Origin of the sequence: Bradyrhizobium sp. 22, assembly GCF_000482425.1 — a bacterium.
GTDB classification, from domain to species: domain Bacteria; phylum Pseudomonadota; class Alphaproteobacteria; order Rhizobiales; family Xanthobacteraceae; genus Bradyrhizobium; species Bradyrhizobium japonicum_B.
Genome location: NZ_KI519400.1, coordinates 1,620,982 through 1,732,111, shown reverse-complemented (window position 1 = coordinate 1,732,111; position 111,130 = coordinate 1,620,982). Strand labels below are relative to the sequence as shown.

The 111,130-nt window shown below is 63.7% G+C and carries 113 protein-coding genes, 1 tRNA gene, 1 other RNA gene and 1 pseudogene (2 of these 116 running past the window's edge); 63 read left to right on the top strand and 53 right to left on the bottom strand.

Going from position 1 to position 111,130, the window contains the following annotated elements:
* From K410_RS0133610 to K410_RS0133590, 5 genes are all read left to right on the top strand, one after another.
* Positions 1-427, top strand: the 3' end of a protein-coding gene (locus tag K410_RS0133610; protein ID WP_028138938.1) for a ligase-associated DNA damage response exonuclease. 611 nt of this gene lie to the left of the window's left edge; only the last 427 of its 1,038 coding nucleotides appear in the window; its start codon lies off the left edge, out of view; its stop codon occupies positions 425-427.
* A complete protein-coding gene (locus K410_RS0133605) occupies positions 424-2,079 on the top strand; it encodes an ATP-dependent DNA ligase (RefSeq protein WP_028138937.1) in 1,656 nt (551 codons plus the stop codon). Before K410_RS0133610 ends, K410_RS0133605 begins: the two co-directional genes overlap by 4 nt.
* A 267-nt stretch (positions 2,080-2,346) precedes the next feature.
* Entirely contained in the window at positions 2,347-2,652 is a 306-nt protein-coding gene (locus K410_RS0133600; protein WP_018644944.1) for a DUF6460 domain-containing protein, read from the top strand.
* 18 nt (positions 2,653-2,670) lie between these two features.
* Positions 2,671-3,405 (top strand): MBL fold metallo-hydrolase, encoded by a 735-nt coding sequence (locus tag K410_RS0133595; protein ID WP_028138936.1) that lies wholly within the window; start codon positions 2,671-2,673, stop codon positions 3,403-3,405.
* A gap of 2 nt (positions 3,406-3,407) precedes the next feature.
* On the top strand, positions 3,408-4,733 hold the full coding sequence (locus tag K410_RS0133590) for an MATE family efflux transporter (RefSeq protein WP_028138935.1): 1,326 nt from the start codon (positions 3,408-3,410) through the stop codon (positions 4,731-4,733).
* A gap of 136 nt (positions 4,734-4,869) precedes the next feature.
* Here the strand turns inward: K410_RS0133590 and K410_RS0133585 are convergent, their stop codons facing one another.
* A complete protein-coding gene (locus tag K410_RS0133585) occupies positions 4,870-5,967 on the bottom strand; it encodes a quinone-dependent dihydroorotate dehydrogenase (RefSeq protein WP_028138934.1) in 1,098 nt (365 codons plus the stop codon).
* Entirely contained in the window at positions 5,964-6,308 is a 345-nt protein-coding gene (locus K410_RS0133580; protein ID WP_028138933.1) for a DUF952 domain-containing protein, read from the bottom strand. The genes K410_RS0133585 and K410_RS0133580 overlap by 4 nt, the downstream gene beginning before the upstream one ends.
* A 214-nt stretch (positions 6,309-6,522) precedes the next feature.
* Between K410_RS0133580 and K410_RS0133575 the strand changes: the two genes are divergently transcribed.
* Positions 6,523-7,176 carry a S24 family peptidase gene (locus tag K410_RS0133575; RefSeq protein ID WP_028138932.1) on the top strand — a complete coding sequence of 218 codons (654 nt, stop codon included), beginning with the start codon at positions 6,523-6,525 and terminating at the stop codon, positions 7,174-7,176.
* A 12-nt stretch (positions 7,177-7,188) separates the two neighbouring features.
* Here the strand turns inward: K410_RS0133575 and K410_RS0133570 are convergent, their stop codons facing one another.
* Genes K410_RS0133570 through K410_RS0133560 form a run of 3 tightly spaced genes read right to left on the bottom strand, consistent with a single transcriptional unit; the run spans position 7,189 to position 8,893 of the window.
* Positions 7,189-7,845, bottom strand: coding sequence for an aquaporin (locus K410_RS0133570; protein WP_028138931.1), 657 nt, complete (start codon positions 7,843-7,845; stop codon positions 7,189-7,191).
* A 56-nt stretch (positions 7,846-7,901) separates the two neighbouring features.
* Complete coding sequence (locus tag K410_RS0133565) at positions 7,902-8,393, bottom strand: DUF3237 domain-containing protein (protein ID WP_028138930.1); 492 nt, start codon at positions 8,391-8,393, stop codon at positions 7,902-7,904.
* Between the two features lie 41 nt (positions 8,394-8,434).
* Entirely contained in the window at positions 8,435-8,893 is a 459-nt protein-coding gene (locus K410_RS0133560; RefSeq protein WP_028138929.1) for an ester cyclase, read from the bottom strand.
* Between the two features lie 90 nt (positions 8,894-8,983).
* On the opposite strand from K410_RS0133560, the gene K410_RS37645 reads away from it, so the two are divergent.
* Positions 8,984-9,598 (top strand): TetR/AcrR family transcriptional regulator, encoded by a 615-nt coding sequence (locus K410_RS37645; protein WP_049820428.1) that lies wholly within the window; start codon positions 8,984-8,986, stop codon positions 9,596-9,598.
* Between the two features lie 135 nt (positions 9,599-9,733).
* Here K410_RS37645 and K410_RS0133550 read toward each other — a convergent pair whose 3' ends face one another.
* The 5 genes from K410_RS0133550 to K410_RS0133530 form a co-directional block, all read right to left on the bottom strand.
* Positions 9,734-11,377, bottom strand: coding sequence for a lysine--tRNA ligase (locus K410_RS0133550; protein ID WP_028138928.1), 1,644 nt, complete (start codon positions 11,375-11,377; stop codon positions 9,734-9,736).
* Between the two features lie 169 nt (positions 11,378-11,546).
* Entirely contained in the window at positions 11,547-12,482 is a 936-nt protein-coding gene (locus tag K410_RS0133545; RefSeq protein WP_028138927.1) for an ABC transporter substrate-binding protein, read from the bottom strand.
* Positions 12,483-12,707: 225 nt separating this feature from the next.
* Positions 12,708-13,298 (bottom strand): SCO family protein, encoded by a 591-nt coding sequence (locus tag K410_RS0133540; RefSeq protein WP_028138926.1) that lies wholly within the window; start codon positions 13,296-13,298, stop codon positions 12,708-12,710.
* Between the two features lie 24 nt (positions 13,299-13,322).
* The gene (locus K410_RS0133535; protein ID WP_028138925.1) at positions 13,323-13,517 is read right to left on the bottom strand and encodes a hypothetical protein; all 195 of its coding nucleotides are present in this window, start codon (positions 13,515-13,517) and stop codon (positions 13,323-13,325) included.
* A gap of 110 nt (positions 13,518-13,627) precedes the next feature.
* Positions 13,628-14,146, bottom strand: a complete 519-nt coding sequence (locus K410_RS0133530; RefSeq protein WP_028138924.1) for a hypothetical protein — start codon at positions 14,144-14,146, stop codon at positions 13,628-13,630.
* Between the two features lie 264 nt (positions 14,147-14,410).
* On the opposite strand from K410_RS0133530, the gene K410_RS0133525 reads away from it, so the two are divergent.
* The 6 genes from K410_RS0133525 (at position 14,411) to K410_RS0133500 (ending at position 21,268) form a co-directional block, all read left to right on the top strand.
* Complete coding sequence (locus K410_RS0133525; RefSeq protein WP_028138923.1) at positions 14,411-16,069, top strand: FAD-binding dehydrogenase; 1,659 nt, start codon at positions 14,411-14,413, stop codon at positions 16,067-16,069.
* A 168-nt stretch (positions 16,070-16,237) separates the two neighbouring features.
* Positions 16,238-16,588 carry a RidA family protein gene (locus K410_RS0133520; protein WP_027575148.1) on the top strand — a complete coding sequence of 117 codons (351 nt, stop codon included), beginning with the start codon at positions 16,238-16,240 and terminating at the stop codon, positions 16,586-16,588.
* Positions 16,589-16,698: 110 nt separating this feature from the next.
* Complete coding sequence (locus K410_RS0133515; RefSeq protein WP_028138922.1) at positions 16,699-17,064, top strand: nuclear transport factor 2 family protein; 366 nt, start codon at positions 16,699-16,701, stop codon at positions 17,062-17,064.
* A 260-nt stretch (positions 17,065-17,324) separates the two neighbouring features.
* Positions 17,325-19,901 carry a ligase-associated DNA damage response DEXH box helicase gene (locus tag K410_RS0133510; RefSeq protein ID WP_028138921.1) on the top strand — a complete coding sequence of 859 codons (2,577 nt, stop codon included), beginning with the start codon at positions 17,325-17,327 and terminating at the stop codon, positions 19,899-19,901.
* A gap of 118 nt (positions 19,902-20,019) precedes the next feature.
* Complete coding sequence (gene pdeM, locus K410_RS0133505; RefSeq protein ID WP_049820427.1) at positions 20,020-20,718, top strand: ligase-associated DNA damage response endonuclease PdeM; 699 nt, start codon at positions 20,020-20,022, stop codon at positions 20,716-20,718.
* A gap of 118 nt (positions 20,719-20,836) precedes the next feature.
* The gene (locus tag K410_RS0133500) at positions 20,837-21,268 is read left to right on the top strand and encodes a hypothetical protein (RefSeq protein ID WP_028138919.1); all 432 of its coding nucleotides are present in this window, start codon (positions 20,837-20,839) and stop codon (positions 21,266-21,268) included.
* Between the two features lie 117 nt (positions 21,269-21,385).
* On the opposite strand, the gene K410_RS0133495 is transcribed toward K410_RS0133500, so the two are convergent.
* Together K410_RS0133495 and pyrE are read right to left on the bottom strand one after the other, a co-directional pair.
* A complete protein-coding gene (locus tag K410_RS0133495) occupies positions 21,386-22,165 on the bottom strand; it encodes a DUF2865 domain-containing protein (RefSeq protein ID WP_028138918.1) in 780 nt (259 codons plus the stop codon).
* 279 nt (positions 22,166-22,444) lie between these two features.
* The gene (gene pyrE / locus K410_RS0133490) at positions 22,445-23,008 is read right to left on the bottom strand and encodes an orotate phosphoribosyltransferase (RefSeq protein ID WP_028138917.1); all 564 of its coding nucleotides are present in this window, start codon (positions 23,006-23,008) and stop codon (positions 22,445-22,447) included.
* A gap of 184 nt (positions 23,009-23,192) precedes the next feature.
* On the opposite strand from pyrE, the gene K410_RS0133485 reads away from it, so the two are divergent.
* Complete coding sequence (locus K410_RS0133485; RefSeq protein ID WP_028138916.1) at positions 23,193-23,819, top strand: glutathione S-transferase family protein; 627 nt, start codon at positions 23,193-23,195, stop codon at positions 23,817-23,819.
* A gap of 119 nt (positions 23,820-23,938) precedes the next feature.
* Here the strand turns inward: K410_RS0133485 and K410_RS0133480 are convergent, their stop codons facing one another.
* From K410_RS0133480 to K410_RS0133470, 3 genes are all read right to left on the bottom strand, one after another.
* Entirely contained in the window at positions 23,939-24,574 is a 636-nt protein-coding gene (locus K410_RS0133480) for a LysE family translocator (RefSeq protein ID WP_028138915.1), read from the bottom strand.
* A 178-nt stretch (positions 24,575-24,752) separates the two neighbouring features.
* Positions 24,753-27,854 (bottom strand): DNA polymerase I, encoded by a 3,102-nt coding sequence (gene polA / locus K410_RS0133475; RefSeq protein WP_028138914.1) that lies wholly within the window; start codon positions 27,852-27,854, stop codon positions 24,753-24,755.
* A 152-nt stretch (positions 27,855-28,006) separates the two neighbouring features.
* A complete protein-coding gene (locus K410_RS0133470; RefSeq protein WP_028138913.1) occupies positions 28,007-29,074 on the bottom strand; it encodes an acyltransferase family protein in 1,068 nt (355 codons plus the stop codon).
* Positions 29,075-29,276: 202 nt separating this feature from the next.
* Between K410_RS0133470 and K410_RS0133465 the strand changes: the two genes are divergently transcribed.
* The 4 genes from K410_RS0133465 (at position 29,277) to K410_RS0133450 (ending at position 35,639) form a co-directional block, all read left to right on the top strand.
* A complete protein-coding gene (locus K410_RS0133465) occupies positions 29,277-30,593 on the top strand; it encodes a UDP-glucose dehydrogenase family protein (RefSeq protein ID WP_028138912.1) in 1,317 nt (438 codons plus the stop codon).
* Positions 30,594-30,711: 118 nt separating this feature from the next.
* Complete coding sequence (gene hrpB / locus K410_RS0133460; protein ID WP_028138911.1) at positions 30,712-33,186, top strand: ATP-dependent helicase HrpB; 2,475 nt, start codon at positions 30,712-30,714, stop codon at positions 33,184-33,186.
* Positions 33,187-33,438: 252 nt separating this feature from the next.
* Positions 33,439-33,951, top strand: coding sequence for a TIGR02281 family clan AA aspartic protease (locus K410_RS0133455; protein ID WP_028138910.1), 513 nt, complete (start codon positions 33,439-33,441; stop codon positions 33,949-33,951).
* Between the two features lie 188 nt (positions 33,952-34,139).
* On the top strand, positions 34,140-35,639 hold the full coding sequence (locus tag K410_RS0133450) for a phosphomannomutase/phosphoglucomutase (RefSeq protein ID WP_028138909.1): 1,500 nt from the start codon (positions 34,140-34,142) through the stop codon (positions 35,637-35,639).
* Positions 35,640-35,651: 12 nt separating this feature from the next.
* On the opposite strand, the gene K410_RS0133445 is transcribed toward K410_RS0133450, so the two are convergent.
* The 3 genes from K410_RS0133445 to K410_RS0133435 form a co-directional block, all read right to left on the bottom strand.
* On the bottom strand, positions 35,652-36,491 hold the full coding sequence (locus K410_RS0133445) for a sterol desaturase family protein (RefSeq protein ID WP_028138908.1): 840 nt from the start codon (positions 36,489-36,491) through the stop codon (positions 35,652-35,654).
* A 10-nt stretch (positions 36,492-36,501) separates the two neighbouring features.
* Positions 36,502-36,822 (bottom strand): cysteine rich repeat-containing protein, encoded by a 321-nt coding sequence (locus K410_RS37640; protein ID WP_049820426.1) that lies wholly within the window; start codon positions 36,820-36,822, stop codon positions 36,502-36,504.
* Positions 36,823-36,895: 73 nt separating this feature from the next.
* On the bottom strand, positions 36,896-37,117 hold the full coding sequence (locus K410_RS0133435) for a hypothetical protein (protein ID WP_028138907.1): 222 nt from the start codon (positions 37,115-37,117) through the stop codon (positions 36,896-36,898).
* Between the two features lie 183 nt (positions 37,118-37,300).
* Between K410_RS0133435 and K410_RS0133430 the strand changes: the two genes are divergently transcribed.
* A complete protein-coding gene (locus K410_RS0133430; protein WP_028138906.1) occupies positions 37,301-38,023 on the top strand; it encodes a response regulator in 723 nt (240 codons plus the stop codon).
* The gene (locus K410_RS0133425) at positions 38,023-39,372 is read left to right on the top strand and encodes a sensor histidine kinase (protein WP_028138905.1); all 1,350 of its coding nucleotides are present in this window, start codon (positions 38,023-38,025) and stop codon (positions 39,370-39,372) included. The genes K410_RS0133430 and K410_RS0133425 overlap by 1 nt, the downstream gene beginning before the upstream one ends.
* A 64-nt stretch (positions 39,373-39,436) precedes the next feature.
* Here the strand turns inward: K410_RS0133425 and K410_RS0133420 are convergent, their stop codons facing one another.
* From K410_RS0133420 to K410_RS0133405, 4 genes are all read right to left on the bottom strand, one after another.
* Positions 39,437-39,946 (bottom strand): Lrp/AsnC family transcriptional regulator, encoded by a 510-nt coding sequence (locus tag K410_RS0133420; RefSeq protein WP_028138904.1) that lies wholly within the window; start codon positions 39,944-39,946, stop codon positions 39,437-39,439.
* Between the two features lie 67 nt (positions 39,947-40,013).
* A complete protein-coding gene (locus tag K410_RS0133415) occupies positions 40,014-40,967 on the bottom strand; it encodes a sugar kinase (protein WP_028138903.1) in 954 nt (317 codons plus the stop codon).
* Between the two features lie 6 nt (positions 40,968-40,973).
* Positions 40,974-41,912 carry an NAD(+) diphosphatase gene (gene nudC / locus K410_RS0133410; protein ID WP_028138902.1) on the bottom strand — a complete coding sequence of 313 codons (939 nt, stop codon included), beginning with the start codon at positions 41,910-41,912 and terminating at the stop codon, positions 40,974-40,976.
* 10 nt (positions 41,913-41,922) lie between these two features.
* Entirely contained in the window at positions 41,923-42,342 is a 420-nt protein-coding gene (locus K410_RS0133405; protein WP_028138901.1) for an HIT domain-containing protein, read from the bottom strand.
* Between the two features lie 210 nt (positions 42,343-42,552).
* Between K410_RS0133405 and ffs the strand changes: the two genes are divergently transcribed.
* The 6 genes from ffs (at position 42,553) to K410_RS37635 (ending at position 46,457) form a co-directional block, all read left to right on the top strand.
* An RNA gene (gene ffs, locus K410_RS38095) (signal recognition particle sRNA small type) lies at positions 42,553-42,649 on the top strand.
* A 95-nt stretch (positions 42,650-42,744) separates the two neighbouring features.
* Complete coding sequence (locus K410_RS0133400; RefSeq protein WP_028138900.1) at positions 42,745-44,568, top strand: DNA polymerase III subunit gamma/tau; 1,824 nt, start codon at positions 42,745-42,747, stop codon at positions 44,566-44,568.
* Positions 44,569-44,594: 26 nt separating this feature from the next.
* A complete protein-coding gene (locus K410_RS0133395; protein ID WP_028138899.1) occupies positions 44,595-44,915 on the top strand; it encodes a YbaB/EbfC family nucleoid-associated protein in 321 nt (106 codons plus the stop codon).
* A gap of 1 nt (position 44,916) precedes the next feature.
* On the top strand, positions 44,917-45,519 hold the full coding sequence (recR, locus tag K410_RS0133390; protein WP_028138898.1) for a recombination mediator RecR: 603 nt from the start codon (positions 44,917-44,919) through the stop codon (positions 45,517-45,519).
* A 27-nt stretch (positions 45,520-45,546) separates the two neighbouring features.
* Positions 45,547-45,981, top strand: coding sequence for a hypothetical protein (locus K410_RS0133385; protein WP_028138897.1), 435 nt, complete (start codon positions 45,547-45,549; stop codon positions 45,979-45,981).
* Between the two features lie 98 nt (positions 45,982-46,079).
* Complete coding sequence (locus K410_RS37635) at positions 46,080-46,457, top strand: hypothetical protein (RefSeq protein WP_049820425.1); 378 nt, start codon at positions 46,080-46,082, stop codon at positions 46,455-46,457.
* Positions 46,458-46,559: 102 nt separating this feature from the next.
* Here the strand turns inward: K410_RS37635 and K410_RS0133375 are convergent, their stop codons facing one another.
* Together K410_RS0133375 and K410_RS0133370 are read right to left on the bottom strand one after the other, a co-directional pair.
* Positions 46,560-47,921: an AmpG family muropeptide MFS transporter gene (locus K410_RS0133375; protein WP_028138896.1), complete on the bottom strand. Its 1,362-nt coding sequence runs from the start codon at positions 47,919-47,921 to the stop codon at positions 46,560-46,562.
* A gap of 128 nt (positions 47,922-48,049) precedes the next feature.
* Positions 48,050-49,249, bottom strand: coding sequence for a DNA recombination protein RmuC (locus K410_RS0133370; protein ID WP_028138895.1), 1,200 nt, complete (start codon positions 49,247-49,249; stop codon positions 48,050-48,052).
* Between the two features lie 171 nt (positions 49,250-49,420).
* Between K410_RS0133370 and def the strand changes: the two genes are divergently transcribed.
* From def to K410_RS0133350, 4 genes are all read left to right on the top strand, one after another.
* Positions 49,421-49,948, top strand: a complete 528-nt coding sequence (gene def, locus K410_RS0133365) for a peptide deformylase (RefSeq protein WP_028138894.1) — start codon at positions 49,421-49,423, stop codon at positions 49,946-49,948.
* A 140-nt stretch (positions 49,949-50,088) separates the two neighbouring features.
* Positions 50,089-51,012: a methionyl-tRNA formyltransferase gene (gene fmt / locus K410_RS0133360; protein WP_028138893.1), complete on the top strand. Its 924-nt coding sequence runs from the start codon at positions 50,089-50,091 to the stop codon at positions 51,010-51,012.
* Between the two features lie 110 nt (positions 51,013-51,122).
* Complete coding sequence (gene truA / locus K410_RS0133355) at positions 51,123-51,860, top strand: tRNA pseudouridine(38-40) synthase TruA (protein WP_028138892.1); 738 nt, start codon at positions 51,123-51,125, stop codon at positions 51,858-51,860.
* Between the two features lie 23 nt (positions 51,861-51,883).
* Positions 51,884-52,219: a GIY-YIG nuclease family protein gene (locus K410_RS0133350; RefSeq protein WP_028138891.1), complete on the top strand. Its 336-nt coding sequence runs from the start codon at positions 51,884-51,886 to the stop codon at positions 52,217-52,219.
* Positions 52,220-52,360: 141 nt separating this feature from the next.
* Here the strand turns inward: K410_RS0133350 and dapE are convergent, their stop codons facing one another.
* The 11 genes from dapE to rpmH all read right to left on the bottom strand — a co-directional run bounded on the left by dapE (position 52,361) and on the right by rpmH (position 62,004).
* Complete coding sequence (gene dapE / locus K410_RS0133345) at positions 52,361-53,527, bottom strand: succinyl-diaminopimelate desuccinylase (protein WP_028138890.1); 1,167 nt, start codon at positions 53,525-53,527, stop codon at positions 52,361-52,363.
* Positions 53,524-54,150 carry a DUF805 domain-containing protein gene (locus tag K410_RS0133340; RefSeq protein WP_028138889.1) on the bottom strand — a complete coding sequence of 209 codons (627 nt, stop codon included), beginning with the start codon at positions 54,148-54,150 and terminating at the stop codon, positions 53,524-53,526. Before K410_RS0133340 ends, dapE begins: the two co-directional genes overlap by 4 nt.
* A 152-nt stretch (positions 54,151-54,302) precedes the next feature.
* Positions 54,303-55,148, bottom strand: coding sequence for a 2,3,4,5-tetrahydropyridine-2,6-dicarboxylate N-succinyltransferase (gene dapD, locus K410_RS0133335; RefSeq protein WP_028138888.1), 846 nt, complete (start codon positions 55,146-55,148; stop codon positions 54,303-54,305).
* Positions 55,149-55,334: 186 nt separating this feature from the next.
* On the bottom strand, positions 55,335-56,030 hold the full coding sequence (locus tag K410_RS0133330; protein ID WP_028138887.1) for a pyrimidine 5'-nucleotidase: 696 nt from the start codon (positions 56,028-56,030) through the stop codon (positions 55,335-55,337).
* 190 nt (positions 56,031-56,220) lie between these two features.
* Positions 56,221-57,207 carry a DUF1036 domain-containing protein gene (locus K410_RS0133325; protein ID WP_028138886.1) on the bottom strand — a complete coding sequence of 329 codons (987 nt, stop codon included), beginning with the start codon at positions 57,205-57,207 and terminating at the stop codon, positions 56,221-56,223.
* A 158-nt stretch (positions 57,208-57,365) separates the two neighbouring features.
* Positions 57,366-58,253 (bottom strand): acetylglutamate kinase, encoded by an 888-nt coding sequence (gene argB, locus K410_RS0133320; RefSeq protein WP_028138885.1) that lies wholly within the window; start codon positions 58,251-58,253, stop codon positions 57,366-57,368.
* Positions 58,254-58,415: 162 nt separating this feature from the next.
* Positions 58,416-58,781 (bottom strand): DUF423 domain-containing protein, encoded by a 366-nt coding sequence (locus tag K410_RS0133315; protein ID WP_028138884.1) that lies wholly within the window; start codon positions 58,779-58,781, stop codon positions 58,416-58,418.
* Positions 58,781-59,434, bottom strand: coding sequence for a ribosome biogenesis GTP-binding protein YihA/YsxC (gene yihA / locus K410_RS0133310; protein WP_028138883.1), 654 nt, complete (start codon positions 59,432-59,434; stop codon positions 58,781-58,783). Before yihA ends, K410_RS0133315 begins: the two co-directional genes overlap by 1 nt.
* A gap of 116 nt (positions 59,435-59,550) precedes the next feature.
* Positions 59,551-61,425: a membrane protein insertase YidC gene (yidC, locus tag K410_RS0133305; protein ID WP_028138882.1), complete on the bottom strand. Its 1,875-nt coding sequence runs from the start codon at positions 61,423-61,425 to the stop codon at positions 59,551-59,553.
* Positions 61,426-61,441: 16 nt separating this feature from the next.
* Positions 61,442-61,843 (bottom strand): ribonuclease P protein component, encoded by a 402-nt coding sequence (rnpA, locus tag K410_RS0133300; protein ID WP_028138881.1) that lies wholly within the window; start codon positions 61,841-61,843, stop codon positions 61,442-61,444.
* A gap of 26 nt (positions 61,844-61,869) precedes the next feature.
* Positions 61,870-62,004, bottom strand: coding sequence for a 50S ribosomal protein L34 (gene rpmH, locus K410_RS0133295; protein ID WP_008542748.1), 135 nt, complete (start codon positions 62,002-62,004; stop codon positions 61,870-61,872).
* A gap of 363 nt (positions 62,005-62,367) precedes the next feature.
* On the opposite strand from rpmH, the gene K410_RS0133290 reads away from it, so the two are divergent.
* The 3 genes from K410_RS0133290 to K410_RS41125 all read left to right on the top strand — a co-directional run bounded on the left by K410_RS0133290 (position 62,368) and on the right by K410_RS41125 (position 64,690).
* Positions 62,368-63,861: a sensor histidine kinase gene (locus tag K410_RS0133290; protein WP_028138880.1), complete on the top strand. Its 1,494-nt coding sequence runs from the start codon at positions 62,368-62,370 to the stop codon at positions 63,859-63,861.
* 299 nt (positions 63,862-64,160) lie between these two features.
* A tRNA-Arg gene (locus tag K410_RS0133285) sits at positions 64,161-64,237 on the top strand.
* 57 nt (positions 64,238-64,294) lie between these two features.
* Positions 64,295-64,690 (top strand): hypothetical protein, encoded by a 396-nt coding sequence (locus K410_RS41125; RefSeq protein WP_028138879.1) that lies wholly within the window; start codon positions 64,295-64,297, stop codon positions 64,688-64,690.
* 57 nt (positions 64,691-64,747) lie between these two features.
* Here K410_RS41125 and K410_RS41120 read toward each other — a convergent pair.
* The 3 genes and pseudogenes from K410_RS41120 to mobF all read right to left on the bottom strand — a co-directional run.
* Positions 64,748-65,872 (bottom strand): annotated as a pseudogene (locus K410_RS41120) (recombinase family protein); the annotation flags it as partial.
* An 80-nt stretch (positions 65,873-65,952) separates the two neighbouring features.
* Positions 65,953-66,219 (bottom strand): hypothetical protein, encoded by a 267-nt coding sequence (locus K410_RS37630; protein WP_155253232.1) that lies wholly within the window; start codon positions 66,217-66,219, stop codon positions 65,953-65,955.
* The gene (gene mobF, locus K410_RS0133265; RefSeq protein WP_049819931.1) at positions 66,209-68,854 is read right to left on the bottom strand and encodes a MobF family relaxase; all 2,646 of its coding nucleotides are present in this window, start codon (positions 68,852-68,854) and stop codon (positions 66,209-66,211) included. Before mobF ends, K410_RS37630 begins: the two co-directional genes overlap by 11 nt.
* 573 nt (positions 68,855-69,427) lie before the next feature.
* Here mobF and K410_RS0133260 point away from each other — a divergent pair.
* The 4 genes from K410_RS0133260 to K410_RS0133245 all read left to right on the top strand — a co-directional run bounded on the left by K410_RS0133260 (position 69,428) and on the right by K410_RS0133245 (position 71,503).
* Positions 69,428-69,688 (top strand): hypothetical protein, encoded by a 261-nt coding sequence (locus K410_RS0133260; RefSeq protein WP_028133751.1) that lies wholly within the window; start codon positions 69,428-69,430, stop codon positions 69,686-69,688.
* 166 nt (positions 69,689-69,854) lie between these two features.
* Positions 69,855-70,250 carry a hypothetical protein gene (locus K410_RS0133255; protein ID WP_028133750.1) on the top strand — a complete coding sequence of 132 codons (396 nt, stop codon included), beginning with the start codon at positions 69,855-69,857 and terminating at the stop codon, positions 70,248-70,250.
* A gap of 24 nt (positions 70,251-70,274) precedes the next feature.
* Positions 70,275-71,072: a hypothetical protein gene (locus K410_RS37625; protein WP_245269326.1), complete on the top strand. Its 798-nt coding sequence runs from the start codon at positions 70,275-70,277 to the stop codon at positions 71,070-71,072.
* Positions 71,066-71,503 (top strand): hypothetical protein, encoded by a 438-nt coding sequence (locus K410_RS0133245; protein WP_049820424.1) that lies wholly within the window; start codon positions 71,066-71,068, stop codon positions 71,501-71,503. Before K410_RS37625 ends, K410_RS0133245 begins: the two co-directional genes overlap by 7 nt.
* Positions 71,504-71,657: 154 nt before the next feature.
* On the opposite strand, the gene K410_RS37620 is transcribed toward K410_RS0133245, so the two are convergent.
* The 7 genes from K410_RS37620 to K410_RS0133210 all read right to left on the bottom strand — a co-directional run bounded on the left by K410_RS37620 (position 71,658) and on the right by K410_RS0133210 (position 78,535).
* Positions 71,658-73,358 (bottom strand): type IV secretion system DNA-binding domain-containing protein, encoded by a 1,701-nt coding sequence (locus K410_RS37620; RefSeq protein ID WP_049820423.1) that lies wholly within the window; start codon positions 73,356-73,358, stop codon positions 71,658-71,660.
* Between the two features lie 5 nt (positions 73,359-73,363).
* Complete coding sequence (locus K410_RS0133235) at positions 73,364-73,972, bottom strand: hypothetical protein (RefSeq protein ID WP_028138876.1); 609 nt, start codon at positions 73,970-73,972, stop codon at positions 73,364-73,366.
* The gene (locus K410_RS0133230) at positions 73,965-74,930 is read right to left on the bottom strand and encodes a hypothetical protein (RefSeq protein ID WP_155253798.1); all 966 of its coding nucleotides are present in this window, start codon (positions 74,928-74,930) and stop codon (positions 73,965-73,967) included. Before K410_RS0133230 ends, K410_RS0133235 begins: the two co-directional genes overlap by 8 nt.
* 5 nt (positions 74,931-74,935) lie before the next feature.
* A complete protein-coding gene (locus K410_RS0133225; RefSeq protein ID WP_028138874.1) occupies positions 74,936-75,508 on the bottom strand; it encodes a hypothetical protein in 573 nt (190 codons plus the stop codon).
* Between the two features lie 187 nt (positions 75,509-75,695).
* Positions 75,696-77,285 carry a hypothetical protein gene (locus K410_RS0133220; RefSeq protein WP_028138873.1) on the bottom strand — a complete coding sequence of 530 codons (1,590 nt, stop codon included), beginning with the start codon at positions 77,283-77,285 and terminating at the stop codon, positions 75,696-75,698.
* Positions 77,286-77,327: 42 nt separating this feature from the next.
* Positions 77,328-78,053, bottom strand: coding sequence for a SprT-like domain-containing protein (locus K410_RS0133215; RefSeq protein WP_245269579.1), 726 nt, complete (start codon positions 78,051-78,053; stop codon positions 77,328-77,330).
* Positions 78,053-78,535, bottom strand: a complete 483-nt coding sequence (locus K410_RS0133210; protein ID WP_155253797.1) for a hypothetical protein — start codon at positions 78,533-78,535, stop codon at positions 78,053-78,055. The genes K410_RS0133215 and K410_RS0133210 overlap by 1 nt, the downstream gene beginning before the upstream one ends.
* A gap of 144 nt (positions 78,536-78,679) precedes the next feature.
* Between K410_RS0133210 and K410_RS0133205 the strand changes: the two genes are divergently transcribed.
* The 3 genes from K410_RS0133205 to K410_RS0133190 all read left to right on the top strand — a co-directional run bounded on the left by K410_RS0133205 (position 78,680) and on the right by K410_RS0133190 (position 81,805).
* Positions 78,680-79,246: a hypothetical protein gene (locus tag K410_RS0133205; protein ID WP_155253796.1), complete on the top strand. Its 567-nt coding sequence runs from the start codon at positions 78,680-78,682 to the stop codon at positions 79,244-79,246.
* Between the two features lie 670 nt (positions 79,247-79,916).
* Positions 79,917-80,078: a hypothetical protein gene (locus tag K410_RS40075; RefSeq protein ID WP_155253795.1), complete on the top strand. Its 162-nt coding sequence runs from the start codon at positions 79,917-79,919 to the stop codon at positions 80,076-80,078.
* A gap of 149 nt (positions 80,079-80,227) precedes the next feature.
* Positions 80,228-81,805: a hypothetical protein gene (locus K410_RS0133190; protein ID WP_028138868.1), complete on the top strand. Its 1,578-nt coding sequence runs from the start codon at positions 80,228-80,230 to the stop codon at positions 81,803-81,805.
* A gap of 482 nt (positions 81,806-82,287) precedes the next feature.
* On the opposite strand, the gene K410_RS37615 is transcribed toward K410_RS0133190, so the two are convergent.
* Positions 82,288-82,536 carry a hypothetical protein gene (locus K410_RS37615; protein ID WP_049820421.1) on the bottom strand — a complete coding sequence of 83 codons (249 nt, stop codon included), beginning with the start codon at positions 82,534-82,536 and terminating at the stop codon, positions 82,288-82,290.
* Between the two features lie 220 nt (positions 82,537-82,756).
* Between K410_RS37615 and K410_RS0133180 the strand changes: the two genes are divergently transcribed.
* From K410_RS0133180 to K410_RS0133130, 11 genes are all read left to right on the top strand, one after another.
* Positions 82,757-84,346 carry a recombinase family protein gene (locus tag K410_RS0133180; protein ID WP_283805939.1) on the top strand — a complete coding sequence of 530 codons (1,590 nt, stop codon included), beginning with the start codon at positions 82,757-82,759 and terminating at the stop codon, positions 84,344-84,346.
* Complete coding sequence (locus tag K410_RS0133175) at positions 84,346-85,236, top strand: plasmid partitioning protein RepB C-terminal domain-containing protein (RefSeq protein WP_028138866.1); 891 nt, start codon at positions 84,346-84,348, stop codon at positions 85,234-85,236. The genes K410_RS0133180 and K410_RS0133175 overlap by 1 nt, the downstream gene beginning before the upstream one ends.
* Positions 85,233-86,135 (top strand): plasmid partitioning protein RepB C-terminal domain-containing protein, encoded by a 903-nt coding sequence (locus K410_RS0133170; RefSeq protein ID WP_245269577.1) that lies wholly within the window; start codon positions 85,233-85,235, stop codon positions 86,133-86,135. Before K410_RS0133175 ends, K410_RS0133170 begins: the two co-directional genes overlap by 4 nt.
* A 10-nt stretch (positions 86,136-86,145) precedes the next feature.
* Positions 86,146-86,268 (top strand): hypothetical protein, encoded by a 123-nt coding sequence (locus K410_RS41320; RefSeq protein WP_433994222.1) that lies wholly within the window; start codon positions 86,146-86,148, stop codon positions 86,266-86,268.
* A gap of 200 nt (positions 86,269-86,468) precedes the next feature.
* Positions 86,469-86,669, top strand: a complete 201-nt coding sequence (locus K410_RS0133160) for a hypothetical protein (RefSeq protein WP_028138864.1) — start codon at positions 86,469-86,471, stop codon at positions 86,667-86,669.
* Positions 86,670-87,166: 497 nt separating this feature from the next.
* Positions 87,167-88,363, top strand: coding sequence for a hypothetical protein (locus K410_RS0133150; RefSeq protein WP_028138863.1), 1,197 nt, complete (start codon positions 87,167-87,169; stop codon positions 88,361-88,363).
* 157 nt (positions 88,364-88,520) lie between these two features.
* Positions 88,521-90,644, top strand: a complete 2,124-nt coding sequence (locus K410_RS0133145; protein WP_028138862.1) for a ParB/RepB/Spo0J family partition protein — start codon at positions 88,521-88,523, stop codon at positions 90,642-90,644.
* Between the two features lie 67 nt (positions 90,645-90,711).
* On the top strand, positions 90,712-91,743 hold the full coding sequence (locus tag K410_RS0133140; RefSeq protein WP_028138861.1) for a DUF7146 domain-containing protein: 1,032 nt from the start codon (positions 90,712-90,714) through the stop codon (positions 91,741-91,743).
* Positions 91,744-92,108: 365 nt separating this feature from the next.
* The gene (locus tag K410_RS0133135) at positions 92,109-93,044 is read left to right on the top strand and encodes a DUF2493 domain-containing protein (protein WP_028138860.1); all 936 of its coding nucleotides are present in this window, start codon (positions 92,109-92,111) and stop codon (positions 93,042-93,044) included.
* 443 nt (positions 93,045-93,487) lie between these two features.
* Positions 93,488-93,784 (top strand): hypothetical protein, encoded by a 297-nt coding sequence (locus K410_RS40070; RefSeq protein WP_155253794.1) that lies wholly within the window; start codon positions 93,488-93,490, stop codon positions 93,782-93,784.
* An 867-nt stretch (positions 93,785-94,651) separates the two neighbouring features.
* Complete coding sequence (locus tag K410_RS0133130; protein ID WP_028138859.1) at positions 94,652-94,972, top strand: DUF736 domain-containing protein; 321 nt, start codon at positions 94,652-94,654, stop codon at positions 94,970-94,972.
* Positions 94,973-95,086: 114 nt separating this feature from the next.
* Here the strand turns inward: K410_RS0133130 and K410_RS0133125 are convergent, their stop codons facing one another.
* Together K410_RS0133125 and K410_RS0133120 are read right to left on the bottom strand one after the other, a co-directional pair.
* On the bottom strand, positions 95,087-96,388 hold the full coding sequence (locus K410_RS0133125; RefSeq protein ID WP_063831466.1) for an ATP-binding protein: 1,302 nt from the start codon (positions 96,386-96,388) through the stop codon (positions 95,087-95,089).
* Positions 96,385-97,044 carry a response regulator transcription factor gene (locus K410_RS0133120; protein ID WP_028138857.1) on the bottom strand — a complete coding sequence of 220 codons (660 nt, stop codon included), beginning with the start codon at positions 97,042-97,044 and terminating at the stop codon, positions 96,385-96,387. Before K410_RS0133120 ends, K410_RS0133125 begins: the two co-directional genes overlap by 4 nt.
* Before the next feature lie 604 nt (positions 97,045-97,648).
* Here K410_RS0133120 and K410_RS0133115 point away from each other — a divergent pair.
* The 4 genes from K410_RS0133115 (at position 97,649) to K410_RS0133100 (ending at position 101,595) form a co-directional block, all read left to right on the top strand.
* Positions 97,649-98,404: a COG4705 family protein gene (locus tag K410_RS0133115; protein ID WP_028138856.1), complete on the top strand. Its 756-nt coding sequence runs from the start codon at positions 97,649-97,651 to the stop codon at positions 98,402-98,404.
* 56 nt (positions 98,405-98,460) lie between these two features.
* Positions 98,461-98,853 (top strand): hypothetical protein, encoded by a 393-nt coding sequence (locus tag K410_RS0133110; RefSeq protein WP_028138855.1) that lies wholly within the window; start codon positions 98,461-98,463, stop codon positions 98,851-98,853.
* A gap of 91 nt (positions 98,854-98,944) precedes the next feature.
* The gene (locus K410_RS0133105; RefSeq protein WP_028138854.1) at positions 98,945-99,718 is read left to right on the top strand and encodes a COG4705 family protein; all 774 of its coding nucleotides are present in this window, start codon (positions 98,945-98,947) and stop codon (positions 99,716-99,718) included.
* A 1,556-nt stretch (positions 99,719-101,274) separates the two neighbouring features.
* The gene (locus K410_RS0133100) at positions 101,275-101,595 is read left to right on the top strand and encodes a DUF736 domain-containing protein (protein ID WP_028138853.1); all 321 of its coding nucleotides are present in this window, start codon (positions 101,275-101,277) and stop codon (positions 101,593-101,595) included.
* Between the two features lie 336 nt (positions 101,596-101,931).
* On the opposite strand, the gene K410_RS0133095 is transcribed toward K410_RS0133100, so the two are convergent.
* The 3 genes from K410_RS0133095 to K410_RS0133085 form a co-directional block, all read right to left on the bottom strand.
* Positions 101,932-102,960 (bottom strand): diguanylate cyclase, encoded by a 1,029-nt coding sequence (locus tag K410_RS0133095; protein WP_049820420.1) that lies wholly within the window; start codon positions 102,958-102,960, stop codon positions 101,932-101,934.
* A 521-nt stretch (positions 102,961-103,481) separates the two neighbouring features.
* The gene (locus K410_RS0133090) at positions 103,482-103,784 is read right to left on the bottom strand and encodes a hypothetical protein (protein ID WP_155253793.1); all 303 of its coding nucleotides are present in this window, start codon (positions 103,782-103,784) and stop codon (positions 103,482-103,484) included.
* Between the two features lie 134 nt (positions 103,785-103,918).
* On the bottom strand, positions 103,919-104,167 hold the full coding sequence (locus K410_RS0133085; protein ID WP_155253792.1) for a hypothetical protein: 249 nt from the start codon (positions 104,165-104,167) through the stop codon (positions 103,919-103,921).
* 183 nt (positions 104,168-104,350) lie between these two features.
* Between K410_RS0133085 and K410_RS0133080 the strand changes: the two genes are divergently transcribed.
* The gene (locus K410_RS0133080; protein ID WP_028138849.1) at positions 104,351-104,575 is read left to right on the top strand and encodes a helix-turn-helix transcriptional regulator; all 225 of its coding nucleotides are present in this window, start codon (positions 104,351-104,353) and stop codon (positions 104,573-104,575) included.
* 465 nt (positions 104,576-105,040) lie between these two features.
* The gene (locus tag K410_RS0133075; protein ID WP_028138848.1) at positions 105,041-105,472 is read left to right on the top strand and encodes a hypothetical protein; all 432 of its coding nucleotides are present in this window, start codon (positions 105,041-105,043) and stop codon (positions 105,470-105,472) included.
* A gap of 208 nt (positions 105,473-105,680) precedes the next feature.
* On the opposite strand, the gene K410_RS0133070 is transcribed toward K410_RS0133075, so the two are convergent.
* Together K410_RS0133070 and K410_RS0133065 are read right to left on the bottom strand one after the other, a co-directional pair.
* The gene (locus K410_RS0133070; RefSeq protein ID WP_028138847.1) at positions 105,681-105,920 is read right to left on the bottom strand and encodes a PilZ domain-containing protein; all 240 of its coding nucleotides are present in this window, start codon (positions 105,918-105,920) and stop codon (positions 105,681-105,683) included.
* A gap of 491 nt (positions 105,921-106,411) precedes the next feature.
* The gene (locus K410_RS0133065; RefSeq protein WP_028138846.1) at positions 106,412-106,930 is read right to left on the bottom strand and encodes a hypothetical protein; all 519 of its coding nucleotides are present in this window, start codon (positions 106,928-106,930) and stop codon (positions 106,412-106,414) included.
* An 821-nt stretch (positions 106,931-107,751) separates the two neighbouring features.
* On the opposite strand from K410_RS0133065, the gene K410_RS37610 reads away from it, so the two are divergent.
* The 6 genes from K410_RS37610 to K410_RS0133040 all read left to right on the top strand — a co-directional run.
* Positions 107,752-108,057 carry a hypothetical protein gene (locus tag K410_RS37610; RefSeq protein WP_049820419.1) on the top strand — a complete coding sequence of 102 codons (306 nt, stop codon included), beginning with the start codon at positions 107,752-107,754 and terminating at the stop codon, positions 108,055-108,057.
* A gap of 22 nt (positions 108,058-108,079) precedes the next feature.
* Positions 108,080-109,027, top strand: coding sequence for an AraC family transcriptional regulator (locus K410_RS0133055; protein ID WP_028138845.1), 948 nt, complete (start codon positions 108,080-108,082; stop codon positions 109,025-109,027).
* A 271-nt stretch (positions 109,028-109,298) separates the two neighbouring features.
* Positions 109,299-109,538 carry a hypothetical protein gene (locus K410_RS0133050; RefSeq protein ID WP_028138844.1) on the top strand — a complete coding sequence of 80 codons (240 nt, stop codon included), beginning with the start codon at positions 109,299-109,301 and terminating at the stop codon, positions 109,536-109,538.
* Between the two features lie 146 nt (positions 109,539-109,684).
* Positions 109,685-109,822, top strand: a complete 138-nt coding sequence (locus tag K410_RS41565; protein ID WP_080672316.1) for a methyl-accepting chemotaxis protein — start codon at positions 109,685-109,687, stop codon at positions 109,820-109,822.
* A 731-nt stretch (positions 109,823-110,553) separates the two neighbouring features.
* Positions 110,554-110,874: a hypothetical protein gene (locus tag K410_RS0133045; RefSeq protein WP_155253791.1), complete on the top strand. Its 321-nt coding sequence runs from the start codon at positions 110,554-110,556 to the stop codon at positions 110,872-110,874.
* Between the two features lie 52 nt (positions 110,875-110,926).
* Positions 110,927-111,130, top strand: the 5' end (the start) of a protein-coding gene (locus K410_RS0133040; RefSeq protein WP_028138842.1) for a methyl-accepting chemotaxis protein. 1,476 nt of this gene lie beyond the right edge of the window; 204 of the gene's 1,680 nt are visible here — the first part of the coding sequence; its start codon is at positions 110,927-110,929; its stop codon lies off the right edge, out of view.

The following is a 111,130-nucleotide window of genomic DNA, read 5'->3' as shown; positions in this document are numbered from 1 at the left end:
GATCACGCATTACTACCAGAGCCGCGGCATCGACCTCGGCGAGCTCCGGCCGGTGAAGGGCGTCAAGAAGGCGGCGCTGGCCGGCACCATCACGCTGGCACCGCCCTCGGCGACGTCAGACCTGTGGACGCGGCGCTTTCCCGATCCGGTCACCGCGTTCGCCTCGGGCTGGATGCGCGTGCGCGCCCGGGCACGGCAGCGCGGCGTCGAGCTGCCGCTGGTGATCTCCGACCACGCCGATTGGGACGGTCTCACCGCCACGATCGGCGCCACCGGCGCCGGCGAGATCTGGGTCACCCACGGCCAGGAAGATGCGCTGGTGCATTGGTGCCGAAGCAAGGGCCTGAAAGCGCAGCCGCTCGACCTCGTCGGCTATGGCGACGAGGAGGAAAGCGAGACGCCGATCACGGGTGAGGCTGAGGCATGAACCGCTTCGCCGAACTCCTGGACCGCCTCGCCTACGAGCCTGGCCGCAATAACAAGCTGCGGCTCATCACCGGCTATTTCCGCGAGGTCGGCGACCCCGACCGCGGCTACGCGCTCGCCGCGCTCACCGGTGCGCTCAGCTTCAAGCACGCCAAGCCGGCGCTGATCCGCAACCTCATCGCCTCGCGCACCGATGAGGTGCTGTTCGGCTTGAGCTACGATTACGTCGGCGATCTCTCGGAGGCGGTGGCGCTGATGTGGCCGAAGGCCGGGCTTGCCGCGCACAACAACCCACCACCCCCGACCCTCACCGAGGTCGTCACCACGCTGCGCACGCTCGGCAAGACCGAGCTGCCGAAGCAGCTCGAGCGCTGGCTCGACGAGCTGGACGAGACCGGACGCTGGGCGCTGTTGAAGCTCGTCACCGGGAGCTTGCGGATCGGCATCTCGGCGCGCCTTGCCAAGACCGCGGCGGCCGCGCTCGGCGACAAGGATCCGCATGAGGTCGAGCTGATCTGGCCGGGCCTCGCACCGCCCTATCTCGACCTGTTCGCGTGGCTGGAAGGCCGCGGCGACAAGCCGGTCAACCGTGATCCCGCGCCGTTCCGGCCCGTGATGCTGGCGCATGCGATCGAGGACACCGATTTCGCCGGGCTCGATCCGGCCGACTACATCGCCGAATGGAAATGGGACGGCATCCGCGTTCAGGCTGTTGCCGGCCGCGACGAGCGCGGCCACATCACGGCGCGGCTCTATTCGCGCACCGGCGAGGACATCACGGGCAGCTTTCCGGACCTCGTGCCGTCGCTGCATTTGCCGGGTGCGATCGACGGCGAGCTGCTGATCCTGCGCGAGGGCCGCGTGCAGAGCTTCAACGTCCTGCAGCAGCGCCTCAACCGCAAGGTCGTCTCGCCCAAGCTGATCAAGGAGTTTCCGATCCACCTTCGCGCCTACGACCTGCTCGGCGACGACGAGAACGATCTGCGCGAGCTGCCGTTCGCGGAGCGGCGCGAGCGGCTGGAGAGCTTCATCACGAAGCTCGGTGATCCCCGCATCGACCTGTCGCCCACCGTGCCTTTCGCAAGCTGGGACGCATTGACCGCCGCGCGCGCCGATCCCGCGAGTGCGGGCGCCGGAGAAGATGCGGACGCCGTCGAAGGCGTGATGCTGAAGCGGCGCGATGCGCCCTATCTGCCGGGACGGCCGAAGGGCCAATGGTGGAAGTGGAAGCGCGATCCGCACATCATCGACGCCGTGCTGATGTATGCGCAGCGTGGTCACGGCAAGCGCTCGTCGTATTATTCCGACTACACCTTCGGCGTCTGGACCGCGGGCGAGGGCGGCGACGAGCTGGTGCCGGTCGGCAAAGCCTATTTCGGCTTCACCGACGAGGAGCTCTTGCAGATCGACCGCTTCGTCCGCCGCAACACCACGGAAAAATTCGGTCCCGTGCGCCATGTCGTGCACGAGGGCGACAAGGGGCTGGTGCTGGAGGTCGCGTTCGAGGGCCTGCAGCGCTCGCCGCGGCACAAATCCGGCGTCGCCATGCGCTTTCCCCGCATCAGCCGCCTGCGCTGGGACAAGCCGCCGCGCGAGGCCGACCGGCTGGAGACATTGGAGCGGATGCTGAAGGCGGAGGAGATCGAGGTGTGAACTGTTGCCACGAGGGCGTTGCGCTCCCTCTCCCGCGTGCGGGAGAGGGTTGGGGAGAGGGCTGTCTCCGCGGTGGGAATCCCCAAGAGGAGAGAGCCCTCACCCGCGCCTTCGGCGCGACCTCTCCTGCAAGCGGGCGAGGTTGGCAACCCGCGGCACGTGCCTGCCGAATTAAACTCCGGTAACCCGATTGACGCACCGATCCGGGTTCCCCATGTGCCTCGCCGTGCCCTATAATGGGGTCGAATCCTTCTCGAGGAGTTTGCGATGGTCCAAGACGTCAGAGATTTGCCGGCCGGCCGCAGCGATGGGCTGAACCGCTTTCTCGGCGGCTCGCCGCTGGCGGTGGCGTTTCGGCTGGTCCTGCTCTCGATCCTGGTCGGCGTCGTGCTGGCCGCGATCGGATTCGATCCCTGGAACATCATCTACAGCATCCGTCTCCTGTTCCAGCGTCTGTGGGATCTCGGCTTCGATACCATCAACTGGCTGTGGCGCTATTTCCTGCTCGGCGCGGTGATCGTGATCCCGATCTGGCTGCTGTCGCGCGTGTTCGGCGCGCCGCGCGGCCGGTAGGCTGGGAGTCCGCAGCCGATGCAACTGCGTTTCGTCGGCTGCGGCGACGCCTTCGGCTCCGGCGGCAGGCTCAATACCTGCTTCCATGTGTCCGGGCGCGAGGCCAACTTCCTGATCGATTGCGGCGCGTCGGCTTTGCCGGCCCTGAAGCGGCTGGAGATCGAGCGTAACGAGATCGATCTCATTCTCATCACACATTTCCACGGCGATCATTTCGCCGGCCTGCCGTTCTTTCTGCTCGATGCGCAATTCTCGCGGCGGACAAGCCCGCTGACGATTGCCGGCCCGCAAGGCATCGAGCGGCGGCTGCGGGAGGTGATGGAGGCGCTATTCGAGCACTCCTCGAAGACCAAACAGCGCTTCGATCTCGATGTCGTCGCCCTCGCGCCCGGACAAAGCCGCACGTTCGGCGCCGTGACGGTGACGCCCTATCCCGTCGTGCACGGCGAATCCGGTGGTCCTTTCCTCGCCTACCGCGTCGAGGCCGAGGGCCGCATGCTCGCCTACAGCGCCGATACCGAATGGACGGAGACGCTCATTCCGCTGGCGCATGGCGCGGACCTTTTCATTGCCGAGGCCTATATGTACGAGAAGGTGGTCAAGAACCATCTCAGCCTGAAGACCTTGGAACAGCATCTGCCCGCGATCGGCGCCAAACGGCTCGTGCTCACCCATATGAGCGACGACATGCTGTCGCGCCTCGACGCGTTGCCCTACATGGCGGCCGAGGACGGCATGGTCGTCGTATTCTGACCATGCACGCGCCCGTCCATCCCAGAGTCGGCACACGAGACGTGTTCGCCATCGCAGGTCCCGCGATGGTCGCCAACCTGACCACGCCGCTGATCGGCGTGGTCTCGACCACGGCGATCGGCCGCCTCGACGATGCCGCGCTGCTCGGCGGCGTCGCGATCGCGTCGATCGTCTTCGACTGCCTGTTCTGGCTGTTCGGCTTCCTGCGCATGAGCACGCTCGCCTTCACCGCGCAATCGCTGGGCGCGGGCGAGGTGCGTGAGCCGACCGCGATCCTGGCGCGCGGCTTCATCGTCGCCGGCCTGATCGGCGCCGCGCTGATCGTGCTGCAAGTGCCGCTGGCCGCGGGGCTGTTCGACCTCATCGGCGGCAGCGAGAATGTGACGCGGGCAGCGCAGACCTACTTCGGGATCCGGATCTGGTCGTCGCCGTTCACGCTCGCCAATTACGTCATCCTCGGCTGGCTGATCGGCCAGGCCCGCGCCAATTCAGCATTGCTGCTTCAGGTCGTCATCAACCTCGTCAACATGGCGGCGACGATCCTGCTGGTGCTGGTCTACGACGCCGGCATCGCCGGCGCCGCGATCGCCGCGCTGGTCTCGGAAGCGGTCGGGTTCGCCCTCGGCGTGATCGTCTGCCGCCATTATGCCGATGGCGGCTTCGCGGTGCCGTACAGAACGCTGCTCGACCGCGACAAGCTGTTGCGGATGCTGGCGGTGAATTCCGACATCATGATCCGCACCGCGGCGCTGATCACGGTGTTTCTGTTCTTCACCGCGAAAGGCGCGCAGGCCGGCGACGTCACGCTGGCGGCCAATTCCGTGCTCAACAACTTCCTGTTCATCAGCGCCTTTTTCCTCGACGGTCTCGCCAACGCCGCCCAGCAGCTCTGCGGGCGCACCCTCGGCGCACGCGACGCAAAAGGCTTTGCCGCCTCGACCCGGCTGGTGCTGCTCTGGGGGCTCGGCTTCGCCATCGTCGTCGCAGCACTGTTCGCGCTGTTCGGGCCGGCGTTGATCGATTTCATGACGGCGAGCGAGGAAGTTCGCCGCGCCGCGCGCGAATTCCTGCCCTTCGTCGCGTTCGCGCCGATTCCCGGCGTGTTCGCCTTCGGGTTCGACGGCATCTATATCGGCGCGACCTGGGCGCGCGAGATGCGCAATCTGATGCTGGCCTCGCTCGCGATCTTCCTTGGCACCTGGTGGGCGCTGCAATCGTTCGGCAATGCCGGATTGTGGTGGGCGCTCCTGGCCTCCTATCTCTCGCGCGGCGGCCTGCAGGCGGCGCGCTATCCGGCGCAGTTCAGGGCGACGTTTTCCAAGTTGTAGACGAATAGTAGCCCGGATGGAGCGCAGCGTAATCCGGGGCCTTCGTACCCGCGGATGAATTCCCGGATTTCGCTGCGCTCCATCCGGGCTACATCGTTGCGTATTGGACGCGCTGCGTCCGGGGCACGCGACTGCCTTACATCCCCGGCCAGTCTTCCGCCGTGAGCGTCGCGGCATCCGCACCGACGATCTCGGACAGGGAATCCCGCCCGGTGCGGAGCAGCGTCGAGGTGAGGTCGCGCTTGATCTCGTCGACGAGGCCGAGGCCCTTGTAGACCAGCGACGAGTAGAGCTGGATCAGGCTGGCGCCGGCGCGGATCTTGGTCAAGGCGGCGCCGCCGGAATCCACGCCGCCGACGCCGATCAGGGGGAACGCGCCCTCGACGCGCACATAGGTCTCCGCGACCATCCGCGTCGACAGGCGGAACAGCGGCCGGCCCGACAGGCCGCCTTGCTCCTTGGCGCGCGTCTCCTCCCGCAGCGTGCTCGGCCGGGAGATCGTCGTGTTCGATACGACCATGCCGTCGACCCGGCGCGAGCGCGCGACCTGCACGACGTCGTCGAGCTGGGCGAGGCTGAGGTCCGGCGCGATCTTGAGCAGCACTGGCGTGTCGCCGGCCTTCTGCCGGACACGCTCGCGCGCGTCGATCACGCGGGCAAGGAGATCGTCGAGCAGCGCACCTTCCTGCAGATTGCGCAGGCCCGGCGTGTTCGGCGAGGAGACGTTGACGGTGAAGTAGCTCGCGACCGGCGCAAAGGTCTCGATCAGCTTGACGTAATCGGCGACGCGATCGACTGAATCCTTGTTGGCGCCGACATTGACGCCGACGATGCCGCCGTGCTGCGCGCGGGCGGCGAGCCGGCGCAAGGCGACGTCCGCGCCGTCATTGTTGAAGCCCATGCGGTTGATGATGGCCTCGTCGCGCTCGAGCCGGAACAGCCGCGGCCGCGGGTTGCCGGCTTGCGGCTTCGGCGTCACCGAGCCGATCTCGACGAAGCCAAAGCCGAGCCGCAGCAGCGCGTCCGGCACCTCGGCGCTCTTGTCGAAGCCGGCGGCCATGCCGATCGGGTTGGGAAAGTTGAGCCCGAAGGCGCGCATCGCGAGCTTGGGATCGTCGGTGCGCGGCTTGACCGGCGGCAGGAAGCGCAGACCCTGGATCGCCAGGCGATGCGCGTCTTCCGGATCCAGCCAGCGCAGCACCGGCAGGGAAAAGGCGTCGAAAGCGCGGATCACGGGGCAAGCTCCGGAACGTCGTGGCCGCCATCGGAGCGGATGTTGAGGTTCATCACCGTGATCACGGCGCCGAGATCGAGCTCGCCATAGAGATGCGGAAACAGCTCGTCATTGCGCGAGCGCTCCCAGCGCAGCTCGCCGCCGAGCGCGTCGCCGTCGACCTCCACCAGGAACAGCGCGCGCTGCCCGAAATAGTGCTTGCGCAGGGTCTCGGGAACCTGATCGGCGGTCGAGAAATGGATGAATCCGTCGCGCGCATCGTCGGCGCTGCCCCGGTAGACACCCTGCCGTTCCGCCTCACGCCAGGCCGAGGCCGGACAGATTTTGTAGATCTTGACCACTGCTTGCGCAGTCCTGTTTGCTCTTTGAGTCTTTTGGGTTTTTTCGTCTCGTGCGGGTCTGCAACAACCCCGGCGCGGACCGTAAAGGCCGCCCCTGCCGAACTCAAGACCTCAAGCCTTTCCGGTCCGGTGAAATCGTCGCCACTTGCGCGAAAAGCGGAAAACCGGTTGATTTGAGGACAGTTTTCCTGAGTTGCGACGGGCTGGACCTTGCATGGTCAGGCAGGCCAAAGCGCAGAGGATACTCACTCACGACCAGATCTGGATCGCGCTGGATCGGCTGGCGGCGCGCGCCGGTCTGTCGCCGTCCGGCCTGGCCAAGCGCGCCGGGCTCGATCCCACCACCTTCAACAGGTCCAAGCGCGTCACTTCGGATGGCCGCGAGCGCTGGCCCTCGACCGAATCGATCGCCAAGGCGCTGGCGGCGGCAGATGCCTCGTTCGACAGCTTTGCGCGGCTGGTCGACGATGACGCGGGCGACGGCCGCTCCGTGCCGCTGCTTCGTTTCGCGCTGGCCGGCGCGAGCGGCGCCTTCGACGAGTCCGGCCTTCCCTCGGGCAAGGCCTGGACCGAAACCGCGCTTCCGGCCACCGAGGACAGCCACGGCTTTGCGCTGGAGATCTCCGGCGATGAGTTTGCCCCCGTTTACCGCCACGGCGACATCGTCCTGGTCTCGCCGGGCGCGCCGATCCGCAAGGGCGATCGCGTGGTGGTGCGAAGCAGGACGGGCGAGATGACGATCGCAACGCTGAGGCGCCGTACCGCGAAGGTCTTGGAGCTGCAATTGCTCAACGCCTCGCAAGCCGTGCGCACGATGGCGGCGGGGGAGGTGGCGTGGATCGCGCGGATCGTGTGGACGAGCCAGTGATCCCGCTCTGTGTCAGCGCAGGGTCGGCGCGAGCCAGCGAAACAACGCCACGGCCGCCACCGCGCCCAGCATTTCGGCGGCGATGAAGCCAGGAACGTCGATCGGACGAATTCCGGAGAACGTATCGGTGAATGCGCGCGCCAGGGCGACCGCGGGATTGGCAAAATCCGTGGCGGTGAACCAGAAGCCGGCGCCGATATAGGCGGCGACCGCGCCGGCAAGAGCGGCCGGCCGCATGCGGGAGCAGGTCCACACCATTCCGATCAGGCCGAACGTGACCAGGAATTCGCTCAGCCATTGCGACGGGCCGCTGCGAAGATGGGATGATAGCGAGTAGGGCGGCAGGTCGAACATCGCGTCGGCGATGGCAACGCCAGCGACGGCGCCGAGCAATTGTGCAGGCACGTAGAATCCGACAACGCGCGGCGCGATGTCGCCGCGAAATGCCAGCACCAGCGAGACGAGCGGATTGAAATGGGCGCCCGATAAAGGCGCGAGCCAGACGATCAGGGCGTAGAGCGCGGCGCCCGTCGAGAGCGCGTTGGCGAGCAATGCCAGAGCAGCATTGCCTGCCGCCAGCCTCTCGCCGAGAATACCGGAGCCCACGATCGCGATCAGAAGGTAGGCGGTGCCAAGTCCCTCGGCTACCAGGGACCGTGCGAGCGACATCCTGTCAGTGCGATCGCCGGTCCGACGCAACTCGCTCAACGCAGCCACGGCGAGTCTCACAGCACTTCGAAGATCTTGTAGGCGACCGCGCCCTCGACGAGATAACCCTTGCCGACACAGACGATGTCATTGAGCCAGGCGTAGGTCTGCGAGCCGGTTTCGAACAGCGGATTGGTGCGGAAGTAATATCCGGCGGGATCGACCCTGGTGCGCCGCGCGGGATCCGCCATCTCGGCGCGCAATGCCTGCGGTGTCACCCAGCGGCCGCCATAGGTCATATAGATCAGCTCGCCGTCATGCGTCCGCAGCGACAGGCGGACGTCGAGCGTCATGGCGCCGTCGGCGCGAAACAACGCCCAGTCGCCGCCGCCCCGCAGCACCTCGCCGCGCAGGCGCAGGCCTTCGAACGAGCCCTTGGCTGCGCCGAACAGCACGCGCTGCCCGACGGGTCCGGCGCCGAAATTGAGGCGCGGATCGAGATCGACGAGGATGTCGAAGAGATGCCGGGTCTCGAGATCGCCGACGGACTTGATGCGGGGATCGGTCATGGTCTGGCACTCCTTATGTCTTGGATGGAATTTGCCGGCGGCTATGCCGCCCGGGTCGCATCGCCAAACAGCTTGCGCCTGACCGCATCGGTCGAGAGGCCGGATTGAGCGCACAGCTCGGAGAGATCGAAGACGAAGCGTTCATGCGCGATCTTGTCGTCGCGGAAGGCGAAGGCGATGAACACAGGCAACTCGGCACGGCGCCCATTGGGCTCGCCGGCGAAGCGATCACCCGTCATCGTCATCCGGGCGGTGCCCCAGCAGATCAGCGTGTCGGCGGAATTGGCGTGGCCTTCCAGCGTGACGTGATAGTCCGGGAAGGACTTGAAGAAGCGCGTCAGGACGCGCTCGTTTTCGGCGAGCCCCCGCGCCTTGGTGCCGAAGGCCGGTGTCTCCAGCACCATGTCCGGATGCAGGACTTCCAGCGCCGCAGCGACATCCTGCCGGCTCTTCGCGATCGCCAGCCTCTCCGCCAGCTCGAACATCCGCTTGCCATCCATGGTATGCCTCTTATCATTCTACATGAATAAAACATACATCATGTATGTTATATGCGGTTTGATACCAACGCGTCAAGCTTTAGGTTGCACATGATGCGGGCGAAGGATCCTCCGAGAAGTCGTCGGGAAGAGTACAGCGAGGCCACCAGGCAGGCGCTGCTCGATGCCGGGCGCGAAGCGTTTGCCGCCAATGGATTTCAGGCGGCGGGCATGGAGGCGATTTCGCGGGCGGCGCGGGTCACGCGCGGCGCGTTCTACCATCACTTCGAGGACAAGAAGGCGCTGTTCGATGCCGTGGTGGTTGCCATGCAGCGCGAGGCGGCCGCCCGGATCGAGGCCGCGGCACGGAACGAGCGGAAGATCTGGGATCGTCTCAGCGCCGGCATCGACGCCTATCTCGACGCCTGCGAAGAGCCGGCCTATGCGCGGATCGTCATCCAGGAAGCGCAGGCCGTGCTCGGCGAACCGCGCTACCGCGAGATCGAGGAGACCTACCCGACCGCGCTCCTGATCGCGACGCTGCGGGCGCTGAAGCGCGATGGCGAATTGAACGCGGACGATGTCGATCTGCTCAGCCGCATGATCGACGCGATGATCTGCAAGATCGGGCTATTGCTGCCCTACGCGGACGATTCCAGGAAGCTGCGCAGAAATGGACAGAAGATCGTTGCGGCGGTGCTGGAGACCTTTCGCCACAAGCCGTGAATCTTCCTTTGGAGGATGGCGGTCTTCGTACCGAGGCAAGCGCAACTACGAATCTTCGCCTAACTTCTCCCCGGGGTGGGTCCCGGCGTTCGCCGGGACGACAGCCGTGTGTGGGAGCGAAGGGCAACGCGTTTCTCACGCGCTCCGCGCCAGCGCGCCGTCGATCATGTTGACCGCGTTCTGCACGCCGTAGACCGCGACGAAGGAGCCGAAGCGCGGGCCCTTCTCCTGGCCGAGCAGCACCTGGTAGAGCATGTTGAACCAGTCCAGCGTGACGCCGGGCCGGCCGTCCTTGCCCTTCTTGAGCTGGTCGAGGAAGGGTTCGCGGCGGCCGATCTCGTAGACGACGTTCTGGATGTCCTCGGCCGAGGCGTCCGCCGGAAGCTGCGACAGCGCATCGCGCAGGTCCTGCAGCGCCGCGCGCTCGGTGTCGGTCGGCACGCGGAACTGCTTCGTCGGTGCGACGAAGTCGCGGTAATAATTGATGGCGTAGCCGACCATCGCGTCCAGCTTCGGATGCGTCTGCGGGCTCACGCCGGGTCGGTAGCGACCGATGAAGCCCCACAGCGTCTCGGCATTCTCCGCGTTCGACGACGACACCAGCGTCAGCAGCAGCTGGAAGGTCACGGGCATGTCGCCCTTCGGCGGCTTGCCGTTGTGGATGTGCCAGACCGGATTGCCGAGCTGCTGCTTGCCGTCCTGCTTGGCAAAGCCGTCGATGAACTGCTGGTAGTCGTCGACGTTGCGCGGGATGACGTCGAAATACAGCCGCTTGGCCGCCTTCGGCTCGCGATACATGAACAGCGACAGCGATTCCGGCGAGGCGTAGCGCAGCCATTCGTCGATGGTCAGGCCATTGCCCTTCGACTTCGAGATCTTCTGGCCCTTCTCGTCGAGGAAGAGCTCGTAGTTGAAGCCTTCGGGCGGCGTGGCGCCGAGCGCCCTGGCGATCGCGCCTGAGAGCTTCACGGAGTCGATCAGGTCCTTGCCGGCCATCTCGTAGTCGACGCCGAGCGCGACCCAGCGCATCGCCCAGTCGGCCTTCCACTGGCACTTGACGTTGCCGCCGGTGACCGGCGTTTCGACCTCCTCGTTCGTATCGGGGTCGACATAGGTCACGGTGCCGGCCGCGACGTCGCGGCGGATCATCGGCACCTGCAGCACGATGCCGGTGGTCTTGCTGATCGGCAGGAACGGCGAATAGGTGGCGCGGCGGTCGGGGCCCAGCGTCGGCAGGATGATCTCCATCACCTTGTCGTAGGCGGCGAGCATCTTGAGCAGCGTCGCGTCGAAGCGGCCCGACGTGTAGTAATCGGTCGAGCTGGCGAACTCGTAGTCGAAGCCGAAATGATCGAGGAAGGCGCGCAGCCGTGCGTTGTTGTGGTGCCCGAACGAGGGATACTCGTTGGAGAACGGATCCGGCACCCGCGTCAGCGGCTTGCCGAGATGCGCGGTCAGCATCTCCTTGTTGGGGACGTTGTCAGGCACCTTGCGGAAGCCGTCCATGTCGTCGGAGAAGGCGAGCAGGCGGGTCTTGATCTTGTCCTCGGTCAGCACGCGGAAGGCGTGCCGCACCATCGAGGTGCGCGCGACCTCGCCGAACGTGCCGATATGCGGCAGGCCGGACGGCCCGTAGCCGGTCTCGAACAGCACCTCGTCCTTCGGGCTCTTCTTCAGCCGCGCGACGATGGCCTTGGCCTGCTCGAACGGCCAGGCGTTGGATTGTTCGGCGAGCGCACGCAGATCGCTCGGGCTCATGCTGGGATCGATAACGGACATCAAGAAGGGCCTCCGGGCCGCGGAAAATAGCGATTTCCCGGCAGAATGCAAAAACGTTGGTCGTCATTCCGGGGCACGCGCGTCAGCAACGTGAACCCGGAATCTCGCGCCACAATCTCGAGATTCCGGGTTCGCGCTCTGCGCGTCCCGGAATGACGGGACTGAATGGTCAGAACGGGCTCACCGAGAAATAGCGCAGCCACAGATCGGTGTAGCGGCCCTTTTCCCAGACGCGGAACAGCGCCCAGTTCAGGGCCTGGCGCAGCACGTCGTTGCCCTTGCGCACGGCGATGCCGATGCCTTCGCCGAAGAAGCGGCTCTCGACGAAGGGGCCGCCGGAGAAGGCGCAGCAATCGCCGGAATCGGTGCCGTTGATCCAGAACGCCAGCGAGATGGCGTCGCCGAAGATGAAATCGACCTCGCCCTTGCGCAAAGCGGCGCGCATCGCCTCGTCGCTGGGAAAAGCGTGCAGCTCCGCGTCGGTGAACATGGCCTTGAGATAGGCCTCGTGCGCGGAGCCGGCGATGACGCCGACCTTCTTGCCTTCGAGATATTCGGGCCGGATTTCCGGCATCACCGCGTCCTTGCGAGAGACGAAGCGCGCCGGCACGCGGTAATAGGGATCGGTGAAGTCGACCCGGGCGCGCAGCTGCGGGCTCACCGCCATCGAGGCGATGATGGCATCGCCCCGGTTGGAGGTGAGCGCGTCGACCAGCGTCTCGAAGCGGCGCATCTGCACCGTGCAGGTGACCTTGATCTCCTCGCACAGGCTGCGGGCGAGATCGACGTTGAAGCCGGCCGGGTTGCCGTCGGCGCCGGTGTAGTTGAACGGCGGATAATCGGTCTCGGTCAGGAAGCGGATCACGGTTAGGCGCGACAGGTCCGGCCGTTCCGGCCGCCGCCGCGGGTCCCAGAACCCGGGCACGGCCTGCGGGGCGGCCTGGGGCGCGACCTGCGGCGTGGCCTGGGGTGCCGCAGGAGGCTGCTTGGCCGGAGCCTGGGCCTCGGCGGCGGGCAGGCTCGCGAGCAGGCACGCGACAGCCGCCAGCCCGGTCACCAAGCTACGGGCAGATTTGGTCGATTTCGCCTGTTGCGATGGAGCCATCGGCCGGAAATGAACTGATATCGTTGGGATCGGAGGGCGTTATAGACCATCCCGCCGGGAACGCGAGCGCGGAATGCGGGCTGGGTAAAAGGTGCGCTCCGCCGTCATACCCGGGCTTGTCCTGGCTTGTCCCGAGCATCCACGATCTTTCCTCCATCCCAAGAACGTGGATGGCCGGGACAGGCCCGGCCATGACGGATGGGAGGTACCGTGTCTGAATCGGGCTCAAAGATACTTCTTCAACTCCGCCGCCGCCTCTTCCGGCGTCCGCTTGAGATTGAACGGCGAGACGAAGCGGCCGTCGCGGTCCATCAGGTAAATCAGCGCGGTGTGGTCCATGGTGTAGTCGCCGTCCTTGGTCGGGATCTTCTTGGCATAGACCCGGTAGGAGGTGATGACCTTGGCAGTCTCGGCAGGATCGCCGGACAGGCCCTGAAGATGCGGATCGAAGCTCGACAGATAGTCCTTCATCGTCGCCTGCGTATCGCGCTCGGGATCGACCGAGATGAAGACGGCATTGAGCTTGTCGGCATCCTTGCCCATCACCCGCAGCACTTCCGAGATCTCGAACAGCGAGGTCGGGCAGACGTCGGGGCAATGGGTGTAGCCGAAGAAGATCAGGGTCGGCTTGCCCTTGAGGCTCTTGTCGGTGACGGCCTTGCCGTTCTGGTCGGTGAGCTGGAACGGGCCGCCGATCGCAGCCGGCTGCGCCACCTTGCTGATCCCGCCCATGGCCCAGAACATGATCAGGAGCCCGACGATGAGGCTTGCGGCGAAGGCGGTCGCGATCACCAGCGGACGGGTGGCGGAGCTCATGAGCGGAAAACTTCCTATCGCGGATCAGAAGCAGGCGGCGAAGCCGGTCCTGATCATTTCGAAGAACATCTGCGTGCCGTAGTGGAACCACAGCGCCAGCGCGCCGAGCACGAGCAATCCAAAGGTCGCCGCGCCCGTCCACAGCAGCACGGACGGCGTCCGGCCGGCAGTGGACGAATTGTCCTGTAACGGATGCGTCGGGTGCAGGGGTTGAGCCATGACAATGATCGAGGGCGAAGGCCCGGTTTCCAGGCCTTCAGATAGGCTTTGGCCCGCCCGCGGGCAAGGCGCCGCCGGCGGGCCAGAACGATCCGGTCAGGTCGAGAACGTCAGCGCAGCTGGCCCCGGGCGGATTCGATCTGGTCCGCTTGCGGAAGAGACCGGCGCGACGGCTTGATGGTCGAGGCCTGCGCGTCCATGTAGCAGGGCTTGTACATGGCCTGGAGCTGCTTGCCCCTCAGGAACAGCATCTGCGGGGTGAGGCCGCCGCGCTGGCTGATCCAGCGCTTCACCTGCGAGGGGTACATCGCATAGAGCATCTGGGTCGCCTCGGGATTGGTGACAGCGCGCCCGTTGCGGCCGAAATCCCAGGCGGCGTGGAAGCCGAGCGTCGCGCTCGAGGTCACGCAGATGCGGTCATGCGGGATGGCGCCGAGGACGATGGTACAGGCGGATGCGCACAGGCCGTCGATGATGACGGTCTCGCCCGATTGACGCAGATCCTGGTACTTGTCGACGTAGGTTCCAATCCGGCCACCGCGGTCATCCGCGATCCGAACCACCGCGTGAGAAGCCCCCATGCCAGCGATCAGCAGAACCGCCGCAAGCAACCCCGTCAGAAACTTCATTGGCCCCCGCCCCAGTCGAATTCGAATCTGCGTGTCAGGTGGTGATGCACCGCTAGCGTCCGTCGTAACCGAGGTTTTGTCTAGGCAGGCCGGCTGGCTCAAAACAAATTCAAATCCAGTGTTGCGTCCGCGCTGCACTCGGAGGCTCTCTATCCCAAAGTGGAACAAGTTAACGAGGTCTTACGCGCCGCACCCTTGATCTCAGGTACAACCGCCGGCTTCAATCCGGGCAATTACAGGGGGGAACTATGGAGGGGGACATGCATGGCTGAGGAAACGGACGTCATCGTCGTCGGGGCGGGACTGTCGGGCCTCGTGGCCGCCACCGAGATTGCCGACGCGGGCAAGCGCGTCATCGTGGTCGACCAGGAAGGCGAGCAGTCGATTGGCGGCCAGGCATTCTGGTCGTTCGGCGGCCTGTTTCTGGTCGATTCGCCGGAGCAGCGCCGGCTCGGCATCAAGGATAGCTTCGACCTCGCCATGCAGGACTGGATCGGCGCCGCCGGCTTCGACCGCGACGACGATTTCTGGCCGCGGCAATGGGCCGAGGCCTATGTCGGCTTCGCGGCCGGCGAGAAGCGCGCCTGGCTGCGGGCGATGGGACACCGCTTCTTTCCCGTGGTCGGCTGGGCCGAGCGCGGCGGTTACGACGCGATGGGTCACGGCAATTCGGTACCGCGCTTTCACGTCACCTGGGGCACCGGGCCCGGCATCGTCGAGCCGTTCGAGCGCCGCGCGCGCGAGGCGATGGGGAGCGGCCGGCTGAGCTTCAGGTTCCGCCACCGCGTCGACGCGCTCTCGATCAGCAACGGCACGGTGGACGGCGTCAGCGGCGCCGTCCTCGCCCCCGATGCTGTCGAGCGCGGCAAGAGCTCATCGCGCCATGTGGTCGGCGAGTTCGCGCTGAAGGCGCAGGCCGTGATCGTGGCCTCCGGTGGCATCGGCGGCAATCACGAACTGGTCCGGCAGAACTGGCCGAAGCGGCTCGGCGATCCCCCGAAATTCATGATCTCCGGCGTGCCCGAGCATGTCGACGGCCGCATGATCGGCATCACCGAGAAATCAGGCGCGCGGCTGATCAACCGCGACCGCATGTGGCATTATGTCGAGGGCATCCAGAACTGGTCGCCGATCTGGCCGCGCCACGGCATCCGCATCCTGCCCGGGCCCTCCTCGATGTGGTTCGACGCCACCGGCACGCGGCTTCCGGCGCCGCTCTTCCCCGGCTCCGACACGCTCGGTCAGCTCAAATACATCATGTCGACCGGCTATGAATATTCCTGGTTCATCCTGACCCAGAGCATCATCAAAAAGGAGTTCGCGCTGTCGGGATCGGAGCAGAACCCGGATCTGACCGGCAAGAGCTGGCGCATGACGATCAAGCGCGCCACCAACAAGGGCGCGCCGGCGCCGGTGGAGGCGTTCAAACGCCATGGTGTCGACTTCATCGTGCGCGACACGCTCGAGGGTCTCGTTGCGGAGATGAACAAGCTCGCCGGCAGCGACCTCCTCAAGCTCGACCATATCAGGACGCAGATCGAGGCGCGCGACCGCGAGATCGCCAATCCTTACGTCAAGGACGCGCAGGTGATGAACATCCACAATGCGCGCCGCTATATCGGCGACAGGCTGATCCGCACCGCCTCCCCGCACCGGATCCTGGATCCCGCGCAGGGGCCGCTGATCGCGGTCAAGCTCAACATCCTCACCCGCAAGACGCTGGGCGGCTTCGAGACCGACCTCGAGTCCCGCGTGTTCGGCGGCGAGGGAAGCGTCATTCCCGGCCTCTATGCGGTCGGCGAAGCCGCCGGCTTCGGCGGCGGCGGCGTGCATGGCTATCGCTCGCTCGAAGGCACCTTCCTCGGCGGCTGCCTGTTCTCGGGCCGCAATGCGGGCCGCTCGGCAGCAAAGGCGGTGGGCTGAACCGCCCCTTGCGTTGCGCCATGCATCGCCCGGCCGAGATGTAAATCTGTCCGGACATGCATGCGCGTTCGGCCACGCATGCGTGCCGGGCAACGCATGCGTGCCGGGGGTGGCAGAGCGCGGGGTGCTGGGCTAGACAGGGCCGCCATTCCAGTGAGGAGATCCCCAATGAGCATCCAGCGTTTCGAAACCGGCCCACGCATGAGCCAGGTCGTCGTGCACGGCAACACCGTCTATCTCGCCGGCGTCGTCGCCAACAAGGCCGCCGGCGAAAGCGTGACGAAGCAGACCCAGGACATCCTGGCGACCATCGACGGTCATCTCGCCAAGGCCGGCACCGACAAGTCGAAGCTGCTGTCGGCCACGATCTACATCACCGACATGAAGACCTTCGGCGAGATGAATGCGGTGTGGGACGCCTGGGTGTCGCCCGGCAACACCCCAGCCCGCGCCACGGTCGAAGCCAAGCTGGCGGCGCCGCAATACACCGTCGAGATCATGGTGACGGCCGCGAAGTAACTTTCGCGAAAACTTCACGCGCGTTGATGACCTTCGAGGTAATCGATCAGCGCGCGTGAATCTTCGATGATGACGGTCAGCCGAACACGGCTTCATCGAAGGAGAGCACCATGACCGATCCCACCACCATCGCCCGCGGCTACATCGAGCTCTGGAACGAGCGCACGGCCGGCCGGCGCCGCGAGCTGCTTGGCGAACACTGGACCAATGATGCGAGCTACGTCGATCCCTTGATGAAGGGCGACGGCCGCGACGGCATCGAGGCCTTGATCGCCGGCGTGCAGCAGCGCTTTCCCGATTTCAAATTCCAGCTGATCGGCGAGCCCAACGGCTTCGGCGACCACATTCGTTTTTCCTGGGGCCTCGGTCCCGACGGCGCCGACAGCCCGATCAAGGGCACTGATTTCGCCGTGCTGCGGGACGGGCGGATCAGAAGCGTGACCGGATTTCTCGATCAGGTCCCGGCCGGAGCGTGAGCGGGCTGGCCTTCGTGGCGCAAGGCCGGGAGAGGAACCGAAACTTGGACTTCACAAGAAGTCGTCATGCCCGGGCTTGTCCCGGGCATCCACGTTCTTTGTGCTGCAGGAAGGGGCGTGGATGGCCGGGACAAGCCCGGCCATGACGATGTGGAGACCAGCGTGCCTCAAATGGACAGCGTATACGCAACCGGTCCTCGTGCAGGCGAGGAGGGCGGCACCCCTCGACGAACGCACGCCTACGGCTTACCTGTCATGCCGTGCCGCCCCGTATCCTCCCAACATCGGCCGAGCCGGCCGCGCTGCTGCCAATCCGCTTCCAGCAATGGTTCGCAGCCCGCGGATGGTCGCCGCGTGCGCATCAATTGGCGCTGCTGGAAAAGGCGCGCGAGGACTGTTCGGCGCTCTTGATTGCGCCGACCGGCGCCGGCAAGACGCTGGCCGGATTTCTGCCGACGCTGGTGGAGCTTTCGACGCAGCCGGTGACGCGTGACGCGGGGACGAAGAAGAACCTCGTCTCCACCGGCCGCGGCGTGCAGCGCAGCGGCGGCCTGCACACCCTCTACATCTCGCCGCTCAAGGCGCTGGCCGTCGACATCGCACGCAATCTGGAGCGGCCGATCGCCGAGATGGGCTTGCCGATCAGGGTCGAGACCCGCACCGGCGATACGCCGGTCTCGCGCCGCCAGCGGCAGCGGCGTTATCCGCCGGACGTGCTGCTGACGACGCCCGAGCAGCTCGCCCTGCTGCTCTCCTCCGACGACGCGCCGTTCCTGTTCTCGTCCCTGAAGCGCATCGTGCTCGACGAACTGCATGCGCTGGTGACGTCCAAGCGCGGCGATCTGCTCTCGCTCGGGCTCGCGCGGCTGTGGCGGTTGGCACCGCAGCTGCGCGCAATCGGCCTGTCGGCGACCGTGGCCGAGCCGGAGCAGCTCGCGCGCTTCCTGGTGCCGCAGCCCGACGGCGAGGAGCGAGCCGCCGACATCGTCGTCGCCGGCGGCGCCGCGCCGCCCGAGGTGGAGATGCTGGACACGCGCGAGCGACTGCCCTGGGCCGGTCACAGCGCGCGCCACGCGCTCCCCGAGATCTACGAGCTGATCAAGGCCAACAAGACCACGCTGGTCTTCGTGAACACGCGCAGCCAGGCCGAGATGCTGTTCCAGAATCTCTGGAGCATGAACGACGACGGCCTCGCCATCGCGCTGCATCACGGCTCGCTCGACGTCGCCCAGCGCCGCAAGGTCGAGGACGCAATGTCGGCAGGAAAGCTGCGCGGCGTGGTCTGCACCTCCTCGCTCGACCTCGGCGTCGACTGGGGCGATGTCGATCTCGTCGTCAATATCGGCGCGCCAAAAGGCTCCTCGCGCCTGATGCAGCGCATCGGCCGCGCCAACCACCGCCTCGACGAGGCCTCGCGCGCGGTGCTGGTGCCGGCCAATCGGTTCGAGGTGCTGGAATGCCGCGTCGCGATCGATGCCATTGCCGAGAACGCGCAGGACACGCCGCCGCTGCGCACCGGCGCGCTGGACGTGCTGGCCCAGCATGTGCTCGGCTGTGCCTGCGGCGAGCCGTTCCTCTCCGACGAGCTTTATGCCGAGGTTCGCACCGCCGCGCCCTACGCCGAGCTGTCGCGGCAGGACTTCGACGACGTCGTCGATTTCGTCGCCTCCGGCGGCTACGCCCTGAAGACCTACGAGCGCTTCGCCCGCATCAAGCAGGACAAGGAGGGGCGCTGGCGCGTCGCCAATCCCAAGGTGCGGCAGAGCTACCGCATGAACGTCGGCACCATCGTCGAGGACGACATGCTGAAGGTGCGGCTGGTGCGCTCGCGCGGCGGCGGGAGCGGATCGACCGGCGTGATTGCCCGCGGCGGCCGGCTGCTCGGCGAGATCGAGGAGGCCTTCATCGAGGGCCTCAGCCCCGGCGACACCTTCGTGTTCTCGGGCGAGGTGGTGCGGTATGAGACCCTGGTCGAGGACCAGGTCTACGTCTCGCGCGCGCATGACAAGGATCCGAAGGTGCCATCTTATATGGGCGGCAAGTTTCCGCTTTCGACCTATCTCGCCGAACGCGTGCGCCGCCTGCTCGACGACAGCCGCGCGTGGGCCGGCTTGCCGGAGCAGGTGCGCGACTGGCTTTCGCTGCAGAAGGACGCCAGCAAAGTGCCTGGGGTGCGCGAGCTGCTGGTCGAATGCTTTCCGCGCGCCAACAAGCATTATCTGGTCTGCTACCCCTTCGAAGGCCGGCTCGCGCACCAGACCCTCGGCATGCTGCTGACGCGGCGGCTGGAGCGCGCCCGCGCGCGGCCGCTCGGCTTCGTCGCCAATGAATACGCCATCGCGGTCTGGGCGCTCGGCGACATGTCCTTCATGATCCGCGACGGCCGCATCGACCTCGATGCGCTATTCGACCCCGATATGCTCGGCGACGATCTCGAAGCCTGGCTCGCCGAGTCAGCCTTGATGAAGCGCACCTTCCGCAATTGCGCGATCATCTCCGGCCTGATCGCGCGCCGCCACACCGGCGAGGAGAAGAGCCGCCGCCAGGTGCTGTTCTCGACCGATCTCGTTTATGACGTGCTGCGCAAGCACCAGGCCGATCACGTCCTGCTGCGTGCCGCGCGCGCCGATGCCGCCACCGGCCTGCTCGATCTGCGCCGCCTCAGCGACATGCTGATGCGTATCCAGGGGCGCATCACGCTCCGGGAACTCGACCATGTCTCGCCGCTCGCCGTTCCCGTGATGCTGGAAATCGGCCGCGAGTCAGTTTATGGCGAAGCTGCAGACGAGCTCCTGGCCGAAGCCGCCGATGAGCTCGTCAAAGAGGCGATGTCGTAGACGACGAGATGAATTTTCGGGGCGCAACTCCATCCACATCGTCATGCCCGGGCTTGACCCGGGCATCCACGTCTTTGTCTCTGCGGCAAGAACGTGGATGGCCGGGACAAGCCCGGCCATGACGGGGGATGTGGTGGTATCGATAACTTCGACGTGGCATGTTGAGGTCGCGGGCATCGCTCTGCACGCCGATCTCTCCGGCGCGCTGTTCTGGGACGAGCAGCGCCTGCTGGTCGTCTCCGACCTGCATCTGGAAAAGGGCTCCAGCTTCGCCACCCGCGGCGTGCTGCTGCCGCCCTACGATACGCTGGCGACGCTGAGCCGTCTCGCTGCCGTCATCGCCCGCCACGATCCCCGAACGGTGATCGCGCTCGGCGACAGTTTTCACGACCGCACGGCGCATGAGCGCTTGTCGGCGGACGATCGCGACGCCGTCGCCGCACTGCAGACCGGCCGCGACTGGATCTGGATCTCCGGCAACCACGATCCGATGCTGCCGCCTGATCTCGGCGGCACCGTCGCCGAGGAGGTCGCGATCGGCCCGATCACCTTCCGCCACGAGCCGACCGGCGCGCACGGCGAGATCGCCGGCCATCTTCATCCCAAGGCGCGCGTCTCGGCGCGCGGCCGCTCCATGGAGCGCCGCTGCTTCGCCTCCGACGGGATGCGCGCGGTGATGCCGGCGTTCGGCGCCTATGCCGGCGGCCTCAGCATCCGCGACGCCGCATTTGCGAAGATCTTCCCGGCCAATGGCTTCGTCGCCCATCTGCTCGGCGACCGCCGCGTCCACGCCATTGCCGCCTCGCGCTGTTCCTGAGACTTTCGCGCAATCTCGGAACAAATTAAGAACACTTTAGCAAGTCTTTGATATATCATTGTGATTCGGTGCATCGCCGGCACAATATCTAGCGTCTGTCAGACTTTGCGAGGACTAGATGTCCACCATCGCCTTCGATCAATTTGCCCTCACCCGGATCGCCGATTTCGCGCGCTCGCTGTCGCGGCTGCATCAGGCGGCGCGGCGCCAGCGCATCGACGACGACCAGTTCGACCGCGAGTTCAACGCGGTGTGCCAGTCGATCTGGGGCTACACCATCGACGACGTCAGCGACGACCTGTTCTCGGCCGAGGATCATCTGTTTCTGGACACGCTGGACGAAGCGCAGGCGCGCATCTTCGCGGCGGAGCAGGGTTACGACCTCGTCGGCGATCAGGGCATGCTGACGGATTGGTGGGGTTTCTGCTGGATGATCCTGGCCGAGAAACGCGGCCTCCTGACGCCGGACAACCGCGCCGCCGCGCGCGCGGCGATCGAGGAGAAATATCTGGCGGCGCCGAACGTGATCGGGGTGATCATCGGGAGATAGTGCCGCAACCTCCGTCATTGCGAGGAGCGCTTGCGACGAAGCAATCCAGAATGTCTCCGCTGAGGGATTCTGGATTGCTTCGCTGCGCTCGCAATGACGGCGTGGTGAGAGCTTGGATCAATCCAGCCCCGCCCGCTTCGCCGGCTTCTGCGCCGTCGTCTTCGGCACCGTCACATCCGGCAGCGGCTCACGCACGATCTCCGCAGCCGGGGCGTCCGCCGATACTGTTTCCGCGCGCACCGGCGCCACTTTCATCTCGCCGAGGCGGGCGCGGACCTGGGCGGTGAGGCCGGGATAGGACGCAACCGGGGTGAAGTCCGCCGTCTGGTCGTTGCCGACGCGGATGCCGGTATAGGCGACGAGGCCGTCGGTGGTGGCGATCACGTCGCCCGCCTTCAGCGAGGAATCCAGCGCCAGATCGACCGGGGCGAGGCCGACCGGCTCGCGGCCGTTGCAGGTGCAGTCGGCGCGCAACGCTTTGCGATAGGCGAACGCGTTCTCGCTGTCGGCGTAGCGCTCGCCGGCCTGCGAATGGGCTCCGTCGATCGAGGAGCCGAAATAAACCTTGGTCGCGCTGGCAGGACAGAACGCCTGACACATCTGCGCCGGTGAGACGAGGCCGCGCATCAGCGGGAAATATTTGCCGTCGCAACTGCGCACGCAGAAGGCCGGGCCGGAGCCGCCGGCGGCCGCCGCGCGGGTCGGCGGCACATATTGCGGCGTTCCGCCGTTCTGTTGCCCGGTGAAGGGATCGACGTAGGAGTTCGCCTGCTGCGGAACTTCGCGCTGCGGCCGCTGCTGCTGCATGCCGCCGAAGAGGAAGTCGAACAGGCCTTCGGCCGAAACCGGAGCGGGAGCCGCAAGCAGCGGCGCCGCAAGGATGGCGGCTGCAAGCATCGCGCGACGCCGCGGGCGCGCATGGGACGGGACTGTACGCAACGCTCACTCCATCCGACGCTACTGAACAGGCCGGGACCGCAAAGGGTCTCAGCACATGATTCACCATAAGGGGGGATGGTAAATGAGCGGTTGAAGTGGGCCTCGTGCCCCGGACGCAGCGCAGCGCCTCTTCAGCGGTGCGCTGCAGAGCCGGGGTCCATGCCGATGGTGAGCAAGCTGGGTCCCGGTTCCGCGTCGCACCGCTACGCGCTGCGCCGCGCCCGGGACACGAGAACTCTAGGCCTTCAAGAATTCCGACGCCTTGTAAAGCGAGCGGAACGGCAGGCCGGCCGCGGCGAAGGTGTCGGTGGCGCCTTCCTCGCGGTCGACCATGGTCAGCACCAGCACCACATTGGCGCCGGTCTCGCGCACGGATTCCACCGCCTTCATCGCCGAGCCGCCGGTCGTGGTGACGTCCTCGACGATCACGACGCGCTTGCCGGCAAGCGTCTCGCCCTTCGGCAGGCCCTCGATCGCGAGCTTGGCGCCGTGCTCCTTCGGCTTCTTGCGGACGAAGAACGCCGCGATCGGATGGCCCTTGATCCAGGAGATCTGCGCCAGCGCACCGGCGAGCGGCACCGCGCCCATCTCGAGGCCGCCGATGAAGTCGAGATTGTCGTCCTTCAGCGCCTCGTAGGTCAGCTCGGCGAGCAGGGTCGCCCCCTCCGGGTCGAGCATGGTCGGCTTGAGGTTGAAGTAGAAATCGCTCTTGCGGCCCGACGCGAGCGTCACCTCGCCGCGGCCGAATGAGCGCCGGCGGATGATTTCGAACAGGCGGGCGCGGGAGGCAGATTTCGACACGGCGGTCCCTCGAACAGCTTTTTGGAGGAGGCGCAATTTATCCGCGACGGGAGCGACATTCCAGAGGGGGCGTCCCTCGTCAACAGGGATCGGCCATCCCCGGCCGCCGGTTGTGGGGGCGCGACCTTCTGGAGTAGTTGAGGGCCCGGATCGGGCGCGACGCCTCTTGGGTAAGGACACGGGAATGACCATCGAGCTGCACACCTGGAACACGCCGAACGGCCGCAAGATCTCGGTCGCGCTGGAGGAGATGGGGCTGCCCTACAAGGTGATCCCGGTGAACATCACCAAGGGCGAGCAGATGGCGCCGGAATTCCTGAAGCTGTCCCCGAACAACAAGATCCCCGCGATCGTCGATCCCGAGGGCCCCGACGGCAAGCCGGTCAGCATCTTCGAATCCGGCGCGATCCTGCTCTATCTCGGTGAAAAGACCGGCAAATTCCTGCCAAAATCGCTCGGGCAGCGGATCCCCGTCTACGAATGGCTGATGTGGCAGATGGGCGGCTTCGGTCCGATGCCGGGCCAGGTGCACCATTTCATCGCGCTCGAGAACGAGCAGGACCGCGCCTACGGCCTGAAGCGCTACATGGCGGAGACGCGCCGGCTCTACGGTGTGCTGGACCGCCGCCTGGACGGGCGCGACTTCGTCGCCGGCGAGCTCTCGATCGCCGATTTTGCCATCCTGGGCTGGGCCTGGCGGCACCCTCGCCACAAGGTTGATCTGGCCGACTTCCCCAACGTCAAGCGCTGGTACGAGGTCCTGATGGCCCGCCCGGCGGTGAAGCGGGGCATGGAGGCGAAGCTGGATTGATTTTGGACGGTGTCATCGCCCGCGAAAGCGGGCGATCCAGTACGCCGCGGCGGTTCGATTCTAGCCGCGCTGCCTCGGCGTACTGGATGCCCCGCCTTCGCGGGGCATGACAACGTGCCTCACACCTTCTTCGCTTCCACCGCCATCCGCACCGCGAGCCCGGCAAGCACGGTGCCCATCAGCCAGCGCTGCACCAGCATCCAGCTCGGGCGGCTTGCCAGGAACAGCGCGATCGAGCCGGCCGCGAGCGCGATCATCGCATTGACGCTGACGCTGATCGCGATCTGGATCGCGCCCAGCATGATCGACTGCGTCAGCACGCTGCCGGCGGCGGGATCGATGAATTGCGGCAGCAGCGCCAGATACAGCATCGCGATCTTCGGATTGAGCAGGTTGGTGACGAAGCCCATCGCGAACAATCTGCGCGGGCTGTCGATCGCGAGCGTCCTGACCTGAAACGGCGATCGTCCGCCCGGCTTCACCGCCTGCCAGGCGAGCCAGAGCAGATAACCCGCGCCGGCAAAGCGCAGCGCATCATAGGCAAAGGGAATGGCGAGCAGCAGCGCGGTGATGCCGAACGCCGCGCACAGCATGTAGAACACGAAGCCGAATGCGACACCGCCGAGCGAGACGATGCCGGCCGCCGGTCCCTGCGTGATCGAGCGCGAGATCAGATAGATCATGTTCGGTCCCGGCGTCAGCACGAGACCTAGGCAGACGAGGGCGAAGCCGAGCAGGGCGGAGGTGTGAGGCATGGCGGGACCGGTGCGGGAGATGCACCGGTTTTAATATGCGAGGCCGTGCCGGACCATCGCGCAATTGCTCGGAGGACAATTCGGTTCCCCGCATGTCACCCCAGCGTCGTCCCCGCGTTCGCGGGGACGACACCGAACGTGTGGCGCCAGCGAGCGCAGGCCGGAGAGGTGAAGATAGCTAGTGCGCCTCGTCCCAATTGTTCGCCGCGCGCGCATCCACGTGCAGCGGCACCGAGAGCAGCACCGCCGGGAACGGCGCGTCCTGCATCACGTGCTGCACGACGGGCAGCGTCGCCTCGACCTCGGCGTCGGGCACCTCGAAGATCAACTCGTCATGCACCTGCAAGAGCATCTGCGCCGACAGCTTCTTCGCGGCGAGCGCGTCCTCCACCCGCGTCATGGCGCGGCGGATGATGTCGGCGGCGGTGCCCTGGAGCCGCGCGTTGATCGCGGCGCGCTCGTTGAAGGCGCGCACCGAGGCGTTGGAGGCCTTGATGTCGGGGTAGTGGCATTTGCGGCCGAACAGCGTGGTGACGTAGCCGTGGCTACGGCAGAAGTCGCGCGTCTCGTCCATGTAGGCGCGGATGCCGGGGAAGCGCTCGAAATACTTCTTGATGTAGGCCGAGGCTTCCTCGCGCGCGATGCCGAGCTGGTTGGCGAGGCCGAACGCCGAGATGCCGTAGATGATGCCGAAATTGATCGCCTTGGCGCGGCGGCGGATCTCGCTCGGCATGCCCTTGATCGGCACGCCGAACATCTCCGACGCCGTCATGGCGTGAATGTCGAGGCCGTCGCGGAACGCCTGCTTCAGCACGGGAATGTCGGCGATCTCGGCGAGCAGCCGCAGCTCGATCTGCGAATAATCCGCCGAGACCAGCTTGTGCCCGGGCGTCGCGACGAAGGCGCGGCGGATCTTGCGGCCGTCCTCGGTACGAACAGGGATGTTCTGCAGGTTCGGCTCGTTCGAGGACAGCCGGCCCGTCGTGGTGGCCGCCAGCGCGTAGGTCGTGTGCACGCGATGGGTCTGCGGATTGACATAGGTCGGCAGCGCGTCGGTGTAGGTCGATTTCAGTTTGGAGACCTGGCGCCACTCCAGAATCTTCTTCGGGAAGTCGTGGCCCTGCTCGGCGAGCTCGTCCAGCACCTGCGCTGTGGTCGACCACGCGCCGGTCTTGGTCTTGGTGCCGCCTGATAGTCCCATCTTGCCGAACAGGATGTCGCCGATCTGCTTGGGGCTGCCGACATTGACCGGCTCGCCCGCGATCTCCTGGATCTCGGCCTCGACGCGCGCGGCGGTCTGGGCAAAGTCGCCGGACAGCCGCGACAGCACCTGGCGGTCGATCGAGATGCCGCGCCGCTCCATGCGCGCGAGCACCGACACCAGCGGCCGCTCCAGCGTCTCGTAGACCGTGGTCATATGCTCGGCGACGAGCCGCGGCTTCAGCACGCGCCAAAGCCGCAAGGCGACGTCGGCGCCTTCGGCCGAGAGCGCGGCGGCCTTGTCGATCGGCACCTGGTCGAAGGTGATCTTGCCCTTGCCGCTGCCGAGCAGCTCGTTCTCCTTCATCATGGCATGACCGAACCAGCGCTCGGACAGCGATTCCAGCGCTTGCGAGCCGCGGCCGGCATCGAGCACGTAGGAGATCAGGAGCGCATCGTCGATGTTGCGCAGGGTGATGCCATGCTGCGCCAGCATCACGGCGCTGAACTTGACGTCGAAGCCGATCTTGAGGATGCCGGCCGATTCCAGCACCGACCGCAGCGCTTCGATCGCATCCGCATGCTTGACCTGGTCGGGCGCGAGGCCCGCGTCGAACAGGCCGGCGCCGCCGCCGGACTGCTTGTGCGCCAGCGGCACGTAGCAGGCATCGTTCGGCGCCAGCGCCAGCGCGATGCCGCAGAGATCCGCCTGCATCGGATCGATGGAATTGGCCTTGATCTCGATCGCGACATGGCCGGCATCGTGGACGCGGGCGATGAAGGCGTTCAGCTCTTTGAGCGTCTTGATCGCCTGGTATTTGCTGCGATCGACCGGAAGCTTGCGCAGCGCCTCCTCACGCGCGGCGGCGAGCGAGATCGGCGCGCCCTTCGGGCTCGCAGCCTTGTCCTCCTTGCTTGCCGACTTGTTGGGGCGGCTCTGTGCGGCTTGCGCCGGTGTGCCGGTCCCCGGTGCGGGTACGACGTCCGAGGACGGCAGCGGCGTGAACACGCTGGCGCCGCTCGAATAGCCGGGGTCGGCATCGACATTGGCGGGATCGATCTGCGCATATTCGGCGACGCGCCGCGTCAGCGTGGTGAATTCCATCGCCTTGAGGAAGGCGATCAGCTTGCGCGCGTCCGGCTCGTGGACGGCGAGATCGTCGAGCGGCACCTCGAGCTCGACCTTGTCGTCGAGCAGCACGAGCTGCCGCGAGATGCGGGCCTTCTCCGCATTCTCGAGCAGCGCCTCGCGGCGCTTGGGCTGCTTGATCTCGCCGGCACGGAACAGCAATTGGTCGAGGTCGCCATATTCGGTGATCAGCTGCGCCGCGGTCTTGACGCCGATGCCGGGCACGCCGGGCACGTTGTCGGTGGAATCGCCGGCCAGCGCCTGTACCTCCACCACCTTGTTCGGGGGCACGCCGAATTTCTCGATCACCTCGGGAATGCCGATGCGGCGGTCCTTCATGGTGTCGTACATGGTGACGCAATCGGTCACGAGCTGCATCAGGTCCTTGTCGGAGGAGACGATGGTCGCGCTGGCGCCGCGCTCGCAGGCCTGCCGCACATAGGTCGCGATGAGATCATCGGCCTCGAAGCCGGTCTGTTCCAGGCAGGGCAGGTCGAAGGCGCGCACCGCCTCGCGGATCAGCGCGAATTGCGGGATCAGGTCGTCAGGCGCCGGCGGCCGGTGCGCCTTGTATTCGGGATAGATCTTGTTGCGGAACGTGATCTCCGACTTGTCGAAGATGATCGCCAGATGCGTCGGCCGGTTGTCCTCGGGCATCTCGCGGAGCAGCTTCCACAGCATGTTGCAGAAGCCGAGCACGGCGTTGACCTGCAGCCCGTCGGACTTGCGGTTCAGCGGCGGCAGCGCGTGGTAGGCGCGGAAGATGTAGGAGGAACCGTCGACCAGGAACACGTGGTCGCCCTTGCCGGCGGCCTTGGCCGCAACCGGCTTGGCAGCAGCTGGCGCAGCGGTCGCCTTGGCAGCAGGCTTGTCGGCGGCTTTCGTGGCGGCGGCCTTGGTGTCAGCCTTGGCTGAGCTCTTCGAGGATGTCTTCGGCGATGTTTTGGGCATGGCCGCAATGTATGAATTTTTGCGGACTTTGACAGCCTCAGACCGTGAGTTTTTGAGGCGTCGCCGCAGCTATCCCCACTGTCATTCCCCGCGAAAGCGGGGCATCCAGTACGGTCGCCCGGTCGAGCCGGGCGACGACAGCGGGATCGCAGCTACTCCGCCGCCTGCAACACCGGCGCCGCTTTCTTCGGCGCGATCCAGAACGCGTCCGGCCGCTCGAACAGGAAGCGCGCATTGAAGCGCAGCGCGGCCTGCCAGATCGCCAGCGCGCCGAGCACGCCGGCGATGGTGACGAGCAGCGACACCGTGCCGATGTCGGGGATGACGCCGGTGCGCAGCAGCAGCGTCCGCGTCGCGGCCATCGGCAGGAAAAAGGCGAGATAGATCACGATCGAATGCTCGCCGCAGAAGCGGAGGAAGTTGAGCCACTGCGCGCGCGCGAGCAGCGTGCCGGTCGCGATGATGGCGCAGGCGCCGGCGAAGCCGAGCGCGAGCGAGACGATCGCCCACTCGCTGGCGCCCGCTGCGACGAGGCCGGCATTGACCAGTGCCCAGGTCGCAAGCGCTGCAAGCGCGAGTGCAGGACGGCTGCGCGCGCGATCCGACAGCGCGAACACGTAAGGCGCGAACAGATAGCCCGAATAGAAATAGACGAAGCGGGCGCAGAACTCGTCGATGACGGTCCAGCCGGTCGTGATGCGGGCCGTCTCGAGCGCGGCGGCGACGAGCCAGATCGCGAGCGGCGGGAGCTTGCGTGTCAGTTTTGTGACGACGAAGAAGATCGGCAGCAGATAGATGAACCACAGCGTGCCGAACGGCTCGATGAAGGATTCCAAATACATCAGGCCGACATGCTGCCAGCTCGTCTCCGCCGCGAAACCGGGCGCCTTGAAGCCGAACTGGATCGTCACCCAGACGACATAGAAATAGGCGAAATGCACCACCTTGCGGTCGAGATAGGTCCGCCAGTCCCGGTCGATCACCAGCGCCAGGAACAGGCCCGAAATCAGGAAGAAATCCGGCATCCGGAACGGCTTTGCGAAGGCTACGAGCACATGCATGAAGCCGGTCTCGCCGGCGGCGAGCTCGACCCCCAGCACCGAATGCATCATCACGACCATGATGATGCAGATGCCCTTGGCGTAGTCGACCCAGTCGACACGTGCGGCAGCCGTGGCCTCAACGCCTCCGCTGCCTGCGATTGTGCCTGATGGTGCCATGGTGTCTCTTTTCGAGGCGTGTTCCGCCCCGTCCTGTTCGGGGGTGGGTCAGTGTGGGGCCGCTACGGTTTCCCACTTCTTTACCGATTCACTTCCCGTGCCGCTTTTTTCGCTGCGGACTGTTCCTTCCCTGCGAGAAAATGCTAAACCGCCCCGCGCCGGGGTTTCATTTTCGTTAACCAATCTAAAAACAGGGATTTTCATGCGTATCGCGATGATCGGCACGGGCTATGTGGGACTGGTGTCCGGCGCCTGCTTTGCTGATTTCGGTCACGACGTCACCTGCGTCGACAAGGACGAGAAGAAGATCGCGGCGCTCCACCGCGGCGAGATCCCGATCTATGAGCCCGGCCTCGACGAGCTGGTGGCGACCAACGTCAAGGCCAAGCGGCTCGACTTCACCACCGATCTGAAGCAGCCGGTTGCAGAAGCCGATGCCGTCTTCATCGCGGTCGGCACGCCCTCGCGCCGCGGCGACGGCCACGCCGATCTGTCCTATGTCTACGCGGCTGCGAAGGAGATCGCGCAGTCGCTTTCCGGCTTCACCGTCGTGGTGACGAAGTCGACCGTTCCGGTCGGCACCGGCGACGAGGTCGAGCGCATCATTCGTGAGACCAATCCGAACGCCGACGTCGTGGTCGCCTCCAACCCCGAGTTCCTGCGCGAGGGCGCCGCGATCCGCGACTTCAAGTTTCCTGATCGTATCGTGGTCGGCACTTCCGACGAGCGCGGCCGCAAGGTGATGGGCGATATCTATCGCCCGCTGTCGCTGAACCAGGCGCCGCTGATGTTTACCGCGCGCCGCACCGCCGAGATGATCAAATACGCCGCCAACGCGTTCCTGGCGACCAAGATCACCTTCATCAACGAGATCGCCGATCTCTCCGAAAAGGCCGGCGCCAACGTGCAGGAGGTCGCGCGCGGCATTGGCCTCGACAACCGCATCGGCACCAAGTTCCTGCATGCCGGCCCGGGCTTCGGCGGCTCCTGCTTCCCCAAAGACACCAAGGCGCTGATCAAGATCGCGCAGGATTACGACGTCTCCTTGCGCATCGTCGAATCCGTGTTGGCCGTGAACGAGAACCGCAAGCGCGCGATGGCGCGCAAGGTGAGCCAGGCGCTCGGCGGCAATCTGCGCGGCAAGACCGTCGCGGTGCTCGGCCTCACCTTCAAGCCCGATACCGACGACATGCGCGATGCGCCGTCGATCCCGCTGGTCACGGGCCTGATCGACATGGGCGCGAAGGTCAAGGCGTTCGATCCCGTCGGCATGGAGCAGGCCAAGGGCGAGCTGCCCGACATCACCTACTGCGAGGACGCCTATTCCTGCGCGCAAGGGGCCGATGCGCTCGTCATCGTCACCGAATGGGTCCAGTTCCGCGCGCTCGATCTCGACCGGCTGAAGAGCGTCATGGCGCAGCCCGTCGTCGTCGACCTCCGCAACATCTACCGCCCCGAGGACATGGAAGCCGCCGGCTTCGTCTATGAGAGCGTCGGCCGCCCGCCGGTGCAGGGTTGATCGTTCCCACCTCCACATAAATTCGTCATGGCCGGGCTTGTCCCGGCCATCCACGTCTGTTTTCTGGTCGAGGACGTGGATGCCCGGGACAAGCCCGGGCATGACGAGTGGATAGATCTTGCCCCGCAGCTTCGACACGCCTCTCCCGATCGATTCCGTGCTCGACGATTTGTCGCGTACGCTGGAGGCCAGCAACGCCGCCGTGCTGGTGGCGCCGCCCGGGGCCGGCAAGACCACGCGCGTGCCGCTGGCCTTGCTCGACGCGTCCTGGGCCAGGGGCAAGAAGATCATCGTGCTGGAGCCGCGCCGTATCGCGGCACGCGCCAGCGCCGACCGCATGGCCAAGTCGCTGGGCGAACGCACCGGGGAGACCGTCGGCTACCGCGTCCGGTTCGGCTCGAAGATCTCGCGCACGACCCGCATCGAGGTGGTGACCGAGGGCATCTTCACCCGCCAGATTCTCGACGATCCCGAACTCTCAGGCGTTGCCGCCATCCTGTTCGACGAATTCCACGAGCGCTCGCTCGATGCCGACATGGGCCTCGCGCTGGCGCGCGATGCGCAAACGGGTCTGCGCGAGGATCTGCGCATCCTCGTGATGTCGGCAACGCTCGACGGTGCGCGCGTGGCCAAGCTGCTCGGCGATGCGCCCGTCGTCGAAAGCGAGGGCCGCGCCTTCCCGGTCGAGACGCGCTATCTCGGCCGCAAGGCGGATGCGCCGATCGAGCGACAGATGGCGGATGCGATCGCGTCCGCACTTCGTGGCGACAGCGGCTCGGTGCTGGCTTTCCTGCCGGGCGCCGCCGAAATCCGCCGCACCCAGAATTTCCTCGGCGAGCGCGTGCAGGACGCCTCGATCGAGATCGTGCCGCTGTTCGGCGCGCTCGATGCCGCCGTGCAGGATCGTGCCATCGCGCCGGCGCCCAAGGGCACGCGCAAGGTGGTGCTGGCGACATCGATCGCGGAGACCTCGCTGACGATCGAGGGCGTGCGCATCGTGGTCGATTCCGGCCTGGCCCGCGTGCCGCGCTACGAGCCCGATATCGGCCTGACCCGGCTCGAGACCGTGCGCGCCTCGCGCGCGGCGGTGGACCAGCGCCGCGGTCGCGCCGGTCGCACCGAGCCCGGTGTCTGCTACCGGCTCTGGGACGAGCCGCAGACGGCCTCGCTCGCGCCCTACACCCAGCCCGAAATCCTCAGCGCGGATCTATCCTCGCTGGTGCTCGATCTCGCGCAATGGGGCGTCAGCGACCCTGCTGCGCTGTCGTTCCTCGATCCGCCGCCGGGGCCGGCGTGGAAGGAAGCGAAGAGCCTGCTGACCGAGCTCAACGCGCTCGATGGCGACGGCCGCATCACCGCGGAGGGAAAAAGCCTGCGCGCGCTGGCGCTGCCGCCGCGGCTGGCGCGGATGATCGTGGATTCGCATCGTGCGGGCGAAGGCGAGGCCGCCGCCGAGATCGCGGCCATCATCACCGAGCGCGGCCTCGGCGGCGGCAGTGTCGATCTCGAGCATCGCCGCGACCAGTTCCGACGCGACCGCTCGCCGCGTGCCGCCAGCGCGCGCGACCTCGCGCGGCGCTGGGCCTCGCAGGTGGCGGCTTCCGAGAAGGCCGGGCCGCCGGAGGAGCTCTCGACCGGTTTGATGCTCGCCTATGCCTTTCCGGACCGCGTCGCGCGCAACCGCGGCAATGCCAGCTTCGTGCTCGCCAATGGCCGCGGCGCGTCCGTCGAGCAGACCTCCTCGCTCGCCCGCGCGCCCTATATCGCGATCGGCGAGATGACGGGCACGGCGGCGAGCGGGCGGATCCTGCTCGCCGCGCAGATCACCGAGGGCGAGATCGAGAGCCATTTCGCCGAGCACATCGAGACCGCCGACGAGATCTCGTTCGACCGCGGCGCGATGGCGCTGCGGGCGCGGCGCAAGCGCGTGCTGCATGCGATCACGCTGTCCGAATCGACCCTCGCCGTGTCGCCATCCGAGGACACCGCCCGCATTCTTGCAGATGGGTTGATCGCCGCGGGGCTCGATCGGCTGCCCTGGTCGAAGGCCGCCAAGCAGTGGCGCGACCGTGTCATGTTCCTGCGCAAGGCCGAGGGCGACAGTTGGCCGGATTTGTCCGACGCCGGGCTGATCGCCCGGCGCGACGACTGGCTGGTGCCGGCGCTCTACGACAAGATCGCGCTCAAGGACGTTTCGCCGGGCGACCTCTCGGACGCGCTGATGGGGCTGCTGCCCTGGGAGATGCGCGCGCGGCTCGACCGCGAGGCGCCGACGCATTTCGAGGCGCCTACGGGGAGCGTGCTCGCGATCGACTACGAAGCCGAGCAGGGGCCGACCATCGCGGTGCGGTTGCAGGAATTGTTCGGCCTCAACATCCATCCCTCGATCGCGGCCGGCAAGGTGCCGCTGGTGCTGGAGCTGCTGTCGCCGGCACAGCGCCCGGTGCAGGTGACGCGTGATCTCCCAGGCTTCTGGCGCGGCAGCTACAACGCGGTCCGCTCCGACCTGCGCGGCCGCTACCCGCGCCACCCCTGGCCCGACGATCCGGCCAATGCATTGCCGACCCGGCGGGCGAAGCCGCGCGGGACGTGACGGAATTCGACCCTCATGGTGAAGAGCGCGGAACACGCGTCTCGAACCATGTAGGCCCGGATCTCGCGTGCGGCCATCCTTCGAGACGCCGCTTCGCGGCTCCTCAGGATGAGGACCTGGGGTCGCCGTGACACCATCGCATTAACCGTCCGCTCATCCTTTTCGTCAAAATAGCGGCGCTCCAACGGCGGCTTCGCTCGCGGTCGGGCGTGCCGCATGGTGAAATCGGGCTTTCGGCTCGGAAGTGGTGTGATGCGTAACATTATGATCATCGCGGCCGTCATGATCGGCCTCGGCACCTTCATGGCGCAGATGGCGGACAAGATGAGCTCGGCTTCCGCCACCTCAGCGCCGCGCACGACGGTCGCGGTTGCGTCGACCGAGCCGACCGGCGGCCGTAGCCTCGCCATTTCCCGCGACGGCCGCGGTCATTTCCAGACCGAGGGCCGGATCGACGGCCAGCGCATCGGCTTCATGGTCGACACCGGCGCCTCCGTGGTCGCGCTCAATGAGACCTCGGCGGCCCGCTTTGGCCTGCGTCCCTCGCGCAGCGAGTACAACGCCACCGTCTCCACCGCCAACGGCACCATCAAGGCCGCCCGCGCCCGCATCGCCATGCTCGACGTCGGCGGTCTCATCGTGCGCGACGTCGACGCCATGGTGCTGCCCGACGCGGCGCTGTCGGAGAACCTGCTCGGCCTCTCCTTCCTGTCCCGCCTGAAGCGGTTCGAATATGCCAACGGCCAGATGGTGCTGGAGCAATAGGCAGAGCCGGTTGCGATCAGCCGCAGTTCATTTCAAAAGAGATTTGTTGCCTCGGCCGCCCTCGCGGTAATGTTTCTTCGTTACCAAACTGCCGCAATTATCGGCCATAAGCCTGCATTCCCGCCTTCCGCTGTGGCCTGGCATTCGCTAAGGCTGCCTCATTTCCTGCCCATTCACGAGACCGTCTCATGTTCCCGAAGCCGAAATCCGTATTGTTGCCCAACACCTACGCCTTCGAATCCGAGCCGATGGTGAAGCCGACGGGATTTCGCGAATACGATGCGCGCTGGTTGTTTCAGAAGGAAATCAACCTGATGGGTGTGCAGGCGCTCGGCATGGGGCTGGGCGCGTTGATCGCCGAGCTCGGCGTCAAACAGGAGATCGTGACCGGCCACGATTTCCGCGGCTACTCGGCCTCGATCAAATATGCGCTGATCTCCGGCCTGATGGCGGCGGGCTGCAAGGTGCACGACATCGGTCTTGCGGTGACGCCGATGGCCTATTTCGCGCAATTCGATCTCGACGTGCCCGCTGTCGCCATGGTCACGGCCTCGCACAACGACAACGGCTGGACCGGCGTGAAGATGGGCGCCAACCGTCCGCTCACTTTCGGTCCCGACGAGATGACGCGGCTGAAGGAGATCGTGCTCAATGCCGAATTCAAGAACAAGGCGGGCGGCTCCTACCAATTCCACGAGAATTACCCGGCGCGCTACATCGCCGATCTCACCTCTCGTCCGAAGCTCACGCGCAAGCTGAAGGTGGTCGCGGCCTGCGGCAACGGCACCGCCGGCGCCTTCGCGCCGCAGGTGCTGGAGGCGATCGGCTGTGAGGTGATCCCGCTCGACACCGAGCTCGACCACACCTTCCCGAAATACAATCCGAATCCGGAAGACATGGAGATGCTGCACGCGATCCGCGATGCGGTGCTGCACCACAAGGCCGATGTCGGCCTCGGCTTCGACGGCGACGGCGACCGCTGCGGCGTCGTCGACAATACCGGCGAGGAGATCTTCGCCGACAAGGTCGGCGTGATGCTGGCGCGCGACATGTCGGCGATCCACAAGGACGCGCATTTCATAGTCGACGTGAAGTCGACCGGCCTGTTCGTCACCGATCCCGTGCTGCAGAAGCAGGGCGCCAGGACCGACTATTGGAAGACCGGTCATTCCTACATGAAGCGGCGCACCAACGAGACGGGCGCGCTCGCGGGCTTCGAGAAGTCGGGCCATTTCTTCTTCAACAAGCCCTATGGCCGCGGCTATGACGACGGCCTGGTCTCGGCGATCGCGATCTGCGACATGCTCGACCGCGCGCCGGGCAAGTCGATGGCAGATCTGAAGGACGCGCTGCCGAAGACCTGGTCGTCGCCGACCATGTCGCCGCACTGCGCCGACGAGACCAAGTACGGCGTCATCGACCAGGTGGTGAAGCACTTCGAGGGCCTGCAGGCCAAGGGCGCCAAGATCGGCGGCCAGTCGATCCGCGATCTCGTCACCGTCAACGGCGTGCGCGTCACGGTCGAGGACGGCAGCTGGGGCCTGGTGCGCGCCTCCTCCAACAAGCCCGAGCTCGTCGTCGTGGTCGAGAGCCCGGTCTCCGAGCAGCGTATGCACGACATGTTCGAGATGGTGAACAGCGTGCTGCGCACGCATCCCGAAGTCGGCGAGTACAACCAGAAGATCTGAGCGCCTGCGCGCTCAGCCTCCGGGCGGGCCGAACAGGGTGCGGAGCTTCGCGGCCGCGCCCTGCGCCTTCCGGGCGTCGCCCAGCATCGCGATCCATTCGCCGAGCGCGATCCGGATCGGGTTGAAGGATGGTATGCCGCCGACGAGACCGAAGCGGAGCGGCTGGTCGGAGGGCCGTTCGGCAAAGGTCCCGAACAGGCGGTCGAACACGATCAGGATGCCGCCGTAATTCTTGTCGAGGCACGGCTCGTTGCAGGCATGATGCACGCGATGGTGGCTCGGCGTGTTGAGCACCCATTCCAGGATGCCGAGCTTCGGCCCGAACTGGCTGTGGATGAAGAACTGGTAGAGCAGGTTGACGCCGAGCATTGCCACGATCGCGAGCGGATGAAATCCGATCAGCGCCAGCGGCAGGAAGAACAGGAAATTGCCCGAGACGTTTCCGGTCCAGCCGAGCCGGATCGCGGCGGTCAAGTTCAGCCGCGTCGTCGAGTGATGCACCGAATGCGTCGCCCACATCCAGCGAATGCGATGCGAGGCGCTATGCTGCCAATAATACAGGAACTCGCTGCCCAGGAATAACCCTGCGAGTGCAAGCGGACCGGTCTGCGCAAAGTCGAACAGGCGGTGCTCGTACAGGAACGCGAACGGCATCGCGAGAATGCCTGCCTCGACCCCGCGCAGCAGATTCTGTCCGAGGGCCACGCCGAACGAGGCGACACTCTCGCGCCAGTCGTGGGTATCGCGATGCGCGAGGCGGCCGATGCCATACTCGAGCAGCATCAGGCCGAGCGCGGTTGCGAGGATCATGCGCCTGAGCCCCGGATCGAGCAGGAGTGAAGCGTAGCCCACGACATCCCTCCTACTTCGGCGCCGCGCCGGCACTGTTGCGCAGCGCCTGGGCACGGGGCAACGTTTGGGCGCAGGACGAGGAGAGCTGGCCGGCATGGGATTGCAGGCAGGCGAGGACGCGTCCGCCGCCCGGCGTGACGTTGCTGCATAGCTTGTCGAAGTCGGTGCGGCAGGCCTGCATCAGGCTCCTCGCTTCGCTGCGCATCTGCGGCGTCATCTGGGTTTGCAGCTGGGTTTGGGCAAGCGCGAAGGTCGCGGTCGCGGTCGCGACGCCGAGGGCGACGATGACTGCAAGTCGTGACAGTACGATGGGATGGAAGATCGATGACACGGTGATGGTCCTTTCTGATCGGGACAAGGCTCGCCGTCGCCGCGGGGGCTGGCGCGGCGACGGCGGCGCTGCGTCAGCGCGAGATCGTGCCGGTGCGGGTGTAGGTGTTGCCGGCAGGACCGGTGCGCGTCACGCTGCGCGTGCAGCTTCCGTAGGCGCAGCTTCCCGTCGCGGTGACGTGGGAGGTGCCGCGCGGTCCGGTTGCTGTCGCCGACCTCGTCCAGGCGTTGGCGTCGGCCGCCGCGGCGACCGACAGGGTGCCGATGACGAGGGAGGTGAGGAAAAGCTTGGTCATGTCGTCGTCTCCTTCTGGGGGCTGCCGTGAACTGGAGCCGTAGAGCGGAGACTGGAGCCGCGGCGTCTGCGCCGCATTGCCCGGACGAAACGATTGTTAGGGCTTTGTCGACACCGTGTAACACTATGTAACAACGGCGCCGCTGCCCTTGCGCGGAACGCGTGATCGTCCAAGATGCGGTTGATGAACGCGCATTCGGCCACGATCCTCATGGTGGAGGACGATCCCGAGATCAGCCGCCTCGTCGCCGACTTCATGCGGCGCGAGGGGTTTGAGGTCGCCTGCGTCGCCGACGGCAAGGCGATGGATTCGATGCTCCAGCGCCTGCGGCCCGACCTCGTCATTCTCGACTTGATGCTGCCGGGCGAGGACGGGCTTTCGATCTGCCGCCGCTTGCGCGCCGACGATTCCCTCCCGATCCTGATGCTCACCGCCAAGAGCGACGAGATCGATCGCGTGGTCGGCCTCGAGATGGGGGCGGACGACTATCTCACCAAGCCGTTCGGTCCGCGCGAGCTGCTGGCGCGGGTTCGCGCCATCCTGCGCCGTGCCAGCGGGGCTCCGGTAAAGCCGCTGGTTAGGCGGTTTGCGTTCGACCGCTTCGTGATCGATCTCGATGCACGCAGTGTCGAGACGGTCGAGGCCGAGTCGCCGGAGCTGCAATTGACCAGCGCCGAGTTCGACCTGCTCGGTTGCTTCGTGCAGCGGCCGCGCCGGGTGCTCACGCGCGACCAGATCCTCGACTGGACGCGGGGACGTTCGGCGGAGCCGTTTGATCGCACCGTCGACATGCTGATCTCGCGGCTGCGCCGCAAGCTCGATGGCGCCAGCCCCGGCTCAAACCTGATCACGACGGTGCGCAACGGCGGCTATCTGTTCACCGCGTCCGTCAAACAGGTGTCGTGATGCTGCGCGTGACACTCGCGGCGCGGCTCGCCCTGATCGGGCTGGTGGGATTTATCTTGGTGAGTACCGTGGTCGTCGCGATCTTCTACCGGACCACCCTGCGCGAGAACGAGCTGACGCGGCCCTCGCCGGCACGTCTCGATGCGCTGGCCACGCTGCTGGAGCGGACGGCGGCCGGCTCACGGCAGGAGGTGCTCGATGCGGTGACTTCGCCGCAGTTCACGGTGCGCATCGTACCGTCGGGTGCGCCGGTCGGCGGCGAGACTCCGCCGCAGCAGCAGGAACTGCGCGACAGCTACGCGGCCGGCCTTGCGGGCCGTCCGGTCGAGATCGTGTCGCCGCCGAACCATCGCGGCAGTCGATGGTTTCCCCGCCTCGCGCGGTTGATGGCGAATGCGGTCGAATTCCGCATCGGTCTGCGCAGTGGCGAGTTGCTGATCATCGATGCCTATACCCGCCTGCCGGTCACCCCGTTCGGCCTGCCCGTCGGCTTCGGGGCAGGCCTGTTCGGGTCGGTCGTGGCGCTGCTGGCGCTGCTCGTCATGCAACGCGAGACGCGGCCGCTGGCGCAACTCGCCGCCGCCGTCGATCGCGTCGACCTGTCGGCCGATCCGCCGCCATTGCCGGATGCGCGACGCAGCGCGCCGGAGATCCGCGCCGTCATCGCCGCATTCAACCGCCTGCAGGGCCGGCTCGCCGAGATGCTGCGTGCACGCATGACGCTGGTTGGCGGCATCGCCCACGACGTCAGGACGTTTGCGACACGGCTGCGGCTGCGCGTCGAGCATATCCCTGATGATGCCGAGCGGCAGCGGGCGGTGGCCGATATCGACGACATGATCCGGCTGCTCGACGACGCGCTGCTGTCGACGCGGGCGGGCGCCGGCGGATTGTCGCAGGAGATGATCGAGCTGGCCGCGCTGGTGGCGGGCGACGTTCACGACCGTCGCGTCCAGGGTGCGGTCGTCGATCTGGTCGCGGACGAGCGTGCGCGCAACGTCGTCGTGCTCGGCGACCGGCTCGCCCTGCGGCGGGTCTTCGCCAACATCATCGACAACGCTCTCGCCTACGGCCATGCCGCGCATGTGCGCGCGGCCCTGAAGGACGGTGCCGTCGTCGTCTCGATCGACGACGAGGGGCCGGGCATTCCCGCCGATCAACGCCAGACCGTGCTGGAGCCGTTCCACCGGATGGAGAAGTCGCGCAATCGCGCGACCGGCGGTGCCGGCCTCGGCCTCGCGGTCGTCCGCAATTTGGTCGAGGCCCATGGCGGAACGATCGAGATCGGCGCGTCGCCGGGCGGAGGCACGCGCGTCAGCGTCACCCTGCCGGTGTTTCAGCCGGCTTGAAGCGTTTTCGAGCGAAGTGGATACCGGCTCGCGGGAAGAAAACGCGTCAGAATGAGAATCGGCGTCAGGCCGCCACCACCGCGGGAATCGGCAATGCCGTGACGGACTTGATCTTCTCCATCGCGAAGCGCGAGGTGACGTTCTTCAGCGGCACGGCGCTGATCAGCTTCTTGTAGAACACGTCATAGGCCTGCATGTCCGCGACCACGACGCGCAGCATGTAATCGACGTCGCCGGCCATGCGGTAGAACTCCATCACCTCGGGCATGGCGCTGACGGCTTCGGCGAACTTCTTCAGCCAGGCGTCGGAATGGTCGGAGCTTTCGACCGACACGAACACGGAGATGCCGAGGCCGATCTTGTTCTGGTCGACGAGGGCGACGCGCTTGATGATCACGCCGTCGGCCTCCAGCCGCTGGATGCGCTTCCAGCAGGGGGTCGAGGACAGGCCGACGCGGTCGCCGATCTCGGCGACGGACAGCGAGGCATCCTCCTGGAGCACCATCAGGATCTTGCGGTCGATGGCATCGAGGCGGCGGCTGGTCTCGGGGACCTGGACGGCGACATCAGTCATTTGAAGAACTTTGTTCCATTTCAGGGGTATATTTCCCTGATACATAGAAAATATTTCTAGAGCAAGCTCATTGTCGCGGCCCCCCGCCGGCTCCCAGCACTGGGGCGGAGCGCAAAAGTTCTTCGACTTCAATACGTTGCGGGGCCGCCAGGCCGCCGCCGTGGCGGGTGCACTTCAGTGCTGCGGCAGCCGCGGCGAATCGCAGCGCCTCCCGCACGTGCTCGCCTTCGGCCAAGCCTAGCGTGAAGGCGCCATGGAAGACGTCGCCGGCGCCAAGCGTATCGACCGCCTCGACCGCGAAGGCCGGCGTCTCCTCGAGCGCGCCTGTCTCGTTCAGCCAGATTGTGCCATTCGGACCGCGGGTGGCCGCGAGGAAGGCGGGCGTCAGGCCGGCCAGGCACCTCAAGGCCCCGCCGTCGTCGGCGATGCCGGCGGTCTCCTGCATCTGCTCGCTGGCGAACAACAGATGCGATGCCGCCGTGAGCAGGCCGTCCTGCAGCGCCATCGCGCGGTCGACGCCGACAATGACGGGAATGCCGCGCCGGCGTGCCTCGGTGCAGAGGGAGATCGCGAACGCGGCGCAGCGGCTTTCGACCAGCAGGGCCCGGCAATCGGCGAGCAATTTCTCGGCGTCGGGCAGCTTCACGGTCCATAGACGGGGATCGCGATAGATCGTGAGCGTCCGCTCGCCCGAAGGCTCGATCATGATCGCGGAGACCGGCGTGGTCACATCGGGCATGCGCACGATGTGCGTGGTGTCGATGCCCTCCTGCGCCATCTGCGCGAGGATGAAGCCGCTCGATGTCTCGCGAATGTCACCCATCGGTCCTGCGAACGCGACGCGGCCGCCGAGCCGTGCGATCGCGATGGCGGCATTGAGCGCATTGCCGCCGCAGATCTCGGCGAGATGCGTGGCGTTGGCCTTGCTGCCGCGCGCGGGCACGGCTGCGACCCGAAAGGTGAGGTCGCGCACGGGAATGCCGACGCAGAGGATGCGCGGCGCGGCCTCAAGTTGCGCCATCGGCGGTCAGCTCTTGTCGTGGACCCAGCGGCCGAGCAGGTGGTGGGCGATAGCGAAGGGATGCGGGCCGGCGAGCCCGTCCGGATGCGTCCGCGTCAGCATCAGGGCGGCCTCCTCGCGCGTGAACCAGCGCGCGTCCTCCAGCTCCATGCGGTCGACGACGATATCCTCGCTCACGGCCCGCGCGCTGCAGCCGATCATCAGCGACGACGGATAGGGCCAGGGCTGGGTCATGTAATATTGCACGTCGGTGCAGCGAATGCCGGATTCTTCCAGGATCTCGCGGCGCACCGCATCTTCGATGGTCTCGGCGGCCTCGACGAAACCGGCGAGGCAGGAATACATGCCGGGCGGAAACTGCTTCTGGCGGCCGAGCAGGCACTTGTCGCCGGAGGCCACCAGCATGATCACGACCGGATCGGTCCGCGGAAAATGCTCGGCCTTGCAGGTCGGACAATCGCGCTTCCAGCCGCCTTCCTTCATCGCGCTGCGCGCGCCGCAATTGGCGCAATAGCCGTGGCGCTGGTGCCAGCTCACCATCGACTTCGCCATCGCGATCGCTGAGAGCTCGCCGGGGGGGATCGCGCCCTGCATCGCCATGCCGCGCAGCTCGGTCAACGTGTAGTCCTCGCGTCCCACCAGCTTCTCGGCGGCGGCCTGCGACAGGCCCATGCCGAACATCGCGGCGCCGTCGCGAAGCCCAAGGAAGATCGTGCCGGGATTGGCGCCGCACTTCAGCGCCTCGTCGATCGTGAGCAGTGCGCGGACCTTGTCGCCCTCGCGCTTGACCAGCAACGAGTCGCGGTAGACGACATAGGCGCGCGAGGACGGCTTCTGCTCCATCGCGAACAGCTTCTGCTCGTCGCGGCGCAGATGCGCGGCGCGGTCGAGGATGTTGGTGACGAAGGCCGGCTGCCCCAGCGGAAATGCGTCGAATGCTGACATTATCGATCTTTCAACCCAACCAGATCTTGCGGCGAAGCACACTGATGAAATTCTGAACCTCTGCGGCGTCGTGCGCCAAGGGCGGCATCACGCCCCAGACCGGCCGCGGCCAGGCGGCGTCACTGGTGCGACGCGCGATGATGTGGACGTGCAGCTGCGGCACCAGATTGCCGAGCGCCGCGATATTGAGCTTGTCGCATTTGGTGACCTCCTTCAGCGCGCGCGAGACGCGGGAGATCTCCGTCATCAGTTGCGCCTGCTGCACCTCGTCGAGATCGATGATCTCGACTGCATCGGGTCGCCGCGGCACCAGCAGCAGCCAGGGATAATGCGCGTCCTTGATGACCAGCACCTTGGACAGCGGCAGATCGCCGATGTCGATGGTGTCTTCTTTCAGTCGGGAGTGCAGCGACCAGGCGGGTTCGGACATGAAGGCTTCTCTGGATTGATTCTTACCGTCGCAGAGACCAGGTCCCCAGACAACATGCGTATGCGCCGTGGTCCTTATGCGCCGGACCGGGTAGGGCGCGCAGTTCGAGGGCGGAACGGCGCGGTTCGGGCCTGAAAGTCCCCGAACGGCCGCCGGAACAGCCGTAGACCCCGCTTGCTTTCCGCTCCCTTTGGCCCCAAATAGGGACCGGGAGATTGGCGGTGGACGAGCCACTCGCCAACCGGGTCAGGTCCGGAAGGAAGCAGCCCTAACGAGGTCCGGATCGGGTCGCTCGTCAGTCTCCTACCTGTTTTTCGAGCGAACCAGCGCCGGCGGCAGCAGCCGCCAGCGCGCTCCTTTCCGCAAAAGCCGGCCAAGAGACATTTCATTGCGGATCGACCGATGACCGACGCTGGCGCCCCTTCCAATCCCGATAGCGCCGGACCGGCCGGCAACGCGCCTTACCGGGTGCTGGCGCGCAAATACCGTCCCTCCAGCTTCGACGATCTGATCGGCCAGGAGGCGGTGGTCCGCACCGTCTCCAACGCGTTCGAGACCGGACGGATTCCGCAGGCCTGGATCCTCACCGGCGTCCGCGGTGTCGGCAAGACCACCACCGCGCGCATCCTGGCCCGCGCACTCAACTACGAGATGCCGGATGGCTCGGTGAAGGGCCCGACCATCCACATGCCGACCCTGGGCGTGCATTGCCAGGCGATCATGGAAAGCCGGCACATGGACGTGCTGGAGATGGACGCGGCTTCGCACACCGGCGTCGACGACGTCCGCCAGATCAACGACAGCGTGCGTTACGCGCCGGCCAGCGCCCGCTACAAGGTCTACATCATCGACGAAGTCCACATGCTGTCGACGGCGGCGTTCAACGCCTTCCTGAAGACGCTGGAGGAGCCGCCGGAGCACGCCAAATTCGTGTTTGCGACCACGGAGATCCGCAAGGTTCCGGTCACCGTGCTGTCGCGCTGCCAGCGCTTCGACCTGCGCCGCGTCGACGCCGACGTGCTGATGAAGCACCTCGCCAATATCGCGACGAAGGAAAACGTCGAGATCGAGCCGGAGGCGCTCGGCATCATCGCGCGCGCCGCTGAGGGCTCGGTGCGCGATTCGCTGTCGCTGCTGGACCAGGCGATCGCGCATGCCGCGGGGCAGGTGAAGGCCGATGCCGTCAGGCAGATGCTGGGCCTTGCCGACCGCACCCGCGTCATCGATCTGTTCGAGTCGCTGGCGCGCGGCGACATCGCGGCTGCCTTCAAGGAGTTCCGCGACCAGTACGACGTCGGCGCCGATCCCATCGTCGTGCTCTCCGATCTCGCTGAATTCGTCAATTTCGTCACCCGCGTGAAGATCGTGCCGGCGACCGCCGACAACGTCGCTTACGGCGAGACCGAGCGCGTGCGCGCGAAGGATTTCGCCTCGAAGATCTCGATGCGCGTGCTATCGCGGATGTGGCAGATGCTGCTCAAAGGCATCACCGAGGTGCAGGCCGCAACACGGCCCGCGGCGGCCGCAGAGATGGTGCTGGTGCGTATCGCCTATGTCGCCGACCTGGCGACGCCCGATGAAGCCATCAGGATGCTGGAGCAGAACGGCGGCGGCTCGCCGGTCGTGAGCGGTGGCAGTGCTGCACGCAGCAGCGCGCCGGCCGCGCCGGTGACGTCCGCGGCGCCGGTTCGCATGCCGACCGCCTCGCCCTCTTCGTTCGGCGGTGGCGGGGCCCGGCCGCAGATGGCGGCGCCGGCGCCGGATCCGCAAGGGGCAGCGCCGCAACTGCGCATCACGAGCTTCACCCAGCTCGTTGCGCTGGCCGGGCAGAAGCGCGATCTCATCACCAAGGGCGCGCTCGAAGGCGATATGCGCCTCGTCCGTTTCGAGGAGGGCCGGCTGGAAGTCGCGCTCGAGCCGAACGCCTCCAAGACCATGATCTCGGAGCTTGCGAAGAAATTCGAGCTGTGGACCGGCCGGCGCTGGACCATCGTCGTCTCCAATGAGCAGGGGCAGCCGACGCTGCGCTCGGTGAACCAGGCCGCCAAGCAGCAGCATGCGCGTACCGCCGAGGCCGATCCGCGCGTGCAGGAGGTGCTGTCGCGTTTCCCCGGCGCCAAGGTCGTCGAGGTCCGCAGGCTTGCCCCCGAGACGCCGGAATCCGATATAAGCACCGACTATGGCAGTGACGATCCGCCCGACGGTTCCGACGGCGACGATCTCTGAGCCGACCCTCTCAAGGACAGACACCGATGGCTGATTTTCTCGGCATGATGAAGCAGGCGGCGCAGCTGCAATCCAAGATGCAGGAGATGCAGGAGCAGCTCGCGAACGTGGAAGTCGAGGGCATCTCCGGCGGCGGCCTCGTCGCCGTGCGCATGACCGCGAAGATGGACGTGAAGGGCATCAAGATCGATCCCTCGCTGATGAAGCCGGAAGAGCGCGAGGTGCTGGAAGACCTGCTCGTCACCGCCATGGGCGATGCGCGCCGCAAGGCGGAGGCCGCGATGCAGGAGAAGATGCAGGCTCTCACCGGCGGGCTCGGCCTGCCGCCGGGGTTGTTCGGCCAGTAATATGGGCGCTGTTGCAGGTCCCGAGATCGAGCGGCTGGTCCAGCTGCTCGCACGGCTGCCGGGCCTCGGTCCGCGCTCGGCTCGGCGCGCGGCGCTGCATCTGATCAAGAAACGCGAAGCGTTGATGATGCCGCTGGCCTCCGCCATGCAGGTGGCGCTGGACAAGGTCCAGGTCTGCAAGACCTGCGGCAACATCGACACGCAAAATCCCTGCACCGTCTGCACCGATCCGAAGCGCGATCCCGCCATCATCGTCGTCGTCGCCGACGTCGCCGATCTCTGGGCGCTGGAGCGGGCCAATGCGACTCAAGGGCGCTATCATGTGCTGGGCGCGACATTGTCGCCGCTCGACGGCGTCGGCCCGCAGGATCTGACCATCGACGCGCTGGTCGCGCGCGCCCATGATTCGCAGGTGCACGAGATCATCCTGGCGCTGAATGCGACGGTCGACGGTCAGACCACGGCGCACTACATCACCGACTTGCTTCAGGACGCCAATGTGAAGGTGACACGGCTCGCCCATGGAGTTCCCGTCGGCGGCGAGCTTGATTATCTCGACGAAGGTACGCTATCGGCAGCGATGCGGCAGCGCACCCTGTTCTAGCCATTCACAGATCACGGAACGGACGACATGACGAAACTTTTCGCCACACGATTGGCTTTGGTTGCGACGATGGCGATGCTGGTGACCCCGGCCATCTCCGCGCAGCCGGGTGACGAGGCCCCGCCGCCGTCGAAGCCCGGCAAGCCGATCAACAATGGCGACGTGCTGTCGGGTGAACTGAACGCCATGAAGGTGCGCGACGGCAAGAACGGCAAGCGGGTTCCGATGTATCAGATCACCTCCGAGCCGCGTCGCCTGCCGGCGCCGAACGGGCTGTGCAATCTCGAGACCGGCCCCGAGACCTTCCAGCTCGTCACCTCCAGCGACGCGCAGGCCACGCAGCTGAAATCGTTCGTCGGCAAGGAAATCTCGGTCAAGGTCGACGAGATCGCCTGCGCCAGCGATGCCGGCCAGATGAGCGAAGCCGTGATCACGAAGTGGAGCATCATCAAGAAGCAGTAGGGCGGCATCGCCGGGCCGGTGACGGGGACCGTGGCTTGATCTCCGGTTGTGCGTCGCGCATAGTGCAAGCGATCGAGCCCTGGGGAGATCGCTCAGCCGTGCGTGGAATCACCCTTGCCGCCCTGCTTGGTTTCGTCGTCGCGTTTCCTTCGTCGGTTGCGGCTGCGCCGGACACCGCCTCCTATCCGACTGCCGCAGCCGCGCTCGAATCGCTGCGCGCCAAGCCGGGGGTGAAGTCGTCCGTTCAATCCGGCTGGACCGTGATCGAGGATGGCGCCACGCTGAGCTTGTGGTCGTTTCCGCCGAAGGGACATCCGGCCTATCCGGCAGCCATTCAGCGCCGCGTCGTGCAGGAAGGAAGCGAAGTCGTCATCCGAATGAACGTCCTGTGCGAAGCCTCCAAGGCCGCTTGCGATGCGCTGGTCGCCGATTTCGAGGGGCTCAACGGACGCGTTCGGAAAGAGATGCAGCGCTGAAGCATGATCCGGAAAAGTGGCCGCGGTTTTCCGAAAAGATCATGCTTGAACAACAAGCTAAGGCGCGATGACGCTTCATCCTGATCGCATCGCGCTTTAGGCTTACACCCGCACCTGCTCCAGCGATTCGAAATGGCCGCGCCTCTGCAGGTACGCCAGCAGCATCAGGCTCGGAATGGCGACGAGGACGGAGATCGCGAAGAACATCGGCCAGCCCGTCGCCTTGGCCAGATAGCCCGCACCCGATGACAAATAGGTGCGCCCCACGGCGGCGAGCGCCGTCAGCAGCGCATACTGGGTCGCGGTGTGCAGCGGGTTCTGGCACAGCGCCGACAGATAGGCGACGAAGATCACGGTGCCGATGGCGTTGCAGAAATTGTCGGAGGTGATGGCGAGGGTCAGCGCCCATTCGTTGACGCCGACCAGCGCCAGCCATGAGAACGACAGGTTGGACATCGCCTGGACGATGCCGCCGATCCACAGGCTCGTGGCCAGCGAATAGCGCCGGGCCACGAAGCCGCCGGCAAAGCCGCCGGCCAGGGTCGCCACGATGCCGACGCCCTTGACGATCACGGCATAGTCGTTCCGCGTGAAGCCGATGTCGATCACGAACGGCACGGTCATGTTGCCGGAAAACGCGTCGGTGAACTTGAACAGCACGACGAAGGCGAGCACGACCCATGCTTCCTTGCGTCGCAGGAATTCCGAGAACGCGCCCAGCGCCGCATGGAACACCCGCGTGAGCGCGTCCTCGTCCCGCGTGGCGGCTTCGGCGCGTCCGGATTGTGCGGGCTCGGTGGCGGCCAGGGCCGTCGCCGTGCCGATCAGCACCAGCGCCGCCATCACCACATAGCCCCACATCCAGGCGGCACCGCGGGGGACGATCGCTTCGAAGCCGGTGACGATGAACAAGGCGCCCGCGGTCGATATCAGCATGCCGATGCGATAGGCCGCGACATAGGCCGCCATCCCGGCGGCCTGCTCGCTTTCGGGCAGGCTCTCGACGCGGAAGGCATCGACCACGATGTCCTGCGTCGCGGACATCGTCGCAACCAGGAGCGCACCAAGCGCGACGAACAGCGGCGAGCGCGCCGGATCGGTCAGCGCCAGCAGCAGGATCGAGCCGATCAGCAGCAATTGCGAGAACACCAGCCATCCACGCCGGCGGCCAAAGGTGCGCGTGAAGAACGGGACATGCAGGGCATCGACCAGAGGCGCCCAGAGGAACTTGAGCGTGTACGGCGTTCCAACCAGTGCAAAAAGCCCGATCGTCCCGAGATCGACCCCCGCCTCGGCCATCCACACCAGCAGCGTCGAGCCCGACAGCGCCAGCGGCAGCCCCGAGGAGAAGCCGAGAAACAGCACGATCAGCACCCGCGGCTGCAGGTAAACGGCAAGGCTGTCGCGCCAGGAGGTCGCAGGCGCAGGAGTTGCGGCAGGAGAGGTCGCGTCGGGTGCGGTCATGGGGCGGTGTTAGCAGATTCTGGCCGTGATGCCTCGTCTCCCAAACTCGTCATGCCCGGGCTTGTCCCGGGCACCACGTTCTTGGTGCCGTGGATGGCCGGGACAAGCCCGGCCATGACGACTCGGCATCACTCCCCTGCCTGTAGCTTGCGCGGAAACAGCTCCGCCGCTCCGGTCGCCACCAGCCGCGGTCCCTCCGGGGCGTCGCTCTTGCTGAAATCGAGCTCCTCGATTCGTCCCGCGCGCTTTTCGATCTTGTCGGCGGAGATCAGCACCTGGCGGACGTCCTCGTTCACGTCGGCGAAATGCTTCTGCAGCTTCAGCACGCGGTCGCGCAGCCGGCCGAGGTCGTCGCCGAGCTTGATCACCTCGGTGCGGATCTGGTCGGCGGCATCGCGCATGCGCGCGTCCTTCATGATCTGCTGCATCACCTGGATTGCCAGCATCAGAAGCGAGGGCGAGACCAGCACGACGCGGGCGCGATAGGCCTTCTGGATCACGTCGTCGAAACCGTCGTGGATTTCGGCGTAGACCGATTCCGACGGCACGAACATCAGCGCCATCTCCTGGGTCTCGCCGGCGACGAGATATTTTTCGGCGATGTCGCTGACATGCTTCATCACGTCGCCGCGCAGCCGCTGCGTGGCGAGGCGTTTCTCCTCGTCGGTGCGGGCATCGTGCAGCGCCGTCATCGCCTCCAGCGGAAACTTGGCGTCGATGCAGAGCGGGCGCTGGTCGGGCAGGAACACGACGCAGTCCGGCCGTTTTCCGGTCGAGAGCGTGAACTGGAACTCGTAGGAGCCTTTGGGAAGCCCGTCCTGGACGATCGCCTCCATCCGCGCCTGACCGAAGGCGCCGCGCGACTGCTTGTTGGCGAGGACGTCGCGCAAGGTGGTCACCTGAGTGGTGAGATCAGTAAGGTTCTTGTGCGCGCTGTCGATGATGCCAAGCCGCTCGTGCAGCGCGCGCAGGCTCTCCATGGTGTTGCGGGTCGAATGTTCCATGGATTGGCCGACCCGATGGGTCACCGAATCCAGCCGCTCGTTGACCGCCCGCGCCATCTCGGCCTGGCGGCCGGCCAGCGCCTGGGTCATGGCGTCGACCCGGCCGGAGGATTCGCTCTGGGCCCGCAGCACCTCGCTCAGGCGCTCCTCGAGCTCGTCGGCCCGGATCGCGTGCGCCATCGCGAGTTCCGCGCCGCGCCGCCCGGACCGCGCGATCACGACCGCAATCACCACCAGCAGGACGAGAACCAGGGCGCCGAAGCCGATCAGCGCGTCCACGACGCGCACCGGCCAGTCGCCGAGCATGAAGATGATGTCGTTCATGCCGACCCTTCTAGCCGATTCGCCCGGGCGCACGAACGAATAGCGAACAATTATGGTGAATGCTCCGTTAATTTTTATGGTTAACGAAACCTGAAGTTTTATGGTTAGCGAGGGGTTAACAGGGTTCCGGGCCGCATTGACCGCATCGGGCATGGGGCTTAAATCGCGGCCATGGCCCTCAGAGAAATCATCATCCTGCCCGACAAGCAGCTGCGCCTGGTCTCCAAGCCGATCGAGAAGGTCACCTCGGAGATCCGCAAGCTTGCCGACGACATGTTCGAGACCATGTACGACGCGCCCGGGATCGGCCTCGCCGCGATTCAGGTCGCGCAGCCGCTGCGGCTGATCACCATGGACCTCGCCAAGCGCGACGAGAACGGCGAGACCAAGCCGCTGCCCCGCGTCTTCATCAATCCGGAGATCATCGCGTCCTCGGAGGAACTCTCTGTTTACGAAGAAGGCTGCCTCTCGATCCCCGAATATTACGAGGAGGTCGAGCGCCCCGCGAAGGTGCGCGTGCGCTTCACCGATCTCGACGGCAAGGTGCACGAGGAGGACGCCGAAGGCCTCTATGCCACCTGCATCCAGCACGAGATCGACCATCTCAACGGCGTGCTGTTCGTCGACTATCTGTCGAAGCTCAAGCGCGACCGCGTCATGAAGAAGTTCGAGAAGGCCGCCAAGCGCGCCGGCGAGTAGGCCACGTCCTCCGCCGTCATGCCCGGCCTTGTGCCGGGCATCCACGTTCTTTGCCGCTCCGAGCAGGAAGAACGTGGATGGCCGGGACAAGCCCGGCCATGACGAGTACCTTGCTCGTTGTTCGAGGATTGTCTCGTCACATGCCCCTCCGCCTGATCTTCATGGGCACGCCCGATTTCTCCGTGCCGACGCTGCTCGAGCTGGTCGCGCATGGCCACGAGATCGTGGCCGTCTACACCCGCGCGCCGAAGCCGGGCGGGCGGCGCGGGCTGCAATTGCAGCCGACCCCGGTCGAGGAAGCCGCGCGAAAGCTCGGCGTGCCCGTGCTGACGCCGAAGACGCTGAAGTCCCAGGAGGCGCTCGATGAATTTCGTGCGTTCGAGGCCGATGCCGCGGTCGTGGTCGCCTACGGCATGATCCTGCCGCAGGCGATCCTCGATGCGCCAAAACTCGGCTGCTACAATCTGCATGCCTCGCTGCTGCCGCGCTGGCGCGGCGCGGCTCCGATCAACCGCGCGATCATGGCCGGCGATGCCGAGAGCGGCGTCATGGTGATGAAGATGGATGTCGGTCTCGATACCGGCGACGTCGCCATGGCCGAGCGGCTCGCCATCACGGACAACATGACGGCGGCGGAGCTCCACGATCGGCTCTCGCGTCTCGGCGCCGACCTGATGGTGCGGGCGATGGCCGCGCTCGATCGCGGCGGGCTCCAGCTCAGGAAGCAGAGCGAGGACGGCGTCACCTATGCCGCCAAGATCGACAAGGCCGAGGCGCGGATCGACTGGCGCAAGCCGGCGCGCGAGGTGCTGCGCCACATCCACGGCCTGTCGCCGTTTCCCGGCGCCTGGGCCGAGCTGGAGAACGCGCGCGTCAAGATCCTGCGCTGTCAGCTGGCGCAAGGCGCGGGCGAGCCGGGCGCGGTGCTCGACGATCAACTCACCGTCGCCTGCGGCGAGGGCGCGATCCGCATCGTCGAGCTCCAGCGCGAAGGCAAGGGCCGGATGCAGGCCGCGGACTTCCTGCGCGGCGCGCCGTTGAAGGCGGGAGCCAAATTCAGCTAACCAACCGTCATACGCGGGCTTGACCCGCGTATCAATCTTCCAACAAGACTGTCTCCAGGCGATGGATTGCCGGGTCAGGCCCGGCAATGACACCGGATCAAATCGGATCGATGCCCCGCTACAAGCTCACCATCGAATACGACGGCGCGCCGTTCTTCGGCTGGCAGGTGCAGGACACGCTGCCCTCGGTGCAGGGCGCGCTGCAAGCCGCCGTGAAGGCGATGACGGGAGCGGATCTGCGGGTGCATGGCGCCGGCCGCACCGATGCCGGCGTGCATGCGCGCGGCCAGGTCGCGCATGTCGACGTCGACAAGCAGTTTCCGCCGGGCCGTTTTCGCGACGGGCTCAACGCGCATCTGCGCCCGCATCCGATCGCGGTGTTGGAGGCCGAGATCGTGCCCGACAGCTTCGAGGCGCGGTTCTCGGCGGTGAAGCGGCACTACCGCTATCGCATCGTCAACACCCGCGCCAACCTCGCGCTCGACATCGGCCACGCCTGGCGCGTACCGCGCCGACTCAATGCCGATGCGATGCACGTGGCGGCGCAGCGCCTGCTCGGCAAGCACGATTTCACCACCTTCCGCGACACCGAGTGCCAGGCCAAATCGCCCGAGAAGACGCTCGATCAGCTCGACGTGCTGCGCGACGGCCGCGAGATCACGGTCATCACCTCGGCGCGCTCCTTCCTGCATAGCCAGGTGCGCTCGATGGTGGGTTCGCTGGTCTGGGTCGGCGAGGGGCGCTGGACTGCCGACGATCTCTCCGCGGCCCTCGCAGCCCGCAACCGGGCCGCCTGCGGCGTCGTCGCACCGCCGGAGGGACTGTACCTGATGAAGGTGGATTATTAGCGCCTGATACTGCAACGGGCGTCATGGCCGGGCTTGTCCCGGCCATCCACGTGCGTCAACATGCGACCATGCATGGTGGATGGGTCTACATCCTGGCAAGCGCGCCCAACGGCATTCTCTATGTCGGTGTGACGAGCGACATTATCCGTCGGATCTACCAGCATCGAAATGGACTCGTGCCTGGCTTCACAAAGAAGTACGGCGTTAAGCTACTCGTCTATTTCGAGCGTTATGAAGACATCCAAACTGCCATCCAGCGCGAGCACAACATCAAGCATTGGTCTCGGGCGTGGAAGGTCAGGTTGATCCTCAAGGATAATCCCGAATGGAAGGATCTGTATGACACGATCGTCCAGTAAGGTGACCCAAGCTCTCACTACATCGTCATGGCCGGGCCTGTCCCGGCCATCCACGTTCTTTCTTATCAGCGGCGACAAAGATCGTGGATGCCCGGGACAAGCTCGGGCATGACGGCGGTGGGTTGGGCGGAGATTAGTGCCCTAACCAAAATACCTTGCCAAGATCCCGCGATACACCTTCGTCAGCTTCTCCAGATCGGCAACCGGCACGCGCTCGTCGATCTGGTGCATGGTCTGTCCGACCAGTCCGAACTCGATCACCGGGCAATAGCTGGAGATGAAGCGCGCGTCCGACGTGCCGCCCGACGTCGACAGCTCCGGCTTGCGCCCCGTCACCTCCTCGATCGCGGCGACCGCGAGATCGGTGAACGGCCCTGGCTTGGTCACGAACACGTTCGAGTTCGAGGGCTCCCAGACGATGCGGGCCTTGATGCGGTTGCCGCAGGCTTTGGCGAGGCGCGTCTCCACCAGCTCGCGCAAGCTCGCCTGGGTGTGGTTGTCGTTATAGCGGATGTTGAACTTGGCGCGGGCCTCGCCGGGGATGACGTTGAAGGCCTTGTTGCCGACGTCGACCGAGACGAATTCGAGATTGGACGCCTGGAATTGCGCGCTGCCATGATCGAGCGGCTCGTCGGAGATCGCCACGATCAGCCGCGAAATGTCCGGTACCGGATTGGAGGCGCGATGCGGGTAGGCGACGTGGCCCTGCACGCCGTCGACGATGAGCGTGCCCGATTGCGAGCCGCGGCGACCGACCTTGATGGTGTCGCCGAGAGCCTCGACGTTGGATGGCTCGCCCAGCACACAATGGTCGAATTTTTCGCCGCGCTCGGCGGCCCATTTCAACAGCTTGATGGTGCCGTTGATGGAGATGTCTTCCTCATCGCCGGTGATCAGGAACGAGATCGAGCCGCTGCCGTCGCTGCGCGGCTTGCCGCGATTGGCGGCCAGATGCTCCAGCACCGCGGCGACCGAGCAGGCGATGCCGCCCTTCATGTCGACCGCGCCGCGGCCGTGCAGGACGCCGTCCTTCACCTCGCCGGAGAAGGCACCGACGCTCCAGGCGCTCTCGTCGCCCGGCGGTACCACGTCGGTGTGGCCGGCAAAGGTGATGTGCGGAGCTTCGGTGCCGATCCGCGCATAGAGATTGTCGACGTCAGCGGTGCCTTCCTCGCTGAAGGTCACGCGATGGCAGGTGAAGCCGGCGGCACCGAGGGCTCTTTCGAGCACTCCGAGCGCACCGGCGTCGGCCGGAGTGATTGAGGGGCAGCGGATCAGATCGCGGGCAATGGAGAGAGCATTGGTCATGCGCCCCGCTTAACATGCATGCCGCCGGGTGGGCTAGCACTGGGCGGGACAATTTCGATCTCCCGGCTCTGGTCCCAGCGTTTCGCAGGAGACGCGGCGGACGTCGAATCGCCATCGGCTACCGGATCAGGACCGAACCGATTGGGCCCTACGGTGCCGCGTAGGAAGCCGGTCTCGATAAAAGCGGCGAGGGGGAGGATGACGCTCGCGAGCCCGAGCGGCAGCATCCAATAGCTGTCCGGGAGGCGGTCCTCGAACTGCTTGTAGAGGCCCGGCAGCACGAAATAGGCAAGCAGCCACCACGCGCTCTTGTCGCGGTCATGCAGGCGCTTCACCATGATCGCGAGATCGATCCAGAGCATCAATGCGGTTGCGGCCAGCTTGAGCAGCAGCAGCGGCAAATTGTCCAGCAGCGACCATCGATAGGCCGCGGGATCGATGATCTTGAAGACGTCCTCAGCATTCAGATTGAAGGATTTGACCTCGCTGCCGAGGGCGGACAGGACGCTCAGGCAGAGCAAGACCAGCAGGATCATGCCGCACAGGGCCAAGATCAGGCTGCACCAGAACCCGGCGCGGCTCATGCGGCCATCGAGGCGGAAGAGGTACCAGGTCCAGCGCATGCGAACGGCTCCGGGCGGAACGGGGCCGCCCGGAAATTGGTCGCGATGGAGGCAGAGTGGGTTCGATCCTGGCAGCGAATGGTGAATGGCCAATCGCGAGTAGGGAGGGTGCGCGTCCTATTCGCCACCGGCCATCCGCTACTCGCCTTGCATCAATCCCGCAGCAGTTCGTTGATGCTGGTCTTGGAGCGCGTGCGCTCGTCGACGCGCTTGACGATGACGGCGCATGCGGTGCTGGGGCCGATCTGGCCGTTCTTCATCGGCTTGCCGGGCAGCGCGCCGGGCACCACCACCGAATATTCGGGGACTTCGCCCATGAAGATCTCGCCGGTCTCGCGGTCGACGATCTTGGTCGAGGCGCCCAGGAACACGCCCATCGACAGCACCGCGCCCTTGCGCACGATCACGCCCTCGGCGACCTCGCTGCGCGCGCCGATGAAGCAATCGTCCTCGATGATCACCGGCTCGGCCTGCAGCGGCTCGAGCACGCCGCCGATGCCGGCGCCGCCGGAGATGTGCACGCGCTTGCCGATCTGCGCGCAGGAGCCGACGGTGGCCCAGGTGTCGACCATGGTGCTCTCATCGACATAGGCGCCGAGGTTGACGAAGGACGGCATCAGGACGACGTTCTTGGCGATGAAGGCCGAGCGGCGGACGACGGCGCCGGGCACCGCGCGAAAACCGGCATCGCGAAAACGGTTCTCGCCCCAGCCCTCGAACTTCGAGGGCACCTTGTCCCACCAGGTCGCCTTGCCGGGACCGCCCGGAATGACGCCCATGTCGTTGAGGCGGAACGAGAGCAGCACCGCCTTCTTCAGCCATTGATTGACCTTCCACTTGCCGTCGGCGCCGCGCTCGGCAACGCGCGCCTCGCCCTTGTCCAAGGTCTCCAGCGCCTGATCCACGGCTTCGCGCACCTCGCCCTTGGTCGAGGTCGAGATGGTCTCGCGCGCGTCGAAGGCGCTGTTGATGGTGGATTCGAGGGCGGACAGGGACATCGGGATTTCCTCTGGGAAACGGGAATTTTGATGGATTGAGGCGCTTTTTCGGGATTTGGCGGGGCGGAGTCAAGCTTGGTTCGGTGTCATCACCCGCGAAAGCGGGTGATCCAGTACGCCGCGGCGGTCGTGATGAATCGAGATGGCGGTGACTACTGGACACCCCGCCTTCGCGGGGTATGACGGCTACTTGGGGTGGGACAGTCCGCCCAAGAACCCCGCCAGATCATCCGTGACGTAGTCGACATGGGCGGCGTCCCGACCCTCCAGTTCCCAGTCCTCGCGCACCACCTCTTTCGTGCCGTCCGGCACCACCAGCACGGTGGTCATGCCGAGCGCGTGCGGGACAGTGAGGTTGCGGGCGAGGTCCTCGAACATGGCGGCGCGGGTCGGATCGACCGAATGGTCGGAGAGGAATTTCCGATACGTCTGCGCCGCCGGCTTCGGCTCGAACTCGGCGGCAATGATGTCGAACACGCCGTCGAAATGGCTGGCGAAGCCGAGCCGCGCCAGCACCGCATCGACATGGTCGACCGAGCCGTTGGTGAGGATCAGCTTGCGCCCGGACAATCTTGCGATGGCTTCGCCGAGCGCCGGGTTCGGCTCCAGCGGCGAGTGGTCGATCTTGTGGACGTAGGCGAGATAGTCGTCGGCGGAAACGCCATGCAGAGTCATCATGCCCCGCATGGTGGTGCCGAAGCGCCGGTAATAATCCTTCTGGATGTTGCGTGCTTCTTCCGGGCCGACATTCAGCCAGTTGCACACGAACTCCCCGATCCGCGCATCGACCTGCTGCCACAGATTGACGTGATGCGGATAGAGCGTGTTGTCGAGGTCGAACACCCAGGTGTCGACGTGGTCGAAGGTGCGGGGGGAATTCATATCAACATTCTCGACTCGTCGTCCCGGGGCGCGAAGCGCGAGCCCGGGACCCATAACCACAGGGAGGCGTTGGGCGAAGGCTCGGGGCTGCCAGCTTCGCGCCACAACCACTCCCTGGGGTTATGGGTCCTCGCCTTCGCGGGGACGACAGCGGAGCTTGTAGAAGTTTGCGGGCTTGTCATGACACCCATCACGGCACCGCGAAGCGCAGCGTCTTGCCGCCGCTGGACATGTCGACCGCGCCAAACCCCGTCGCCGCAAATCCACGCGCGCCGCAATCGGTCTGCTCATTGGTCTCGAACTTGGTCTCGCGCGTGCACAGCTGCCGGTCGCCGCCCCAGTTCAGCGGCCTGTCCTTCAACTTGACTGGGCGGTTGTCGGCGTCGACGGCCTCCGCGAAGCTGAAGATCTGCTTCGGCTGGCCGGTCACGTCAGGATGCAGGCAGGTCTTGGGATCGATGCGATACCAGCCGCGGCTGGTCACGGACTTGCCGTCGTCGGTCGCGATCGCCGCCATCACCTTGTGCGGCGTATCGTTGCACCAGGTAAGGCCGGTCGCAGACGGCGTCTGCACCGCATCGACCATGGTCTTGAAGAAGCTTGGCGAGCCTACGATGTCCGACGACAGGCCGCGGCTCTTCAGGAACGCGGCCAGCGCGGCCTGTGTCTTCGGTCCGTCGACGCCGTCGATCGGCGCGGCGTCATAGCCTGCGATCACCAGAAGCCGCTGGATGCCCGCAAGCCGCGCCTGCTCGTCGTCATACTCGGAATCCTCGGCGAGGTAGGCAATGAGGTTGCCGTCCGCACCTTGCGTCGGCGTCACTTGCGTGAAGGCGGCCTGGGCCTGGCCGGTGCGGCATTGCCGGGCCGCCGCGATGACGAAATTGTCCTGCGCGACACAAAGCATGTCGCGGCCGCTCTGCGGGATCGGGGAGGCGCCATAGACGCCGAGCGCGCGGGCGTTGAGCAGGATGCGGTCGGCGGTCAGCGTGCCCTGCACAACGACGCGGCAGGTGGCGGGATCAATCCTGAACCAGCCGCGCGTCGCGGTCGCCGCCTTGTCGTCGATGCCGATCGCGGCCTCGACCACATAGGACATGCGGTTGCAGATCTTGAGGTCGGCGAAGGCGGGGGCGGAGGAGAAGAAGAACGAGACGGCCGCGGCCGGCAGCGTCATCAGGAAGCGGGCGAGGCGGGAGCGATGTGGATGACGCTCTCTCGCGTCGTCATGGCCGGGCTTGACCCGGCCATCCACGTCTTTGCCACGAGAAGAAAGGTCGTGGATGCCCGGGACAAGCCCGGCCATGACGGCTCTCGTGCGTGGCGTCTCCCGCATCACTTGTGGATCAGCGTTCCCGTGCCCTGGTTGGTGAAGAGCTCGAGCAGCACCGCATGCTGCATCTTGCCGTCGATGATGACGACGCCTTCGACGCCCTGCTCCAGCGCGTAGATGCAGGTCTCCACCTTCGGGATCATGCCGCCGGAAATGGTGCCGTCGGCGATCAGCTTGCGCGCATCCTTGACGGACAATTGCGGGATCAGCTTCTTCGACTTGTCGAGCACGCCCGGCACGTCGGTGAGCAGCAACAGGCGCTTGGCCTTCAGCGCGCCGGCGACCGCACCGGCAAAGGTGTCGGCATTGACGTTCAGCGTCTGACCGTCCTTGGAGGTCGCGAGCGGTGCCAGCACCGGGATCAGCTCGTAGCCGATCAGCTGGTTGAGCAGCGTGAGATCGACCTTCTCGGGGTCGCCGACGAAGCCGAGATCGATCGCCTTCTCGATGTTCGAGCCCGGGTCGACGATGGTGCGCGTCGTCTTCGACGCCTTCACCATGTTGCCGTCCTTGCCCGACAGCCCGACGGCCTTGCCGCCGGCCTCATTGATGTAGCCGACGATCTGCTTGTTGACGGAGCCGGCGAGCACCATCTCGACGATCTCGATGGTCGCGGCATCGGTGATGCGCAGGCCGGCCGCGAATTCCGACTGAATGCCGAGGCGCTTCAGCATGGTCGCGATCTGCGGTCCGCCGCCATGCACCACGACGGGATTGATCGCGGTCTGCTCCAGCAGCACGATGTCGCGGGCGAAGTTCTTCGCGGTCTCCTCGTCGCCCATGGCATGCCCGCCATATTTGATGACGATGGTTTCCTCGTCATATTGCTGCATGTGCGGCAGCGCTTCGGACAGGATGCGGGCCTGGTCGAGCGGGGAGATGTCGGTCATGTCGCGGTCTCGCTGGCGGGACGGTCGGTGCGCGTTCTATCCGATTGGCGGGCGCGGCGCAAAGCGTGGCTGATATGTAGCCCGGATGGAGCGAAGCGGATCCGGGATTCCGACCGCAGACACCGGCCCCGGATTGCGCTTCGCTCCATCCGGGCTACGAGGTCAGCGCTTCGCCACAATCGCCGCCAGCGTCAGCGCCAGCCAGCCCGCGATCATCACCGTTCCGCCGGTTGGCGCCGCGTAGGGAAACAGCGCATGTCCGGCATATTGCCGCAAGGTGAGGTCGCCCGCGAACAACGCGGGGCCGCTCGCGAGGCCGAATGCGGCGACGAGGCCAATTCCGCCATGCAGAAGGCCGCGCGCAAGCAGCGCCATGGTCGCAAGGATGGCCGTTGCGTGAAACAGCAGCATGGCGCTCGCCGTGGCAAGCCGGCTCGCATCCGCGCCGTGCGCGGAGGCCGCGGCCAGCGCGACGCCGGCGGCGCCCATCAATCCGGCAAGCCCGATCAGGAGGCGATGGGCCGGCATTACTTGCTCCGCTCTTCCACGAGCTTCGCCATCGCGGCGCGCAGGCTCTCCATGCCGGTCGAGCTGCGTGACGACGTCGCGAGCACATTCGGGAACGCGGCGGGATGCTTGGCCAGCGCGGCCTCGGTCTCGGCGATGCGCGCCTGCAGCTCGGACGCCTTCACCTGATCGGCCTTGGTCAGCACGATCTGGTAGCTGACGGCGGAGCGGTCGAGCGTGTCCAGCACTTCGAGATCGACATCCTTCAGTCCATGGCGTGCGTCGATCAGCACGTAGACGCGGGCGAGGCTGGCGCGTCCGAGCAGGAATTTGTGGATCAGCTCGGTCCAGGACGCGACCTGGCTCTTCGGCGCCTTGGCATAGCCGTAGCCGGGCATGTCGACGAGACGCAGGTCGGTCTTCCCCGGGACCTCGAAGAAGATCAGCTCCTGGGTGCGGCCCGGCGTGTGCGAGGTGCGCGCCAGCGCGTTGCGCCCCGTGAGCGCGTTGATCAGGCTCGACTTGCCGACATTGGAGCGGCCGGCAAAGGCGACCTCCAGCCCCGCCATCGGCGGCAGCGTCTGGATCGAGGGCGAGGCCCAGATGAACTGCCAGTCGCGCGCGAACAGCTTGCGCCCGGCCTCGATCAGCTTCGCATCTTTGTCGTCGGTCATGCGAAGACTCTTTTGTTGCACTGTCATTCCGGGGCGATGCGAAGCATCGAACCCGGAAGCTCGAGATTCCGGGTCTGGTGCTTCGCACCATCCCGGAATGACAAAGTGAGAGAGACCTACGTCGCCTTCCGCGCGAACGTCGCCTTGAGATTGTCGAACAGCTCCACCTTCACGCCGTTGCGGCGCATGATGTAGCTCTGCTGGACCACCGAGAGCAGATTGTTCCAGGCCCAGTAGATCACGAGGCCCGCGGGGAAGCCCGCCAGCATGAAGGTGAAGATCAGCGGCATCCAGTTGAAGATGATCTGCTGCGTCGGATCCGGCGGCGTCGGGTTCAGCTTCATCTGGAACCACATCGTGATGCCCATGATGATCGGCCAGATGCCGAGCGCGAGGTAATGGCCGAACACGGGAATCGTGGTCGGATCGAACGGGATCAGCCCGAACAGGTTGAACAGGTTGGTCGGGTCCGGCGCCGAGAGGTCCTTGATCCAGCCGTAGAACGGCGCGTGCCGCATCTCGATGGTGACGAACAGCACCTTGTAGAGCGCGAAGAACACCGGAATCTGGATCAGCACGGGCAGACAGCCGGCGACCGGATTGATCTTCTCCTTGCGGTAGATCTCCATCATCTCCTGCTGCTGCTTCACCTTGTCGTCGGGGTAGCGCTCCTTCAGCGCCAGCAGCTGCGGCTGGACCGACTTCATCTTCGCCATCGAGGCGTAGGACTTGTTCGCCAGCGGGAAGAACAACAGCTTCACGATCACGGTGACGAGTAGGATCGAGATGCCGAAATTGCCGAAGAAGCGGAAGAAGAAGTCGAGGCCGAGGAACATCGGCTTGGTGAGGAAGTGAAACCAGCCCCAGTCGATCAGCAGATCGAAATGGTTGAGGCCGAGCTCCTTGTTGTAGCCGCCATGGCCGGCGAGCGGGAAGTTGATGCCGACCACGCCGGCTTCCTTGGCGCCCGCGAACAGCCGCGCGTTCGCCGTCGCGGTGCCGCCGATCGCGACCGTGACGGGGTCGAGCAGATAGTCGGTCTGATAGGTGTGAACCTTGCCGACGGGGTTCGACGAGAATCGCGCCTGCAGCCGCGCATTGGTGTCGGGCAGCAGCGCCGAGGCCCAGTACTTGTCGGTGATTCCGAGCCAGCCATTGGTGACGTTGTTGAAATTCACCTGCTTGGCTTCGTCGACCTGCTTGTAGGCATATTCCTTCAGCTTCTCGTCGCCGAGATAGCCGATCAGGCCTTCATGCAGGATGTAATAGCCGGAAACCTGCGGCGCGCCGTGGCGCGAGATCAGCGCGAACGGATACAGCGTGACAGGCGCATTGCCGACGTTGTTCACCTCGTCCTTGACCGTGAAGAGATAATGGTCGTCGACGGCGATGGTGCGGCGGAAGGTCAGGCCGTCGCCATTGTCCCATTTCAGCACCACGGGCGTCGACGGCGTCAGGCTGCCGCCGCCCTCCTGCTGCCAGACGGTCTGCGCATCCGGCATCTTTGCCGTCACGCCCGTCGCGGCAACCCAGCCGAATTCGGCGTAATAGGGCTCCGCCGTGCCCGAGGGCGAATAGAGGACGATCGGCGGCGATTTCGGATCGACCGTCTCGCGATATTGCACCAGCGCGATGTCGTCGATGCGGCCGCCCTTCAGCGAGATGCTGCCGACGATCCGCGGCGTCTCGATCTTCACGCGCGGGCTGGCTGCAATGGCGGTCTCGCGGGCGACGACCGGCTGGACCTGGTTCACCGCCGGCGTCGACGGCTGGGCCGCGCCGGGCTGGGGCGCGCTGCCGGGCGTCGCCGGCGCGCCGCCTGGCGTCGCGGACGCGCTCGGCTGGGGCGTGCTGCCCTTCTGCAGCTCGGCCTGCGTCTGCTGCTGGGCGCGCTGCTTCTCCATCTGCGGCACGTTGTAGAAATACTGCCACGCGATCAGCACCAGGCCGGACAGAATGACGGCGAGGATGGTATTACGATTGTCGGTCATCTCGATTGTCTCGTCATCAATCTGGTTTGCGGCTGGTCGCTGCGGCGGGACCCGGCCTGTGGCCGCGCGCCTTGGCCGTATGCCGCGCGGGCTTCGTGAACGCTATGCGCAGATCGTCGAGCATGGTGGCGAAGGGGCGCGAGAGCGCGTCCCTTCGGCCGACCAGCACATAATCATGATGGGGTTGCATCGACACCGGATCGAGCCGCTTCACCAGTTCGCGAAGCCGGCGCCGGATGCGATTGCGCTCGGGGGCGTTGCCGTTCTTTTTGGTGACGGTGAAGCCGATCCGGACCGGGCCGTCGTCATCGCGGGCAAGACTTCGACGGTCAAGGCTTTGCAGGACGAACGCAGGATTGTTCACCCGCGCGCCATTGGCAACGGCGAGGAAATCCGCCCGCTGCCTCAGCCGATCCATGATGAAATCCCAAAAGGGGGTCTGGCTCAGGCGCTCAGACGCTTGCGACCGCGCGCGCGGCGGGCGGCGAGAACCTTGCGGCCGCCGGCAGTGGCGAGACGGGCACGGAAACCGTGACGGCGCTTGCGCACCAGTTTGCTGGGTTGATAAGTCCGCTTCACGGGTTTTTCTCCGCTGACCGGGCAATTTGCCTGTAGAATTGATGGTAAAGTCCGGAAGATGCGGCCCAAAACGGGCCCTTTTCCGGCCCCAAGAGAGCCGCTCCCGGCATCGCACCGGGTCATCGCGGACAATTTGCGCGGCTTATAAGCGAGCGCCTTGTTTTCGTCAACGCCGCACAAGCGCGCGATTTTCGTGAATATCGCTGTTTGTGCGGGGTTTTTAACCCTTGAGGTGGCGAGTAGCGATATCAGCGCCTACATCCCACCTCGGCAGATTAGCGATCTGTAATTTGACCGAACCGGGTCCGGGTCGCATCCTTCTACCGCCAATCCTTCACCCGCCAGGCAGCGAGGGCGAATTTCGTGGCAGCGACAGACCGCCAGCCGATCCAGGATCAGGATCAGCCGGAGCAGCCGGTGATGCGCTCCCGCGGCGGCCTCGGGCTGTCGGGCAAGCTGCTGCTGCTGACCGTTCCCCTGGTGATGATCGCGGCGGTCCTGCTCTATGTGCCCGCCATTGCCAATTTCTGGGTCAACCGGCTGAACGACCGCGTCGCGGCGGCGAACACGGCGGCGCTGGTGCTGGATGCCGCGCCGCTCGGCATGGTTCCCGATTCGCTGTCGCGCCAGATCCTCAAGAGCATCAATGCCCGCGCGGTTGCCATCAAGATGGGCCAGCAGCGCCGACTGCTCGCCAGCGACAACCTTCCCGCCACCATCGAGCATGATATCGATCTGCGCGACATGACGGCATGGGAGGCGATCACCGGCTCGTTCCGGATGATGCTGGAGACCGGCAACCAGGCCATCCGGATCGTCGGGCCCGGCGTCGGCACGGCCCAGTTCATGGAGGTCGTCACCGACGAGCTGCCGCTGCGGCAGCAGATGTACCGTTTCTCCCGCAACCTCGTGGTGGTCGCGCTGGTCATCGCGGCGCTGACCGCCGGCCTCGTCTATCTCGCGCTTCATTATCTCTTCGTGCGCCCGATGCGGCGGCTGACCGCGAGCCTGGTCGGCTTCCACGAGAATCCCGAAAGCTCGGCGGGAATCATCGTGCCGAGCCAACGCAGCGACGAGATCGGGGTCGCCGAGCGTGAATTGTCGGACATGCAGCGCGATCTGATGTCGATGCTGCATCAGAAGAGCCGGCTCGCCGCCCTCGGTCTTGCCGTGTCCAAGATCAACCACGATCTGCGCAATCTGCTGGCTTCGGCCCAGCTGCTGTCGGACCAGCTCGCCAGCGTGCCGGATCCGCGGGTGCAGCGCTTTGCGCCCAAGCTGGTGCGCTCGCTCGAGCGCGCCATCGCCTTCTGCCAGTCCACGCTGTCCTACGGCCGTGCCCAGGAGGCCGCGCCCGACCGCCGCATGATCCTGATCGAGCCGGTCGTGCTGGAGGTGCGCGAGACCGCAGGCCTCGCCTCCGACGCCTCGATCGCCTGGGTTGCCGCAATCGAGCGCGGGCTGGCGGTCGATGCCGATCCCGACCAGCTGTTCCGGGTGCTGCTCAACCTCGTCCGCAACGCCGCACAGGCGCTGGAGAGTCATTCCTCCGGCGACGGCGGTCCGCAGCAGATCCGGATCACCGGAAAGCGCGAAGGCGCGGTGGCGATTCTCGAGGTCTCCGACACCGGTCCCGGCGTGCCCCCGAAGACGCGGGAGCGCCTGTTCGAGGCGTTCCAGACCTCGGGCCGTCCCGGCGGCAGCGGCCTTGGCCTTGCCATCGCCGCCGAGCTGGTTCGCGCCCATGGCGGCGAGATCCACCTGGTCGAAGGCACCATCGGCGCCACCTTCCGCATCGTCATCCCCGACCGCCCCGTGGAGCTGCTCTCCATCCGCAATGAGCGGCAGCGGGCCTAGTCGGCCAGCGGCCGAGTGGGCGATCTTTGTGCGGCTTGCGCACCGATCCATCCGGTCATTCCGGGGCGCGACGAAGTCGCGAGCCCGGAATCCATAACCACCAGCCGGGGTTATGGATTCCGGGCCTGGCCCTGCGGGCCATCCCGGAATGACGGCGGTGAGGCGAGGTACGCAAAAATCTCCCCATTCCGGACCTTGCCAATCGGGACAAGAGCGGTTAGTCAGAGCGCTCTTTCGCACCCCCTCCGGCTCCGCCGGGGGCTGCGTCGCGGGCTATGCCCGCGCTGTTTGCGAAACACGCGCCCGTAGCTCAGCTGGATAGAGCATCAGACTACGAATCTGAGGGTCGGACGTTCGAATCGTTCCGGGCGCGCCATTTGCGTACAAAACCACGAACATTTCCGTTCTCGGTCTGTTTGCCGGCAATGGCGGCTTGGAGGATATCCTTGCTGCCGATGATCCGGATCGTTTGGTCGTCGACCTCGACCGCATCGATGATCGAATGGATATAGCCTTTGCGGGTGTTGGTGTCGCCCGCATCGAGCTTCGCGTTCATCAACCGGGCGAATGCGTCGATCTTCTCTGCGTTCACGGCGGCTGCCATGCCGCATTGGGCGCGGGCATGATCGAGGGCCGTCTTGGCCCGGTCCCGTTGAGCTTTCAGAGCGGCGGTGCGCTCTCGCAGAATATCATCGAGCTCGACGATGCCGTCTTCAATCGAGCGGTAAAGCCGCTTCATGCGATCTTCGCAGTCGGTCAATTCCTTCTGCAAACCCAGCAGCCGGCCGTCCGCGGACTCGCTCTTTGCCGCCTGACGCTCGATCAGTGATTTCAGGAGGTCGGCGATGCGGTCAGGCGCCAGCACGCGCTGCTTGAGGTTGGTCAAGACGATTTCGTCCAGGGTCGCCGCCGGAATGTGCCGACCTTTGCAAACCGACTTGCCCTTCTGCTGGCAACCCGCACATGAATAATACGAGTACGACCGTCCCTGTCGATTGGTCGTCCCGGTCCGGGTCATTCCGGAACCACAGGAGGCGCAGACCGCGATGCCCGTCAGCAGTGAAGGGCCGTTCACGACCCGCGGCGGCGTCGTCTTGGGATTGCTGCGAGCGAGCTTCGCCTGAACCCGATCGAAATCGCTTTGCGCGATCAGGACGGGAACAGGAATATGGATCACCGTCGACGGGTCATGTGTCCTGCCATCCCGCGAGCTGCGCACGCCGTACGGCCATTGTCCGGTCGCGTAACAGCTGTTGGTCAGGATCTTGTGGACCGGCCCGACACCGAACGTCGCGCCGCGGCGGGTGCGGTAGCCATGGCTGTTCAGCCACTTCGTCGTCTCCTTGACGCCGAGCGGGCCGGTCTTGCCGTCGCCCTCGAGATAAAGCTTGAACATCAGCCGAACGGTTTCGGCTTCGACTGAGTCAATGTCGAGCTTCTTCTTGATCTTCTGCCCGCGCCGCTCAGCCTCGACGATCCGATAGCCGAGAGGCGGCGTCGCACCGTTCCAGAATCCCTGCTTTGCGGACTCGCGCATGGCGCGTGTTGTGTTTTTTGATATCTCTCTGGATGTGTGCTCGTCAAAGGCGCCGATGATCTGCCTAACCAAAATCTGGCTAGGATCGTCCCCCGTCGGCTGCGTGACCGAGACCACCGCGACACCGTGCTTGCGCAATTTGCGGATGGTCAGCTCCATCTCGGCGACGTTGCGGAAGAAACGATTGAATGCATAGAAGAGGATCGCGTCGTAGGGATGATGGGGCGCGCAGGCGCGCTCGATCATGTCCTGCAACACGGGCCGACGATCATCGGTTGCGGTCTTCGCTTCCACAAACTCCTCGACGATGACGTAGCCGCTCTGATCGGCGAAGTTTGCCGTAATTTTCCGCTGGCTCGGAATCGACGCTTCATTGGCATACTGGCGACCGGTGCTAACCCTGTAATAGGTCGCAACGCGCTTGGTCGCCTCAGTCTGCTTTGAAATCGAATTGCGAAAGACATGCTTGTTCATGGCAGAACTCTACGGAGACTCGATGCTGACGGCATTCCCAACACTCGATTCGTGAATCTCACCCGAGGGGTTGTCAACGGCTATTTTCCGGGGAAATCTTCAATACCAGCAAGCAAATCCTGCAGCTCTCGGCCAAGCAGGATCTCAATCGCGCGCAACTCGCGGTCCAGGATCGGCGGCGAGGGCGGCAGATCAAGTGTTACGTGAAAGTCCTCGGCTTGCGGCTGTCGGCGCCCTCTCTTCTTCGACACACCATCAGGAGTAGCCGCGGGAGCATGAACGCATGCGCCGACGGCCCTCGTCCGCCGCTTGATGCGCGACCGCGCCGCCATCGGCTTAGAGCTCATAGCTGAGCTCCCGCCGATGATGCCGATCCTTCTCCGTCTGCCGCTCGAGCGGTCGCGAACCCTCAATGACGTCGAGCGTGGAAATCTTGGGCGAGGCGCGCGATAGTCGTTCGGCAAGCCAGTTCTGGCGCTGGCTCGCCGAAAAGACCACATCATCACGCTGTTGATCGAAGGGCAGTTCGGCGGCGAGGCGCCGATCAATGCTCTTGGCGTCGACCACGAGCGCCGTCCGCTCCCGCGCACGGCTCGTCGCCACGTAGGCGTCGTGGCGATTGTAGCTGTGATCCAGATACACGACCGCATGATCGACCGTGAGGCCCTGGCAGCCGTAGATGGTCGATGCATAAGCCCAACCAAGACGGGGGCGTCCCTGCGCGTCGGCAAGCCGCATCGGATCGAAGGCAATTCGCCGCCCCTCGATGTCGGCTTCGATGATGATCCGATTTTCATCTACAAGGGGCGCGGCGGCTTCACTGACCTTGATGATGGTCGCGGTAGAGCCATTGACCACGCCAAGTTCGTCATCGCGGACGAGGAACCTGATCTTGTCCCCGGCCGCCAACGTAATCTGGGTTGAGTGGCCGGACGGCGTGGCCGCGGTGAAGCTAACTTCGGGGCCCCGGATGATGCCGCTGTGCTTGAGGCGCTCGCGGGCGGCCTGTGAGATGGCGGCCACCGCGGCGTTGGACTTTGCAAGGATCAGGATCGAGGCAGCGGGGTCGCCGGAATGGACTTGCTCAGCCGAATCCAGCACCTGAGCGATGGCCGCCTTGGCGCCGTCGGCTTCGATCAGCAAGCCCTGCTCAGCGAACGCCTCGAGCGCGGACACTGACTGCCCGGTGCCGAAGGCTGTGATGGCTTCGCGCGCCCAGGCCTCGCGCTGGCGAACAATGTTGTTGACGCGCGCAGCTTCAACGGCGCGCGCCACCAGATCCAGGCCAGGACCGGCGCCGATCGCCTGGAGCTGCTGCCGATCCCCCACGAGGATGATCTTGGCGCCGGCTACGGTGACGGCGCCAAGCAGCGCATGCATGTCCCGCGAGGACAGCAGGCCGGCCTCGTCGACAATCAAGACCGTCTGCTTGTCGAGCACCTTCTCGCCGGCTTTGAGCCGCGCGATCCAGGAGGCCGTTGCCCGGGCTTCGATTCCGAGGTCATCCCGGAGCATGTTGGCGATTCGCCACGCGGATGCGGCGCCGATCACCCGGCATCCGGCCTTGGCGTATCCCTCTACAACCGGCGCGAGGAGCGTCGACTTGCCCACCCCGGGGGCGCCTTCAACGATGGCAACCGCCGAGCTTGTCGTTGCGGCGAGCGCTGCGTCCGTCTGCTCGGCCATGAGCCCCAAGGCTCGGCAACGGTCTCTCAGCGCCCCCGGATCGACGAAACGCCAGGACTGCTTTGCGAGACGTTGCGCCTGTTCGACGACCTCTCGCTCGATTGCGAGCATCTCCGGGGTCGAGTAGCAGGGCAAGCCAAGCGCATCATGCCCAATTTCCACGAACGCGCCTTGGCTCAGCAGGCGGTTAAATTCGATCTCCGCGCGCTCGACCAGCAGGCCGGTGCCGACCAACCCGGCTGTCACCGAGCGCAGCAGCTCACGCCGCTCGATGACGCTCTCATGTTCCGTGAGGCTCGCCGGCAGGGCTGTCAATCGCTCCGAGAGGACCCGTTCGCCCGCTTCCTGATCGAGCGTGTTTGATTGGTCCCTCAAGTTCTCGGCGAACGACTCGGTATCCAGGCCGAACGACCGCGCGGCATCGCGCCAGACCTCCTCCCGCCCGACGCTCTCGCTCTCGCGCTTGCTGCTTCGCGTCGCCTTGGCGATGGCGGCCGCAAGCGCAGTCGCCTGGCCGCTGGTTACGCCGTGTCCAGCGAGTTCGTCCTCGATCTCCTGGCGCCGCGCGCTGAAATACTTGATCGTCGCATCGTCAACGCCGGCGATCTCGAACACGCCGTTCTTGCCGACGCGGTCGATCGCGAATCCGATCTTCTCAAGCTCATGGGCCAGCGCGGCGTGATACGTCGCCCCGGCCGCCATCTTGAAATCGCGGATGATTTTCGAGTGGAGTCCGCCGACAGTATGATCGCTCGGACGTGTCGCGATGTTCAGGCATACGCAATGCGTGTGCAGATTCGGATCGGCAAACACACGCCCGTCACTGTGCTGAGCTTTTCGACTTTCCCCGTGCTGAAAAGTCGCCGAGGACAACGCGACTCCTTCCAGGAAGGCGCCCTTGAACCCGCGACGCGCCCATGTCGCCTCGCGTTCCAGCATGGCGAGCGTGGCCCGAACCGCCTTCTGCTGAGCCGCTTCGATCAGACATTTTGTATCGTACGATCCAAGGCCCCAAACGAGGCTGACCGAACGCGGCGCGCTTAGGGTGATGTCGAAGGCGGGCGTACGCTCTTTGTGGCGGCGAATCTGTTCGAGCAGCGGAGCGCCACCTTCATCGCGCGCATGATACAGGCGATCGAAGGTGACGCGGTCGACGCACGATCCGTCGACGAGACCAAAATCCCCGGCCGGCGCGTACCAGATGCCGGGCGGCTCGCCACTGCCGGCGTAATACTCCGTCTCACGCTGACGCGTGTAGTACGAGCTCGCCGCTGCTGGATTCCAGGTCGCAACCACGAAAAAGGCCCCCGATGGAGGCCTTCTTCAATATGCATATCTCCAGCAAAGGCGATTGAATCAATGCGGCCGAATTAATGAAGTTATTTCAATTGCTTGGATCCCGAGCGTTGCTGGAGAGAACGAGCCGCTCGAATGTGCTGTATGCTTTGGAAGCTCAGTCCGAAGGCGCCACATGCGTGCCCGCTTCTTGTTTCGACTTCCTCAAGAGAACCGATCAACCTCGCCGCGGTTGTCCAGGCTGCCTCGCTCTACGGCACTCAAGTCCGTTTGATGAGGGTTCCAGAAAACTCCTCCAGACGAGGGCCCTCTGTACGCGTCCCCGCATCGATCGGCTTGCCCCCGACGTTGGAGAGATCCGTACGTCGCTATGGCGTCCAAATTTGGTGACGTTCGCGATGGCTTGGATAAAGCGGCGCTATTTCTCCTCGAGACATTTGATAGTTCGCTTGCCACGGCCTGACCTGAATGGCACGCAAAGAGCTTTCACTGTGACCACTAAGCCCAAGACCTTGAAGCGCGGCTTGACGCCTTCTAAGTCAAGGGACGCCCAAGCTACAGCAAGGAACACGAATGTCAGACCTCTATCCCATCATGAAGCGCAAGGCCTACCGTCTCGCCGAGACCATCATCGCCCCGAAGCACCACGGCGAGGATCTGCTACGGACCATCATGTCGGACAGCGGTGAAAGCCGTCAGCCGTTGTTTCTGGCAATGCTGCCGCAGGTCATTCCGGCAGAGGCGCACCGCCAAATCCTGCTCGACGGCTTGGCACGCGAATATGCCGGCGCCGATAACTGGATGGCCTACGTCGAGAGCGAGACGTCCAAGTAAACAATGCGAAACGGCCCAGGCCGATGAGTTTCGGTATCCACATGCACCGCGATAGCACTGAAGGTCGAGAGCCAGAATCAATGCTACCGAATGATGAGATGACTTCGAGGTGTTGATCTGATTAGAAGGCCCGTGTGTTCGCCAAGACCCGGGGCTGGTTCCAACAATGAAACTCTCTGTTGCGGTGGCTGCATTCCTGAGCGCCGCTTCGAGCGCCGCCGCTGCGCCAATCGAGCTTACGTGCAATGGCACGCTCCATCAGTACCTTCCAACTGTAATCCACGCGGCGGTGTCTCCAACAGCGACACAGGTTGATCTGGAAACTATGCGCATCAGCACGCCGTTCGGGCGCTATGGCATAACAGGCGTCGATAAATCATCCGTCAGTTTCAACGGGACGTGGAAGGGCTTTCTTGTGGCCGGCTCGCTTGACCGGACATCCGGCGAAATGAACATGCGGTGGTTAAGCAGGGAAGAGCAGACCAAGCTTGATCGCGGGGAGAAGGCGCAGATGGGAATGTCCGCCGATTTAAAGTGTTCGGTAGCGTCTCGGCTGTTTTAACTCGCAAAAAGCAACGATGGAATCATGACTTGCTCGCTTCCGGCGCATGGCCGCATTTCTTGCTCGATCTATCATTCCGACCGATTCTCGTTCGATGAAACGCGGACGCTGAGCGCAGATCAAGCTTGGCGGATAACCGCAAATCCGCTCGCTTGGGGGAACACCGAACCTGAAGTCCTCATCCTGGGCTTCTCGAAGGGTCCCAGCCAAGCTGGCGAGCTTCAACGGCTTCCTCATAATGAAATTCCATACCGAAAGGGCCGGAAACAGGTCGGCAAGATTCTGGCCCATGTGGGTCTGCTTCCGGCCGCCCACCCCGAGGAGCTAAAGGACCTCGTCGATCAGACGATTGCCAATACGCAGGGCCGCTTCGGATGGGGCTCGCTGGTCCGCTGTACCGTCGAGCGCTTCGACGGGAAGACATGGGTCGGCAGTGGCGGGATGATCGACGAGTTCATGAAGCATGAGTTTGGCAAGCGAATTTCGCATGCTTGCGCGACCACGTTCTTGCGCAACCTACCCGATCGAACGAAGCTGATCATCATGTTCGGTCTTGGCGCTAAGGGGAGCTATGTGTCCGCAGCGCGCCGTGCGATCGAGGCGGGGCGGCCTGGTACTTGGCGAACCGTGAACGAGGTTGCGTACACCGATGGACAGATAACCGTCGTTCACGTTGAGCATTTCGTCTCGCAAGGGGCGAACATTCCGAATTGGCTAGGGCAGAACAACCATCCGCGCGCGAAACTCGGCATGATGGCACGTGAGGCAGTCTCCTTTGGGCTGGCTTCTGGAAACGAGAACACGTCGAAGAGCGCATGCTGAAAGTCCTTTCACTCGCAATTGCGATGCTCAGCCTCGGATCGATTTGTCCAAGTAGAGCCGATGAGTGTGATGCGATGGCCGGCGAAGTCGCTGCGCGCGTACCAGGCGTTAACGTCGGCCGGCGAAGCTCGGTGGTGATCTTTCTCTCCCATCCATCCGTAAAATATGCCTCGATCGGCTGCTTGCCCTTCAGGAATTTTGTCGCCGTCGTAGAGGGGAAATATCCGAAGACTGACTATTTTGATTTTCTCGGCGCCGCCGGTTCAGTCGTGCTCCATGGCGGGGCGGATAGGGTTCGAGAGGGGGCGATACGCTGTCTCAAGAGGACGTTGTCGAGGCCCGACGAAGACGTGAGCTTAGATTTCGCGGGTTTGTCGTTTAGCTGCTCGGCAAGCAAGCTCTCTTCTATTGTTACCGTGCAGACGCAGTAGCGCAGGCACGACTGGATCGAGACCAGCCCTTCCTCCGAACGTCATCGGCCCATGCGCAGAGCCCGTATCGCGCAAGGACCCTGCGCACGAAGTGTGCCTCCGGCGTAGACATTCCTGAGTTTCAGCGTACGTGCGCGAAAGATCGTGGCGTATATTAAGTGTGCCTCCGCTTCCGCCAGACCCGCATCGGCCATTCCACTTCAAGCACGTCGCCGAGCCCAAGAACCAGAGCCATGACCTTTCGGTGGGCAACGCCAAGTCGGTACGCAAAGTATTCAGCTCGGACGATTGGCACTTCTCGTATCCGTTTCGTCGTCACGCTTTGCTCAGTTCGGCCTGCCGGCCCCCGTTCAACGGTCAGCGTCACGTCCGCCTCGAGAATCGAGCGCTTGCCAATCGTCTGTTCGGCAAGCTCCGTCGTCTCGGGACCTTGGGTCTGCGCGCAGATGATCTTGGTCCTGAAACGCTGGAAGATACTGGGAGCCGCATCCTCATAGATCCGCTTGAACTGCGCGATGTCCTGGATGGCGGCGATTGTAGATGCACCCTTGTTCCTTGCGACGTCCAGGAGCTCGGGCCATCGCCGCAGCCGGCCCAGCGCAGGGGCCTCGTCAAGGACGAAGTTCCGGATGCGCGTTTGGCTCACCGGCAATCTGTTGTCGCCGACCGCCGCCGTAATGAAATCGACGGCCATCCCGATCCAGGCCGCGCTGGTTTCCGGATGACGACCGGACCGCTGAACGATGACGACCTTGGGCTGGTTCGGGTTCGATCCGCTAACCCATTCTCCGAACGAGAATTGCCGCTCGCGGGGAGCGTCGACCCATGCTTTTGCCAGCGGTCGGAGCACGCGCAGCACGCTGCCACGGAACGTCAACAACAGCGAGACCGTGGTCTTGCTGAGCTCGCCCGATGCATCGGATTCAATGAGACCCGACGCCGGGCGATAGTATTGCTCGAATTCGGCCTTCATTTGCGCAGGCTCGCGGAGGCAGGCCATATAGAGCTGCGGCAGCCCCCACGTGTCGCCGCATTTGGCTTTGCACACGATCATGCTACCCGCAAAGAGCGTTGCGGCACCTTTGCCCCAGAACGCTTCGCTGGTTTGCCCGATGATCTGTTCGGCCGCGCTTTCGCAATCGCTGTCATCGCGAAGATCCCGCCCCATCGCCCAGGCAAACGTTCCCGGACGATCTGGATTGATGACGGCGAACTGATCGTTCTCCATCGGAAATCCGTCTAATATCTCGCCAGTCGTGTCGTGGACGAACAGGCCGTAATCAGCGGTGGGATTTCGCAGCAGTCGGCCGATCATTTCTTCGAGCAGATAAAGGATGATGCGCGTCTTGCCGGAAGCAATGGCACCGAGAATCAAGAGGTTTTGAACCTCCATGACGCGCGGGATGAACACGCCTGGCAGCCATTGTATCGTACGATCGGTTCCTTTGTGCTGTTTGCCCACTAGCTCATTGGCGCTCGCAATCGCGGCCACGCCTTTCAGGAGCTTGAGCCCTTCGTAGTGCTCACGACCATCCACAATGGGTGTAGCGCGACGGCGCATCCGAAACGCGATAATCCCCGACATGAGCGCAGCAAGCGCCACGCCGACCAGCCGCGGAAGCGTTTCGCGAAGCAGATCGTCAGCGGACAGGGCGGCGAGCAGGCCGTGCGCGTTGATGTTGGATACCAGATCGGTAACGCCAAGTTCGACCGCCATATCCTGCCGCCACGCCGTCGGCGGGATGAGGGCAAAGGACAGCGCGAGCCCGAGCAGGCATGACAGCATAGCCGTGCCAATGAAGGCGAATGCCGCTGGCGCCGCCGGGCGATATTCATAGTTTGCGAGACGTTTCATGCCAGTCAATCCACCAGGCGGCCGCGGTGGCGCCAAATCACGATTGGCGCTCGCGCGGGAATGAACTGCGGGGGAAGATGCTTGTTGTCGTCGTAAAGCTGCTGCCGCGGAATGTGTAGTTGCTGTGCAAGAGCATCCCAGTCCATGTCATGGGTCGGGAAATACAGGCAGCCGTCGGTATACGGGCTCAACCGCGCGCACCGTGGCCATGTGCTGCGCTCTTGATGCCGCACAATTTCGATGTGCGTCAGGGTCCATCTCCAGGCCTGCGGGCTCGCAACCGCCATCATGACAATCACTGTGGTCAACACCAACGTGATCACCGTCATCTGCGCAGAGGACGGCAACAGCCGCCATCGCTCGCGCCATCCGAGCGTCTCACGCTCGGGCTTTGGCGGCGAGGGAGGCACCGGGCAGCTGATCTCCGGTGCGATCGCGCCGACGACCTCGCGATACTGGGCGGCGGTCAAACGTGCCAGTGTCTTAGCTGGCACGCGCACGAATTGCGCCGGCGTCATCTGCTTGAGGCGATTCATGAGCTGCCGCGATTCGCTCGTGGCGTCTCTCTTCACCTTCGTCACATCCTTGCGGAAGAGGGCGCGGCGATCAGCCATCGCGCTCTCCCGAGAGGAACGGCAGGATGCGGACGATCTCGTCCTGCATGATACCCGACCATTCGGCGATATCTTTGACCAGGATTTTCGCTTCGTCGCGCGGGCGGCCGGTGCGGCGGATCGCCTCCGCATAGTTATCGACGTGCCAGGCGACGACCGTCGAGGGCAGCGCCTGCAGGCGCTCGAAGATGGCCATGCTGCGTGCGCGCACCCTGGGCATCTTGATCACGGGATAGCGCTTCGTGGCGCCCAAGAAGGCCTTGCGCGTGTCCCCGTCGACGTAGCGGATCGCCTCGATCGGATCGCCCGCGTAGTAGTTCAGGACCACGACCGTGGTGGCATTGGGCAGGTTGCGCTCGATGCGCTTGAGCTCGCGGAGCATCTGCGAGGCGGAGTCCTCACCGGCTTTGCATACCACGAGCGCCAATACCTGCAGGCCCAGGCTCGTGATATCCTCATCGAGGTCGAGGTCGGTGATGCCGGCATGGAACAACGGCGCGAGCGCGCCGCCCACTTCGAGCAGCACGGACCGCTTGGACTGCGGCATATCGGTGACCGCGCGATACCAGGGCGCGATGAGATCGCTGGGAACGAGATCCTCTCCGCGGCTCTCCCGATGTTCCGGAACGAGCAAGCTCGTGACCGTAACACCGGACTTCATGGCAAGCTTCTTCTTGGAATCCATCTGGAAGAGATCGAGCGGCTGTTCCGCCAATGCGAAAGCAGTGACGAGCTGCAGCGCGGTCGTGGTTTTGCCCGCGGCGCCTTCATCGGAGCTCAGGATCACGCTGACAGGACCGCTCTCGACGAAGGAGATGTTCTTTTTCTCAATATTCTGGTTGTTCATTCTTGCCACGTTTCGGTTGGGGCTGCGCGACGGCTTGGTTGCGAGCTTGCTGGTTTCAGGATGCGCGATACGTTTTGGAGAAAGGCGCCGCGCCGAATGACGCGGCGCCATCGATGCTAGGCCCCCGACTTGGCGCCGGCCCGCAGCGTCGCCAGGATGAGCTCGCGGTCGCGACCCTGCCGAGTCCGCTCACGCGCCCGCCAGTATTCGGCCTGCGGCAAAGGCAGCGCGATGGTGTGATAGGCTTCGATCGGGATGACATGCGCGCCATCGATCAGATAAGTCGCGTCCTCGATTGCCCGCACGAGCTGCACATAAGTCGGCCGGATCATGTCGACCACATCACGCGGCAGCAGCAGCGGCAGGCACAGCGCACGGAAGAACGTGTGCTTCATCCAATTCTCGCTATCGTTGCTTTTGGGGATGTCCAGGTGCTCGGCGAGCGGCTCGAGATCATCGCGCGAGATCGTCAGCTCGGCAGCGCCGAACGTGGCCATCTCCGCCGCCGCTCCCCCAGCGAGGAGACGGCTCTTCAGAGCGGGCTTTGCGGCGATCCGGGCGCGATAGCTCTCATCGATGTAGCCGGCATGCCGCCCATTCTGCAGATCGATGATGAGGTAGTCGGTCGGGATGCCCGCGGACGCGGCCACAACGACGTGACCGGTCTCGTGCACCAGGAGGCGGCTCATGACGGGGATCTCCTCAGTTGCGCTCGCGTCACGCGGGAGGGGGTAGGCGTTGAGATTCGGCAGCATGCTTGGTTGGTCCTTCTCAGTTGACAGGCGCTTTGATCCGCCCGGCCCCGATCGTGCGGGCAGCGCGCCCCGCCCGTCCAAAGAATGAATCGACATGGAAATGAGTTGCTTTGTCAGTGCCTTAGGGGACGTCCGGGGGCATGGCGACGACGGCAAGCGAGCCTTCCAATCCCTCGACGATGGCGTAGCGCCGACCGTCGTACTCCTCGACCGTAACCTCCCGCGTTGCCCGCGCGACACGAATCATCCCGTTCGCTATTCTCGCGATGCTCAATGCAAACTCGAATTTCGCGGGCGAGATGACCTTGCTCAGGATCTCGCGGAGATTGATCTGCAGATCGGAAAGATCCGTTCCCTCCGGCTGGGCTGCCAGCAGTTGGTTTGCGGTTTCCAACAGGTCGCGGCGGAGTTCCGCGTCAACGCCCATCACGATCCGTCCGACGAAGCGCGCCAGTTCGAACGTCCTTCCGAAGAAAGCTCCGTACTGCATCCAGAGCTCAGCCGGGTTAATGTCGGCGAAGATCGCGACCTGACAGGCCTCATTCACCGACAGGTGCGTGCTGGCATCGTTATAGGCCGCCTCCAGCTTTCGGTCGGCGGCTTTCGCGTTCATGCCGGAGGCCTTGCGTCGGGCGGTGAGCACCAACTGTGCGCGCTGATAGGCGCGAAACAGGATTCTCACCGGCTCCGTTTCCGCGCGAATGGCGTCGGTCAGCCAGTCGTTCGCATTGTGCCCCTGGCCCCCGCTTCTCACCGCGGCGTACTTGTGCATTGCCCACTGCGCGAGCTCATCCTCCGTACTGAATGCCGTCAGGCTCGCAAGGTGCTCGCGACCCGTGACCAGCCGGCTGGGGATGTCGCCGAGCCCGATCGGCATAGCCGCGAGCTCCGATTCCGCGCCGGCAGCGCTGCCAAGAAGCACCCTGAGACCATGAGAGGTCAAAAGCATCTGCACTGAAAGCGCGACCTTGAGCCGTTGCACGATGCCTTCGTGCTTGTACTGTCCCGACGTACTCTTGGTCGTCGGAATCTCGTTGAGGACGGTCATCGCGAGATTGCTGTTGCCCGTCTTCAACACCGTTGGACGAATGTTGATGGCCGCGAGCGGCGCCGGGATGTCGCCGTACTCCCTCTTCTCCTTGTCCCGCTGGCGCTCGGTAGCCGTCTCGCGCAGCTTGCGGCTGCGCTCACGCCTTGCGTCTTCATCTTTCGGCCGTGTTTCTTTGCCCGTCTTCGCCTTCCCTTCCTGCTCCTTTACTGAGTACGCCGCCGATTGAGCTACGTGATCCGAGGTAATCGCGGAATCCCTGAATCCGCCGATCCGGATAAAGAGCGTGTCGATCTCGCGCGAAGCCGTGATTCCGACAACCGGTCTGTCCTTGAACATCCCCAGCACACCGTCCGTGACGAGACCGTCTTCCTCTCGCAGCCGGACCGGGAAGATCGTCAGGATCTTGTCGCGCACCATGCGCTCCACGGCTCCAACCAGTGCCCAATCGCCGATACGAAAGCGGATTGGAAGGGTTGTCGTAGTAACGTCGAAGGGAAGCTCGAGCTTGGCCGAGCACTCAAGGATACCGGGACGCTCGCCGTTGGAGGACAACATCAGCCTCGCGATCATGTCGCCGATGAGCTTTCGCTGAATGCGCGCTCCGCCGGGCTTTGCGCCTGCGGCCTCGACCGCACAAATGAACTTCCAGGCAGCATTCATGTTCGAGTCTCCTTCCGGGATGTGGTGGTTTTCTTACGCTGCCTAAGGCACGAGCCGCTCGTGGCAATCGCCGCAGACGAGATTCGCTGCGGGTTTGGCCCAAGCGTTTTGCTGACAGCGCGGGCACCGATAGCGGGTCTTGCTTTGGCGCTTCTTCAGCGCGACCTTGCGTTCGGCCTTCGTCGCGCGCTCGACGTAGGCGAGCGCGAACCCCTTCGCGATCAGCTTGTCGGCGGCGAGATCAAACAAGCCGCCGGGCCTGATGTAGTGCGTCATCCGCTGGCCCGTGCTGTTTCCGCCGGGGCGCCCGGTGTCGGACGGGACCAGCCCGATCTGCAGCATCTTCGCCGCCCATTCGGCATTGTGGTAACCGGTGCGTGACGGCTTGCCATAATGGTGCTGCCACTGATGGGCGAGTTCGTGCGCGAGGGTGGAAAGCACCTTCTTGGCGCCGCGTTGGGCGAAGCTCGCCGGGTTGAGCGCGATCTCGTCAGTGATAGTGGTGCCATCGGCGGAACGGAAGCGGCGTCCGGCGAAGAAGCCCAACGCGCGCTTCTTCCGCTGCAGCGTGATGAGACAAGGCGGCAGCTCTCCGCCGAAGAGCTTATCGTTCAGAGTCGCACACGCACGACGGAGCGGCTGGTAGGACTCCGGAATCGGATCAATTTTCCGCGCTCTCGTCGAATGTCCACGGCGCTGTTTCGTACGATCCATGCGCACGCGATTCGCGCGCGGCCTGGAGTGCGCATTCCTCTTCGCTGCGGCCATCACGCCGCTCCGTAGCTGGAGATAACCCGCGACTTCGTCGGGATCTCCTCGCGGTTCTTGACCAGCCACCCGATCAGGTCTCGTGCCCAAGCACGGCGCATCGATCGTGTCAGTTGGTCCAAGCCGGTGGCGGTCACCTCGTAGAGCGCAGCCTCGATTTCCATGGGCTTGATGTGCTGACCGGCATACCAGCGGGCCTTCGCCCAGCTATAGTCACAGGCGACGATGACCGCGCCGGTCGGCAGGGACGCCTTGGCGCCTGGCTGCAGCTCAGGACCGGAGAAGGCCCAGCCGTTCTCGCTCGTCGGATCGATCGTGTGGATCTGCCGGCGCCAGCTGCGGAGATTCGTTTCTGCAGACCACCGACGGGACGGCGACATCGCGTCGATCGCAGCTTTCGCTCCGTTGTGGTGGTGCACAACGAATTTGTCGATCTCCGGTATGGCTACGGTAACCAGATTGACGTCCAACCCCTCGGGCATGGTCTCGACTCAGAATTTGTTAAGCGTCGAGCGCTCAATTGCTGCCCGATCCGCCTGAGTGGACCAGAACTGGAGCAGGGTCATAAGGCGAGTAGGTCGGGGGGAAACCGCCCGCGACGGCAGGACCGAAGTTGGAGCAATTAGATGGGCCTGAGACTTCCGATCTTTCCCTATCATGCCGCTCAGGGCAAAGAAGCTCCGAGGCGAAGCGCTACGTCCTATCACAACAATAGGGCACGAGTGGCGCTTGAGCGATTTCAGGCCGTCTTGTCGCGCGAAGACGTGAAGAGCGATGCGTTTAACCTAATCCGAGGCCGACTGCGTCTTATCAGGCGCAACTGGTTTCGGTCCGTTGAGTTCGAGGAAGATGATGAGGAATACCCCGTCCTCAACCGTCTGCTCGACACCGTTGGAAAGCACGGCACAATCCTCGTGCCTGATGTCACGCACATCGTCGGCAAGAAGGATGAAAAGCGCTTGTCGACGTCACCGGTCACGAGGCAACTGGTCGAGAGAATCGATGCGGAGAACATCGAGATTTTGCCGCTGGTCTTGAAGCTCGAGAGCAAGACATACGACTTGCGCAAGTGCGCCAAGTACGATGAGCCAGGCAAGGTTTTGTTTGAATTGATGCCCCAGATTGCGATGGATACAACTGAATACCTCAAACGCGCTCTCAACGGTAGCCAGGGAAAGCGCAGGTCGCTCTAAGCCGATGACGAGCAGAGAAGAGCTGATGGGCTTGGTCCGTGACGTCCTGCCGCCGCCAGAGGCAGGGACGATCTGGAATGTCCAAATTGTAGATGACGTCCAAGAAGCTGGCGCTGAGCGCAACCCGCGTCCAGTCGTGCGAGTCCATCGATTGTGGCGTGAGACGGTGCATGATGCGGGACTGCGCCGGGTAACCCGGCACTATCCACTCGGATTGGATCGCGTGCCGGATCAAGCAGTGCCGCTACCGTTCCTGCTGAGAAAGGTGCGGGCGTGGCATGGCATCACGCTAGAACGTGTTTATAGTCGGGGACACTTCACCGGACAGCTAACTGTTGGCGAGGCCTATGTTGCACAGACAGAGGATGGCTTGGGCGTCGCAGCCGACGAAGAACTGGCGTCTGCCGCGCGAACAGCGTTAGCGATGCGCTGCTCGCAGCTTAGACGCCTCTCGTCGACGAAGGTAGAAGAGGCGGAGCTGCGCCATAGGATCCGCGATCTCCTGCATAACCGTCACAGGGGGCGCTCGGCCCACGACATAATGCATCCCGTGTCTCTTGAGCCATTCCGAAAGCACCTACCGAGCAATGCGATGCACAGGCTCGAGCTCCAAGGACTAGGCCCGTATGTCGCCCCCCTGAGAGTTCTAGAGCTGGAATGCGCTGAGGCCGTGCTCCATACCCCCGCCGCCGGCATTCCGGACATCATCTATGAACTCGATATCGCCACCGCTGCGGCGCGATCGAATAGCGGCGGTTGGTCCGAGACGGTTGTGCAGTCTGACGAGACGCTCTCTGATCTGGACCTGGAAGCTCTAGCCAGCTTGGCGTGACCGGCATCGATCTACTCAAATCCGACACATGAAGCGGGGCGGATTTCCCCCCGACCTGCTCGGCTTACTACCTGATTGCAGGTCTGCTTTTTTCGCGCATCACGTTTGTCGCGCCTGCAGGCTGCTGAAGCCGTCAGAATGGTATTCGTATGGGTAAAGTTGCTCAGCTCAAGCGTAAGCTGCCAAAGCCCGCAGACGCCCCCTTGCGCGCGCAGACGGATGATAAGCGTCCGTTCTTGGTAATCGATGACGCCGATCGCCCTGCCGCAGCTCGCCAGCTTGCAAAGCATCTGGCCGCGGGTTCCTTCTTCTTCCAGAGGGCTACTACGCTGGTTAAGGTCGCTGAGGATGGTCAAGACGCTGTTGCGAAGCCAATCAATCAGCATGATGTCGTGAACTACACGCATCTTGTTTGCCGACCGGTCAAAGAGAAGATCGTCGGCGGCGAGATCACGTTCGAGCGTGTGACCTTACCCAGTCAAGTCGCGCAATTGTACCTCAACTTGCACGACAAGTGGGGCACGGGCAATCTGCAGGGCATCTGTCGCGCCCCGATCCTTTCGGATGATGGTTCAATTCGAGCCGCACAAGGCTATGATGCTGAAACCGGATTCTGGTGCCTGGGCATCGAACTGCCCAGCATTCCGATGCGTCCCTCCCGGCAGCAGGCGGAAAAAGCTCTCGCTCGGCTGCGTCGCACCTTCGCAACATTCCCCTTTAGGGACGCGAACTTCGTGAACGGCTCCGGCCGCAAGCAGGTCGTGGACCTCACGAAGCCGCCGGGCGCCGACGAATCGACCCACCTTGCCGCGATCCTTACGGCGGTCAGCCGCCCCAGCCTGGCGCTTGCGCCCGGATTCGTCTTTTGCTCGCCGCAGTACTCCGGCGCTGGCGTTGGAAAAGGCAAACTGGTCCGAGCCATCGCCAGGATCGCATATAATGTGGCGCCGAGTCCGTTCACAACGGCGGGCGACCGCAAAGAGCTCGATAAGCGCTTGACCGCAGCGCTTGTCAGCGCTCATCCGGTGATCTTTCTCGACAACGTAAACTCGGAGATCATCAAATCGAATCTCTTGGCGCAGATCGCAACGGAGAATCCCTGTGGGATTCGCCCGTTTGGGAACAATACCAACCTGGTTAGCGTCCCGACCAACACCTTCCTCGGAATCACTGGTAACGCCATTCGTATTGCTGAAGATCTGACGCGACGCTTCTTGTTCGTAAATCTCGACGCTCGCTGCGAAGATCCCGAGAGCCGGTCCTTTGACGGCGATTTCCTCGCGAGCATTCAGCGTAGCCGCATCGAGCTGCTCGCTGCGGCCCTGACCGTTTGGCGGTGGGGACGCCTCAATCGCCTCAAACCCGGCTTGCCTCTCGGGAGTTTTGAGCAGTGGGCGGCATGGTGCCGAGACCCGCTAATCGCCTTAGGATGCGCTGATCCAGTCACCAGGATTGTTGACGCCAAGCGCGACGATCCCGATCGTCTGCAGGTGGCAGAATTCTTCAAGGAATGGCATGTCCGGTATGGTGAAGGCCAGCTCACCGTCAATGAGCTTGACATCAAGCTTCGGCAACTGGCGGCCGGACATGGTGGAACGCGTCAGAAATTCCAGACCTTTGTGGCGAGCCTTGCCGGCACGCGCGCGGCGGGCTTCGTCATGATCAAACATCCGGCCATCGGAAAATGGAGTCCTGCGAAGTATTCGCTCAAGAGCACAGAGCAGTAAGCGAGTTGCAATGGCAGCGCCGCGTCAGCCTAAGGACGCTAGGGGCCGGGCCGCCGCTAGACAAGGCGCCCAACGACATTCGGGCAACCAATCTTGTCCTACTCGCTAGAGAGGCGGCTATCGCGGCGCCGCCGAAGTCATGAGGATCATAGGGGTCATACGGTCCGTAGATCCCGGCGCGGCCGATCGCGGCCTGCCTGGTGGCAAGCTGAGCGGACTTCAATCCACTACAGGGATCATAGGGGTCATAGGGGGCATAGGGTCCAGACTGTCCTCCTCGATCCGCCCTCTGATCGACTGGCTCGGCTACGATGGCTACATGTGCGGACACTTTGCGGATTGTTGGCATGCAGGCCGTCTACGGTCCTTCGACAACCGATCCATGGCCTACCACCCTAGAGCTGTTCTCGCTGGCCGGCGCGGGGCGCGAACCCCAAGTTCGCAACGGACGCTGTGGCGCCGGTAAGCGATGTCTGCGGCCCTCAGACTTCCTGATCCATGAGATTCCGGAAGACCCGCAGAGACTTGGTCATCTCGTCGCAGATTATCCGCAACTTCGGCCTCGCGATGTTTCGGTCTCGTTCTGTCAGCGTCAGAATTGCCTCAAAGACCTCATCTGAATAGTAGGCAAGCAGCAGCAGGTGTTCACCTCTCGGTCCGCAACTGCCCTCAAGCCAGTTCTTGATGGTCCTTTCGCCTGCCCCAGTCCACTGCCGGATCTTCTTCGTCATATGTGGCGTCGACCTCGATCCCTTCTTCAAGGCCTCGCTTACGGCCCGTGCGTAAACCAGTCGGGGTGCATTGTCGCCACTCCCGTTGCGAAAAATTCTGCCTGTTTTTGGCAACATTTTTCCAATCCCTTCTAGTTAGATACTTGACACACTCGCGGAGTAGCGATCCTCAGCATCCCCTCAGCTCGCGCCACGTCCAAGCCAAAGACCGGTTAGTATCGTGGAACGCAAAGAAACGTCGAGAACACCGGCTTTCAGCCAGCGGACAGGGGATCCACACTCCCTTCGATCGCTTCGCGCGGCGCAGTATGTCCGCATGTCCACGGAGCACCAAAAATATTCGACCGAGAACCAGTCTGATGTGATCAAGCGCTATGCCGCACAGCGGGGGCTCGAGATCGTCCACACCTATATCGATGCCGGTCGGAGCGGGCTCAATATCGAGGGGCGGCCCGGACTGCAAAGGTTGCTGGCCGACATCGAGGGCGGAGGGGCCGACTTCTCAATTGTTCTCGTCTACGATGTCAGTCGCTGGGGACGGTTTCCGGATTCCGACGAGGCCGCGTTCTACGAGTACCGCTGTCGCGCTGCCGGCGTGAAGGTCGCATACTGTGCGGAAGAGTTCGAGAATGACGGCAGCATCGGATCCGACGTCCAAAAAGTCGTCAAGCGACGTATGGCGGCCGAATACAGCCGAGAACTCTCAGTCAAGGTTTTCGCTGGCCAAAAGCGGCTGATTGAGTTGGGCTTTCGCCAAGGCGGCCCGTCAGGCTTCGGCCTGCGCCGTCAACTCGTTGATGACCGCGGCGAATGCAAAGGAATCTTGCAGCGCCGACAACACAAGAGCATTCAGACCGATCGTGTCATCCTGGTGCCTGGGCCGCAAGAAGAAGCAGAGATTGTTGTCTGGATATATCGGGATTTCGTGGAGCGACGGCTCAACGAGGTCGCGATCGCAGACAATCTGAATAAACGAGGCATCCAAACTGACCTCGGGCGGCCCTGGACCCGCGGGACCGTCCATCAGATCCTCATCAACGAGAAATACATTGGCAATAATGTCTGGAATCGTGGCTCGTTCAAACTGAAACAATGCCGCGTCCGAAATGATCCGCAGTCTTGGGTGCGAGCTGACAATGCATTTCAACCGATTGTCGACCGGATGCTGTATGACGCGGCTCAAGCGATCATCGACGCCCGCTCACAGCGGATGACCGACGAGGAAATGCTCGTCTGCCTTCGTCAGTTACTTCTTGCCAACGGAGCTCTTTCCGGACTGCTGATCGATGAAACGGACCGCTGCCCATCCAGTGGCGCCTTCCAGCGGCGCTTCGGCAGTCTCATCCGCGCCTATCGTCTGGTCGGTTACACCCCCGAACGGGACTTCAGCTATATCGAGATCAATAAAGCTCTCCGGAAGCTCCATCCAACCGTCATCGAGGAGGTCGTCAGCGGGCTTAAGCGCTTTGGCGGGTGTGTCCACCTTCAGGCATCCAGCGAGTTACTGATCGTGAACGACGAATTCTCCGTTTCTGTCGTGATCGCGCGCTGTCGCGAGACTGCCGGAGGTGCGTTGCGATGGCGGGTTCGACTGGAGCGGAGCCTGATGCCCGATATCACCGTCGCCGTCCGGATGGACAGTTCAAACATTTCGGCGCGAGACTACCTGATCTTGCCAACCCTAGACATGAATGAGCGAGTGTTGCGCCTGCAAGAGCACAACGGCATCTCGCTCGATGCCTATCTGTTCGATTCGATGGAAGCTCTCTTCGAGTTGGCAGAGAGAGCCCCTCTCAGGGAGGTTGCGTGATGGCAGAAAGCAGTTCGCTTGCCGTGCAGATCGTTCCTATCTCACAGGTATCGGTCGTCAACCCGCGGATACGCAACAAGAAGAGCTTCCGGGAGCTGGTCGAAAACATTGCTGCGTTGGGCCTCAAGAAGCCGATTACGGTCACCAAGCGAGAGGAGCACCAGGGGGTTAGATACGACCTGGTCTGCGGTCAGGGACGCTTGGAGGCGTTCATGGAGCTGGGGGCCAGCGAGATCCCGGCGCTTGTCATCGAAGCCAGTGTTGAAGATTGCATGGTCAAGAGCCTGGTTGAGAACTGTGCCAGGCGCCAGCATCATGCCATCGACCTACTCCACGACATCGGTGGTATGAAACAACGTGGCTATACCGATGCGGAGATCGCCAAGAAGACCGGATTGTCGCTCGAATATGTACGCGGGGTCGGCCGCCTGCTCGCGCAAGGTGAACAGCGTCTGCTGAGGGCGGTCGAAGCTGGACATATTCCGGTGAGCGTTGCCGTACAGATCGCGGATGCCGACGATATCGGTATCCAGGAAGCGCTTCATCAGGCCTACGAACGAAATCTCTTGCGGGGCCGAAAATTGATGATCGTGAAGCGCATTGTCGAGAGTAGGCGGCGTCGCGGGCGAGCAATTCGTGGGAGTGGCCCGAAAGAGATGTCACAGCGACTATCCTCCCGCACCCTGCTCCGTGCCTACAAGGAGGATACGGATCGCAAGCGCCTCCTGATCCGCAAGGCGGATGCCACTCGAAATCGATTGCTCTTCATTGCTCATGCAATGCGTGAGCTCTTTGGAGACGAACGGTTTGTCTCCCTCCTGAAGGCGGAAAAGCTCGATTCCGTGCCAAAGAAGTTGTTGGGACGGATGGAACGAGGAGACGTCGGATGATGGCCAACAAACCTGATCGGCGTCCTATCACAATGGCGTTCGAGAAAGAGCGCGTGAACCTTCCTGTTGGCGCTATTCAGCCGCTCCGCCTGATCAACGACGCGGTAAAGAAGACTCCGAAGTACAGCCAGATCCAATCCTCCGTACGAGAGATCGGTCTTGTAGAGCCGCTCATTGTCGCGCGAGATCGGAGCGAAAAGGGCAAGTATCTCCTTCTCGACGGACACTTGCGGCTCGCGGTCCTGCACGAGCTGGGGATCACGGAAACGACGTGCCTGATCGCGACGGACGACGAGGCGTTTACATACAACAAGAGAGTTAGCCGGATCGCAACCGTTCAGGAGCGCAATATGATCCTGACCGCGATCAAACGAGGTGTCCCGGAAGAACGCATCGCGAAGGTGCTGAATGTGAACGTGTCTCATGTCCGGCTAAAGACGCGCTTGCTAGATGGCATATGTACGGAAGCGGTCGATCTGCTCAAGGACAAGCACGTCCCGATTGCAACATTCGCAGAGTTGCGGAAGATGCAGGCGATGCGACAGATAGAGGCGGCCCAACTCATGGTCGCCATGAACAAGTTCTCTATCACGTATGCGAAGTCCCTGGTGGGAGCCACTCCGCAGTCGCAATTGGTTGAAACGGCAAGACCAAAGCACGTCGAAGGCCTTACGGATGAACAAGTCGCATTGATGGAGCAGGAATCCGCGAACCTGGATCGCGAATTTCGTCTCATGGAACAGTCGTATGGCGCCGATCATCTCGATCTTGTCGTCGCAACTGGCTATCTTCATCGCCTGCTTGAGAACGCGCGGATTGTGCGCTACCTCGCTCAGAACTTTCCTGAACTCCTCGCCGAATTCCAGAAGATCGCCGAACAGCAGAAGTCGGCGGCCTAGGAGCTTCCCGGTGCTAACGCGGATGCCGATCGGCGTCATGGTCTTTCCCGGCACCGGCATTCAGGACAACCTTGCCTACAAGGCGCAGCTAATGGGAATTCCGGTCTGGAGGTTCGGCGATGGCGGCGCATAGCGGCGCCAAAGCCGATCAGATTGCTCGCGACGGTAGTCAAAGCGACTGCGCGCAAGTTCATTGAGCGCACGCCCGCGGGACTCCTGCCAAGAAGGGAGCTCGCCGGGGAGACGTCATTTGGTCTAACTCGACGAACCTTTGAACCTCGACCGAGTTCTCTTTACGGAACTTCGGCTGAACTCGCGTGATGGGAGGCCCCTATGCAGCAGCGTCGGCGCGACAAGCAGGTGACCACCCTGGAAGAGCGTCTCTTAAAGGAAGCCGAGCGGGTCAAGGCGAGAGCCGACGCTCTGCCTGCGGGTGTTGAGAAAGATCGTCTCCTCCGGCAGGCCCATCAGGCGGAGGCGACAGCGCATCTGAAGGTATGGCTGACCTCGCCGGGGCTGCTGCCTCCCGAATAGGCGTCGTCGTTGTGAAGCGCGCGACGTAGTCTTTCAGCGTTCCGGCGCGGCTTCAATCTCGAAACGCAGCGCCGCACGTAGAATCGGCCAGGCGCTTTCGCGCACCTCGACAGCCAGCATGCGATCCATCGACCCCGGCAGAATGTCCCTTGCAAGCTCCACCAATGACCTCGCGGCTTCGCTCTTTGCCTGTCGAAAGAGGCAAGTTCGACGCCAATTTCGTCCCTCATCAGAAGACCGTTGTTCCACGTGTCAAAATGATAGAGAGCCATTCCCCCGCAACCCCGTGTATTCGCGCATGTTCCTAACATACCGCGAGCTTTGGCGGCGAGGAGATTGCATAGGTTAAGTATCCGTGCGCATTCCGAAGCGTTTCGCGGGTATCCTCGGGACCATCCGACTCTATCGGCAGAGCAGAGTCAGAGTGTGGCGGGAATTTCCGTGACGGGTTGAGAGCCGAGAGGAGAGTCTCCCGGCGCCCGTCATGGAGAAATCCCATGACCCAACTGAATGTTCTGGATGCCGCTCGCGATGCGCGTGGCGGCTACAAGGTGGATGTGAGCCGCGGTGAGCGCGTCGGCCGCGTTTCCTCGGAATGGTTTTCCCGCCCGGCGGACGAGCGGTACTTGTCGCTGTCCGAGCTTCACGCCGCCGTACGCGGCCGCGCCGAGCGGAGCCGGACTCAGACAGTGGAGAGCGCGGCGATCCGGGTGGAAGCCAATCGCGACAACGCGGAGCGGCTGACGCTTATGCTGCCAGGTGAGGCTGCACCTCTCGCGCCGACGCATTGGAGCTTCGGTCAGCTCGCAACGATGGTGGGCGCGCCATCCACATATTTGCGGCAGCTTCCAGCGCCACTCGCGGCCATCAATTTGCAGTACGGACTGGCCTCGAATCGCGCAGAGCTGATCAAGACGCTCGAAGTCGAGGACGGCCGCGTTGAACTACGGGCGGTCACAAGCCCAGATTACGGCCGCATCTTTGACCAGGAACTGGTCGCCGCCGTGCAGCGAATCGCTGGCAACGGCACCGGCGACACGCGTTGGAAGGTCCCCGGCGTGCTCGACTGGTCGACCAGCATCTATAATCCGCGGGGCGACATTACGAAAGCCACGACGACGTTGTACGCCTCCGACCGGGACGTCTTCCTCTTCCTGGTCGACGATCTCAACCCCATCGAGGCGGGCAGGCTGGCGGACGGCTCGCCCGACCTTTACTTCCGAGGCTTCTATTGCTGGAACTCTGAGGTCGGTGCCAAGACGCTTGGGATCGCGAGCTTCTACCTTCGCGCCGTGTGCCAGAATCGCAATCTCTGGGGCGTCGAGGATTTCGAGGAGATCACCATCCGTCACTCCAAATTCGCGGCTACCCGCTTCGCCCACGAGGCTGCGCCGGCGCTCGCTCGCTTCGCCAACTCCTCGCCGACACCCTTCGTCAACGGCATCAGGGCGGCGCGGGAGCGGATTGTTGCGCGCACGGATGAGGAGCGCACCGAGTTTCTTCGCAAGCGGGGGTTCGGCAAGTCGGAGACCGCGAAGATCATTGAGACGGTGCTTGCCGAGGAAGGCCGCAAGCCCGAGACTGTCTTCGACTTCGTGCAAGGCATCACCGCGGTGGCACGCGACAAGCCGCACCAGGACGGCCGGTTGGACCTCGAGGCTAAGGCCAAGAAGTTGCTCGATCAGGCGAACTGAGGCCGATGGCGCCGCTCCAGTGGTGCGCGTGTGACAAGCCTCTGCTCTCGGTTTCTCCGGCTGGCGCCGCCCTTCAGAGTTAGAGGGCGGCGCTTCGCTTCGTGACGGGCCAGAAGGTCGAGAGAGGTTCTCGACCGCCCGTCGCGGAGAAACGTCAATGGCAAGAGCCGTTCAGAAGATCACCCTCAGTCAATCCCGGGATATCCCGTTCAACCGGTTGGTGCTGAGCCAGTCCAATGTCCGCCGTATCAAGGCGGGCGTCTCGATCGAGGAGCTCGCGCAGGATATCGCGCGGCGCACGCTGCTCCAGAGCCTCACCGTCCGGCCGGTTCTCGACGAAGGCGGCGCGGAAACCGGCATGTTCGAAATCCCGGCCGGTGGGCGTCGCTATCGCGCGCTGGAACTGCTGGTCAAGCAGAAGCGGCTCGCGCGCAATGCGCCGGTTCCCTGCGTCATCCGGACCGGCGGCCTCGCCGAGGAGGATTCGCTGGCCGAGAATGTGCAGCGTGCCCCGCTTCACCCCCTCGACCAGTTCCGGGCGTTCCGCGACATGAGTGAGAAAGGCATGAGCGAAGACGAGATCGCTGCTGCCTTCTTTGTCAGCGTCCAGGTCGTCAAGCAACGGCTCCGGCTCGCCGCCGTCTCGCCAGCGTTGCTCGACGTCTATGCCGAGGATGGCATGAGCCTCGACCAATTAATGGCGTTTGCGGTCAATCCGGACCACGAGCGCCAGCAGCAGGTTTGGGAGGCGGTGCAGCGTTCGCACAACAAGGAGCCCTATCACATCCGGCGTCTGCTGACCGAAGGCGCCGTGCGCGCCTCCGACAAACGCGCCCAGTTCGTCGGAATCGAGGCCTACGATGCCGCCGGCGGCGACATCATCCGCGATCTCTTTCAGCAGGATGACGGCGGTTGGCTGCAAGATCCGATGCTACTCGATCGGCTTGTCGCCGAGAGGCTGGAACGCGAGGCCGGTAACATCCGCTCCGAAGGCTGGAAATGGGTCGAGGTCGCGGCCGATTTTCCCTATGGCCACATCTATGGTCTGCGCCGCATCTCCGGCGAGTCCGTCGCGATGACCGACGAGGAGGTTGCGGCGGCTGAAGCGCTGCGCGCCGAGTACGAACGTCTCGAACAGGAGCATTCCGACGTCGACGTCCTTCCCGAGAGCGTTGATCAGCGCCTTGGCGAGATCGAGACGGCCCTTGCCGAACTCGATGAGCGGCCGGTCCAGTACGATGCTGACGAAATCGCGCGCGCGGGTGTCTTCGTCAGCATCGACGCGTCGGGCGCGCTGCGGGTCGAGCGTGGCTATGTCCGTCCCGACGATGAGCCGGCAATTCCGGAGGCGGAGGAAGAAGCTGCCGCCGAGCGGAGTGCCACCCCAGCGGCAACCTCTGTCTCCGGAGATGCGACCGAAGGACAGACAGGCACCTCGGAAAATACCGAGGAGCCCGATCAGGAGGAGGGCATCAAGCCGATTCCAGACCGGCTGATGACCGAACTCACGGCGTATCGCACCCTGGCCTTGCGCGACGCGCTCGCAGGGGACGCGGACGTTGCGTTCCTGGCGGCGCTGCACGCGCTTTGCCTGAAACTCTTCTACCGCTACACGCCCGAATCCTGCCTCGACGTTGACGCGAAGAGCGTCGTCTTCGGCAGCCAGGCGCCAGGCCTCGGCGATGCCACGATCGCCAAGGCCGTCGACGAGAGGCACCGGCAGTGGTCGGAGCAGTTGCCACGAGAATCTGCCGAGCTCTGGGACGCCCTCTCCACCTTCGATCGGGACAGCCGCGATGCCCTGTTCGCGCATTGCATCGCCCTCAGCGTCAATGCGGTGTACGAGCCCTGGAATCGGCGCCCGCGTGCGCTGGGCCACGCCGACCGCCTCGCCGAGGCAATCGAGCTCGATGTCGCTGCCGCCGGCTGGTCGCCGACGGTCGACAACTATCTCGGACGGGTGACCAAGGCGCGCATCCTGCAAGCCGTCCGCGAGGCCAAGGGAGAGACTGCGGCTCAACTTATCGAGCACCTGAAAAAGGGCGAGATGGCGGAGAGGGCGCAAGAGCTCCTTACTGGCTCGGGCTGGCTTCCCGAGCCGCTGCGCACGCCTGGTCGCCCCTCCGGCGCGACATCACCGGCGTCTGAATCTGGCCCGATCTCCCCATCCTCCTCGGGAGAGGACGCGCCAGTGAGCGAATGCCAAGCGGCCATGCCAGATGCAGAGCATCCGGTGGAAGACGCACCTGTCCCCGACGAGCCGCTGGTCGCGGCCGAATAAGTCAACACAAGCGTCGACCCGAGGGCCCGCCGTCACTGGCGGGCCTTCTTTTTTGCGGAGATCAGTTATGTCAGCCCGAGCATCCGATCTCGCCCGCCGGCTTGCCGAGCGGGCCGAACTCGTCTGCCGGCACTATCTTTCCAATGGGCGGCGTATTGGCCGCTATTGGATTGTCGGCGACGTTCACAACACACGCGGCCGGTCTATGTTCGTTCGGCTGCGCCCACGAAATGGGGGTCAGGGAACGGCCGGCAAGTGGACCGATGCCGCGACCGCCGAACACGGCGATCTGCTCGACGTCATCAGGGAAAGCTGCGGCCTTGTTGAATTCCGGGATGTTCTGGCGGAGGCGCGGCGCTTTCTCAGTCTGCCGCAGCCCAAGCTTGAGCCGGCATCAAAATCGCAGCTCTCATCCGTGTCTAGCGGTTCACCGGAATCGGCTGGGCGGCTGTTTGCCATGTCAAAGCCCATCCATGGCACGCTCGCCCAAACGTATCTCCGGACGCGTGGCATTTCCGACTTGCATGAGCTTACCAGCCTCCGGTTTCACCCGCATTGCTACTACAGGCCGGATCAACATGTGCCGATGCAGACCTGGCCCGCCCTGATCGCGTCCGTCACCACGCTCGATGGGGCCATCACGGGTGTCCACCGCACATGGCTCGACCGCTCCGGTTGGAGCAAGGCGCCCATCGACACGCCGCGCCGGGCGATGGGCCTTCTGCTCGGCAACGCAGTTCGATTCGGGGTCGCCGATGACGTCCTCGCTGCGGGCGAAGGCATCGAGACCATGCTCTCCTTGCGTTGTGCCCTGCCGACCTTGCCAATGGCATCAGCGCTATCCGCCAACCATCTCGCGGCCATGCTGCTTCCACCCAACCTGCGCCGGCTCTACATCGCCCGTGATGCCGATGCGGCCGGCGAGGCGGTCGCTACCGCCTTGACGCAGCAAGCCAGAGCGGCCGGTATCGAAGCGATCCCACTATCGCCCCGGCTCGACGATTTCAACGAGGATCTGCGCGCCTTCGGCGTCGATGAACTTCGGGCAGCTCTTCGCATACAGCTTGCGCCGGCTGATGTCGTCCGCTTCTTGCCGTAGGCTGTCGCAATCACGGCATGAGCGCCTGCGTTTCGCAATCGAAGTCGGCAGCCCGATCAAGGCGAGACGACCTTATCGTAAGAAGGGCCGCGCCCGGCCTTCTAGGGGGGCGATCGGACGGCAAGCGGGCCGGACCGGCAATGGCAGGGCGCGGCTATTTTCCGCCGGCGGTGGTCACCGCAAGAAATCCATCGATCAGTCCATCCCGCCTTTGCATCGCGAGGCAAAATAGCCGCGCCCTGCCATCCTCCGCTGTCGCTTCGGCCCTCCGCGTTGCTTCGGGTTCTGGTCCGGCCCGCCCGCCGCCTGAGTGATCGCCACGAAGGCCGCGATGGTCGCGGCCGATCCACGGAGGGCCTCATCCCATGACCGATCGTGACGACACCGCATTCGAACCGCAGCGTGGTTCATCCCCGCTTCATCACGTTCTGGCCGAATTGCAACTCTTCGGCTACCGCCCCTTCAGCGATGAACCAGATCCGAGGCCGCTTCCCGAGGCGAAGATGATCGCTGGTGCAGTTGCCGACATCTTCGATGCCTTCGTGGCAACCCTGAGCGACAGCCGCATGGAGCCGGACCTGGAGGACCTGCTCTGGTCGACGGTCAATCTGTTCCATCGCGCCACAGACCGGATCGAGCGCCAGCTCGACCACAACGAGCAGGCCCAGCGCAGGAGCCAACAGGAGCAAGATGGCTCGGAGGTATGCTCGGTCGAACTTGAGCGGCTCATCACGGAAGGACTCTCGTTAATCGAGCGACGCAACTGCATGGAGCTGTTCCGCGAGCAAGCTATCGCACAGTTCGAAACCCACACTGGCTCACTCTGGCGTCCACGATCCGGATCGCTGGTCGGCCACCGCTCGGTCACCTCAGCGGTGATCGACTCCAGAGACTTTCTCGCCGCAAAGCGTCGCGCCGAGACCGAGGTGCTTGTTCCGGTCGGGCCCAAGGTCGCACTGACAGGAGGCCTCGACTTCGATGACCATCTTCTGATCTGGGATCGCCTCGACAAGGTTCACGCCAAGCACAGCAACATGGTCCTGTTGCATGGAGGCTCACCGAAGGGTGCCGAGCTCATTGCGGCCAAATGGGCGACGAACCGCAAGGTGCCGCAAGTCGCATTCAAGCCGGATTGGTCAAAGCACGCCAAATCCGCACCATTCAAGCGCAACGACCTCATGCTGACGATGATGCCGATCGGCGTCATCGTGTTCCCGGGAACGGGAATTCAGAACAACCTCGCCGACAAGGCGAGGCGGATGGGAATTCCGGTCTGGAAATTTGGCGACAGCGGCGCATAGCGCGTCGCACCAACCGTGGCCGACCAGCCACCCGTACTTTTCGTCGCGACTGCGCAGCTGCTACCTGATTGCTTCTCTCGATACAGCACGTGGTCGCATCGGAGCACAGCACCGGGCAGCACGCCGGCGATAAGCGCCGCAGCTCTAAAGACTCTCGGATGGTGCAATGCTAAGGTCCACGGGTGGAAGCACACAGCGGACATCAGGAGATCGGCGAGACTATCGAGGACAAACTCGCGGGCGCAAGCTCCTCCCCGTAAATTTCTCAGATCCCCAGTGCTTCACGGATCCATGATGTTCTGGTTCTCACGATCAAAGCCGACACACTGCCCAGTTGCCACTGACCTTCGCAGCACGACCTTTAGTTGTGGCATGACTTCCAATTGTCAGCCAGCATGTAACCATATTTTAGTTGTTCTTTATCCTTGATCGCGAGATCCGCGGTGAAGATCTACAAGGCATGGGTGGCCGAATTTTCATTTCCCGGTCACTTCCCAGTCATCGCACTCCGTGTCGCCGCGGGCGCAGTTGGCTCCAGCGAAGTTGCGCGCCGCGCGACGGGAGCTCTCCTGCTTGAATTACCTCTTGAGCGGCTTGCTTTTCACCTTGCCGTTCCTGAGGGAGAACTCGCGGCGGAGCCGAAACTGTTCGGCTCAACCCAAGAAGCGGAAGCGCTTATTCGATCCAGCATGAACGAACTGCACCGCAAGGAATGGCGTCCTGTTCTACTGAGTTGGTGACTGTCGTGCGACAGTCAGTCCACTTTGTCGTATTGAAGCAGCGCCGCATGGGAATTCACGGCCCGCAAATTTGGCGACAGCGGCGCATAGCCGCTGCGATTAAGTCTCACGCCCCATGCCGTGCTATTGCTGCAAGATCGTGTCGATAATCAGCGCGCTTTGCCAACTGTGCCGACCATCGCCGTCACGCGAGAATTTGCGCTTCTGTCCAGCCGCTTGACGTTGCCGTCACCTTCTCAGGCTGCTGTCGCTACAGAATGCGCCCGCCGGGCGGGAGCGGGGCTTTGAGAGAGTCTTCGATTGCGTTCGCGACCGCGACCAGAGCAGCGTGTAACCTCCGCCTCCGTATCGATTGTTGCCTTCGATCGTTCCGCGCGCTGATGTCCGGTCGATCCGATCGGCGGGGCCTTCGTCGCAGCACTTCGTAACCACTATGCCCAACGCTTCGGCGCTCTATGTGCTAGATCGGAGCCTGCTTGCAGGTGCGCTTATGCTTGGCGAGTGATTCGTCCTCTCTGCATGTGCTCTCTCGCTTCTTCCTGAAAACGAACCGACTTCTTGTATCGTACGACCGACGGCAGTCACGTCTCCTCTTAATGTTGTTCAGCGCGCGAACACCTCGCCTCTTTGATGGCTTGATCTGGCCGAAGACCGGCTGCGCCTCGACCGTCTGAGCCGCAACGCCAGTCCTGCGACTTTCTTCCCCTGGGCTAAAGCCCATTCCTCGCGAGACAAGAAAGTCTCAGTCATGGCGTCCTCCGCGGTGCTTCGGCCCGCAAGCGGGTGCGTCGCCGATCGTCATTCGGCCTGGTCATCGCCATCGAGGCCGCGGTGGTCGCGGTCCGAAACAACGCAAGGAGACTTGATATGGCTACCATCGGTTCGTTCAAGAAGGTCGGCAACGACTTTCAGGGGGAGATCGTCACGTTGAGCTTGCAGGCCAAAGGCGTCCGCATCGTCGCCGAGCCCAATCGCTCCAACGACAACGCTCCGACCCACCGCGTGTACGTGCGCCGAGCTGAAATCGGGGCAGCGTGGTCGAAGCGCTCCGAGGAAGGTCGCGACTATCTCTCGCTCAAACTCGACGATCCCTCCTTCAACGCACCGATCTACGCGAACCTCTTCGATGACGAAGGAGGCGAAGGTTACACGCTCCTCTGGTCGCGGCCGCGCAAGAGCGCCGATTGAGAGACTCAGCCCAGCCTCGCCCGGTTCCGCCGGGCGAGGCTCCTCGATGCGACTGTTGCCATTGACCTTTGGCGCCACGCGGGTCCTAAAGGACCAAAGGTCCAATTTGGCCCTTCAGTCCGACGCCGGCAGTCGTACGATCGCGCAAAGACCGCATTGATCGTCCACTGTCAGATTCTCGAACTCGATCGAACCATCGTATCTGTCGACGATGCGCTTCACGATCGACAGCCCGAGACCGGATCCCTCGCCGGTCGGCTTACGCCCTCGATAGAACGGCTCGAATATCCGCGCGATGTCCTGCTCTGGAATGCCCGGTCCAGTATCTTCGACCTGGAGAACGGCCGCTCCGCCCTCGCGATAGACGCCGACGTCGACCCGACCGCCGTTGGGCGTGTGCCTCAACGCGTTTTCGACGAGATTCCTGACAACGGAGATGATGGCGAGCGGATCGGCGGTCACCGAAACGGGCTCAGCCACCGTGAAACCGAGATCGACGTCGTGCGCGGAGGACTCTGCCAGAAAATCGGCGACGACTCCTTTCACGAGCTGGTCCAGACGAACCTTCTCGCCAGCTTCGGGGGGCGCGGGATCTTGCCGGGCCAGAGCCAAAAGTTGTTCGAGCAGACGTCGCGTTCGGCGCATGCCGCTCTTCAGAACCTCGAGACGCTCTCTGACCGCCGGAGGCATGTCCAGCGGATCGAGATTTTCGGTCTGCAGACTGAGTGCGGCAATCGGCGTGCGAAGCTCGTGAGCGGCGTCCGCGATGAACCGCCGTTGCTGATCCATCATGGCGCGGATGCGTTCGAGCAGGGCGTTGATCGAGCCCAGAAAAGGCTGCAGCTCGCTCGGCGCGGCTTCCGCCGACAACGGGCTGATGTCATCGGCCTTCCTGGAATCGAGTTCTCCGGCCAGGCGAAACATCGGCCGGAACGAGCGTCCGATCACCAAAGCGGTGACCAGCAACAGGCAGGGAACCAGCGCGGCGATCGGCAAAAGCGTCCGGATCGCCGTGTCGCCCGCGATCTCCGAGCGGATCTCGTTCCCCTGGATCACCGCGAACCTGCTGCCGTCGGGCCGCGTGCGGAGCAGGACGCGGATCGGCCGACCGTGACGCACGTCGTTGTGCAGTCCGTCGCGCAGCGTCCAAAGCCTGCGATCGTCGTCCGAGCCCTGCGGCGTCGCCCCCAACTCGAGAACGACGACCTCGGACTCGGCGTCGACGCCGTTCATGGGTTGGCTCTGTCTTATCGATGCATTCACCACGAACGTCCCCACCTGAGTCAGGACCGAGTCCTGCATCTCGATGGCCTCGTTGTAGGCCCACATGTAGGCCAAGGTGCCGCCGACGACCCCGGTGAGGACAATGATTGCGGTGAGCCCAACGAAGAGGCGCCCGCGCAGCGACTTGATCATGATGGCCGGTCCACCATCCATCCGACGCCGCGGACGTTCCTGATCGCCAACGCGCCAAGCTTCTTGCGGACTGCGTGAATCAGAAATTCGACTGCGTTGCTTTCGACCTCTTCGCTCCAGCCGTAGATATGGCGTTCGAGCTCACTGCGGGACAGGATGGTCCCCGGCCGTGCGAGCAACGCCTGTAGGAGCGCAAATTCGCGGGCGCTGAGGACCGTCTTCTCTCCGAGGTACGACGCCTCGCGCGTCGCCGGATTCAGTTTGAGCTTGCCGTTGCCCAGAATCGGCAACGCTCCGCTGCCCTCGCGCCTCATCACCGCCCGCATGCGCGCGAGGAGCTCGCCGACCTCGAACGGCTTGACGAGGTAGTCGTCCGCCCCGAGATCGAGACCCCGGATACGCTCGGACAAGGCGTCGCGTGCCGTGAGGATGATCACGGGTACGCGGCTGCTCGCGCGAAGGGTCTTCAGCACGTCGAGTCCGTCGACGAGCGGCAGGCCGAGGTCGAGAAGCGCGATTTCGTAGGTCTCGCTGCGGATCGCTTCCAAGGCGAGCTCGCCGTCCTGCACCCAGTCGACAGCGTAGGCGGCATCCTTCAGCGACTCCACCACCGCGGCTCCGATCATCCGGTCGTCCTCGACCAAAAGTACTCGCATCGCTTTGATCCCAGCTCGGTCGGCTGGCGTGCGCTCGCCGACCGATGAAAATCCAGTCAATCCGCCTTCTTATCATCGTCATCGTCGACCTGGTCAGCCGTCGATGCAATGACCGTTTCCTTGTTCCGGTTCGATCTTCACGTCCGATGCCGCGTTGTCCGCCTTGACTTCGACATCGTGGACTCAACGGCCGTCCCTCTGCTTTTCGTATTCTGGCCCGCACCGCCTTCCCGTGGACGTGCTTTCCGGCGATCCCGACCGCCGCATCCAGCGGAATCCTCGCCGATGGGATCGGCCCGGCGTCGTTTGCCTTGGCGCCCACGGTTTGGCCGACGTGGCGGCAGTCGTCACAAGCAGAGCCGCGCAGACCGGAGGCAGTGAACGGAACAAGATGTTCTCCTCTTGAACGCCCCCGCGGCACCATGACCGCGCAGACTTAGGCGCGACTTAGGGCTGCCCAATGTCCAGACGTTCCTCGCCGCTGAGCCCCTAAGTGAGCGCTAAGTCTGCACGTGCACGCTGCTCCTAGAGTTTCGGCGGCTTCCCGCCGGCAACTTTCGGATAGGAGACATTCGACGTGCTTGCAAACCGATGTACCGGCAACATGCTGAACAAGGTCCCGGAGGTCTCGCTCATCTTCTGGACCATCAAGATCATGTCGACGACGGTCGGCGAGACGGGCGCGGACTATCTCGCCGTCCACGTTGGCCTCGGGACGACGGTGACGGGTCTCCTCATGGCGGGTCTGCTCGCAGTCGCGCTCATCGTTCAACTCGGCATGAAACGTTACGTGCCGTGGATCTATTGGCTAACGGTGGTCCTGGTCAGCGTTGTCGGTACACAAATCACCGATCTTCTCTCCGACAAGCTCGAGATCAGCCTCTACGTCAGTACGGCCGCGTTCTCCGTCGTCCTCGCAGCAATCTTTGCGGTCTGGTACGCGATCGAGCGGACACTGTCGATTCACACCATCGTCACGACGCGGCGCGAGCTATTCTACTGGGCGGCGATCCTCTTCACTTTCGCGCTCGGTACGGCCGCCGGCGATCTCGCGACGGAAGCGCTCGGTCTCGGATTCAACGTCGGCGTTCTGGTCTTTGCCGCGCTGATCGCGGCCATCGCCGCGGCCTACGCGCTCGGCGTCGATGCGGTCCTCACCTTCTGGATCGCCTATATCCTGACGCGCCCGCTGGGCGCCTCGCTCGGAGATCTCCTGTCGCAATCCCGGGAGTACGGCGGCCTCGGCCTCGGCACGATCTACACAAGCCTTGCCTTCCTCACGGTCATCATCGCCTTCGTCGCGTGGCTCTCCTTCGAAGGGGAGCGCGCCGGCAAAACTCAAACCCTTCCGAGCAACTGACTCCGTCACTCTCGCGAAGGTCGGCCGAACTAACCACCATCGAAAGGAACGTCACGATGAAGAATACCGCGATCACATGCGCTGCAGCAATCCTCGCCGCCGCGATCGGCCAATCGGCTCCCCGTGTCGGCGGCGCCCTCTTGCCGCGCGCCGAGGCCGCGCAATCCAAGCTCGGAGATCTGACGGCTTTCCGCAGCATTGCCGCCGAGGTTGCGGCGCTCGTCGACAAGGGCGACCTTCCGAGCGCCAAGACGCGCATCAAGGATCTGGAGACCAAGTGGGACGAGGCGGAAGCCGGCTTGAAGCCGCGCGCCGCCGCTGATTGGCACACCGTCGACAAGGCAATCGACCGCGCGCTCGAAGCCGTCAGGGAAAGCAATCCGAATGCCGGCAAATGCAAGAAGGCGCTCGCGGATCTCCTGTCCGTCATGGACTCCATGAAAGCCTGACGCCCCGCTCGATAGCGAATGGCCGGTCTTCACGACCGGCCGCCACGCTCCGGCCTACAGGGGCGAAACGATTCACGTGAAGGACTCCCTCATGAAAGACGGCATCGCACAAAGCAAGGTTCCGGAAGTCACATTGATCTTCTGGATCATCAAAATCCTGGTGACGACCCTGGGCGAAACCGGCGGCGATGCCGTATCCATGTCCATGAATCTCGGATACGCGGTGAGTAGCGCGATCTTCATCGGTGTTTTCCTGATCGCAGTCGCCGCACAGATTTCGGTACGGAAGTTCCATCCCTTCCTGTACTGGTTCGTCGTGATCGCCACGACCACGGCCGGAACGACCATGGCGGACCTCGCCGACCGCTCGCTCGGCATCGGCTATCCCGGTGGATCCTCGTTGCTGTTCGCGCTGCTGATGATCTCGCTCTTCGTGTGGTACCGCTCGGAAGGATCGATCTCGGTCAACACCGTTTCGACGCCGCGCGTCGAAACCTTCTATTGGGTCTCGATCCTCTTCTCGCAGACGCTCGGCACCGCGCTTGGCGATTGGATGGCGGATACCAACGGTCTAGGCTACGAGGGTGGCGCACTCGTATTTGGCGTTGGGCTCGTCGCGATCGCATCGGCCTACTACTTCACTTCGGTGTCGCGCACCGCGCTGTTCTGGTCCGCCTTCATTCTGACCAGGCCGCTAGGAGCTACACTCGGCGATCTGCTCGACAAGCCCCTCGCCAACGGCGGATTCGCCTTCAGTCGGTATCTTGCATCTGCCATCCTGGCCGCACTGATTGTCGCCTGCGTCGCCTTGCTCCCACAGCGCGCCAGTACGCATCCCGGTCAGCCCGAAGGTGCACGGACCTGATCGGTGGTGAACTAGGCTCTGCTGCGGACGAAGCCCCGCTGCCCGCTGATGGTGTGGGGCTTTGCGACAAAACGGGCCGCAACGTTGGGAGCCCTAAGCGCTTTAGGCTGACGCGGGAGCGATCGGGCCAGATTGGCCCAAGCGATGATCGGCCATCCGTTGCAGTTGAAATGAGCCCGGGCTGGAGGCGAATCCACCCAGGCTCATCATTCCAAGAGGCTGGCGCTGGGGACCGGCCCCAACGGAAGGTTATCCCGACGTCGTTAACAGACCGGTAGGATCGATTTTGCTCTCGCCGAAGAACTACGGTGTCTGCCGCGGCAAACGCCCCGGCAGCGGCGCTTCTGGCTGCCTGACATCAATCCTCCCGTCAGGAATTCGGCGCCTTGACCAAGAGCTTGTTGTCCAGTCGCCCCTACTATGTCCCTCGGCCTACTCCGGGCGTCGTCGGACCGCTCCCGCTCGGTCCATAAAGGAAAGTACATCCTTGTTCGCATTGCTCCGAGCCCCCGACTTCGGCGGCCGCAGGTTATCAGGCGCAGGTTGGACTGCTTTCGCGGCGGGGAAGGGGCGTTTCCTCCTGTACGTTTGGTCAGCGGCTGAGTTTGCCTCGCCTGTGGTCTGGCCGGCGGTGGCGCATGACGCATCTGGCGATGACTTGCCGCAAAGCGCAGCGCCGAGACTGAGGTGCTGGTCATCGTATTCCCGGGAACTCATGGCAATCTCGCCGACAAGGCGAGGCGGATGGGAATTCCGGTCTGGAGGTTTGGCGACGGCGGCGCATAGCGCCGCGATCGAGTCCCGCGCCTCATGCCGCGCGGCGACCGCAAGGTCGCTCCGAGAAATCAGCGCGCGTCTTGTGCCGACTGTCGCTACCACACGCGACCTTCGTCTGTATCCAGACACGTTGCATTTGACTTCACCGTGCGGTGCCGATTGCTGTCTCCACAGAATGCACCAGCAAAGACCGGAGCGGGCATGAACGAATCTTCGATTGCGCTCGCGGCCGCGACCAGAGCAGCGTGTAACCTTTCCTCCGCGTCGACTGTTGCTTCCGTCGTTGCGCGCGGTGATGTCCGGTCGCTCCGATAGGCAGGCCGTCCTCAAAACACTTCGCAACCATCATGCGCTCAAACTCTCGGCGCGCTATGGCTAGATCGGAGCCTGCTTACAGGTGCGCTTATGTTCGCAATGATTCGCCCTTCCTGTACGTGCTCTCTCTTTTCCCACCTGAAAACAAACCGACCTCTTGTATCGTACGACCGATGCCAGTCACGTCTCCTCCCAATGTTGTTCAACACGCGAACACCTCGCCTCTTTGATGGCTTGATCTGGCCGAAGACCGGCTGCGCCTCGACCGTCTGAGACGCAACGCCAGTCTTGCGACTTTCTTCCCCTGGGCAAGCCCATTCCTCGCGAGACAAGAAAGTCTCAGCCATGGCGTCCTCCGCGATGCTTCGGCCCGCAAGCGGGTGCGTCGCCGATCGTCATTCGACCTGGTCATCGCCATCGAGGCCGCGGTGGTCGCGGTCCGAAACAACGCAGGGAGACTTGATATGGCTACCATCGGTTCGTTCAAGAAGGTCGGCAACGATTTTCAGGGTGAGATCGTCACACTGAGCTTGCAGGCCAAGAGTGTCCGCATCGTCGCCGAGCCCAACCGCTCCAACGACAATGCTCCGAGCCACCGCGTGTACGTTCGCCGAGCAGAAATCGGAGCAGCGTGGTCGAAGCGTTCCGAGGAGGGCCGCGACTACCTCTCGCTCAAGCTCGACGATCCCTCTTTCAACTCGCCGATCTACGCGAACCTGTTCGATGACGAAGGCGGCGAGGGCTACACACTCCTCTGGTCGCGGCCGCGCAAGAGCGCCGACTGAGACTCGCTCGGTCAAGCCTCGCCCGGCGCCGCCGGGCGGGGCTTCTCTGATGCGGCGATCGCGAAAGCGATCCACGCGGGCTTCAAGTCGCCGCCCGAGCGCGGGACCACCGCGCGGTACCAAAGAGTTGGCGCAGTTGCGAGCCGCTCGGGTTGCTCGTGCCAGTTTCGGCGAGCGATGCGTTTGACCGGAGTGCGTAAAAGGGGAGCCGGCGATCGGTTCTATTCGACATGGCGCTTACCGCTGAGTGCCGTGTAGCTGCTCGACGGACTGTGGCTTCCGCCGTCGCAAGATCCGCACGAGCTCCCCTCGACGATTATTCTGGTCCCGATGTGATTAGTCGCCCTGGGCGATCGTACAGTTTCGGCCCGATTGCTTCGCCCGATAGAGCGCCTGGTCACATCGCTCGATGAGGGTCTCGAAGCTCTCGCCGGGTTTGAATTGGGCAACGCCCGCCGAAATCGTCACCTGGCCAATCAGCTCGCCCGTCGCCCGCTTCTTGACGTTCGCGCTGGCAATTCTGGTGCGCACTCGTTCGGCGACCTCCTGCGTCATTGTGAGCGAGGCTCCCGGCAGAATACCGATGAGTTCTTCTCCACCGTAACGGGCTGCGAGGTCGCCATCGCGGATGCCTTCTTGAAGGCACTTTGCGACCAGCCGCAAAACCTGGTCGCCTAATTGATGTCCGTAGGTGTCATTGAACTTCTTGAAATGATCCACGTCGATCAGGAACACGCTCAAGGAATCGCCGCTCTCCATGGCATTGATTTGGGCTGTCCGAAGGAAGCTCTCCATTGCCCCGCGATTTGCAAGCCCGGTCAGAGCGTCCGTCCGCGACCTGAGTTCCGCCTGCTCAAGCGACTTCCGAAGGTCGCCAAGCTCGCCCGACGCTTCGACGAGCTTCGCTTCCAGCGCAGACGCTCGTTCCGTCGCTCTCGTCAATTCATCGGCCAGCCGCTTCAGGGCAAGTTGCGGGTCATTGGCTGCGCGAAGCGTCCGCCCGACCTCGATCAACTCTTCGGAATGCGCCGCACCGTCGGCGATCGCGCCTGCAACGTCGTTTCGTACGCTGGAAAGGATTGCGTCGAGCTCGCCGGAAATGGTTTGGGCAACCTCTCCGACTGAACCGGTCGATTTGAGGAAGGTGTCGTAGAGTTCGCGATTGAGGGCCTTATCGAACTTGCGGTCGTTCGAGCGCAGGATATCGATGGTCTTGCGCAACGCCGCCGAGCGGCCAAGAACGTAAGCGAACCAGACGGTAAAATTTGGGGGCGTCGCCGGTATCTCCAACTCGGTCATGAGTTGGAGCGCATGTTTGGAGACGGAAGCCGCGTGGTCGGGTTCGAGGTCGTCCAGGCTCTGCATCTGCGATGCGCCTCCCTGTGATGTGCCGGGTCGGTCACTGGCGAGAGACACGCACGCCGCGCTTCCAGCAGTTTTCAAAGTCGGAAGAAAGGAATGAAAGAAATCAGTCCGCCCGCTGTAGCTTTAGGATCACCGAAATCTTTGGGCAACACGTCGCGGAGGAATCCCCACAGGCGGAAGAGACGTTTCGTGCAGAAGACGTCCAGAATTGGCTCGAAGCAGAAACTTGGTTCCTCTCGGTTCGTCCCTGAGGCCAAGCAGGAACAGGCTTGCCCCGAAAGTCGCCACGGCGGCGAACGCCCAGCCCCAGCCCCAGCGCCAACTCCAACGACAGCCACGATGAAACTGACCACCACCAATCGTGCACCGGTGCGCGAACGCTTGATTGGGTCGACTGCCATGCCGCCCCTTGCTGCGTTCACAAAAGCCAACCGGAGGTCGCTCACTGCGATGCTGCGATCCTTTGCACAACCTCAGAGATCTGTTTTCTCAGCCGTCGATCCTCGATTTGCTGATAGGCCTCAAACATCTTGATTGCCGTCGCGCGGCGCCTTCCATCGCACAACTTCGATCAGCTCTTCTGCCATCAAGAGATATTCTGAGGCGGTCCGAAGCTGATGCGCATCCGATTTTGCTGCCTCGGCACGGCGCAGTTGGAGTGCTGCGAGCTCAAGACACAGAATGATATCGCGGATGTCACGCCGGGCATTCGTCGGCTGATCACTCCGGCCGAGGAGCACTTCCGTCTCGGTATCATCTGGTGTGGTGCAAATCCTGCCGGTAGGCGCCGGACCGAGTTTGGGGAATTTCAGTAGATTCGGCATGTCCGTTATGTGGTCTCTGCGCATGGAATGCCCGCTAGGGCTGCCGCACAAGTTCTTGATAATGAAAGTCAACTGCAGCCGACCTCACAAGCATAACCTTAGGCTGTCTCGGCGCGCAACGTATTGCAGACCGATCACCTCGATTGCTTGTCGCTCTCTTGCTCGCTGCCCTTGGCATTGAGACTGAGCTCGGCCTCGACCAGCAGCTCGTGCACGAGGATACGCGCAAGCCGCTCGGGAAGCATGCGATCAAGGGCGGCACTCCGCTCCATCTGTCCGACCACCGCCACAAGCATGCCGCCTGTGACGAGATACGCGCATTGATGTGGTCTGCCGCCATAGACGTATTCGAAACGAACAATGTCGGTATCGCTAAGCTCCATGAATGCCCCGCGGGGTGAGCTGCTGAACTGGCCCTGGACCAATCCGGGAATCGGATCGCCGCCATGAGACCACGGACATCGCTCTGCTCGCAAAAGTTTATCGGCATCATGCTATACGCTTCGACGTGTATTATACGTTAAAGCGTGTGGCGCCTGCGCCTCGCAAATGCATCATCCTGCCGGATGAAGCGGCGAACACCAGCGCACACCAAACGCTTGCTTGCCCGCAATCTTCGCCGTTTGCGGCAGCAGAGAGCCTGGTCGCAGCACGATCTTGCCGACGAGGCAAACGTTCGGCAGGCGCTAGTCAGCGCTCTGGAGGTCGCGAAGGCAAATCCGACGCTTGAGTCCCTGGACAAAATAGCCGTCGCCCTCAACGTAGGCGTCGCCGACTTGCTCCTTCCTTGAGACGTCGGTCTCGATCGAACCTCCCCCTAGGACGGCCTATCTGCCCGCTTCGGAATGGTCGGTAGTGGAAGCAACTGGCCGGCCGGCATTCGGGGGGCACGGCGCTAAAGAGCCCCGAACCTGGGTGTCCGGGGCTCAGTGTCAGCGTCGTAGCTCCCTCCTTGGGCGGGAAGTTCGGCAATGACGCAGGAAGGCTGTGCCAACTGGCGCGGCGCGCATTGAGTTAAATCAACAACCGATAAGCTTTTCACGAAAGGCGCGACGAAGGACCTGTCCGGATCGTCGGTGGTCAGGAGGAACCATTCAGCTTCTTCGCCGGTCATGGACTGCTTCGCTGCACTCCGATCTGCCGCGATCGTTGGAAGGCAGTCGACTGGCGCGCCGTAAGAGCCATCTCGCCTGAGGGAGCTCGGCACGGTGCCCCGGTCGTTGCGACGGAAGCGCCAGAATAGTATGGCTTGATCAATGGAACAGGACATCAGCCGCGGTACAATCGCCTACATTCGAGAAAATCTCGACCTCCAACTGGTAGCGGGCCGCTATTCGACCGTCCTGGTCCAAGAACTTGCGGCGATGTTCGAGCGCCGTTCCGGCAACGTGTTCGCGATCCTTGATGAGATTGCCGCACTGGAGGGGGCGCCGGGCGCCCGCCCGAGTCTCACCAAGCCGCCGACCATGTTCGTCCGGTCGCCGCTGGCCGGGCTCTGGCACAAGCACTACAATCAGGCGTCATTCCTGCATCAGAATGTCTGGAACCACTGGCGGGCGAATGACTTTGCCGGGCATGCCGCAAAGACCATCGGCGAGGCGGCAATTCCCGAAGACAAGCTCATGGGCGCGCTGATCCACGAATTCGTCATGGGTGGCTTCGCGAGCGCAGTGAGTCTCGTCGCCTGACGGGTCAGTGGATCGTGTATGCCCGGCGGGGCGATGTGAACATTTACCTGACGCTCGGAATCCACGGTGACGACGCCGCGATTTGCCAAAGAGTGCTCGCGTGCGCGAATGAATTCCCGGAACTCGATTTGGACAAGCGGCGCGTGCCCGCTCGGTAGTCCAGTTGGGCGACACCACGATATCGCTCCCTGACGCGGCGTGCGCGGTCTCAGTCAAACGCAACACCAATTCGCTTTTCTTTGCGCCACACCACGCGACAGCGTTGATGCGTGCGCGTTCCAGACAGGAGCAGATTGAATTCCGAGGGAATGCCGAGCGGACTGGCGACGTCGAGCGCCGCACCCGTGTCGGAGATGTTTCGTACGACGCAATCAATGGCGCCGCCATTGAACTCGATGATGCCGGACTTCAGCACCCGCTGCCGCGGAGCGGCGCGCTGGTTGTCCAGAACCTGGAGCGGCACCTCAGGCTGCTGTTTCTCAGACGGCCTCTGTCGGCCAAGCCTTTCGGCGTGCTGGGCCGCAGTCGCAATGTCCTGTTCCGTCAGTGTCGGTCTGATCCTGGCCCATGCAAGCTTGAACCGCACCTGGCCATCCCTGAAATCGATGGCGACTCCCCGGTCGCCGGGCGTGGGATTTTGACCATAGACATTGCATCCCCACCACCAGTGCCGAGTGTGCGGCTGCTTCAGAATTCTTCCGATCGACAGTCCGCGCCACACGACTTCATAGTCGTCAGCCTGAACCTCACCATCGACAACCATCGGGCGGAGTCCGATCGTCTCTGGATCCTCGGACATTCTGAAGCAGGCCTCTGACGACGTGATTCTGACTGCGTATTGCAATGGCAATGTCAGCGTCAAGTCAACGGAGACCGTCTGGTGATTGGACGGCTCAGCTCCGCGGGTACTCCGCGCTCGCTCACCAACGCGCGGCAGAATTAAACTTCCGACCGGCGGCGGACCTTTCGAGCCCTGTCCATAAAGGCCAACACATCCTTGTTGGCCCGCTCCAATCGCGGCGACGAGGTCGAAGTCCGCCGAACGTTCGAGACCTCAATGACGTCCTGAGGCGATGCCACACGTCGTTCCTGCCGCAACGGAGCGGCGGGATGGCGTGGTGCTTTTGCTGGCGCCTTCGCACGCGGCCGGCTCGCCTCCGGCTCAAGGCCTCGTTGGCGGCCCTGATTGTCCGCCTCTGGTTCCTTCTCGGCTCGCGCGCGCCAGACAGTGGACGACAGCGTCCCGACACTAAGGGGTTGTCCCCCTCTACCGCTTATGCCTGCGGCGGTCAGCACGCCGATCATGTCACGCCAGCTCATGCCGCGGCGCTCGGCAGCATCGAACCACCATAGGTGGCTGGCGACGAGCCGCGACAGCCGTTTCCGTCCCCCGTTAAGCAGGTGGTAGTCCTCGGACATCGCCTTCAGCCCCGTCTGAAGCTCCTTGTTGCTCGCCATGTCGACCCTCTCCCCATGTCAGGAGTATCTAAGCAGCCAAAAAAGGCTCTGCAAGTCTCTGCAAAACTCTGCAACCATATGCGAAATAATGCGGATTTGGAGAGGCACACCTGTGCACCGCTGGTGCGACTTTACCGATCATGACAAGGTTGCCGTGGCAGGAGCCGTACGGCGCCATGCCGCGCACCGGCGCGCCGTAGATGACGATAGGCAGCTTCGGAAGGTGCTCCATGGGAAGCAATGCCGGCAGACAGGCAGCTAGGCTGGTCGACGGGGCTGCTCACGCCGCCGCCGGCGGCCGTCTGTACCTCGTACTAGGGGCGCTCTCGACCTGACGGACAAGGCCTCGATCGCTGTCTTGCCTTTCGACAACATGAGCGGCGTGCCGGGCCGTAGACCTGAAACTAGTCGGCCGCGAGCTTGGCGTCCGCTATGTGCTTGAAGGGGCGTGCGGAAGCAGCGAAGAAGTGGTCGAATCACACGATAGCTTTCGAAGCCGCGCAACTCTGTCAAAAGGTATCGTGAACATAGCGTCAGAAGCACCGCCGGTATTCTATTCCCTGCGGTGGCAAGGCATGACGGCAAGAAATCGGATAAAGTGTTGAGAGATCGGGCGGGCCATACTGCCATTTGAGGGGCGGCAGCGTAGCCCCAAAGATTCGCCACGAACGCGTATTGGAGAACTACATGTCGGCTCCCGTTCGCGGAATTGACGTGATCCCTCCAGTTGCCGAATACCGATAGTTCATGAGATGGAACTCTTAGGGATTGAGTGATAAGTAACATTTAAACCGCCATGGGCAAACACACAAGGACACGGCATGGCCGACATATTGCCTCTTCCAGTGTCGCACTTCGTCCGCTTTGAGCCCATGCATCCGGCCATCAAACGGCTCAACGGAATTCGAGAAGCATTATCCTATCTGGATGAGATAGATCTTCGTACTGCCGATCTGAAGCGCGTTCTTACGGTTCTGGACTTGGCGAACAAATGCATTCGAGTCGTCCTGGACGACTTTCAAGAGGCCCCTGCGACATCCCATCTGTTGGAGGAGTCGGAGGCTTTGAGCGACATGATTGAATCAGCGCGCGAAAAAGTCTCCAATTTCCGAACTCATGCAGCGTGATATTCCCTCTGGGGCCGCTCGTATGTCCAGTTGGGACCTGAAGTCATCTCCGGTGCTTCGCGTCGAGCGTTTCCAGACGATCGATCAATTTCATTCTAGCGGTGTGCTCGGCGAGGCCAGAACCGTTCTGATTGACCGCAAGACCTTCTCGGCTTCACGAGCAGCATTGGCTCTGCCAAACTGCCGACTTGTGGTGCAACGAACCTTTGCGCGTGTATTCGAAGGAGAGCTCGGCGCAGAGCAATGCGGGTTGGTCGTACCGATGTCCGAGGATCATTACCACACCGCAAACGGGCAGGCTGTAACGGGAGGCGGTGTGTTGTTCTTGCGCGGAACTATTTCTTGCCGCGTGGATGAGCCGCACCCGAATACTCATTCGCTCATTCGTCTCAGCTCAAAGATAAATATGAGGGATTGGAGCGATCTTGACAATGGTCTGAGCTTTATGGCGGCGGAGCCCCAGCGGATGCTCCGCCTTCAAAAGGTGATAGCGGCGCTTGCACGAAATGCATCTACCTGCACCGATGGGCATGATTTCGCCGTTCGAGCCAGATCAATGCAGGAAACGTTGTATGCAGCACTTGACGACATCATGCTTCAGCAAGACGGTTACCAATCCAGGTCAAGGTCGTTCGAAAGACATAACAAGATCGTTGCGCGTATCGACGAGTTCATCGAGCTCCGTCCGACCATCGCAGTATATAGCGAAGACTTGGCAATCACTCTCGGGATTTCGATCAGAACATTACAAGCGGCGACGATGACCGTGCATGGAATTCCCCTGCACCGGTACATTCGGATGAAGAAACTCTGGATGGTCCGACGCTTGTTAACGGTGGGTCATCTCGGTATCAACATCAAAGCAGCGGCCATTTCGAATGGATTTTGGCATATGGGTGAATTCTCTCGAAACTACCGAGCCAGCTTCGGGGAATTGCCATCGGAAACGCTCATGCGGGCCCGATCGTAGAGGCCTGACATTCAAGGGGGTTTCTCGAAGCTCCAAATGACCGTTCAGCCTAGTCGCCACGTCTTGAGCAAACCAAGTGATTTTTGTCGCAATGAAGGGCCTACATGGACTCCCTCCACCGTAGAGATGGGACGGGCTCATCATCAGCTCGGGCTTGAGCCCCACGACTGCGCCGCAATCGACACCAGGCTGTTGACAGGCTTGTAGGCAGAGGCCGAGGCGAAACTATCCGGCTGGGCAACGGCATGGCAGGCGGCGGCGCCTGCAAGTTGTGCTGGCTCGCGTCGCCCTGCTCGATATGGAGATAGCGCTCAGCGCGTCCGCTTCCTGGTCGATCGATGACCAGGATCGTGCGGCATTGCGCGACATGTGCGAGCTTCTCGAGGCGGATAGCGACAGCCCGGCGTATGAGGTTCTGCCTATTCGCGATGACGGGGTACAGCACGGTACCGGGGCTGCCCAAGATGCGAAGGCAATTGCGGCCGAAGCCCGCGCGGTGGCAGTCTCGTGACAGCAGGCGACCAGCGATGTGGCGGCGGTATCCACCGCAACCAAGCAGCTCCGCGGCGGGTCGCAAGATCGCGGAGCGAACGGTTCAGACCGCGCACCTCGCCGGACGCGCCGCAGACGAGATCGATCGGGTAGGAACGATGGGCGCTGAACGGTGCTACGACCCGCATCCAGACCGTCACCGATCTGATCTCCAAGCTCGCCGCGCAGACCAATTTGCTCGCGCTTAACGCGACGATCGAGGCGGCCCACGCCGGCGAGGCCGCAGGAACTTTGCCGTCATAGCCCATGAGTTGAAAGCGCTGTCGCGCAAGACCGGGGAGGTGGCCGAAGACATCGCCCGTCGTATCGAGGACATCCCAGGCATCTCAAGCGAGCATCGATGTCATTCAAGAGGTCGGAATAGCCGTCGCCGAGAGCAGCGCGACGGATAGAGGAAAAATCGCGGTCAGGAAGGCGAAAGGGGCCGCAAAGATTGTCTGCAAGTTGGCGGGATTCCTCTCGGCCCAACTCAAGCAAGTTGCGCATGGGAATCAATAACCACTTACCTGAAGGTGCTGCAATATGATTCATCATCTCCGTCGCTCTGATCCCGGCAGTGGGAGTCAGGACGGCTGGCGCAGATGTTGGTCATGAGACGAAGCCGAGAGCTTTACCGGTTTCCAAGCTTGGCCGCCGCTTCGCTTCATCAGATGCTGCCAAAGAGATCAACGCCATCAACTGACAGCTACGCCGGTGTTTGCGCGCTGCGCGGCAGCTTATCGAGAAGAAGCAAAGTGTGACGCTCGCTCCGCTTCCTAAACGGGCGCGCGCCGACGGCGAAGCTGACGCTACATTTTTCGGCACTTTGCGCAATTTCGATACTGTTTTTGTTTCGATTGGTACTGCTGCACCAGTGCGCGGAACTCAATTAACATATGTGAAAACTTACGATCCGATGCTTAGCAGCACACGAGATTCTCGCGAGGTAGCGAGCGCATTGCCACTTTGCAGTTCCCAATTTTCGGAGGTGCCCATTGTCGAACGTAGTGAATTTCCGCGAGCAGCCAGCGCGCGACCAGCATTCGTCCGGATCTGCTCGCCCTGAGGGAGGTTTGGGCGAGTCTTCCGAACTGACCGCCAAGCTTTCGGAGCTGGCCTCCCGATTGGTGCTGCTCAAGTCGGAGGCGAAGGAGGAAATGCGTCGCGGAATCCTCCTGCTCGAGCTGACCAGCCAAAACGCTCGCGTTGTCGCCCACCAGATTAGCGACCCGCTGTCCAAGAAGTGTTTTGAAAACAAGATCGAAGCCGCTGAGCGGTTGCTCGCCTTTGCTCGAGCCAAGCTGCTGAGCCTGTAATCCAATCGACGATTGTCGAACCTGATTTTTCTTTAGCTCATTGGGGGATGATATGCGGAAGAACCTACCCGTTACGGAAGTCGAGTATCCGATCACCGACGAAACGCTCATTGTTTCGAAGACAGATTTGAAGGGCAAGCTGGCCTACTTCAACGATCAGTTCGTTGCGGCATCGGGTTTTGCCGACGAAGAGTTGATAGGGCAGCCTCATAACATCGTGCGTCATCCGGACATGCCGCCTGAGGCTTTCGAGAAC

What these genes read in the sequence shown, in the direction of transcription:
- K410_RS0133435 (WP_028138907.1), bottom strand. Translation starts at nt 37,117, where the DNA reads ATGACCAAGCTTTTCCTCACCTCCCTCGTCATCGGCACCCTGTCGGTC.
- K410_RS0133400 (WP_028138900.1), top strand. Translation starts at nt 42,745, where the DNA reads ATGACCGACGCTGGCGCCCCTTCCAATCCCGATAGCGCCGGACCGGCC.
- K410_RS0133325 (WP_028138886.1), bottom strand. Translation starts at nt 57,207, where the DNA reads ATGACGCTGCCGGCCGCGGCCGTCTCGTTCTTCTTCTCCTCCGCCCCC.
- K410_RS0133055 (WP_028138845.1), top strand. Translation starts at nt 108,080, where the DNA reads ATGTCCAGTTGGGACCTGAAGTCATCTCCGGTGCTTCGCGTCGAGCGT.
- K410_RS0133530 (WP_028138924.1), bottom strand. Translation starts at nt 14,146, where the DNA reads ATGAAGTTTCTGACGGGGTTGCTTGCGGCGGTTCTGCTGATCGCTGGC.
- K410_RS0133470 (WP_028138913.1), bottom strand. Translation starts at nt 29,074, where the DNA reads ATGGCACCATCAGGCACAATCGCAGGCAGCGGAGGCGTTGAGGCCACG.
- K410_RS0133450 (WP_028138909.1), top strand. Translation starts at nt 34,140, where the DNA reads ATGTTCCCGAAGCCGAAATCCGTATTGTTGCCCAACACCTACGCCTTC.
- K410_RS0133075 (WP_028138848.1), top strand. Translation starts at nt 105,041, where the DNA reads ATGGAACAGGACATCAGCCGCGGTACAATCGCCTACATTCGAGAAAAT.
- K410_RS0133420 (WP_028138904.1), bottom strand. Translation starts at nt 39,946, where the DNA reads ATGACTGATGTCGCCGTCCAGGTCCCCGAGACCAGCCGCCGCCTCGAT.
- K410_RS0133245 (WP_049820424.1), top strand. Translation starts at nt 71,066, where the DNA reads ATGCTGAAAGTCCTTTCACTCGCAATTGCGATGCTCAGCCTCGGATCG.
- K410_RS0133205 (WP_155253796.1), top strand. Translation starts at nt 78,680, where the DNA reads ATGGGCCTGAGACTTCCGATCTTTCCCTATCATGCCGCTCAGGGCAAA.
- K410_RS0133215 (WP_245269579.1), bottom strand. Translation starts at nt 78,053, where the DNA reads ATGGCCGCAGCGAAGAGGAATGCGCACTCCAGGCCGCGCGCGAATCGC.
- K410_RS0133235 (WP_028138876.1), bottom strand. Translation starts at nt 73,972, where the DNA reads ATGGCTGATCGCCGCGCCCTCTTCCGCAAGGATGTGACGAAGGTGAAG.
- K410_RS0133515 (WP_028138922.1), top strand. Translation starts at nt 16,699, where the DNA reads ATGACCGATCCCACCACCATCGCCCGCGGCTACATCGAGCTCTGGAAC.
- K410_RS0133600 (WP_018644944.1), top strand. Translation starts at nt 2,347, where the DNA reads ATGGTCCAAGACGTCAGAGATTTGCCGGCCGGCCGCAGCGATGGGCTG.
- K410_RS0133560 (WP_028138929.1), bottom strand. Translation starts at nt 8,893, where the DNA reads ATGGATGGCAAGCGGATGTTCGAGCTGGCGGAGAGGCTGGCGATCGCG.
- K410_RS0133340 (WP_028138889.1), bottom strand. Translation starts at nt 54,150, where the DNA reads ATGCGCTGGACCTGGTACCTCTTCCGCCTCGATGGCCGCATGAGCCGC.
- K410_RS0133525 (WP_028138923.1), top strand. Translation starts at nt 14,411, where the DNA reads ATGGCTGAGGAAACGGACGTCATCGTCGTCGGGGCGGGACTGTCGGGC.
- K410_RS0133220 (WP_028138873.1), bottom strand. Translation starts at nt 77,285, where the DNA reads ATGAATGCTGCCTGGAAGTTCATTTGTGCGGTCGAGGCCGCAGGCGCA.
- recR (WP_028138898.1), top strand. Translation starts at nt 44,917, where the DNA reads ATGGGCGCTGTTGCAGGTCCCGAGATCGAGCGGCTGGTCCAGCTGCTC.
- nudC (WP_028138902.1), bottom strand. Translation starts at nt 41,912, where the DNA reads ATGTCAGCATTCGACGCATTTCCGCTGGGGCAGCCGGCCTTCGTCACC.
- K410_RS0133225 (WP_028138874.1), bottom strand. Translation starts at nt 75,508, where the DNA reads ATGAGCCGCCTCCTGGTGCACGAGACCGGTCACGTCGTTGTGGCCGCG.
- K410_RS0133080 (WP_028138849.1), top strand. Translation starts at nt 104,351, where the DNA reads ATGAAGCGGCGAACACCAGCGCACACCAAACGCTTGCTTGCCCGCAAT.
- pdeM (WP_049820427.1), top strand. Translation starts at nt 20,020, where the DNA reads ATGACGGGGGATGTGGTGGTATCGATAACTTCGACGTGGCATGTTGAG.
- K410_RS37615 (WP_049820421.1), bottom strand. Translation starts at nt 82,536, where the DNA reads ATGACGAAGAAGATCCGGCAGTGGACTGGGGCAGGCGAAAGGACCATC.
- K410_RS0133100 (WP_028138853.1), top strand. Translation starts at nt 101,275, where the DNA reads ATGGCTACCATCGGTTCGTTCAAGAAGGTCGGCAACGATTTTCAGGGT.
- K410_RS37630 (WP_155253232.1), bottom strand. Translation starts at nt 66,219, where the DNA reads ATGAGCTCTAAGCCGATGGCGGCGCGGTCGCGCATCAAGCGGCGGACG.
- K410_RS0133480 (WP_028138915.1), bottom strand. Translation starts at nt 24,574, where the DNA reads ATGCCTCACACCTCCGCCCTGCTCGGCTTCGCCCTCGTCTGCCTAGGT.
- K410_RS0133405 (WP_028138901.1), bottom strand. Translation starts at nt 42,342, where the DNA reads ATGTCCGAACCCGCCTGGTCGCTGCACTCCCGACTGAAAGAAGACACC.
- K410_RS0133570 (WP_028138931.1), bottom strand. Translation starts at nt 7,845, where the DNA reads ATGTCGCTCGCACGGTCCCTGGTAGCCGAGGGACTTGGCACCGCCTAC.
- K410_RS0133605 (WP_028138937.1), top strand. Translation starts at nt 424, where the DNA reads ATGAACCGCTTCGCCGAACTCCTGGACCGCCTCGCCTACGAGCCTGGC.
- K410_RS0133160 (WP_028138864.1), top strand. Translation starts at nt 86,469, where the DNA reads ATGCAGCAGCGTCGGCGCGACAAGCAGGTGACCACCCTGGAAGAGCGT.
- K410_RS0133210 (WP_155253797.1), bottom strand. Translation starts at nt 78,535, where the DNA reads ATGCCCGAGGGGTTGGACGTCAATCTGGTTACCGTAGCCATACCGGAG.
- K410_RS0133095 (WP_049820420.1), bottom strand. Translation starts at nt 102,960, where the DNA reads ATGCAGAGCCTGGACGACCTCGAACCCGACCACGCGGCTTCCGTCTCC.
- K410_RS0133520 (WP_027575148.1), top strand. Translation starts at nt 16,238, where the DNA reads ATGAGCATCCAGCGTTTCGAAACCGGCCCACGCATGAGCCAGGTCGTC.
- K410_RS0133170 (WP_245269577.1), top strand. Translation starts at nt 85,233, where the DNA reads ATGATGGCCAACAAACCTGATCGGCGTCCTATCACAATGGCGTTCGAG.
- K410_RS0133540 (WP_028138926.1), bottom strand. Translation starts at nt 13,298, where the DNA reads ATGAGCTCCGCCACCCGTCCGCTGGTGATCGCGACCGCCTTCGCCGCA.
- K410_RS0133565 (WP_028138930.1), bottom strand. Translation starts at nt 8,393, where the DNA reads ATGACCGATCCCCGCATCAAGTCCGTCGGCGATCTCGAGACCCGGCAT.
- polA (WP_028138914.1), bottom strand. Translation starts at nt 27,854, where the DNA reads ATGCCCAAAACATCGCCGAAGACATCCTCGAAGAGCTCAGCCAAGGCT.
- K410_RS0133330 (WP_028138887.1), bottom strand. Translation starts at nt 56,030, where the DNA reads ATGAATTCCCCCCGCACCTTCGACCACGTCGACACCTGGGTGTTCGAC.
- argB (WP_028138885.1), bottom strand. Translation starts at nt 58,253, where the DNA reads ATGACCGACATCTCCCCGCTCGACCAGGCCCGCATCCTGTCCGAAGCG.
- K410_RS0133550 (WP_028138928.1), bottom strand. Translation starts at nt 11,377, where the DNA reads ATGTCCGTTATCGATCCCAGCATGAGCCCGAGCGATCTGCGTGCGCTC.
- K410_RS0133260 (WP_028133751.1), top strand. Translation starts at nt 69,428, where the DNA reads ATGTCAGACCTCTATCCCATCATGAAGCGCAAGGCCTACCGTCTCGCC.
- K410_RS0133145 (WP_028138862.1), top strand. Translation starts at nt 88,521, where the DNA reads ATGGCAAGAGCCGTTCAGAAGATCACCCTCAGTCAATCCCGGGATATC.
- fmt (WP_028138893.1), top strand. Translation starts at nt 50,089, where the DNA reads ATGCCCCTCCGCCTGATCTTCATGGGCACGCCCGATTTCTCCGTGCCG.
- K410_RS0133125 (WP_063831466.1), bottom strand. Translation starts at nt 96,388, where the DNA reads ATGATCAAGTCGCTGCGCGGGCGCCTCTTCGTTGGGCTCACCGCAATC.
- K410_RS0133115 (WP_028138856.1), top strand. Translation starts at nt 97,649, where the DNA reads ATGCTGAACAAGGTCCCGGAGGTCTCGCTCATCTTCTGGACCATCAAG.
- K410_RS0133085 (WP_155253792.1), bottom strand. Translation starts at nt 104,167, where the DNA reads ATGGAGCTTAGCGATACCGACATTGTTCGTTTCGAATACGTCTATGGC.
- K410_RS0133535 (WP_028138925.1), bottom strand. Translation starts at nt 13,517, where the DNA reads ATGGCTCAACCCCTGCACCCGACGCATCCGTTACAGGACAATTCGTCC.
- K410_RS0133385 (WP_028138897.1), top strand. Translation starts at nt 45,547, where the DNA reads ATGACGAAACTTTTCGCCACACGATTGGCTTTGGTTGCGACGATGGCG.
- K410_RS0133545 (WP_028138927.1), bottom strand. Translation starts at nt 12,482, where the DNA reads ATGGCTCCATCGCAACAGGCGAAATCGACCAAATCTGCCCGTAGCTTG.
- K410_RS0133140 (WP_028138861.1), top strand. Translation starts at nt 90,712, where the DNA reads ATGTCAGCCCGAGCATCCGATCTCGCCCGCCGGCTTGCCGAGCGGGCC.
- K410_RS0133135 (WP_028138860.1), top strand. Translation starts at nt 92,109, where the DNA reads ATGACCGATCGTGACGACACCGCATTCGAACCGCAGCGTGGTTCATCC.
- K410_RS0133455 (WP_028138910.1), top strand. Translation starts at nt 33,439, where the DNA reads ATGCGTAACATTATGATCATCGCGGCCGTCATGATCGGCCTCGGCACC.
- K410_RS0133370 (WP_028138895.1), bottom strand. Translation starts at nt 49,249, where the DNA reads ATGAACGACATCATCTTCATGCTCGGCGACTGGCCGGTGCGCGTCGTG.
- K410_RS0133575 (WP_028138932.1), top strand. Translation starts at nt 6,523, where the DNA reads ATGGTCAGGCAGGCCAAAGCGCAGAGGATACTCACTCACGACCAGATC.
- K410_RS37620 (WP_049820423.1), bottom strand. Translation starts at nt 73,358, where the DNA reads ATGAAACGTCTCGCAAACTATGAATATCGCCCGGCGGCGCCAGCGGCA.
- truA (WP_028138892.1), top strand. Translation starts at nt 51,123, where the DNA reads ATGCCCCGCTACAAGCTCACCATCGAATACGACGGCGCGCCGTTCTTC.
- K410_RS0133375 (WP_028138896.1), bottom strand. Translation starts at nt 47,921, where the DNA reads ATGACCGCACCCGACGCGACCTCTCCTGCCGCAACTCCTGCGCCTGCG.
- def (WP_028138894.1), top strand. Translation starts at nt 49,421, where the DNA reads ATGGCCCTCAGAGAAATCATCATCCTGCCCGACAAGCAGCTGCGCCTG.
- dapD (WP_028138888.1), bottom strand. Translation starts at nt 55,148, where the DNA reads ATGTCCCTGTCCGCCCTCGAATCCACCATCAACAGCGCCTTCGACGCG.
- yidC (WP_028138882.1), bottom strand. Translation starts at nt 61,425, where the DNA reads ATGACCGACAATCGTAATACCATCCTCGCCGTCATTCTGTCCGGCCTG.
- K410_RS0133090 (WP_155253793.1), bottom strand. Translation starts at nt 103,784, where the DNA reads ATGCCGAATCTACTGAAATTCCCCAAACTCGGTCCGGCGCCTACCGGC.
- K410_RS37625 (WP_245269326.1), top strand. Translation starts at nt 70,275, where the DNA reads ATGACTTGCTCGCTTCCGGCGCATGGCCGCATTTCTTGCTCGATCTAT.
- yihA (WP_028138883.1), bottom strand. Translation starts at nt 59,434, where the DNA reads ATGACCGACGACAAAGATGCGAAGCTGATCGAGGCCGGGCGCAAGCTG.
- K410_RS0133590 (WP_028138935.1), top strand. Translation starts at nt 3,408, where the DNA reads ATGCACGCGCCCGTCCATCCCAGAGTCGGCACACGAGACGTGTTCGCC.
- K410_RS37645 (WP_049820428.1), top strand. Translation starts at nt 8,984, where the DNA reads ATGATGCGGGCGAAGGATCCTCCGAGAAGTCGTCGGGAAGAGTACAGC.
- K410_RS0133190 (WP_028138868.1), top strand. Translation starts at nt 80,228, where the DNA reads ATGGGTAAAGTTGCTCAGCTCAAGCGTAAGCTGCCAAAGCCCGCAGAC.
- K410_RS0133150 (WP_028138863.1), top strand. Translation starts at nt 87,167, where the DNA reads ATGACCCAACTGAATGTTCTGGATGCCGCTCGCGATGCGCGTGGCGGC.
- K410_RS0133120 (WP_028138857.1), bottom strand. Translation starts at nt 97,044, where the DNA reads ATGCGAGTACTTTTGGTCGAGGACGACCGGATGATCGGAGCCGCGGTG.
- K410_RS0133425 (WP_028138905.1), top strand. Translation starts at nt 38,023, where the DNA reads ATGCTGCGCGTGACACTCGCGGCGCGGCTCGCCCTGATCGGGCTGGTG.
- K410_RS0133485 (WP_028138916.1), top strand. Translation starts at nt 23,193, where the DNA reads ATGACCATCGAGCTGCACACCTGGAACACGCCGAACGGCCGCAAGATC.
- K410_RS0133395 (WP_028138899.1), top strand. Translation starts at nt 44,595, where the DNA reads ATGGCTGATTTTCTCGGCATGATGAAGCAGGCGGCGCAGCTGCAATCC.
- K410_RS0133130 (WP_028138859.1), top strand. Translation starts at nt 94,652, where the DNA reads ATGGCTACCATCGGTTCGTTCAAGAAGGTCGGCAACGACTTTCAGGGG.
- rnpA (WP_028138881.1), bottom strand. Translation starts at nt 61,843, where the DNA reads ATGGATCGGCTGAGGCAGCGGGCGGATTTCCTCGCCGTTGCCAATGGC.
- K410_RS0133105 (WP_028138854.1), top strand. Translation starts at nt 98,945, where the DNA reads ATGAAAGACGGCATCGCACAAAGCAAGGTTCCGGAAGTCACATTGATC.
- K410_RS0133175 (WP_028138866.1), top strand. Translation starts at nt 84,346, where the DNA reads ATGGCAGAAAGCAGTTCGCTTGCCGTGCAGATCGTTCCTATCTCACAG.
- K410_RS0133230 (WP_155253798.1), bottom strand. Translation starts at nt 74,930, where the DNA reads ATGGCGCCGCGTCATTCGGCGCGGCGCCTTTCTCCAAAACGTATCGCG.
- K410_RS0133495 (WP_028138918.1), bottom strand. Translation starts at nt 22,165, where the DNA reads ATGCTTGCAGCCGCCATCCTTGCGGCGCCGCTGCTTGCGGCTCCCGCT.
- K410_RS0133595 (WP_028138936.1), top strand. Translation starts at nt 2,671, where the DNA reads ATGCAACTGCGTTTCGTCGGCTGCGGCGACGCCTTCGGCTCCGGCGGC.
- K410_RS0133110 (WP_028138855.1), top strand. Translation starts at nt 98,461, where the DNA reads ATGAAGAATACCGCGATCACATGCGCTGCAGCAATCCTCGCCGCCGCG.
- dapE (WP_028138890.1), bottom strand. Translation starts at nt 53,527, where the DNA reads ATGACCAATGCTCTCTCCATTGCCCGCGATCTGATCCGCTGCCCCTCA.
- K410_RS0133315 (WP_028138884.1), bottom strand. Translation starts at nt 58,781, where the DNA reads ATGCCGGCCCATCGCCTCCTGATCGGGCTTGCCGGATTGATGGGCGCC.
- K410_RS0133430 (WP_028138906.1), top strand. Translation starts at nt 37,301, where the DNA reads ATGAACGCGCATTCGGCCACGATCCTCATGGTGGAGGACGATCCCGAG.
- K410_RS37610 (WP_049820419.1), top strand. Translation starts at nt 107,752, where the DNA reads ATGGCCGACATATTGCCTCTTCCAGTGTCGCACTTCGTCCGCTTTGAG.
- K410_RS0133065 (WP_028138846.1), bottom strand. Translation starts at nt 106,930, where the DNA reads ATGGCGAGCAACAAGGAGCTTCAGACGGGGCTGAAGGCGATGTCCGAG.
- K410_RS0133350 (WP_028138891.1), top strand. Translation starts at nt 51,884, where the DNA reads ATGGCCGGGCTTGTCCCGGCCATCCACGTGCGTCAACATGCGACCATG.
- K410_RS0133500 (WP_028138919.1), top strand. Translation starts at nt 20,837, where the DNA reads ATGTCCACCATCGCCTTCGATCAATTTGCCCTCACCCGGATCGCCGAT.
- K410_RS0133255 (WP_028133750.1), top strand. Translation starts at nt 69,855, where the DNA reads ATGAAACTCTCTGTTGCGGTGGCTGCATTCCTGAGCGCCGCTTCGAGC.
- K410_RS0133465 (WP_028138912.1), top strand. Translation starts at nt 29,277, where the DNA reads ATGCGTATCGCGATGATCGGCACGGGCTATGTGGGACTGGTGTCCGGC.
- K410_RS0133415 (WP_028138903.1), bottom strand. Translation starts at nt 40,967, where the DNA reads ATGGCGCAACTTGAGGCCGCGCCGCGCATCCTCTGCGTCGGCATTCCC.